This window comes from Mucilaginibacter pineti, assembly GCF_900101875.1.
Taxonomy (GTDB): domain Bacteria; phylum Bacteroidota; class Bacteroidia; order Sphingobacteriales; family Sphingobacteriaceae; genus Mucilaginibacter; species Mucilaginibacter pineti.
The window spans coordinates 57,672-158,201 of sequence record NZ_FNAI01000015.1 but is presented as its reverse complement, the minus strand read 5'-3'; the positions used below and the strand labels follow the sequence as shown (position 1 = coordinate 158,201).

Genomic DNA, 100,530 nt, shown 5'->3' with positions numbered 1-100,530 from the left:
CGAAAAACAGTGCAATATTGACTGGAAGTTCACACGACAGGACGCAGATAAAAAACTATCAAGACATTATGCTGCATAATTAAATAATCGTCACAGTAGTTTATCCCAATCCTCATATTGATGGTAACACAAGCGCCAGTTAAAATGGTGATATTCTATTTCCTCCCGGTTCATTGGCCGGGACAGAAAAGGCACGGCGTTATATAATCCCATTGGCCTGCGGTTGCGGTCGCACCATATTTCTGCATCCATAAAAACGTAGATTCGTGGCGGGTACTTGGTTTGGGGTTTGAAATAATAATCTACCCTGCCCGAAGTTTTTCGGGGTATTGCGTTCTGCCGTTCGTATTCTGCACGCTCGCTGGCGGATAGGACGTAGCCATCTTTAATTTTGACCATGACATTTATTTAAATGGTTCGTAAACGTTGATGCGGCAATCCAGTCCGCAGAGCCTTTGTTCGATAATCTCCTTAACCTGCGACCAATCCAGTCCGCCGTTTCCGCAGCCAAGCGCAGGCAGTGCAAGGGCGGTCAGTCGCTTGGCGATGATAAAGTTGCGCAGTGCGGTCAAGCCCGTTTCAATGTAGCTGTATTCAGATGGCAGACGCCAATGGGTCTTTGTGGGCAGGTTGATGATGAGGCGTTCGCCATACAACAGGTTGCAGTCCCTGACCGCCAGTAAGCCGCCAATGCGCAGTTTACCGTTCCGGCAAGCCCGCTTGTATTGATTATAATTTTCGGGGAACGCTTCCCGGAATTGCAGGGCAATGCCTTTGCCCATCACTCCAACGGTGTTGACGGTATTGACTACTGCGGGGGCGGTATCCGCTAATAAATCGCCTGTAGTGTAAGTTATCATAGTCAATTTTAATAATCATGTTCATTATACCTGCTGCGCATGAAATCCTCAAACAGGCGTTCACGCTCCCGCTTAGCTGCGGCCTTTTTCGCCCTGCTGTTACAGCCACGAAAAAATAATAGCCAAATCCCAAAAGCGGCTATGATGCCATAAGCGGGGGTTTTGCTGCTGATGGCAGCCATATAAAATCCTGTTGAAATAAAGCAGGTGCAGATGAAATAAAATGTAGTTTTCATAACTGTGCGGTTTTAATTTTTAAGAGTTGCTGATAAAGGTTTTCCCAATAGGCTTGCAGCCGTTCATCGGCTGCGGCCATTGCGGGGTCTGTATGGCGGTAGTGCCGATAGTCGTCGGCCTGCAACAAGGCCAAATCCAAATCGCTGACTTCGATTGGCTTGCCGTCCAAATCTGTAATTTTCATCTTTTCCATTTTAAGCTGCTTTGGTTTTAGTGCGTTTGGGTTTCATCGGTTTTACAATGGCAACGGGCTTGCTCACTTTAAGGGGCTGCATCCTGAACTCTTTCAGGTTGACGAAAAAGCCCCGGTTAAAGAGCATCCCCTCCCGGAATAGCTGCCAAAGGAGGGACGCCCCTGCATTGGCCAGTGCCGAGTTGATGAATAAGTCCTGCTTGGTCAGAGCTTCGGCTAAGGAACAGCTTGGCGTTTTGTCGCTGCCCTCCGAGGCCAGTAACAATTCCCGAAATTCATCGGTCACCATTGGCAGGGTATCAACGGTATCGTACTTTTTCATTTCGGGCTGCGCAATTTTACCAACGGTGGACAAGATGACCTGCCCTGTAAAACGGCTATTGCCGAAGTCCATATAATACAAAGGTTTGTTCCTGCCATAGCCGGAATGCTTGGACAGGTTTTTTAGGATTTCGGCAATTTCCATACGAGCCTGCACGGTGTCCACACAGGAAATGGTCAGTCCGGCCTGCGCCAGTTCGGGCTGTTCTTTCAAACCCGCTTTGTCATAGCGTGCGGTCACGGCTTTCCAGTTCGTCCCGAAGAACAGGTTTACCCTGTTGATCAGGGCAACAGCCTTATACTGTTTCAATTCGGCGGTGGCAAATAGCTGCCTGCCGAGGTTAGCACGTTCGACCTTATCATCATCGAACAGCCGGACAAACAGGCCGGGATGGTTCAATTCGTTCAGGGCGTGGTTCATCCTCGCCAAAGCGGTAAGTACCTGGCTTCCCGTTCCGCCTGCACCTATCAAGTTAACGACAATGGGATTGTAGGGGTTGAGCCATTCTTTTTCTACGATGTGAACGGCTGCGAGGGGCTGTCTTATTTTTATCTTTTTCATCGGATTAACTGGTTAAGGTTTAAACCACAGGCAAATAGCGTATCGTCAGGAAATTTATCCGTTGAGGTCGTTTGATTTTTCCACAGGTGAACGATGTTTTTGCGGGTGCGGGTTTCACCGCCGAGCATGTGGCTGAAATAGCTGCCAAAGAAATAAGCCTCCCATTGCGCCATAAAATCTTCTAAGCGGGTGTTGCGGTCTATGTTGATGTTTACGTTTCCCATGCAGACACTGCCGTCCTGATAAGTGTTGAAAAAGGGGGCATGGTATAACCCGGTTTTACCCGTTGGTTTTGATTTTCCTTTCAGGGCAAACACCCTCAATTTGTCCCTTGTCGCCTTCCATACCATTGCGGGAACGTAGCCCTTACCGCAGGGGATGCCCAAGCTTTCCACAAAGAACAAATCCCTTTGCTGTGGCGGGGTGTACCAAAGGGCAAAACCGTTACTATCGGCGTTGACATACAGCAGGTTATTGGGTAACAAACCTTTTGATTTCAAAAAGCCGTTCTGCATTTCGGCGCTGCTTTGCAACAGTTCCGCTAAGGCGATGCTTTCCGTGAGCGTCAAGGGATGGGCATTGACGGGGTTGCCACGCAAGCCGATGTCATAGCTTTCCACATAAACGGAGTTCGCTTCGTCCATATTGATATTCCGGTCATTCTCCCTCTTGCAGTTGTAAATCAGCAGGGCTTTATAGGGGACATAAATGTCATTGAAGTTGTCAGTAATGTTATTCATGGTCGTATTTATTTAATAGGGCGCATAATTTTTCTATCAGGTCGAAAAGTCTTTTTTCAAAATCTAAATCATTGTCGGGCTTTGCTTCCGGGATATCGAATAGCCGGACGGAGGTGGGTTCGTCGGTCACCCCGCATTCCTGAAATTCATTGTTAATCATCTCGAAAAGCATGTCCTGCATACAATCGTTGCTGCTCCAATAGAAACTGATATACTGTTCGGCTCTGATCCTTTCGGTTTCTTCGGGTTCTACCAGTTCATCGTGGATGTTGTCGAATACGCTGCGCTGCGGATATTCTTTATGCAGCGTCAAAAACTGTTTTGCCAAAGCTTCCGTTTCCAAGTCCCAATTTTCGCTCCCGTGGTAGGCTTTGATATTTTCCTCCCATTTCATCAGGTAGTCATTTTCACGGATGAGCGTTAGGATGCGGTTGCCTGAATATTCCATCGTATGCAGCAAGTCGAGTTGTTCGTCCCGGTATTGTTGCTCTTCCTCGCCCTCGTCGTCCGCTTCTTCTATCCAGTTGCGCAGGGTTTCATATTCGCCCGACAGATAGCTGTCATATTCAGTATAATAAGGCACTTGCACCACTTGAAAAAGGTAGGCGTAAACCGACAACAGCATTTCCGCTAAGGGTTGTTGCTGTGCGGTCTGTACCAAGTTCCATAAGGGGCGCACCGGGATATAATACAGGCACATGCCCGTATCATATCTTTTGAGTACGGCTAAGGTTGCACGGTGACTGCTGTCATTGATGATGATACAGTTGGCGGATTTGTCCTTTAGCTTTACAGCTTCCTCTACCTGCATATAAGCGGTGGTGACGTTCTGCGGGAACTCCAAAGCCGAAACATCCGGCTCGGCAATCCCGTACACCTCGCATAAGTTGGTGAGGGAGCGAAAAAATTCCGCTTCCACCTTTCGGTAATTCCGCCCCTGTATCGCCAAAAAAGGCAGAAAACAGTGGTTCAGAAAACCATCGGCACGATGCCTTGCGGTGCGCTGCGTTTGCGGTTGCGCAAAACGGCTGCGGTGTCGGGCAACCTGTCGAGTTTTTGGGTATAGTCGCTGAATAGCTGGTGCAGTTTCCATTGGTCATTGTCTTTGGTGATGGGTACTCTACGTTTGATGGTTTGTTGCTTCATGGTGTTATCCTTTCGTTCCCATCGTACTTTCAAAGCGGTACTGTATCTGGTCGTTCTTGAATTCCGGGCCGACGATTTTAGCGTTGGTCAGGATGGGATAGGTCGCTGAGTAAAAGGTCATGACCGCTTCGGGGGCAAATCCGGTTCCGGGGTCTGTTAAAATAATCTCTATGCCGTTTTCCTTATGCAGGAAAACCCGTTCTAATGTTGTTGTCGCTAACATGGCTCTGCTCTTTTAGTCTTGGTTAAATAATGATAATGCCTGCTCCATTTGATTTCTCTTGCGGGTCAGGTCGCCCAACTTGCCTCTTAGTTCCGCTGCCTTTTCGGGGTAGTCTTCCGGCGATGGCAGTATGGCAATAGCTTCGGCATATTTACAGGCTGCATTCAGTTCGCTGATTTTTTGCATGGCCTCGTTATAAGTCTTTTTAAGTTCCTCCTTGTTCGGCTGCGGCGCGCCTACCTCGATGTCCTCGTTTTCTTCGTCGTCCGCTTCATCACCATCGTTTTTAGGCTTGGGGGCAGTCTTGTTCTTCTTGTCCTGTACCATTTTCGAGGCCAAACGTGCCTTTTCCAGTTCCTTATGGTAGGCATTGAGGTTGTTATAAAGCCCTGCCGTTTGCTGTACGGGCTGTGTAATGGTTTCAAAAAATCCCGCGTCCATTTCGGTCGCTGTGCCTTTCAGGAGCATAGGCGGTATGGCCTTGGTGGCATTATCTGCATTGTGCAGGGCGGTGAATAAGGCCGATACTGTAAACCCGCCCTGTTCATCGGTATGGATGGTTAGTTTCCAGTTGCCGGCAGCGTTCATTGCTGCTATATTTTCAAAAAAGTTCGTTTTCATCATTTTAATTTTTGGGTGTGCGTTTGTTCAATTCAACTAAGTGGTTGGCCGACCTGCCGTCTGCGGTAAACAGGTATTCGTTGGTTAACAGGCTTTCCTTGATGGCGGTATCACTGGTCAGGAAATCATATTGCTTTTCGAGGGACTGGTATAGGTAGCGGTTCAGGATTTCCGCAACGGAGCGCAGCCATTCTTCCAGTTTGTCCAGTTCTTCAAAGATGTTGTCATGCGTTTTGCCGTCTTTGATTACTTCCGTAATACCCAAATTGGTTACCACCCCGTATTGCCTTGACCTGCCGATAATTTGCGGTTCGCTGGGCAACAGGCCACCTGCTACCAATGCCATCACCCTGCGGTCAACCTGCGGAGTTAGGAATACAAATTCCTGCATCGGGGCATAGTCTTTCCACGATTGATTGGTGATTGCGGTGATCAGTTTGGGTATATCTACCATTGCGGAGAAACCGCTGCCGTCCCCCTGTGAATAAAAGCCCCTGAATTTGATACTATCTTTTATGACGGCTATTCCCATGTAAGCGCACAGTTGCATAAAGTCCTCAAATTCATCGTGCCACCAATCAAAACCGATATTCAAATCCCGGTAGGTTGTTAATGCTTTTTCTTTTGCTGCCTTGTCCAATTGGTTAAAGCGGTATAGTTTGAGCGTTATCGTTTTCATGTTTGTTTAGTTTTAAGGAAAGGGGGATTGCTCCCCCTTCGGGTTGTTAATTAAGGGCTAATGCTTCTTCTCCGTTTTTGGCATAGCCGAGGCATAAATCAAATGCAGCCTGTGTGCGTAGCTGACCTGTACCGCCTATAATGGATTTTACTTTGGCTTCCTCGTCCTTGTATTCCTTTACATTTTGGAAGTACCCGGTAATGGCGTTATATGCGCCGAACAAAGTCCCTTTGGTGGTTTCGGTCTGTTGGGTCGGGCTTGCCATTGCGTACATAAAGGCGTTATCGCAGATGTTTTTAAAGACGGTCGAAAGTTCCTCGCCAGTTTTGAGGCTCTTTAAAACTTCTTTGCTCGGTGCCATTGCCTGTTGGATAAGCTTCATTACATCCTTATCGGTGATGCGCACCTTTGTCCATTGGTTAAAGATGCCGTCCAGTTCATCGGCCATTTTGTTGGATATGCCCATGACCTTGTGCGCTTCTTTCAGCCTGTCCTCTGCATTGGCGGTATGGCGTATCTTAATCGTATTAGAGCTGTTACGCAGGGCAGCGCCGAGGGGTTAGGGTGAGGTCACGGGTCGCCCCGCAACCTTCCCCACAGATCTGGACGTGCCCCTTTCAGGGCATCCAGCTCCCAGACTTAACTTATCCGCATAATGTTGTCTGCGGTGACAACGCTTGTGAACTAATTGCATGTTTGATAATTTGTTGTCCATTCGATTCTTGTTCTTATGGTGTCGTTCCCATGATTCGTACCAGTGTAACTTACTCGTACAAATAGGACAATAGCCTCCTTGTATTCTGTAAAGTTTTTCTGCCATCGATCCGGTTAGAATTGCATTTCTGCAACCCCAATACTCGGTATCGCCATCAAAAGGACTCCTCGCCGTTTGAACCTTCTTCCATGATACATCAGTACTAATATCAAATATGCCAAATGCAACATCTCCTAATATAAATCGGTCTACTAATCTGCCTCTCCGTTCCACCTTTCCAACGTACCGTTCCATAAAGTCATGTCTACTACTACGATGTTTATGTACGTCTTCATATGCCTTGTAAAGAATTGTCTCCAACTCCCTTCTTAGCTTCATAAATCCATGCGATGCATCCATAGCCCATTTGTAATAATTCAGCCACCCGTTGACCATCATTCTCAGATGGTCTGCTTTCTTAGTAAGTTCACTTTTGTTACTGTATTCAAATAGCCGAATCATTTTCGTCCATTCTCTGATTTTCTTTGCGAAAGCGTACACCTTGTCTGGGTCAGGGTAAAACGTGACTTTATATTGTTTGCCATGTTTCCCACTTTTCCATTTATCGAATACAAAACCAAGAAATTTGAAGCTGTCACCTTGATGAAATGCTACCTGCCTTGTTTTGGCTTCACTTAGCTTTAGGCCTCGTTTGTCCAGTATTGCTGGTAATACTTCCATCACCCGTTCTAAGTAGTCTTTATTTTCACATACAATAACAAAGTCATCTGCATATTGCATAAATCCTACCGATGGCGCATGCTCTCTGCACCTCTTTTTAATACTGCTGACAAATCCATAAAATGGTTTAAGGTTTTTATCAGCAGGTTTTCTTGTTATTATCAGGTGTTCATAGAGTTCAAAATCGATCCCCCATAATCCGATATTACATAATAGTGGGCTAATCACTCCGCCTTGCGGTGTGCCTGCTTCAGTTTCATGTAAGATGCCATCATCAATATAACCGCATTTGAACCATTGATTAATTGCTCGTAGAATGTTATTGCTAGTTCCTTTCAATTTATCCAGTATGTACTGGTGATTGAGGTTATCAAAACATCCTTCGATGTCGGCATCTATTACCATAACATCGCCTTTGCGACATTTCAGATTATGCCATACCGCCATACAAGCATCAATGGTGCATCTTCCAGGTCTGAACCCATAAGTGTTCTCACTGAATTTTGCTTCCCATTCGGGTTCTAATGCAATCTTGACTAATGCCTGATAGGCTCTGTCTTCAATTGTTGGAATTCCCAACGGTCTTAACTTACCGTTTGACTTTGGGATGTAGGTTCTTTTCAATGGTTTTGCCTTGTAATCTTTGTCAAGGTTCATCCGTTGTGCTAAAGACAATCTTTCCTCATTGCTTCGGATAACTACCTTATCTACACCCGCAGTGTTCTTTCCCGTGTTCTCAGAGGTAACTCTTTTTACACTTAGTAATCTGGCATACGGGTCTTTCAGTAAATCCCTCTGTAATTTTCTTACTTCGGTAATGTTACTGGCAAGCGCTGCCCGATACATTTGATTTTGCTTTCGGAATATACTTTGTTCAACTGTTTTCCAGTCGATGTCTTCCCATCTGTTTACTTTCAGCATTTTAGTTACTTTCATTTGTATCCTTTTGTTAAATCCACAACGAATTTGGCTTATCTGGTCAACCGTAGCCAACCAGCCTTTGCTTGGTCGTTGTTCCTACCCGATATATCACATTCGTTCAAGAGTACTTATTGCTTCCCAGCAAAGTGATATTCGGTTTCCTCGTTCCTTTAACCAATGTTTGCCTAAACTTAGACTCCTCTCTATACCGCCAGTCGTGTACAAGCTTATGGATAACCCTCGAACAGACTGGGCTCCTGTTGACTGGAAGACTGTACCATACGATGTGGGTACAGCGTCAGTGCTCACGATACCTTAACGAGGTTATCATATTTAGTTCGTCCCATCTTTCTCATGCGGCATCGCTCCGCTGGATTGACTTTGCTCCGAGCTTCCCACTCCCTGTTCTCTTGGCAGGTTAAGGGTCGGATGGACTTTATTAGATAAGCCGCTAACACCAGCATTCCACTGGATTGATTAAAAGTTAAATCCACCCTTACGGGTGAGACCCGTACAGCTTATTAGGCTGCACAACGAGTCGCACTATTCTGGCAAACAATTCTAACGGGGGTAAACGCTGCGGTGATACTGCCCGAACCATCGTGCGAGGTGGTTAGAAAAAGGTATTTTTCGATATAATCGTCGCTGCCTACCTTAATATAGCCGGGAAGTTTGGCGGTGATAAATATGCGCTCACCGTTCCCCAATGCCCCTGCGGTTTCGTATTGCATCCCGTCCCCGCCAACGATAGCGTCAAAAAAGCTGAACGCATCCCGGTTCTGTACGATGCTGTAATCCCTGCCGACTACGCCCAAAACGGTATTGTTATCGGTGCGCATAGTGGCATAGTAATTTGGTACGGTAATGTCCATACCCTCTACCAGTTCACCCGCATCGCCTATGGTCATTGCCCGGCTTTGGGTAAACAGAGGTGATTTGATGACTTCGTAGTCAAGCCCTGCAAACTGCAATGCTTCCTTACTGGTGGGGTATTCTTCTACGATCTGCCCTAATCCGTGCCATGCCTTTTGCTTTACGCTGAAAAAGCTGTGTTGTCCTGTCTGCTCGTTGAAATTGATATTGTGTGCCATTTTTTTGAATTTTTATGTATTGGATTTTTAACTGTCTGTGCTTCGGGCCCGTTAGAATGGCAGGTCGTCGTCGTCGGGTGCGCCTCCTGCGTTGGCTGTTTGCTTCTTGTTTGCCTTTGGGGCAGCTTTTTCCGCTTCCTTTTCGGCGGGTGCGCCTGCGGATTTGCCAAGCAGCTTAATGCTTTCGGTGTTAAAATTCAGCGTACCTACGGCCTCGCCGTCACGGTTGATATACGCCCCGGCCTGCATCCGTCCGGCCAGTTGCACCAAAGTGCCTTTAGTCAGGTATTCGGCTATGCCGGGATTGCGCCAGTAGGAACATTCCACGTAGGTGGTGATTTGTACCCTGTCTTTGTCTTTCGGCTTGTAGCTGTCGTTAATGGCGATGGTAAAGCCTGTAACTTTTTTGTCTGTTTTGGTAGTCCTTACGGCTGCGTTTGCTACCACTCTTCCTGTGATTTCCATTTTTTTTTGATTTTTAGTGAACTATTTTTTTTGTTGTTTCTTCCTTTCGTCCGTTTCGCTGTGTGTGTATTTTTTAAAAGAAAAAGGGAAAAAAGAAAGCAAAAAAGAGAGCCCGCTTAAAGGCAAAAGGAAACGGAATAAGTCCCGAAGGGTGGGCTGTGAGCGAAGCGAGCAGGCCATTATGCCGTAGTCTTTTGACCACCCCAAAGCATCCTTCGGAGCTCGACCTTAGCTGCGCTTTTTACCCGTTTCGCCTAAAAAATGGGTACATTAAAAATCCCAAACGCTTAACTCCCGTTAGCCGATAGCAGCGGCATCCTGCGCAGCAGATACAGCGGATAGCGCGGGCCGGAGGCAACGACCAAAAGAATTGGGGGTTGATGTTTTGGCTTGCGGACCCGCATACCTGCCACGTAAAAAAGTTAGCTTTGTGAAAAAATAAACACATGGGCATCCTATCCGAACCACAGATCACACAATACGATACCATTTTAAAAAAGATCATCACTGACCTTGAAACCCAGCGCCAGGCCCAGGGGAGCGTCCCGGACAGCTACCATGCATTTCTGAAAAGACTAACGGAATTGATCCAGGCCTTGAAAACGCCCCAATCCGAAAAGGACTGGTTCAGGTTATACTTAAGTGTTTATGAAAATTCTTTCTTTGACAATAGTTTAAATCCATTCAATACCCTCGTGAAAGCTGATTTCCTGAGCATCTGGCTTTCATTGGGCATACGCGAAAAGCAGGAAGTGGCGAAACTAAATGACCAGCTTTACCGGTTTATCAATACCCCCAACTTTACCGACCAGTCGCTGGAACAAAGGGTCATCAAGCCTTTTGAAAGCTTCAGTAAAACGTTATCCCTGAGCTCTGACATCACGCAGGAACAACTAAGCGGCTACGATGCCAGTTTAGGCGCAAAAGCCTTCCGTTTCCATTATGCCGGCAAAGATGAGCAGAAGGCTGTCATTTCTTGTTGGTGCAAGCCGGATTACGTTCATATTACGATCAAAAACGAGGGCCTTGAAGAAAACTTTGTGAATACGATAACAGACGCGCTCAGCAAGTGTATTTATGCATAAATACAGCTAAAGAAACGAACAGACCTGCAAATCAGCTATGCCTAAATTTCAATTACCCCCGCTAAAGGATGAGAAACTTTTTGAAGAGTTTACCTGCGACCTGTTCAATGCAATTGGCGACGAGGTGAAACAAAGGCCCGGCGACTACCAGATCTTCGGGGTTAAGGGACAGAACCAGCGCGGGATCGATATTTATTCAAGTAAACGAACGACGGCCATCCAATGCAAATTAAAAGACATCCGTAAAAAAGACGAGCAGATCCGGCAGCAGCTGAAAGTTGACATTTTAACTGATGTAGAAAAAGCGCGGAAGCTGAATTTGGAAATATCACGGTTTATTGTAGCGTCTACCTTCCGCGATGATACGTTATTACAGGAATTTGTCCACCAGTTAAAGGCCGGGCTACAGCTTCCATTCGAGGTATATTACTGGGGATGGGATATCTTAACACGCCATGCGGAACAATACAGCAATATCCTGACCAAGTACTTTCCTCATGTAGATGAGCAACAAAAACAAGCGAGTGCAAATGCTAATGAATTCGGTTTCGAGGTGATGCACCGGATCACTTCCGGAAAGCAATTGGTTGATATCGTTGGTGCGGTGCATGCCTATGGCTTTCAAAACGACGAAGTGGAGAATGAAAATGAGGCGGAGGTGATCGGTTATTTCTTTGATAACCTGAAAGAGTATGGAGAAATTATCGGGATGGATATTTATGAAAATAGCGAAAGGATCAAACTTGGCCTGACCTTTAACGGCTATCTGAAGCAAGTGGAAGAGTTGGGATTTCTGGTTTTTGGCGGACGGCAGAAACAGCCGATGCCGAGTGAGAGCGGGAAGGACCTCGGGAAATGGGACGTGGCCGTGATCTATGTGATCAGAAAGACCAACCCGATGGTGATCAATTGGGAGGAATTTGCCAAACAGCAAAATGGAAGTAAATAAAACGAACTGGCGGCGACACGATTTTCGTGCCAAAAGCTTGTATATGGTTGTCGAGGGACTTGCCAAATCAATTGCCGAACTGGAAAAAAATGTACAAGCAATTCATTGGTGTGACGGGGACTGGCTGATGGAAGAAACCGAACCGATTTACGGATTGGCCTTCGTCGCCTTCCAAAATTATATTAATGGCAGTATCAGTGATTTTTATGGCGATACCAAACAAAAGAACACTTTTTACAAAAAGGCCCCTTTGATAGAAAATAGTAACCGGACGAATATCGAACTGATCATAACGCTCGCCAATTATGCCAAGCACAAAGATGAGGGCGACCCGCACCCGGGAACCTCCGCGGTGCTTGACGCCTTTGATTTTAAGTATAAGAAACTGATTTACCTGGATGAGGGCCCGATCTTCCGTGGCCTGGCTATTTTAAACGCAGATTATGACTTTTTTAAATCATGGAAACGGTAATCAGCTGGCGCGAGCATCTATGGTTACCTGCGCATTAGTATGCTAAAGATGTGCAATGGGGTAACCAGTCTAGTATGTCAACAGCCCCGGCAAATGATCGTCCGGTACAAAAGCGCTGATCAACTGATTTCTATAATTCCCGTAAATATAACTCCAGGTCACGCTTGTACACCTGTCCTGTTTTAATAAAACCGAATTTTTTGAGGATATGCACCATCTCTGGCTTACGGGTGGTACTGAACATTGTCTTTTGCTGTACTAAGGGCATAAAACTCCGGAGCAAGGTTTGGCAATGCCCTTGTCCGCCATAGTTGGGATGTGTCGCAATATAGCCCAGTTCAAAAGGATAGGAACCGGGCAGTTCCGGTGCCATCGCGGATTTAAAAACCCCCTGTTTATAGCTATCCGTGGGATTTTTCAGGCAGCAAGTTGCGATTACCGTATTTTCACTAACGATCATACCTACGAGTCCTGCGCGGTGCAGGCCCACTTTCACGTATGCTTCCTGAATTTGCCCACCCTCCGTCACCAGTTTGATAAATTGTTGGCGCAGACCTCCATCCATATCGTGGGGCACTTTTACGATGCAATTAAAACCAGTATGGTCCGTCATAACAATTCATATTTTGCGAGCAAAGTATTAAATATAAAAAAAGAAATGATACCCTCCGATAGTTTTTTCTTATGACCTGATAAGATTAAATGATTTTGAATACCTACCGGGTCCCTCTACTTTTACCCTATCTAATAATTAAAAAAACACAATCAAATCATCAAATCTATTAATCAATTTATAAAATGGAAACAGAAGGTAATGATATCAGCAAATGCCCGTTTCATAACGGCAGTATGAAGTCCACCGTCGCCGATGGCGGCACAAGGAACCCGGACTGGTGGCCTAACCAGTTAAAATTAAATATCCTGCGACAGCCGTCAACGAACTCGAATCCTTATGGACCCGATTTTAACTATGCTGAAGCATTTAAAACTTTGGACCTGGAAGCGGTAAAAAGTGATCTTCACGCCCTGATGACCGATTCTCAGGACTGGTGGCCAGCGGATTTTGGCCATTACGGTGGATTATTTATCCGTATGGCCTGGCATAGCGCCGGTACTTATCGGGTTGGTGATGGACGTGGTGGTGCGGGAGCCGGCCTGCAGCGCTTTGCGCCATTGAACAGCTGGCCGGACAACGTTAGCCTCGACAAGGCGCGAAGGCTCTTATGGCCGGTTAAGCAAAAATACGGGCGCAACCTTTCCTGGGCCGACCTGCTTATTTTGGCGGGCAATGTTGCGCTTGAATCCATGGGGTTCAAAACTTTCGGTTTTGCCGGGGGACGAGTAGATGCCTGGGAACCGGATGAATCAGTTTACTGGGGCTCGGAAAATACCTGGCTGGGCGGTGACAAGCGTTACGCACACGGGTCTCCCGGTGTTGTCGAGGGCCACGGCGTACTGGTATCAGATGATGATGCCGACGGCGATGTTCACTCCCGAAACCTGGAAAACCCGCTTGCGGCGACCCAAATGGGCCTGATCTATATTAATCCGGAAGGTCCGGATGGCAATCCTGATCCGCTGCTGGCAGCCATAGATACGCGGGATGTCTTCGCTCGTATGGCGATGAATGATGAGGAAACCGTTGCACTAATTGCCGGCGGTCATAGCTTCGGCAAAACGCACGGTGCCGCATCAGCTGAACACGTAGGAAAAGAACCGGAATCAGCCGGCCTGGAGTCACAGGGACTGGGCTGGAACAATAGTTATGGAAGCGGCGTTGGTGCGCATACGATCACCAGCGGCCTGGAAGTGACCTGGACAAAAACGCCGACCCAATGGAGCAATAATTTCTTTGAAAACTTGTTCGCTTACGAATGGGAACTGGTTAAAAGTCCGGGCGGTGCGCACCAATGGCAGGCGAAAGATGCCGAGGCTATTATTCCGGACGCCTTCGATCAAACGAAAAAATGGCTGCCAACGATGCTGACCACCGATCTTGCTCTAAGGGTAGACCCGGTTTATGAGAAGATCTCACGAAACTTTTTGGAGAATCCGGATGCCTTTGCAGACGCTTTTGCCCGTGCCTGGTTTAAACTGACGCACCGTGATATGGGGCCACGCTCGAAATATGTCGGACCCGATGTTCCTCAAGAGATATTGCTTTGGCAGGATCCGATCCCTGCGGTTGATCACACGCTGGTAAACGAAATGGATATTACCGCGTTGAAAGAAAAAGTATTGGCGTCAGGGTTGACTGTTGGCGAGGTAGTTTTTATTGCCTGGGCATCTGCCTCAACTTTCCGTGGCTCGGATAAACGCGGCGGCGCAAACGGCGCGCGTATACGTTTAGCGCCTCAAAAATACTGGCAGGCAAATAATCCTGAATTGCTGCAGCGCGGTTTGAATATTTTAGAAGGCATACAGGCAGAGTTTAATAATTCGCAGGCCGATGGCAAGAAAATTTCGCTGGCCGATCTGATCGTCCTGGCGGGCAGTGCAGGTGTTGAGCAGGCAGCTAAAGCGGCCGGACAAACGATCACGGTGCCTTTCACTCCAGGAAGGATGGACGCGTCACAGGAAAATACCGATGTGGAGTCTTTCAGTCATTTGGAACCCGCTGCTGATGGTTTCCGAAACTACCGTAGTTCTAAAATCCCGGCGGCAACGGAAGCCATGCTCATTGACAAAGCTCAGCTGCTTACGCTGAGCGCACCGGAACTTACGGTGCTGATGGGCGGCTTACGTGTCCTGGATACGAATTTTGATGGCTCAAAACACGGCGTATTCACGCAAAGGCCGGGTCAGTTAACGAATGACTTCTTCATCAATCTTTTGGATATGCGAACTGCCTGGAAAGCATTGACAGCGGACAACGAACTCTATGAGGGCCGGGACCGTAGCTCAGGTGAGCTGAAGTGGACAGCAACCCGTGCCGATCTTGTGGTAGGCTCAAATGCAGAACTGCGTGCCGTGGCTGAGGCCTATGCCAGCGCGGACGGGCAGGAAAAATTCGTGCAGGATTTTGCAGCGGCGTGGGTTAAAGTAATGAATCTTGATCGATTTGATTTAGCCTGATGCTTGCCAAAATTGGCTGATAACTTAATTTGAAAAATTGGTCCGGTCCATGTTATTCGCCGCCTTTTATAAGCGGCGTTTGACAATGGTCCGGGCCTTTTTATTTTACCATATTAATGTAATTAACCCCACACCAGTTAAACATACCTACGATTCCTATATCTAATGACACCGTGAAGCAATAAAACCGCTTCGAAAAACTAAAAACACGATAAGGCTTGCAGTATTGATAAAATCAATCTAATTTGCAATCTCATAATTATTATTGATAAGTATGACCCTTATCCAGCTTAAATACATTATCTCTTTAGACACCTACCGGCACTTTTCCGTTGCTGCGGAACACTGTTTTGTCTCACAGCCAACGTTGAGCATGCAGTTACAAAAGGCTGAGGATGAACTCGGGCTGCGTATATTTGACCGTAGTAAACAGCCGTTAATTCCAACCGAGCATGGTGCAGAAGTCATAGAGCAGGCCAGGCGGATCCTTGCTGAATGCGAGGTGCTGGACCAATTGGCGAGCTTTAAAACAGGGGTTATCGCGGGTGAACTTCGGATTGGTATTATCCCGACCCTGGCGCCCTATTTACTTCCTCTATTATTACCTGTTTTTACCCGGCGGTATCCGAAAGTGAGGTTGGTGATCAGCGAGCTCATCACTCCGACGATTGTTTCCTATCTGAGGCAAGGGAAAATAGACGTCGGCATTTTGGCTACGCCGCTTAATGAGAGCGGCATCAACGAAATTCCCCTGTTTTACGAAGAGCTGCTTGCTTTTGTCGCGAAGGATTCGTCCACAGAAAAAAAGGTATACCTGCTTCCGTCTGACATTGATACCGACAGACTCTGGCTGCTGGAAGAAAGCCATTGCCTGCGCAGCCAGATCGAGAATTTATGTGAACTGAAAAAGGCGCATGATTTGAATAACCAGATCACCTATGAATCAGGGAGCATCGAAACGCTGAAGCGAATGGTTGATACCAATGATGGAATTACCATACTACCTGAGCTGGCGGTGTTGAACGGTGATCATCAGCAGAAAAAACAACTGCGATATTTCAAAGCACCGGCACCCATGCGACAAATCAGTCTGATCGTACACCGGGGATACATCAAGCGAAAGCTGATCAGCCTTTTAGAAAAGGAAATTAAAGAAGTCATTCCTGAGAAAGTCCTTAAAAACAAGCCGAAACATATTGTTCCAATCGTCATTTAAGGATCGCTGGCCCGGACTTCACACAAACTTTGCTAACTACAATTTCTACTTGGTAATGAGAAATAAATGGTGATATCCGTATCAATCGGTTTGACGCCGGGATATCCTAAATCAAATCATAGGATTCCCTGATGTACTTGAATAGCGCCGGCCGCAGGTCATCAAGTGTGTCTACCCGGATATGGTTCTCGAACTTTTTACCAGCAGGCGCACTTTTAATGACCGGTTTTTCCGGGTGCGCAGCTCTGGAATAAAATTTGATATCCAGCCATTTTTTCATCGGCCGGATGATCAGAAAACCCGCCCGCCTGTAAAACACAATACAATTGGGTGTCGTACTGATAACGACTTTGGGCCAGTCAGCTACTTCGGCTAAAATTTTATCAAAGACCAATACTAATTCCTCGGACCGTCCCTCGAATAAGCTATCTAAGCTGACGCGCTCGCAATTATGCCGGTAATCCGCCCAGGGTAATTCACGCTCACATTTAGGACATGTCCAGCCCATGATCTCATATTTTATTAAATTTACGCCTATGATTAACAAACCGATGCCCTTTGAGTTTTTGCTGGATTACCTGCCAGCTCATGTAGTCGTCCTGCCGGTTATCGGAATGTTTTTGATTTATGCGAATGGTAAAAACGTCCTGATCTTTCGCAAAACCAGGAAGAACCCGCAGCATAACGGCATTTGGATCTCTACCAAAAAAGAGTACCACGATAGCCTTAAATCCGAAATTCCAGCTATTACGGGTTTTGACTTTGAGGATCATGCCACCGAAAGTGACTGGTTGCTGTTGAGTGATGCCCACGAAGACTTTGAAACTGCCGCAAACCAGCTTTGTGAACTGGTAACCGCTAAGGATCACAGAATTGGGAAAATCACACCAAAAAGTACAGCTTTATTTAATTAGTTAAACGTTATGCAATTTGATCCCGGAAACCCGATAAATAAACTTTGCGCACAAGGGATGCTATTGGAAGGCGAAGCCAAACCGGCTGAAGCGGCGGCCTTATTTTTACAAGCCTGGGAACAAGCCATTAACCCGAGCGAAAAATTCGTCGCCGCCCACTATATGGCGCGACATCAGGCCAGCCCCGAAGATAAATTGCAGTGGGACGAAACCGCCCTGCAATTCGCTTTGCAATCAGATGAACCTGAAATCGAACACGTTTATCCGTCGCTGTACCTGAATATCGCTAAATGCCATGAAGATCTGCAGGATTACGTTCAGGCAAATGAAAACTACCGGTTAGCACTGCATTATGCGGCATTATTGCCGGATGACGGCTATAGTAATATGATCCGCTCGGGTATCAACAGTGGCCTTGACCGGGTAAACCATTAGGCGCCAGGCAGTGACCCAGTTCCAGGCACTGTTATTCTTTTTCTTGTTCCGGCTGGTGTTGTACGATAGCTTCTAATTCGTTCAATCCCGTTTTATGCTTTTTCTTTTTCTTTTCTTTCTTTTTCAGATAATCCTGCGCATGTTCCAGGCGATAAGCCTCGGCTTCGGCGGCGCGTTTACCGCGCAAATAAAACCAAATGCCAGCACCGGCAGCTAAAGTGCCGGCAACGATGGCACCGATGATCAAGCCGGCCTGACTATCTTTCTTAAATGGACTTTTCATAACTACTTTTTTATCGGAACAAACCTTAACGATTTTGGTTCGCTATTTTCTTCTTAAAAGATAATTGTTTGCTTACCTGTTAAAACCATCTGTTGTATCCCTTGTTAATCAATTACATCTAAAATGAACAATATATGGCAACAAAAGGCGCAAAAGTGGAAAGGAACTCCGTATCGGAGCAACCACATGAATTAAAATACGAGGCAAGAAAAGAAGGAAATACTGCGAAAAAAGTAGAAGCAGCTAAACAGTCAGCCGGCAGCAATAAGCGGGCTGCGGTCGAAAAGAAACTCGAAGGAAAGAAATAACGAAAGCCCCGCAAGGGGCTTTTTCATCAATATAACATGATCCGAAGAGCGAAAAAGACCGCGACCGATACCCGGTCAGTGGATATCGATGATGCTTATGCATTAGAATTCTGGGCCAGTGAATTCGGCGTATCCCAAGCGAGGCTGAAGGCAGCAGTGCTGGCGGCAGGTGCGGATGCACCGAGTGTAAAGCGTGAATTAAATAAACCAAAAACGGCATGAAAGAGATTAAACATAAAGCCGGTAAGAATCGAGACAAGGACCACTTGAGTCAGCAGGATCTGCAAGCCGATGTCAAAACGTTTGAACCAACGAACGTGCCGCACCCGGCCCTCGAAACCGCGGACGGCAAGAACAACGGCGCCGAGCCCGCTGTTTACAAAAATCAGCGTAAGGCGCATTCCTGATGTACTTATGGCAGAGCTGGAAAAATATAAGGCGAAGCGGGATTTTAAGAAAACCGCTGAACCGGCGGGCGGCAAGCCCGGCACGGACAGGTTGCTTTTTGTCGTCCAGAAACATGCCGCCTCGCACCTGCATTACGATTTCCGGTTGGAGGTCAAAGGCGTACTGAAAAGCTGGGCGGTGCCACGCGGGCCCTCGATGGATCCGCAGGAAAGACGACTGGCAATGCCAGTGGAAGATCATCCGTACGACTATAAAGATTTTGAAGGGATCATACCGAAGGGCCAATACGGCGGAGGCACTGTCATTCTTTGGGATGAAGGCTGGTATGAACCGGCTACTGATGAAAAACTGAAAGATAAAGCAGCCAAAGAACATTGGATGATGTCCAATTATTACAAAAACGCTTTAAAGATCACGTTGCACGGTCATAAACTCAAAGGCGATTTTATACTGATCAAATTCAAAGAAGATAAATACGAAGGTGGCTGGCGACTGATCAAAGCCGATGATCCATATGCTACCAAGGAAGATATCCTGCTGAAAGATAAGTCGGTCAAATCCAAACTGACCATTGAGCAGATGGCGACAAAAGATAAGGTCGAAGTTTGGCAAAGCAACCGCGAACCGGAAAAACCGAAAACTAAACCAGCAGATATCGAGGAATTGAAGAAGCAAGGTGTCAAAAAAGTGATGCCTGAATCGGTCAAACCTATGCTCTGCACGCTCACCAAGGAGATCGTGCCCGACGATGATTATTTATACGAAGTTAAGTGGGACGGCTACCGCATCATCTCTTACATTGAAAATAAGAAGGTAAGGATGGACTCACGCAGTGCGCTCGACTATACCAAGAAATACCCCCCTGTCGCCAAAGCATTAAAGGAACTCGGTCATGATGCCGTGCTCGATGGCGAAGTCGTCGTTTTTAATGAAGAAGGCAAGCCTGATTTTGATGCTTTGCAGACTTTCAATGGTCACGAGACGCCGATCAATTATTGTGTTTTTGATTTATTGTGGCTGGATGGTTATAACTTGATGAGCCTGCCGCTAACCGACCGCAAAGCGTTATTAAAAGAATTGGTGAAAGGCAATGATGTGCTGCGCTTCAGTGAGTCTTTTGAGGACGGCGAAGCGCTATACCAACAAGCCCTCCAACTGGACCTGGAGGGCATTGTTGCCAAAAGAAAGGACAGCAATTATGTGCCTGACGCCCGTGACAATCGCTGGCTGAAAACGCCGACGCGCAAGCGCCAGGAGTTCGTGATTGGCGGCTGGGCCGAATCAGACAAAGTGCGGTCTTTTAAATCGCTGTTATTTGGTGCCTATAACGCCGAGGGCGAATTTGAATGGATCGGCCGTTCGGGCGGCGGTTACAAACAAAGCGAAATGCCGGGCATACTCGCGCAGCTGCAGAAGTTGGAGATTGAAAACAAACCTTTTGTCAATAAAGTCCTGGACACGAAGGGCGCGAAAATGCATTGGGTGAAACCCGAACTGGTGGCCAATTTTGAGTTCGCGACCTGGACAAAGACAGGGCGCATCCGCAAACCCGCTACGTTTCTCGGCTGGCGGCTAGATAAAAAAGCGAGGCAGGTAGTTCGGGAAGTACCGCTGAGCGATGAGCAGGAACAGGAGATCGTTGAAGCACCCAAAGAAAAAGCTGCTGTAGCGGCTGTCAGCGACAGCAACTGGCCAAAGATTGAAAACAAAAAGATCGAGTCGGAACGCGATTTTGAGTTTGGCGGTCACACTGTCGCCATCAATAACATCGAGCAGGAGTTATGGCGCGGTATTACAAAAGCCAGGCTGATTACGTACTATCACCAGATCAGTCCTTATATCCTGCGGCACCTGAAAGACCGCCCTCTTTCGCTACACATTAAACAGGACGGCGCCAAAGCCCCCGGCTTTTATATCAAAGATATGGAAGGCCATGAGCCGGATTACCTGGATATCTTTCAGGATCAGCGCCGGCACCCCAAAAAAGGCAAAAGAAATGAGATCGATTATGCGGTGTGTAATAATGAGGCTGCTTTATTGTATTTGATCAATTTGGGTAATATCGACCTGAACCCCTGGAGCTCCCGGATTACGAACCCGCAGGAACCGGACTTTATCAGTATTGACCTGGATCCATCAGATGAAGATTTCGGGAAAGCGATCAAAACGGCACAGGCAGCCAAACAAGTCTTCGATCAATACAAATTACAAAGTCTCGTCAAGACCTCCGGCAAAACAGGTATTCACCTATTCATTCCCTGCACCGGCTTTGACTATCCGCAAGCCAGAAAATTGGCCGAAAAGACCTGTGACCTGGTTTGTAAGGAAGTCCCCGACATCGCCACCACCGAAGTCAGTGTCGAACACCGCGGCAATAAATTATTTGTCGACCCCAGCCAAAATGATTATGCAGACACGCTCGCCGCGCCTTACTCGATACGACCCTATAAACACCCGCAAGCATCTACTCCTGTTGCCTGGAAGGAAGTGAAAGATACACTCGATCCGGGAAAGTTCACCATGGACTCACTGCCGGAAAGACTCGAAAAAAAGGGCGATCTGTTTGATGATCTGCTGAATGAAAAATGGCGCGTCGAGAATACTAAAAAATTAAAGCAATTGTTATGACAGACTATAACTCAATCCTGCAAACAGTGAATGGCAAGGTCTATGAACTCAAAGGGCTGGACAGCGCCTTTCCCCTCCATCAGCCTAACTCCGGTGTCGTTGGCTTTTATGCGCCGGAACATTATAACAAAGAATTGTTCATTCACCTGAAAGGCGGTGACCAGTTCATTTTTGAACAAGTGCCCGAAGAACTGATGGCACTCCTTGAACCTGCCGATGCCGATATTGATCGCGTTTATCAAAACCTGGTGGCTACCAACCATCCTAAACGCGTGAGTGATGCGGAAGTGCTGCCGGTAGACCTCAAAGAACTGGTTGATATCTTCTGCCAGATGCAATACTATATTACCACCACCAATGGCCTATGGGCGACTGATGAGCCGGACGCGTTTAAAGATCATCCTGCTTATAAACTATTGTGGCAGGTGTGGTTCAAATTGAATGACGGTAAAGCCAGCAGTTATGAAGATCGGAGTTGAATTGTCGAAAGTCCTGTCAAAGACCTATGGGCCTGACCAAATGATCAGCCAGCGCTTTGGCCGCTATGACCTGGCCTTTAAAACTGATGAGCAAGGGAACCCGGTCTTACTGTATATGGGTAAGGCAGACGCCGACGGTAAGATCAAAGGCGAACGTTTCGCGCGCAGATTACAATCGGACCCGGATGGCAAGGTTATCAAAGATCATTGGGACAATAAAGGAAAAACAGGTTGAAGATGGTAAAAACGAAAGCCCGCCCTAAGGGTTATATATTAAAAAAAGAGATGAACGAGCAGGAAAAAGATAAGACCGGAAAAAGCGAAAACCTTCCCGGACAAACCGATGAGATCGGTCAGCAACTGGAAAACGAAAACGAGGTAAATTCCGCCATCGAGCAGCAGGGCGATGATGCCGCAGCCGGTATACCGCGCGACACAGATGCTGCTAAACATGAAAAGGAAACGGATGAACCGGAAGACGACAACCGCGAACTGACCGGAGCGCCATGATCAACAGGGGAAGTGCGCTTGATGAAAGGCGCGGACCGCATGATGACAGCCGGGAAATACTGGTTAAAACACCGGGAAACAACAGCAGCCTGCGCCTCAACGCGAAATCACAACAACTTGATGACCGCGTGGTATGGGAGGTAACTTTGCCCTTTGAAGACCCGCTTCAGCTGGTTAAAGAAAATAAACAATGGGTTGCTCTGGGCGAAAACCAGGCCGATAAGGACCTGATTCAAGCGATCGGCGATGCTATTGATAAACAACTCGCCGTTTAACACCTTACGATGAAGATCGCCACCTACAATATCAATGGCATCAATGGACGCCTGGACAACCTGCTCCGCTGGCTAAAAGAGCGGGAGCCGGATATCGTTTGCCTACAAGAACTCAAATGCGAAAATCATAAGTTCCCTGAACGGCAACTCAAAGGCGCCGGTTACAACGCCATCTGGCAAGGACAGAAAAGCTGGAACGGGGTGGCCATCCTTGCTAAAAGTGAGCTCAAAGAATTACGGCGGGACCTGCCGGGCGACGATGAAGAATTTACGCATAGCCGTTATCTGGAAGCATTTGTGGACGGTATCGTGATCGGCTGCATTTATTTACCCAACGGCAATCCCTGGCCGGGGCCAAAGCTCGATTACAAGCTACGCTGGTTCAAGCGATTAAATGATCACGCAAAAGATTTGGTGAACCGGGAGCTGCCGGTGATTTTGATCGGCGACTACAATGTCATGCCCACTGATCTGGATACGTATAAGCCCGAAAAATACATTAACAACGCACTGTTCCGGCCGGAAACTAAAACGGCTTACCAAAGTCTGGTCGACCAGGGCTGGACCGATGCGATCCGACAGTTATATCCGAATGAGCGCGTCTATACGTTTTGGGATTACTTGCACAAGGCATATGAACGGGATGCCGGGTTGCGGCTGGATCACTTTTTACTGAATCCGGCAGTAGCGGACCGGTTGAGCGCTGGTGGCGTTGACAAAGCAGTCAGGGGCTGGCAAGGCAGTAGTGACCATGCGCCAGTTTGGATCGAACTATCGGACAGTAACCAGAAACTTAAAAAAGCAATGAAAAAAGAAAAAACGTCACCCAGTTTTCTGGATCAGGCAAAAGACAGCCAAACCGTCAAGGTCGATGGATGTCCCCTGACTTTCAATCACTTATCAAAAGTTTATTGGCCGGAGGATGGCATCACTAAACGCGATATGTTTAATTATTACGACCAGGTCGCGGAATATATGGTGCCTTACCTGAAGGACCGGCCAATGTCGCTCAACCGGTTTCCAAACGGCATACATGGCCCCAGCTTTTATCAGAAAGACGTGAAGGACAAAGCGCCCGATTGTATGAAAACCATGCCCCATACCACCAGCGACGGTGTTGAGAAGGAATACCTGGTGGCCACTAACAAAGCAAGCCTTCTGTGGATGGCCTCACTGGGTTGTATTGAGATCAATCCGTGGTTCAGCCGGGTGACTTCGCCAGACAATCCTGATTTTTGCGTCATTGATCTGGATCCGGACAAGCAGCATTTCGACCAGGTGATCAGCGCGGCGCTGGAAGTCAAAAAAGTACTGGACGCCATTGGCGTGCCGGCCTATCCAAAAACCTCCGGGTCAACGGGCATGCACATCTACATCCCGCTCGGTGCTAAATACACTTATGACCAGAGCCAGATGTTTGCTAAAATCATTGTCACTTTGGTTCACAAACAGATACCCGAATACACCAGCCTGGAACGAATGGTCAAAAACCGCGGCGGCAAAATGTACCTTGACTTTTTACAGAACCGGCCGGATGCCACTATTGCGGGTGTTTATTCACTTCGGCCGAAACCCGGCGCCACGGTTTCCATGCCACTTACGTGGGACGAAGTTAGACCGGGGCTTACGATGCGCGATTTCACGATCCATAATTCCATTGCCCGCCTGAAAGAGACGGGCGACTTATTCAAAAATGTGCTGGGCGAAAGGATTGACCTGGCAACAACCATTAAAAAAGCACAAAGCACGTTTTGAATATGGACAATGAAAGCAAACCAAAAACAGGCGCGAGCGACCACCTGGCCAACGAGCGGACCTTTCTGGCGTGGATACGAACCAGCATTGCGCTGATGGGTTTCGGATTTGTGGTCGTTAAATTCTCGCTGTTCGTCCGCCAGTTATCGCTGGTTGTCACCGGGCACACCATTACGCCTGTTAAAGGCTTTTCCGGTGTAATCGGCATGTGCCTGGTCGCCATCGGTGCCCTTACGGCACTGATAGGTTACCTGCGTTACAAACGCATTGAAAAGCAACTGTTAAACAAGGTGTTTTATCCGCAGTCAACCTTATTGCTCATACTGACGGCGGGCGTAATCGGAGCCAGCCTCTTGCTCCTTTATTATTTACTGCCCAATCTATAATCTGGCAGAAATTTGTGGTAATTACATAAAAAGATGAGGGATTTATGCAGCCAATATATTTTGAAGTCGGCAACTATGTGCCACTGATGATAGTGTCGGAGCGCATAGCACCGGAAGGGACCTCAAAAAAAGATTGGAGACATTTATTGCTATCAGTGACCTGGCAGGGGCTCTGTCATAAATAAAAAATAACAAGGAAGATCTTTCCGCCAGGGAAACTAAATCAGGGTCCGGAGCCATTTAACAGGCGAAATGCTGTTATCCCTCGGGCCGCTCCACCCCCGCAGGTAAGTAACTTAATTTTTAATTAACTTAAAACCACGATCAAACGATCTTTCAGCAGTTCGTTGTGCGCTATTGGCTTGCTTTTTGACTGATAGTCAGAAGAAAGAGATATGAAGCAGAAAATACTCGTACTGGACGATGACACAGATATTTTAGAGGTCATTTCGTATGTTTTAACAGAAAGCGGGTATGAAATCACGACACTTACCGGCGGTGAGAAAATTTTTGACGTCATCGGCTCACTGCATCCTGACCTGGTACTGATGGATGTGATGCTCGGTTCGATGGACGGCAGATCGATCTGCAGCGAACTGAAATTTAACCCGGAAACCTCTTTTATTCCAGTAATTCTAATTTCGGCAACGCATGATCTGGCCGCCTCGCTGCGGCAGGAAGGCGCACCAGACGATTTCTTAGCAAAGCCTTTCGATATTGACCGCCTGATCCGCAAAGTGGAGCAGCAGCTGGCAGCCTGAACTTTAGCTATCGAACTCGCCCTTATTCACTTTTTCCCGGGTTGCGGTTTTTAAGTTCATTACTCAGGCTTTCATGAAATGCCTGGACAAAGGCATTTTTTAATACACCGACAAATGTCGCCCAGCCGCTGGTCTTCGGGTCCTTAATATTTCCGTGGATCGGAATGACCGTTGCGATCTTCTTCGTCTTAGGGTTGGTCACTGCCTTGGCAAAGAGACCTACCACGGCTTTTTTGATCACCCTTAAGACCCCGCCTTTTTTCTTAATATCCTTTTTAACGTCCAATACCTTCAAATTGCTGATGAAAGGTTTGACATAACCATTCATTTCCCCATTCATTAAGGTGAACTTGCTGAAAATGTCGATATTGCCGCGTTCCACATCCATCCTGGCATTACCCTCAAAAAAGCTGTTCAGGCTGAGCAGGTTCGTTCCCTTGAGGGACATGCCCAGGTCCAGGTCCGGAATGTCTTTTAAAACATTGACATCCATGTCTGCTTTAAGCCTACCGCCACCAATAGAGCTACCTGTGAGTGACACATGGGAAGGTAACCGTTTGGCTTCCTTTTGTACATTGGCCAGGTTAAGCGCAGTCAGCTGCATGTCGTCGATATGCAGGTTGGTGACCGGCTTTTTGTTCAGGTCCAGGTAGGCCAGCTTGCCATTATTGACCTGCAGCCGGTTAATGGTCATCGGCATCAGGGCCTTTACCGTTTTCGTCCAACTGTCTTTTGATGGTTCCTTATTGATATCCTCCGTGGCCAGGATATTGATGACCGGGCGGTCAAGTGTCACCTCACCAACCAGACGGCCTTTGAACAACGCCCGCCATTCGACGGAAAGATCGGCTGTTTCAATGAACAAAAAAGGATATGCAGGCGGGTCGGTCTTCTTTTTGAGGTGCAGCTCCCTGATTACATAAGCGCCCCGGTACAAATGGATGTCAATATCATCCACATGGCCGGTGTATCCGGGCAATTCATTCAGTTTTTTATTGACATAGTTTTTGACAATACCCGGCAGCGCCAGACGAACGATGATCAGGGCTAATACCAGGATCATCAGGACGAGGTAAATTGTCCTTATTTTTTGAAAGAACCGGATATAGGGTTGCAAGGGCTTTTTCACGTCAATCAGTTTGATGTTTATACAACAACTATTTCAGCGCCTGTTTGTTTACTGTTCATGGCAACGATCAATATCATCAACCGCGAAACAGTACCTGGGACCAAGTATCCCCTGCAAACGATCACGTTTCAAAAACCTGACCTGCACGGTCAAATGCATGATCAAAAAAACGAGATTTATTTCCGGCCGGACGCTGTTGCAGTATTGCTGGTTGACATCAAAGCCGAAAAATTTCTGTTGGCGCGCCAGTTCAGGCTACCGACATTCTTAAACGGCAGCGAAACCGGTTACCTGGTCGAAACTTGCGCTGGTCTCATCGATGAGGGGGAAACGCCCGAACAGGCGGTCCGGCGCGAAGTACAGGAGGAAATGGGATACACGATATCCAACCTCGAAAAAGTTGGCGGCGTCTATACATCGGCGGGAAGTATTACCGAGTTTGTTCATCTTTTTATGGCTGAATATAACAGCACAGGTACGCATGAGAAGGGCGGCGGTAAGGCTGGTGAAGGTGAAGACATTGAGCTACTCGAACTCAATTTTAGCGAAGCGCGTGAACAGGTCAGGATGGGATCAATTTTGGACGCCAAAACTATGCTGTTACTTCAGCATTATTTTATGAATATATAAAGTCCCCGCATCTACCTCTTTTTTTTGTGACTTAAGTTTGAAGGCCGCTTAATGTGATCGGAAGTTCCAACGATTTTTTATATCGTTTCCAGGGATAAAGCGTTAAGTTAGCAAATGATCACGGACGGCCTCGCTCAATGGCGATGGTCCGCCATCCTGTCAATCGACTTAACCTATGAAAAAACACACTGCAAAAAATAAAAGAATCGAACATTTGGTTGTTGCCGGCGCATCCGCCGGCGGCCTCAATGCCTTGGTCGGACTGATCAGTCAACTGCCGGCCAATTTTCCGGCGCCACTGCTCATCGTGCAGCATATTTCCGCCGATGCGTCGGGTGACGTGCTACTCGACTCTCTCAATAAAAACGGGAAGCTAACTTGCCTTCACGCGCAACATGGTCAGCAGCCATTACCCGGCTATGCCTATCTCGCGCCTTCAGACCATCACCTGATGGTCGATGAAAAGGGCAGATTAAGTGTGACTAAGGGGGCGCAGGAAAACAGAAGCAGACCCGCAATAGATCCGCTTTTTCGCTCGGCCGCCGTAGCGTTTGGTAATCGGGTTATAGGAATATTAATGACCGGTTACCTGGATGACGGGACGGCCGGAATGATCGCTATACAACGTTACGGCGGTAAATCCATTATACAAGATCCCAACGACGCTGATTATCCGGAAATGCCTAAGAATGCACTGAACCAACTAACCCCGGATTATTGCGTTCCTGTATCGGAAATGGGTGGTGCACTTTTTAAATTGATCGCTGACAAGCCGGGTAAACAGCAGCCAATGCCTCAAGACCTGATCCTGGAAAGTAAGATAGCCAAGCGCGTTTTAAGCGACCTGGCATCTGTCAATTCACTTGGTGAACAGGTTCCATTTAATTGCCCGGGCTGTGGTGGTGTGCTTTGGAAAATCAACGAGGGGCCGATTGCAAGGTACCGCTGCCATACCGGTCATGCTTATACGGCAGCCTCGCTACTGGCTGAACAAACCGGAAAGATCGAAGAAACAATGTGGGTCGCGCTGCGAATGTTCGAGGAAAGGAAAAACTTGCTGACGACTATTGCAAAAGAACAGAAAGGAGCCGCAGTACGCTCAGCAGAAGAACGGGCAGAATTGTCTCAAATCCATATCGACCGGATAAGGGCGATACTACTCGCTGATGATAAAGGTACGAAAAGTGATATGCCGATTTAGTCACCGGCAAATCAAAAAATGAGTAGACTTTGGATCTGTTTACAACAGCATTACGGCCTTTTTTTGTTATCCATCTCACCTGCTTGCCCGACATAATGATATTCAATGATACAGCCCCGGTAACTGACCTGCTTTGGATTTGCTTTCGATGGCCCGGAGCTAACAGCGCTGCTGTCCACGGCAAGGTAAATCTTTCGCCCGTCCGGTGATAAAGCAATGTCCCGGTAGCGTTCCCTGCCTTTGAAATAGCAGATCGTATCGCCTTCAATCTTGTCTCCCGCAGCGTTCAGTTTTAAGCGAATAAGTTTGCCGCCTTTCAGCGTCGGCAGCAACAATGAGTTTTTCCAGCCCGGAATAGCGGTTGACGTGTAAACAGCGATACTGCTGGGCGCTTCGGAAGGCCATTGCTGATCACCCTGACCGGCGCTTAATTTGGAAAACAGGTCATTCAGAAAGCCTTTACTGTTCGGGTATAATGTAATAAGGGGGTCACGGTAATCCGCTCCGATCGTTTTCGCATTGTCTTTTTCATTAACGATCAGCGGATAGGCGGTATGCCATTTGCCCGGCCCATCGGGGTGGTTAGATACGCCTGCAGCCAGTCCGTCATAGTTGCCGTCGGCATAGCCGATCACCAGCGGATGTCCATAGTTTTTTCCTTTTTCAATAATATTCACCTCGTCATCAGAGAACGGCCCGTGCTCGCTTTCATATAAATAGCCAGTACCATTGATGACAGCGTAGGCCAACCCCTGCGGGTTGCGGTGGCCATAGGTCCAGACCGCGTTCTGTGTAGTGGCATTGAATGGATTGTCGTTAGGGATCCATTTATTCGTACTGGCCGGCATCCTGGTCAGGCTCCGTATTAAAACGCAATATTTTACCCTCATATATATCTTTCTGCTGCGCATGATTGGTACGCGCAATATTGGTGAACTGACCGGCACCCATTTCACCAATGGTGTAAAACAGGTAATCCTTGCCGGCTACCGGTGCTATGGTCAGCCTGCCGCCGTTGTGATCGCTGCTTTGCGGGATCGTGTCGCACAAAATGACGGGGCCGGTCAATTTTTGCTTCGCCTGATCGTACCGATAACGGACGATCCGCCCGGTGAAGAAACAGCCGCCGTCATGCAGCCGGCAGCCGCTGCCGGCACTGTCCGCACCCTCAAAATCATAAACATACATCAAATACACGTAAGGCTTGCCGGTTAATAGCTGCGGGTGCAGCGCGAGTCCAACCAGCCCGCCCTGCGGCCAGGGTTTTCCGCCGGCGCGTTTGCCCAACTGATCATATCGCGGGAAATGCCGCTCATCCGTCAGGTCCAGCAAAATAGTTTGCTTACCGGTCTTCGGATCTATGCGGTCAACACGGTAGCCCTTGGATTCGGTGACCCATAAATGATCGTCCGGGCCATATACCACCGACCAGGGATCGCTCAGTTTAGATGCGACGATGCGGACGTCAAATCTTTCGCTACGCGGGCCGACCACCACCTGACTATGAGATTTGGTATATAACAGGAAGCTGGCTAACAGCAGGTAAATGTTTTTCATATGAAGATAACAGTAACAGGCGCCCACTGGTTCTCGCTTATTTCAATTTACAGGCTTTTATCAGTGCGCTTCCTGTTTTAAGCGCCAACCGTAGAAGAGTCCCCATACAATCAGCGCCGCCGACACAAAGAAAATGGCGGGCAGCGATAACAGCGCGGCGGCGCTGGCCAGCAGCGGGCCAATGGTTTGCCCAATGGAGGCGTAAGACTGGTTAACACCCATGACCAGCCCGCGTTGCTTGTCATCCATCCGGTCGGCAATGATGGCATTCAGCATCGGATTGCGCAGCCCGTTAAACAAACCGTAGATACCGATACCTAATGCGAAGCCGAAAAGCCCGGCGGTCAAACCGCACCAGGCCATCGCCGTTGCACAAAGAACTGTGCTAGCCAATAAGATCCACGGTTTGGAACTGATCAGCTTGCTGATCCAGGGAACCAGCAGCTGCATCAGGATGCCACTCACGCCAAAGCCGGCGTAAAACAGTCCGGTCTGCACTGGTGACAGCTTGAGCTTTTCAGCGCAAAAAGTCTGAAAGCCGATCAGCATGGCAAATTGCGCCGTAGTCAGCAGGAAGCCCATAAAGACCGAAGCGCCGATCGCCGGTATTTTCAGGACGCTGATCAGGGCGCCGAAATCAAACAACTTATTTTTCTTGTTTTCCTTTCTTGTTTTATCGGAACTGGTCTCCTTTAAGAATAGCAATGTCAGCACCATTCCGAGCAGCGCCATCGCCGCAGCAAAAAAGAAGGGCACGCGGTCACCCAGCTTGTTAAGTAACCCGCCGGCCGCGGGGCCGATCACATAGCCAAAGCCGAAGGCAGAGCCCAACAATCCAAAGTTCTTAGCGCGGTCCTTCTCGGACGACATATCAGAAACCATGGCCTGAGCCACGGAGATATTACCCCCTGTAATGCCGTCGAGAATTCGGGCGGCGAACAATAAGAACAGGCTGTTAGCAAGGCCAAACAAGATAAACGAAGCGCAGCTGCCTAGCAGGCTGAACGCCAAAATCCATTTGCGACCGATACGGTCGGATAACGTACCGAGTACGGGCGTTGCGAAAAATTGCGCTATCGAAAAGGATGCCGTCAAGATGCCAAGAATCTCTTTATTAACGCCGAACTTTTTACCATAGGACAGGATCAGCGGAATAATGATACCAAACCCCATCGAATTGATGACGGCGATAAACAGCAGTATCCAGAGCACCTTATTAACTTTCATATCCAACGGTGCCTTTCCACCCACATATTTAACCCACTACTTGAATTAAAGTTTAGCCAAAGGTTTCCTATCAAATGCACCAATTATCATCACGATAGATAATAAATACCGATTCCTGCCTCAAGGCTGCTTTTAATTCGCCGGCAAGTGATTCCAGGGTAGACCTAATTTCCTTATTCTTTCGCTTCAGTTCTGCCGTAGACGATAGTTCACCACAATAAACCGCCGTTGAAGAAACCGTCACCGTTTCTTTGCTGCTTTCAGGTGCCGGAAAGAATAGCTGCCCTTCCTGCAGCAATCCGCTTAATACGGGCTTGTTGTCTTTAAGACGCTTTTCCATCCAACACCGGATGACTTTGACGGCATCGTCCAGATCATAGACTTTGCCCTTCGGCGAGTAACCTTCTTTTAAAGCAAACGTGATCTTATAACTTTTTTTCTTCATGATTTAGTTTTTAAGTGCCGATTGTTCAGCCAATCTTCTATATCACTCAATGGCAAAGCGTTCCAGGTCATGTCTTTGGTCAAGCCACCCTTGCGGGCAGCCGAAACGCCCCACCGAATGTTATCGATCTCGTGGGTACTGTGCGCGTCCGGGTCGATAGAGATCATGACCCCTTTTTCCAGTGCGTAAGGAATATGCGACCAGTCCATATCCAGGCGGTAGGGATTGGCGTTTAGTTCAATCACGACACCATTGGCAGCGCAGGCATCGATCACTTTTTCGAAGTCCACCGGGTAGCCCGTCCGGACAAGCAATTGCCTGCCGGTCATGTGACCAAGGATCGTAGTATACGGATCTTCGATGGCTTTGATCAGCCGCGCCGTCGCTTTTTCCTCGGCCATCTTCAATTGCTGGTGAACGGAGATAATCACCAGGTCAAACCGGCTGAGCAGTTCCCGGTCATAATCAAGCGCGCCGGAGACCAGGATATCGCATTCGATGCTTTTGAATACTTTGAATGGCGAAAGCTTTTTATTCAGCTTATCGATCTCTTCCATCTGGCGAAGTACTTTATCCGGCTTTAAACCACCCGCATAATGCGCGTTCTGCGAATGATCTGAGATCACGACGTATTCATAACCCTTGCGCTGGCAAGCCTTAACAAAATTTTCGAGCCGGTCGACGCCATCACTCCAGTCCGTATGGTTATGCACCACGCCGCGGATATCGTCCATGTTGAGCAGCGGCTGCGGATTTCTAGCCCAATCCCATTCGGCCACATCCTCACGCAACGCGGGAATGATAAAGGGCAGGTTGGCACTGTTGTATATCGTCGCTTCACTACTAAGGTCAGCCGCATTTGCCAGGACTTTTTTTATGTGGGCTTCGTTGCCGGTACGCAAAAACAATTGATGATAAAAATTGGACCTGTCGGTATGATGGATCGTCACGGGTACTTCGTCATGTGTATGGCCGGTAGTTTCCGTTTCGTTTTGCTCAGTGACATTCATTAATTTTTTTAACCGGTCTTTTGCTAATGGTACGGCAGCCAAAACCTCGATGCGGTGGACAGTCGTTGTTTCCCTGCGGATATCGCCGCATAACGAGACCAGGGTGCTGTCAAAACGCTGCTGTAATTTTTCGACGAAAACATCCGCCAGATCGGCGACCGAGGCATAGTGAAATAGTTCAGCGCTGCTGTTCATCGCATCGATGGCTTCAATGATATTAGCCTCTGTCTTTGCGCCAAAACCAGGAATATTCCGGAGCTGCCCGGCTTTAGCTGCTGACAGCAGATCTTCGATCGTATCGATCTTTGCCGTTTGCCAGAGCACATGTAATTTTCGTCCGCCCAGCCCTTTGATACGCATCATATCAAACAGGCCTGCCGGCGTCAGTTGGATCAGTTCTTCGAGCGCCGCTATATTCTGCCGTTTCCGTCCTTCCTTAATGATGTCCACGATCTCCGGGCGAAATTGTTCGGCGAGTTCTGCTGCAGATAGATCCGTTACCGGCTTTTCCATCTGCCGGATGCGGTAGGCGGCACCGGCCAACCAGTCAGACAAGCGCTCGCCCTCGCCGTGCAGTTGGAGAAGCTCAGCATACAGAGAAAAAGCGCGGCTGATCAGGTGATTATCCATAGAAAGAAAACCATGTTAAGCCCGTTTGGTTTGCCTGACCGTTTCTCAGTCAGGATGCTATAAGGAACTTTTGGTTTCTTGCAATCTTTCACATTATTGCGCGGCATGATGTTATATACTTCTTAAGACAATATAACCAGCGCAAATGTAGCGGCTGCGCCTGCAAACATTCAGTTGATTGCTTGAGATCAATGGAACAAGAAGTAGACCAACAGCACTGCCGCAACGGTCATCAGGGCAAAGGTTAGCCAGCCAGCAATATTCGACCACCTCCCATTGACGTTTTTACCCATCACCGCTTTATTATTGCTGATGTGCAGCACCATGACGATGAGCACGGGTGAACTTAATCCGTAAAGAATGGCCGTATACAGTAAGGCCTTGATCGGGCTGATACCTGCAAAATCCAATGAAAGCCCGATAATCAGGGATATGATGATGGTCGCGTAAAAAGCTTTCGCACTGCCAAACTTCTTTTCGAGCCCGACCTTCCAGCCGAAGGTTTCGCCGACCATATAGGAGATCGAGCCGGTCAACACGGGAATAGCCAAACAGCCGGTGCCGATGATACCCAAAGCGAATATCACATAGGCGAATTTACCGGCCAGCGGCTCCAGCGCTTTCGCCGCCTGGTCAACCGTATCAATCTTATGGATACCACCGTTGAAAAGTACCACGCCCGATGTCAGGATGATGAAAAACATCACCAGGTTAGATGCACCCATGCCAAAATAGACGTCTTCCTTTACCTCCGTAAGGAAGCGTTTATTGACAATAACCGTTGCCTTTTTTTGCGCTATATCTTCCGAAGACATTGTCGCCTGCCAAAAAAACAAATAAGGCGAAATGGTAGTGCCTAAAATTGCGACCAGGATGCTGATAAAATCTTTATTGAACTTGAGCTGAGGGACGAAAGTAGCGTGCAATACCGCGCTCCATTGTACTTTTACCATGAAAGGAATGACGATATAAAGGCATAATACCAGGCAAAGCCATTTCAGGATCATAGCGATCTTTTGATAAGGAAAGCGGATGATGGCGAACAGCAATAAACCGGCAAAGATCAGGCACCAGCCGAAGATTGGCATTGCAGGGATGATCAGGTGCGCGACTGCACCCATGCCTTCGATATCCGCGCCGATATTGAGTACCACCGCCGGCACGCTAAATAAAAGCATTAAGTAAAGGATTGTTTTCGGGTAGTGTTCTTTCAGGGTCCCAGTGAGTCCGCTGCCGGTGACCACGCCTATGCGGGCGCACATTTCCTGCATGGCGGCCATGAGCGGAAAAGTGAGCAGTGCTGTCCACAAAGTACCCAGGCCGAACTGCGCACCGGCCTGTGAGTAGGTGGCCACACCGGACGGGTCGTCATCACTGGCGCCGGTTACCAGGCCCGGCCCTAATATTTTAAGGAAGCTTTTGAGTTTAGATTCTTTCCGTATCTTCTGTTGTTTGCTTTTCACCAAGGGAGCATTTATTTCAACGCTTAAGTTAACAAGAAATCGTCATAAATGCATTTTCAAACCTTTTGCGATTCATTTGTCAGGTACTCCCAATGTATGAGTGGGATTTTTTCCAAGTTATTATTTTCGAAGTTGCGAATGGGAAAGTTGCTGCCGCAACGTTATGGGCAGACGTGTTAGTTTCGGCTCCTTGCGGAAATGCCCGACCACATCCATTTTAACCGGCCATTCTATAGGTTTACTTTTGCTTTAAGGTATCGAAAACGAAGGCCCCGAACGCACCATCGGGACCTTCGAATTAACTGTAACTGATATTAAAATTTAATTCTTAAGTAAATGTATATAATAAGTAATTAATAGCTCCCACTTTGATCCTTATCAGCAGGCTTAAATACAAACCGTATTAGCTGTTAGCTTTATTCCTGAGTTTTTCGATATGTTTTATTACTTCCTCGCGAATTGTGTAACAATTATTTCCAATGTAAACCGTATGCTGAAAATAAGCAGTCCGCATATGTCTGATAGGCACATGCACTTCACCTGCATACTTGATCACCTCTTTGAGCTGTTTTAAAGTCATACAACTACCGTTATTTGAATTATAACGTCTATCATTCCTAAAAGTTGTAGAAATAGTTGCAGTTTACAAAGATGCTGCGATCCTGCTATGGTTACCTGCCAAAAACTGGATTTGAATCAGGGTAAATCATTAAGCTCCCTTTTTAGCATTAAGGCTGCTCATGAGCTGGTCGTATAAGTCGTCGCTTTTAGCTGCCTTCGGTTTCAGTTTCTTGATAGTCGGACGTTTGCCTTTAGCTTTTTGTTCGATGATATTCATGAGTTCCGTATGATATTCATCTTTGTATTTGGACAGATCGAGGGGTTCAGCATACTGATTGATCAATGCCAGTCCCATATCCAGTTCTTTCTTGCTAACGGTAATGTCATCATCCAATTTGAGTTCGCCCTGGTCCCGGATCTGCTGTTGAAAACGAATTCGGGTGACCACAATGTCCTTTTCTACCGGATGCACAATACATAAGCTTTCGGTACTGCGCAATACAAAACGCGCCAATCCCGCTTTGCCGGATTTCTTCAATGCTTCGAGTAATAAAGCATACGCTTTGTTTTTCTTGGTCGCAGGTTCGGTATAATACGAAGTTTCATAATACATCGGGTTTACCGAGGTCGCATCTACAAAACTTTCGATCTCAATCACTTTGCTTTTCTCCGGCGCCGCCGCTTCAAAATCCGCATCTTCTATGATCACATAATCGTCGTCGTATTTATAGCCTTTTACGATCTTGTCATAAGGGACTTCTTTCTTGGTATTCTCGTTGACGCGCTGGAACTTGATATGCGCGTGGTCACGACTGTCCAGCATATCCAGGTCCAGCCTGGTTTCCTGGACCGCCGAGAATAATTTGATGGGAATGCTCACCAAGCCAAAACCGATCGAACCTGTCCATATACTTCTCATAGCTTTAATCTTCTAATGTTATCATTGATTCCATGTGGATGATGCGTTTCGATCTTATCGGCCAGCAAATGCAGGATCTCTTCATCCACCTGGCCGGGGTTCTGGCAGATTTGGAGGAAGTCGTGGTCATCAGGTGTAAAGCTGGCGACATAAGCGCCGTTCTCATATACCCGATATTTGCATTTGTCTTCCACATGATGCATATATTCACCTATCTCAAAATGGCGGACTTCCTCGTCCTTACTGATCGTAATCGCGTAATTTTCCATACACATACAACTATTTGAAACGGCTTTTGTTTAAGGTGTTATGGAACCCGAACAAGAACTAAACAGCTTTCCTTATGATGCAATGGTCGCTGGAAAAGAACATCATTACCGCCTTACGGAAAACGAAGGATCATTCGGCGTTGAACAGGACGGCGTTGTCATCGCCACTGTTCAAAATGTAGGGCGCGGCTGGAAACAAACCTCCGGCGTACCGCTTAGCGAAGAATTGCTGAAGAGTATTTGTGCACATATACAATCACATCATTAAAAAAGGAGGAATCATGCCCTGGTATAATGGAGACTATCCGCCGTCTTATAAAAATCAGCCACCGAAGTTGCGGGAAAAGGCCGTAGAAATCGCAAACGAAATCATAAAGGAAAGCGGCGACGAGGGAATTGCGATTGCCACCGGCCTGAAAAGAGCCCGTGAATATTTTAGGGAGCACCCGGAAGAAGCGGATCAGGAAAATTAAAGGTCAGGGTTTATGCTATCGTCAGGAGGTTCCTAACCGGTAGAAAGAGTGCAAAAACGTAAGTGCGAAATTAAAACAATGGCTGGCTTGCTGGTGAATAAATTTATCATTCAATTCGAAATATCCGGGCAGCGACTCAAATTGTTCGTCTGTCACTGAATGAAAGCCCATCGTCCAGTTCGCGAAGTTACGCTCGATTATATTTACTTCGTTTAATAACCGGACCCGCTCATTCCTGGAGTCGTTTTTTATGCTTTCAAATAATAAGCGCACTTCAGCCTCGTTACCTTCCAGTACCTGCATAAATCTACCGGTGTCCTGACTCGCTGACCCTTTTTGTACATACAACAGCATGCCGGTTATGCCTCGTGCCTTATTGCGGGACCTGGAAAATTCCAGAAGTGCCGACAGGTCTTGCGTGGCCATTGGACGGGTAGCTTTACTGAAATAAACCAGCGAAAACAGTTCCATTATTCTGCCTTAAAATAGACACTGAATATACAACCTTTTTTGGGTTCGCAATCTACCTCAATTTTTCCGCCAAGCGCTTCCACCTGTGTTTTAACGATAAACAGCCCGACACCGCGCGCATCCCTGTTTCCATGGAAAGTACTGAACATTTTAAATAGTTTGGCGCCGTTTCGTTCGAGGTCTATACCCAAGCCATTATCGCTAACCCTTAATATCCTAAAGTCTTTTTCATTTTCGATGCTCACGGTGATGACCGCCTGCCTTTCCGGATGGCGATATTTGAGCGCATTGCTTATTAAGTTGAGCAATATGCTTTCGAGGTAGGCCGGATTCGTGGTTAAACGCTCTTCTGCATCAACCTCAACTTTCAGTTCTGCGCTTGCGTCACTGATCTGCTGCTGTAGCAGCCGGGCCGTTTTTAAGATCTCGCTTTTCAGTTTCAAGGACTTTAGCGGCACCTTAATATCTTGCTGAATGGTAATAATATCGTTCAGGTGCTGGATCGTACTATCAAGGGCGCCTACGCTTACCTTTAATAATTCCAGCGAGTAATCTACATCGGCAGGGTCATCCCGGTCTATTCCATTGATGATGCCGCTCAGGTTGGCAACATGGGACCGAATGTTATGGGAAATGATGTACGTAAACTCTTTTAGCCGTTCATTTTGGCGGGAAGTGATCTTGACCAGGTTTTCCAGGTTCTCCTGCTTTTTGACTAGCTGCGTTACATCATGGCCCAGGCAAAGTACCTCCCTGGTAGAATCTTCTTCTTTATCCAGGCAAATAAATTCCCATTGCGTGCTGCCTATTCCCTTGGGTCCCCGCTTACGAAGTAAAACACGCTGCGGTTCACCGGGTGCCTCCAGACAAGCTTTAAAAGTGTCGTTACAGCGGTCGCGGTCCTCCGGCAAGACCAGATCAATATAAGGCTTTCCTAAGTAGTCCTGATCACTGATGCCGGTCGATTCACAAAAAAGCCGGTTTAAATGCGTCAAACGACCGGCCTGATCAGTTCTGACGACATACAAGCTTTGATTTTTAATCGTCGTGTCAGCCGGTTGATTACTATCCAGTAAGATATTATTACGGCTGATCGTCAACATATCAAAATTGTTTTAGCGTCCGCCGGCCTCCATTAACCGGCCTAACTTAGATTAATGGCATAGCAGGCTGAAAATTTTCCTTTCATAACAGCCTGTCTGCCCATTTGTTTTAAAACGTGTAAGCGACGCAGTATCGATCACCTATTGTCCACTTGGCGCCGTTCGCCGATCTGCTGGCGCCAAAGCGCATAATAAAGACCTTTATGGTCCAGAAGGTCAGCATGAGAACCGTATTCGGCGATCTCACCTTTTTCCAACACATAAATCGTATCGGCGTGCATAATGGTGGATAAACGGTGGGCGATCAGGATGGTCATTTGTTCCCGGCGTTCGGACACCTCCCGGATGGTTTTGGTAATATCTTCTTCTGTCAACGAATCAAGCGCGGATGTCGCCTCATCAAAGATGAGCAGCCTTGGTTGACGCAGTAAGGCACGTGCAATCGAGATCCGTTGTTTTTCGCCGCCGGATAACTTCATGCCGTTCTCGCCTAACATCGTGTTCAGCCCGTTGCCCGCTTTTTCGATGAGCTTGATGGCTGAGGCTTTTGACAGGGCTTCCAGCATTTCGGTATCGGTAGCTGCGGGTTTAACAAACAGCAGGTTATCCCGGATCGTCCCCGCATAGAGCTGTGTGTCCTGGGTCACAAAACCGATCTGCCGTCGCAACGGGTTATAGCGAATGGCATTCGAGGGAACTTCATTAAAGTAGATATTGCCGCTCACCGGCGTATACAGACCGACCAGTAGTTTGACCAGCGTTGATTTTCCGGAACCGGAAGGGCCGACAAAGGCGATGGTTTGTCCCTGCTTTATTTCAAAGGAAATCCCATCGATAGCATTATAGTTGGCAGTGCGGTGCCTGAATACAACATCATCGAACCGCAGGATATCCAGTTCACCGATTTCAACCGGTTCGTCGGGCCGCCGCTCAACAGGCTTATGCATTAGTACGTCAAACGTTTTGAAGGAGGCATCAGCTTCACGGAACAGTAAGATGAGATTACCTAAGTCTTGTAAAGGTGTAAAAATTGCGGTCGAAATAAACTGCATGGCGATCAGTTCACCGGTGCTTAACACCTTGCGGAAGATCAGCCAGAGCAGGATGAACAGGATTGACTGCTTCAGCAGGTTCAGCATATTGCCCTGCAAAAAAGACAGAAACGCAACTTTGCGCGCTTTATACATTTCCAGATCGAAGATAGTCTTTGTTTGTGCGTTCAGCCGACGGATCTCGGCGAAGGTCAGCCCCAAGCTTTTTACCAGTTCGATATTACGCAGGCTTTCCGTAATAATGCCGGCCTGGGCGTCGGTCTGGCGATTGATCGAGCGCTGTACGGTCTTGATGCGTTTAGAAAGCAGGCCTGTTAAGGAACCCAGAACAATGATTCCTACGAAGAAAACCGGTACCAGCAACCAATTTTTGCTCAGGCTATAATAAAGCAGAAAGGCGACACCCACCAGCGAGCTAAACAGCACCGTGATAAACGCATTGATAAAACGCTCGGCATCCGTCTTCACTTTTTGCAATACCGACAGCGTGGTACCGCTGCGGCTTTCCTCATATTCCTGGAAAGACAGGCGCAGCGTTTGTTTCAAGCCGTCATTAAAGACCTGCATACCAAACAAAGCGACGGCCTTACGGGCGAAGTAATCCTGCCCCGATTTGAATAACTTGGAAAATACCGCTAGGCCGAGGGCGATTAATAACCAATACAAAATTGCCTGAAGCAATTCATGCTCCGGTAAGTGGTCTTTGTTAGTAGCGTACTGGTCAATGATATGCCCAAAGATCACAGGATCTATCAGCAGCAGCAGTTGCGCGGCCGCGGCCAAGAGTAAAGCAAAAATGATCAGGTTGCGGTGTGGCCGCAGGTATTGCCAAAGTAAAGCCATAATAAAAAAAGAGCAATGACACCATATTGTTTGCTTAAAATAATGGCGCGTCAGCTGGTGGCTGTTAACCGTTATTTAAAATGATTCCAAAAGCGCTATCTTTACCGTATTTATCTACGGTTATGATCAACAAATTTCAACGCAGCCTCCGGCTGGGCTACGGCTTTTCTTTGTTTATGTTGCTGGTTGTCTGCCTTATTTCTTACCTGACGGTGCAAAGTCTCATGAACAGTAACCGTGCTGTTGCGCATAGTGACAAAGTCATAGCGACATTGGAAAAGCTGCTGTCGGTGATGAAGGATGCCGAGACAGGCCAGCGGGGCTATCTGCTTTCCGGACAGATCGCATTTCTCGAACCATATAATGGCGCTTATCGGGAAGCAGGAGCGCTAACCGACCAGTTGAAAACCCTAACCGCTGATAATCAAAATCAGCAGGCCAATATCGCCGTCATCAGGCAAGTCCTGACGCAGCGGCTGAATACCCTTCAACAATTAATTTCAAAGAAACAGAACGGGGGCACTTTGGGCAGCGCTGATCTGGAATCTAGTAAAGACGCAATGGACAGCTTCCGGGCAGCCATAGCAAAAGCGGAAGGTGATGAGAACCGTTTGTTAAATGAGCGTACGGCAACTTTAAACTATTATAGCACGCTAACACCTATATTCCTGGTATTGGCAGCGGTCCTGGCTATCGGCACTAGCGGCTATTTTTATTTCTCGGTCATTCGCGATCTGCGTGAAAAGGAGCGGCTCCGGCTGGAACTGGAGCAAAGCGAAGAAGAAACGCAGGCATTAAATGAAGAGCTGACCGCTGCAAACGAAGAGATCACCGCGGCTAATGAAGAACTGACCGCTATCAATGAAGAACTGGTGAAGGCACGCGAAGAACTGTCCCAGGCGAATGAAACACTGGAATCACGCGTCACCGAGCGAACACAAGCGCTACAGGAAAGTGAAGAAGAAACACAGGCATTGAACGAAGAGTTGACCGCCATCAATGAAGAAATGGCAGCGACCAATGAGGAACTGATGGCAACCAATGAAGAACTCGCCGAAAGCGAGCGTCGTTTACAGGAGCTGGTGGATGAATTACGGCAGGCCGATGAACGCAGCGCTAAGCTCGCGGCTATCGTGGAGTCATCGGATGATGCGATCATCGGGAAGGACTTGAATGGCGTTGTCACCGCCTGGAACCGGGGCGCCGAACATATTTTTGGTTATAGCGAAGCGGAGATCGTTGGCCAGCCCATACTGAAATTGATCCCTGAAGATCTGCACCACGAAGAACCGTTCATTTTGGGCCGCCTGCGTAACGGGGAAAAGATCGATCACCATGAAACCATCCGCCGCAGGGCAGACGGCGGATTGATCAATGTTTCCCTGACCATCTCGCCGATCCACGATAAGGAGGGCCGGGTGATCGGCGTTTCCAAAATAGCCCGCGATATCTCCGAACAAAAGCGTGATGAGCAGCGCAAGAATGATTTTATCGGTATGGCCAGTCACGAGCTCAAAACGCCGCTGACATCCCTCACCGCATTGGTGCAGGTGCTGCAGCAAAAACTAAGGGTTAATGATGATCCATTCGTACCGCAGGCGCTCAATAAAGCCCATCTCCAAACCAAAAAGATGAGCAGCCTGATCAACGGGTTCCTGAATGTATCACGACTGGAATCGGGTAAGCTGGAAATCGTCAAGCAAGATTTCGATCTGACGGAACTGGCAAAAGAGCAATTGGAAGAGATCCGGCTGACGGTGAGCAGCCACACGTTTGTGTTTGAGCCGGATCATGCGGTGACGGTTTTGGCTGACCGCGAAAAAATTGGTTCGGTCATTTCCAATTTGCTGACGAATGCGGTAAAATATTCGCCAAAAGGCAAAGTGATCAAAATCAGTTGCACAATGCGTGACGGACAGGTGCTGTTCAGCGTTCAGGACGAAGGCATGGGCATCAGGGCACAAGACCTGCCGCGTATCTTTGACCGTTATTACCGGGTGGGGAGTGAACATACCCGCCACATTTCAGGCTTCGGTGTCGGCTTGTACCTGAGTGCGGAGATCATCCAGCGTCACGCCGGCCGGATCTGGGCAGAAAGCGAAAAAAGCGTCGGGTCCACCTTCATCTTTATTTTGCCTGTTGCCTAAAGGCCAATTGTTAGAACAAACACTAACTCAAAGAAAAGGCTCATGAAAATGTTCGCTTGTCCGTATCAAATAAGAATTTAGTATTTTTGCATTGGATTTGCGTTACTAGGCGCATTATTGACTTCATTATGGACGATACCAGGAATCTGGAAGAAAAGCTTGCGTATTATCAGAAAGAAAATGAAGAACTAAAACTAAGGGTTGAGGAGCTTAGTGATTTTTTTGAAAATGCTTCTATGCCCCTTCATTGGGTCGATGCGCAAGGCATCATCATATGGGCCAATCAAGCGGAACTGGATGCGTTAGGCTATAGCAAACAGGAATATATTGGATTTCCTATCGGTAATTTCCATGCGGACCAGCATGTCATAGAAGACATTTTGAACCGTCTTGTCAACAATGAAACCCTTTATGATTACACCGCCCGTCTGAAATGTAAGGATGGCTCCATCAAGCATGTACTGATCAATTCCAACGTCATGCGAAAGGACGGGAAATTTATGCACACCCGTTGCTTTACAAGAGACATAACAGGAAAAGTACAGGAAGAACAACGAAAGAACGATTTTGTCACGATGGTCAGTCATGAGCTCAAGACACCATTAACTGTAATCAATTCGTATGTGCAGATACTGATAAATAAAGCGAAAAAGGATGCCGATAACTCAAGCGGACAGTTACTTACACGGATAGAAGCGCAGACAAAAAAAATGATTGCAATGGTCCAGGACTTTTTAACTCCGGCCAGAATTGAGGGTGGTAAGATCGAGCTGCGAAAGGAAGCGTTCGTACTGGATACATTGATCAATGAAACCGCACAGTACGCCAAATTGCTGACTTCTAAGCATTCGATCAACCTCATAGCAGATGAGTCAATTAGTGTTGAAGCCGACCGGGACAAGATCGGTCAGATTCTCATCAATTTGCTTACTAACGCTATCAAATATTCTCCCAAGGGCGGAGCGATAACGATTGGTTATGAAAAGCATGATGAAAAAGTAAGGGTTTTTGTAAGTGATCAAGGGATCGGTATCGATAAGTCACACCATAAAAGACTATTTGAACGTTTTTTCCGGGTGAATAATGAGTTAAAGGAGGTTTCCGGATTTGGCATTGGTTTATACCTCGTTTCAGAAATCCTTCGGCTACACGGCAGCCGGATCAACCTTCAAAGTGAAGCCAATGTCGGCTCAACGTTTTATTTTGATTTAGAAACGCTGAACTGACCGTACCCTTCGCTTGAGTAATGAACTTGCCATGATTTGTTGTAACTAGTTTAGATCCGCGGGCGTCGCGGGCGCTTGATTCGGTCCACAGCCGCATGCCTTTCTGATTTACGATATAACGGTGCTGCCCTTACCGGGTTTTCCTGAACAATATTCAAACTTAGCTCGCGGTCGCCTACAATGCTTCGATTTAATTGATACACTGCATTTTGCGCCGCTACCTCATCAACGACTTCAATAAATCCATAGCCCTTGCAGATCTTTGTATCACGATGCCGCACTAACTTGATGGTCACGACATCGGCAAATGGTGCGATCAGTTCCACCAAGGCCAGTTCATCCATATCCAATGGAAAACCTCCGATAAATATTTTAGTCATTAATGCAAAAATAAAACTTCCCGTCAATCTCAAAACGGGATCGTGTTATCAAATGAACGTGTTACCTGAGGGTTGTATTTGGTTTCCTGAATTAGAAAGTTGCCGACCGTTCAAAACCTAATGCTATTTTTGCAATATGACAGATCAGGAGCTGATTATTTATTTTGAAAACGCGACACTGCCCGCAAAACTTAGATTGGATAGAGCTTCTACCCAATACGAAGTCAAAGACGCCGTACAAAGAAATATAGAAATGTTAAAACAAGGTGATAAAGGGGACCATGCAAAACACCGGCTGATACAGATCATGAACGCAATCGAACATCCCTATGACGGGCCTGAAATACCTAGACGTTAGCGGATGATTCACTGCATTCACGAGGTTTAGCTGTCTGCTCTTTGGCGATAGCTGGCCTCGCTACTACTTTAAGAGTTTCCGGATCTGCTGTGAGCTTATGCATAGGACAAACTAAAAAGCCATTTGCTTCCAGCATGGTCGTACCAAAATGCGGACATTTGTTACCGGAACATGATTTGCCTATAAATCCCTCATACCAGTTTTCGTAGAGGTCAATTTTTGACTGTTGTTTTTCGGTTGGATTTTGGGGTATAGCTAAGCCGGTTTTGAGTCTTTCACATTTGATTTTTTGAATGGCAATTGATAAAAAACTATAAGCGGATGTAACGTCGGGTACGATCACTGCGGCAGTATGGCCGTCGTTTAAATTAAACTGATGCTTCATCCGCGGGTCCATTTCGAACCGCCCATCAATATGGTAATGCTGATCAGGAAAACCAAATTGGGGGTCTGCATGCAAATGATCAAAAACAGGAATATAATAAATCCGTCCGTCGGGCGCCGGCATCATAATCTCGGCGCAAGGGACCCAGTAATATGCTCCGACGGCTAAATTTTCCCACTGCTTACGCATAATTCCTTTTTGATATTAAACAGTGGAATAAATATAATGATTTAAGTTTCAAAATTAACTTGTAAATACTAAAATATTTAGTATAAATTTATCGTTTTTATTTCAGAAAGCTTTGATGGCTTGATGATTACCGAATTACACTATTATTCGTTAATTTTAAATTGCAAAACCATGATTGAAGAAGAGGTGTGTTTTCAGATTGAGTACAAGGAATGTCCGGCAAGTGTTACAGAACATTCCATTAAGGACAGCCGGGTATTCCATATTGAATTTAGCGATAGTCGTAAGCCCTTGACTATCACGGTCGGGCAAGATCGGAAGGAGGTTAAATTTTGGACATCCATTCCCGAGGGACGCCAACAGGAAGCGGAAGAAGTTGGCAAGCTAATTGCCATACATATAAGAAGTAAAAAAAATTAGCGTATGTGTTATTATAACGGACAGAAGGTGACCAGGGCTGAATTTATCAAGCTGAAGTCGCTTGAAAAAGCGGTGAGTAAGTATAACTTCCTGGACAAAGGGGTGATCAGCGGTTTCACCGACCTGGAGGTGGCCGTGATCGTAGCGACGCCGGATAAGACGAATTTCGATATTGTACAAATGGAATGGGGCTATATCCCGAACTACCTACGTAACCGGGAGGAAGTAAAACGGATGCGCCAAGGTTATAAAGATGAAAAGACGGGAAAATGGGTTGACGGCCAGCCGCAGCTAAATGCCAAAGCAGAAAACCTTTTTGTCAGCGAACGCAGCGGCGGCAGGTCCATGTTCTACGATGCGGCTAAACACCGGCGTTGCCTGATCTTATCGACCGGTTATTTTGAATGGCGGCATATCTACCGCAAGGATAAAAGGACGGGTAAGCGCTTGAAAACGCGAGATAAATATCCCTATTATGTGAGCCTGCCGGAACATGAATATTTTTTTACCGCGGCGATCTGGAATCCTTGGACGGATCGGGATTCGGGTGAAATGGTCAACACCGCGGCTATGGTGACGGCAATTGGCAATCGCCTGGCCATGTGGGTGCATAATTCCAAAAGGCGGATGCCCACAATTTTGAACGATGAACTGGCCTGGCGCTGGATTTCCGAAGACCTGAGTAAAGAAGAAATATTAGAAATTGCGGCGACCCAGTATCCTTACGAGCAAATGGACGCCTGCGCGGTAGCCAGCGATTTCTTAGCCAAGCTCGACCCTTCGGAGCCATTTACCCATGCCAAACTTCCGGCGATCGATCTGTCTATCGAACCCACAGACGAACACCAGGAAGAAGTGGCGGAGTTACCGCAGCAGCAGTCTTTGTTTTAGCTTTCGAATCACCTGAAATTCCGGCTTTTCGGGAAAGGCTTTTTAAGGTCTTCGGCGCTTAGCGTATTTTCAAAATACGCATCGGCGTAAGGATCAACCTTTTTAGCGGCGGTCGAGTTCTTCAGTTGACGGGCTTCCACGGCTTTATCCTGGGTCAGTTGGCCGATCAGTCGTGAGTAATCGTAACATCTCGTGACGATCAGGTGGGTGCTGCCGCCTTCCTGCTGCACCCGGCCTTCAACGCAAAGCACGTCGGAGTATAAAATTTCCTTGGCAAACTTTTTAAAATTCTGCTTAAAGACCACCAGGTTACAGGTATCTTCCTCGTCTTCAAGGGTGATAAAGCATACCCCCTTGGCGGTTCCCGGCCGCTGACAGAACAACATTATACCAGCTAGGCGTACATAAGTACCGTTTTCTACACCTTTGACCTGCCTGGTAGTTAAGGCTTTAAGGTTTTGCAATTGCGGCCGCAGGAAACTTAACGGGTGCGCCTTGATAGACAAACCAGTTGTGGCATAATCCTGTAAGACATGTTCCGATAATTGCATGAATGGTAATTGTAATTGCGGTTCGTAAGCGCTATTCGATGCCTGCCCGGCAAACAGGCCGATTGGCCGGTCTTTTAATGCTTCAGCTTCCCAAAGTGCCTGCCTGCGGTCGAGGCCGATAGAGCGAAAAGCGTCCGCTTTGGCTAACATCACAATTCCACTCTGCGACACACCGGCTTCAGCCAGTTGCTCCATCCGGGTAAAAGGCTGCGTCCTTGCAGCAGTAAGGAAATGGATGTCTTCCTCCCGCAATCCTTTAACCTGGCGGAAGCCAAGCCGCAGTGCACAGAATTTCCCTTTGGTTTCTTCCAGCGTATAGTCCCACGCGGAATGGTTAATGTCAATATCACGCAGCGATACGCCGTGCTTATAAGCGTCGCTGACCAGTTGGGCCGGCTGATAAAAGCCCATCGGCTGGCTGTTAAGGATTGCGGCGGCGAACACATCCGGGTAATAACATTTGATCCAGCAGGAAACATACACTAGATGGGCAAAGCTGATGGCGTGGCTTTCCGGGAAGCCGTAACTGCCGAAACCTTCCAGCTGTTTAAATATACGCTGCGCAAATTCAAGGCTGTATCCCCTGGAGGTCATGCCATTGATCAGCTTGTGCTCGAACTTAGTGACCAGCCCGTTGAACTTAAAAGTGGCCATGCTCCTTCGCAGCAGGTCGGCCTCCGTCGGCGTAAATCCGGCAGCTACGATGGCCAGCTCCATCGCCTGCTCCTGGAAAAGGGGAATGCCCAAAGTGCGCTCCAATATGGCTTTGATCTCGTCGGATTCGTAGGTGACTGGCTCAAGGCCCTGCCTGCGCCTGATATACGGATGCACCATATCACCTTGTATCGGGCCGGGCCGCACCAGTGCTACCTGAATCGCCAGGTCATAAAAGTTCTTTGGCCGCAATTGCGGCGCCATTACCATCTGCGCGCGGCTTTCAACCTGAAAGGTGCCCGCCGTATCGGCGGCCGTGACCATTTCAAAAACCTTCGGGTCATCTTGCGGGATATTGGCCAGCGTCAGGTCAAGCCCATGATGTTTTTTGGCCAGGTCGAAGGCTTTGCGGATGGCAGTCAGCATGCCAAGCGAGAGCAGGTCGACCTTCATAAATCCGAGCGCATCAATATCGTCTTTGTTCCATTCGATATTAGTGCGGTTGATCATCCGTGCATGGAAGACCGGGCACAGGTCGCTCAGCTTTCCCTGGGTGATGACAAACCCGCCGGTATGTTGTCCAAGCTGGCGCGGAAAGCCAATGAGCTGACTCGTCAGCTGGATCACTTTCCGTAAGTGCCGTTCTTTCGGATTTAGTCCGAGTTTGATGATCGTTTCTTCATCAATATGATCGTCCGCCAGTTCCTCAAAGGCTTTGGACAATTTCTTAACCGTATCCACCTGTAAACCCATGGCGCGACCGACATCCTGTATCGCGCCCTTGCTTTGCAATACGGTAACTGTCGGCAAGATCGCCGCCCTGTCACGGCCGAAACGTCTGAATACATACTGCATGACCTCCTCTCTGCGCTCATGCTCAAAGTCCACGTCGATATCCGGTGGTTCCGGGCGGTCATCCGACATAAAGCGGGAAAAGAGCAATCGGTATTTCATCGGATTCACCGGTGTAATACCCAAGCAATAGCACATCGCCGAGTTTGCCGCCGAGCCGCGGCCCTGGCAAAGAATGCCTTCAGAACGTGCCCAGGCTACGTAATCGTGCACAGTGAGGAAATATTTGGCGTGCCCGCGCCTTTTGACAAAGTCCAATTCGAAGTGAAGCTGTTTTTCTAGCTTGGGTGCCAGTATTTCGCCGAAAAATTCATGCGCGCCCTTAAAGGTGACCTCGGCTAAGTACTCATCGGCGGTCATGCCCTCGGGCACGAGTTCGTCGGGGTACTCGTATTGAAGGCATTTAAGGTCAAAGTTACAAGCTCCGGCAATCTTCTGCGTGTTGGCGATTGCTTCCGGGTAGGCATGGAAGAGCCGCTCCATTTCCTTTGCCTCTTTCAGGTAGCGCTCGGCATTTTGATGCAGCAGGAAACCCGCTTTAAAGATCGTGCGCTTATACCGGACGCAAGTCAAAACATCCTGTAGCTCCCGCCTTCCAGGGTCATGATAATACACGTCGTTGGTGGAGACCATGGGAATGCCCAATTCCGAGAGAAGGAACAGGCGCTTGGCATCGCCATCTGTAAAGGTCCGGCTGGCCGCGAGGTAAAGATCTTTGATGTTTTGCCGGTATTCAGCTGCCTCGTTTTTAAACTTTTTGGGCAGTTCGAAATCAGCAGTAATGGTTTGAGGCGGGATGATGACGAAGATGCTGCCTTCGCTACATTCGTAAACGTCTTTTTTATAGAGAAAGCATTTCTCTTTTTCCGCCCGCAGGTTGCCTAAAGTAAGCAGGCCCGATAGTCTCGAGTAAGAGGCCTGGTCGGTCGGATAAGCCAACAGACTCGGGCCGTCCAAAAGGTCGAGCCGAACGGCCGGGATAAATTTAATGCCGCGGTCTTTGGCCACCACATAAGCGCGTACTACCCCCGCAAAAGTATTGCGGTCGGTGATGGCAATAGCCGTATAGCCGAGATCGGCCGCCTGATCGACGAGTTCCTCCGGGTAGCTGCCGCCAAGCCGGAAGCTGAAATTGCTCGTGACCTGCAGCTCCGCGTAACTCATGGGAAATAACCGTGAATAAACCAGCGCCGGGTCTGCCCCGGCAAATCGTTGGGCGTACCGAACAGCCAGTAGCGCATGCCTTCTTCATCTTCCGCCACATAATAATCCCGGTAGCCACCGTCCTCGATCCACCATTCATGGCTGATGCGCTCGGGCCCGTCTGCCTGAACGATGATGTGCCGCTCATGGCGGTACACAAACTGCCTGGGCGCATAATCGGGCGTCAGCGCCATAGCCTCAATAGGCTCCGGTGGTTCCAGCAATTGTACCGGGCGAATTTTGTCCTCGGGCCAGTCGTTTTCCGGACTTTCCGTCAAGTCGGCTGTATTGCCTGCCGCACGTTCGGGCCAGTGGTGTTCCAGCGGGAGGTAACGGTGAATATGGTCTTTACCCACCCGCGCGCCCACGTTGTCCAGCAACTCGGCCACCTCTTCACTGTCCGCCGCCGGCTTACCGTTCCAAAGCAGGTTCTGCTTATCTGTGGCCGGTTCGGTCTTCGGCGCGTCGAGGATAAACAGCTCGATGCCCAGGCCCGGCGCGACCTGGTCAAATTGCAGCGCGAACAATTTAAAAATATGATCGGTCCGCTGGCTGGGATGATTGGTGCCAATGCTTATTTGACCCGATTTACCATCGATCCGGCAATAGGTCAGTACGGCGCTGCGCAGGCCGAGACCTTCTCCATAGAGCCGTTTGCACAAGGTATCGATCAGCGCGTGCACCGTTGTTTCGATGACCTCGCGGGTACGGATTGGCTCCAGCAGCGCCACCCGTTCACTGTAAGGAACAGGCTCTTTAAGGGGTAGTAAAAATTCAGCTTCCTGCCCCAGCGCCTGGTAAAGGCGCAGCACCATATTGCCGCCGAAGCGGCGTTTCAATACGGATTTAGGCAGATGAATAAAGCTGCCGACCTGGTAAAATCCAAGCTCACGCAGTTTTATGAGCAGGTCTAGACCGAGCCGCAGCGAAGCCGGCGGCAGCGGCATCAGCGCGTTGCGCTGACCTCCCACCGGTACAATGAGGCCACTTTCCGCGCAACGGGCCACGGCCCAGGCGCAGCCGATAGTATCGGCCATGCCGGGTCGGATCGTATAACCTAAACCGCGCAGTCGGCTGACCATATCTTTAAGAAACTCGGTTTCGCCGCCCTTCAAATGCGTACAGCCGGTCACATCCAGCAGCAAACCATCAGGCGCGTCGACCATAACCAGCGGTGTATAGCGCAGGCACCATTCGGCCAGGCCTTTCAGTAACTTGATATTCCGGCCGGGTTTGGTTTCAAAAAGCTGGATGCCCGGCGCGAGCACGCGGGCATCGGCGGCAGCCATGCCTGCCTTCACGCCGCAATGTTCGGCATGCACGTTCGTGGCCATGACCAGCATACGCCCGTGATCCGGCTCGGTAAAAGCCACAGGCAATTCCCGGAGCGATTTTAGGCGGATGGCCTCCCGGTCGGTCAGTAAATATTTGAACCATATGGATACAAAGCGCTTAGGCATAACGGCGATCGATATCGGGATTTTGAATTTGTTCTTGTGGTAATGGCTGGTGAACGAATGCATTGTTCTTCCATTCCAGCGTCCAGGAGCCAGGCTGCCCGTTCTTCACTTTGAGCAGGTCCACCTGCCAGCGCGGATGACCGACACCGGGCATGCCCGGCCGCAGTTTGCTGCGTAAAGGTTTCACCGTCCAGCGCGCCGTACAGGCCGTCGTATTAAACACTTTTACATCCTTGCGCAAAATAAAGCCGGTGACCTGGCTTTGCTCAATCGCTAATTGCAGGCGACGGGATTCCATAAAACTGAGTAGGCGCGTTTCGCAGATCACGGCGGCAATGCCCTGACACTTTAATGCTTCCTCGGTCACCCAAAGCACATCCTTTTCGCGGGTCACATCGATAAAGATGATCCGGTCTGGATCAACCCCAAAGCGCTTGAGCGCTGGTGGATAAATCCTGCGGGTATAGCTAACCCAAACGCAGACACCGCCGTTTTCCAGCAGGGTTTGCATGATACCCGCGATAAAGCCCCCGATAGCCGCCGTAAATTCCGGCCGCGTGCTGATAAATTCATGCAACGCCCCGGTCGGGAATACCCGGTTGGGAAAAGCGTTTTCGATCGGCCCAAGGCCGAAAGACTGACGTTCTTCCGGCGCTACGGGACGGAACCCTTCCCAGCCTAACAGATCCTTGCGCAGCTTATCGATCATCTCCTGTTTCGTGGCATTCATCAGTTTTGGGATTTTAAGGACGTGACATAAATCGGTTAAAATAAACTTTCAGCTCGTGATTATAATTCCGTATGGCTTGACCAATGACAATGACTTCATCGCGCGTAAATATATCTTCTTCGCTGAAGGCGCTCACCTGTTCGGGATAATTCACCGCCTCAAAATAAGCCTCGGCATCCTGCGGAGTCGCCGGCGGCAGGTCATTCTCGACATTGACATATACCACCGAACGACGCTCGCCTGCCGTTACGTCAAAGCGGATAAAGCCGTCAACATCCGCCAGGCGGTCCAGCTGTTCAATGCTCGCCGGCACCATCGTATTTTCCAGTTCTATCTCTAAATTAAAAGGCACCATAACATTTCCAATTTGGGACTATAAAGTTATGCTAATATTTTTAGCATTTTCTTAATGTTTTTTACATTTATTTATCCACTTTTGTTTTAATGGAAAATAAACTGTTTGATGACCTGCCCAAATCGGTAAGGCTGAGCACGGGTAAATGGGTGCATATATTCCCGGATGAAGGAGCCGGTTATTTGCTGTTTGATCCTATTGCTGAAATAGAATTGGGGCATATCCTGTTTGACGCGGCGGATCACTGGATCTATGACGGTGAGTTATTATTGGTGGATGAGCAGGAAGAACTGGCTGGCGCGATTACGGGACACCAGCAGGAAATGGACGCTTTACTCAGGTCGCTGCATAACGATGAATGAAGCTGTCATGCGCCAGTATGCACCTGGCCGGCAAATTGAAATTGGTTTCTCGCGGCAATGAGCTCTGCGCACTTATATCGCGCAGACTGGTGAACGCAGGTGCGTCAAAGCGCCGGGAAGCAGGCGCTGCGAGACCGAGAAGTTATCGGTGATGGGTGAGTAAAAGAGATAGAAAAACTTGTATTACATAAAAGAGTTAGCTAATTTCCAAAATCATTATGGGGCAGCTATTAAGGATAACTTACGAGACTAAGGATTATAATTATCAGGTAGTTAATGAAAAACCTATCGGAAAAGAAACGGAAGAGATCCGAATCTTATTGGAAGGGCAGTCGGTTATATTGAAAAAAAACGATGGAAGATGGGTTCCTGATCAAATGGCCGGTGAGGTTGACGAAGGTTTATTAAAAGCGATTGGTAAAGCAATTAGCCTGAGATATCGAATATGAATATTGTTGAACATCCATTCGAAGCGGTTGCTTTTGATGCTGAAAATTGGTCAATTCAGCCGTTTCGCGCTGGTGACCTTAATAGGTTTGAAGAATTGGCTTACGAAGTGCTACGTATACTTTCCGACGAAAAGACATTATACTTTATTCCAGAGAAAGGGCTTCGGTCAATGGCTGAGGCGACGGCCTGGCTGCAAAGGGCGGTACTCAATTTTCACACCGGAAGAAGCTTTATCCATTTTATTCGGCAAAAAAAAGATGGAAGATTAATGGGTATGGTCGATATCTTGGCGCCCGAGCTGGTAAAAGAATATTACCTACTCGCAGATTACCCGTACTTTATTGAATTTTACCTTGCAGGAAGCGCCCAAGGCCGGCTACTGATGAGCGAGGTGCTGCCGCAAATAATCCACGAACTCCAACAAAAGGGGATCAAAAAAATTGCTGCTGTAGTTAATCGAAAGAACAAAGCTTCTAAACGCGTCCTGGAAAAAGCTGGTTTTTCTTACGGCTTGCGGTTCGACCCTGTGCAGGATTTATATGAAATGGTGGAAGGAATGCTTGTTGAAGGAAATAGATTTTCATATCAGAGAAGTATAATCTAAATGCGTTATCGGCCGATTTTACGCGCTTGCTCTTTTTTTAAGTTTTCTTCAATCAATTCCGGTATACCCGTTGCGGATAAAGGTTTAACATTTGCCTTTAAGTCCTTTTGAATCGGATTTTGCATTACGAATTCACGGACGTCAATAGCATATTCCCGGGCGACGGCTACAGGATCGAGCTTAATTTCGTAGGGTATTTCCAGCAAAATAATATTTTCCGGAAGCGAGGTGATAGCGTCATCAAATTGATAATGCGTATGATCGGCAGTATTATACAGGCAAAAATATTCGTCCCCACTTTCGGACATATCCATCGTATTAAAATCAAGTTTATTCCAGGGACTTTCCGTTTCTCGTAATTCCCTCAGCCGCCAGTCAATGGTAAAGTCGGTGCCGTTAAGGTCAATATGTGGCAACTTGCCTGCCAAACGCTCCTGGAGTAGTTCGGTATCTTGGGGTGTATGATCTGCTGTCAGATCGCGGGCGGGGGTCAGATCGAGGATGCGTTCAGCATCATAATTGTTGATTAATTGATCCAGGAAACGCAAGGCTATGTATTGATCGTGGCTGTAATTCAGTTTTTCTATATGGTGGAAGGTCTGGATCAGGTAATTTTCCATTAGTACAATGGCGTATTCGTCCATACTGTTAAATATGTCTCTGGCCTGCTCAAAGTTTTTCAATTCCGCGAACTTCAACAAAAGTTCGCCCTCGGGAAGATCGCCGAATAAGGCATTAATTTCTTCTTTTGTAACATTGCCTGTGGTCTTGAATGAATCTTTGTCTTCGTATCTGAGTTCCCTGGAAGCGTGCCATTGACGTTCTTCTCTTGCCTCCGTCACATCCTTTTTGATATCTAATGGGATGCCGCCGACAACATACGCCTGCCGCTTCGGATCGAGTTCATAAGATGCTTCAGGATGTTTCTCGTTTTGCATTTCATTTAATATTCCGTCATGATATAGGGCTATTCCGCTGATACGCATACCTGTCTCCTCAAATCGACTGGTAAATTCAACCATAAAATGATCGGCGATTTCGCGAAGTGCGTCCAGGTTGGGCATCCACATGGTATGGTAGCTTATCTGTTGGTTATCGATTTGTATGTCGAGCATAAAGCTGTTCGGCGCAGTGACAAATTCCGGGAGGTGCCATTGCTTGGTATTGTTTTGTTGCTTTTCTATTTCTTTAAAAAGTTCCAGAACGGCTTCCACGCGGGAACTTTCACCGCTAAAAAGCACGGTATTTTTGCACCAGTTTGCCATAATAAAATTGATTAGTGAATTGATTTATAGATAAGAACGCTTGCTTTTTAGTAAGGCACGATAACCAGCTCAATATTTCAATGACAAACCTTCTTTATCAAATACTTCCGCAAGCTTCGATATCGATTTATGACCTACATTCCGCCATCTCAGCATCGTCCGGACATTATAACATTTTAGAAAATCTGCGGTGCTTATCTGATGATAATCGTCAACATTGGCTTTAATAAACTGGATGATTTGCCACTCGGTATGATGTTTCTCTAATAATGTTTCAAGTTTTTCCATGGTGAAATTTATAAGTCTGTTCAAATTTATTGCTATCTGGATTACCTTGACAAGCGCAGGCTGCCGGACTATTAGAGTCCCGGTGGTGAATTATTTGTATTGCTGGTCCCTGCGGATCTTAGAACGCATATATTCCTGAAAAAGTTCTTCCTGGGCGACTCTCTCATTCTTCCTTTTAAGCCGTTTATAAACTGTCCAAAAGAAGCAGGTCCATGCTGCAAAGGTGAGGGCGTACAAAATCCAACCGTAGCTGTTGCCCAGTGCGGACATCAGGCAGATGGTGGAAATGAAGAAAGTAAAAATAAGATGGATGATCATTTTCATAATTCAACTTTTAAATAATGTTTTAATCAGGAGTTTTTAACCCAAATGGTAGCTTTCCATTCACGTAGTCAATTAGTTAACTTCGAATATGCGGTTATGTTGCCGCGCTTCCTGAACGTGCCCCCGGATCGTATCGATGATGTCAGAAACAGGTATTCCGGTCATTGTCATGGATTTATTTTCAGGGTCGGTCGTCTTTAGCGTCAGATTCATCAGCCGAAAAACCTGTAAGATGAAAGGTTGGGTAACGGTATAGTCCTTGATCCGGAACATTTCTAAGTTATCCAGCCGCTTAGAAAAGATTCCTGTCCTGACGCGGATAACTTCCGGCGTGATCAGGTAGAGAATGCTTCGAATAAACATAAAGCGGTATCCGGCTACAGTAATGGTGATCAGGCTCGGCCAGATGAATAACGGAAAAAGCCACCAGGCCACCACTAAGAATAGCATGGCGAGGAGCAGCAATGGCAATACCCGTAAGAAAGCATACAAGGCCGCTGGCCGTAAGACCAGTTCAGGCCTTTCTTTCATTTCTTCTATTTCCATAAATTTAATTGTTAATTATTGGGAAGTTTACCTGCCTTTAACTGCTGAAAATAAGAGTCAAAGCCAGGTGGTTTTTGAGTCGCGATACGAAACCGGCATCCGGTTTTTTTCTCGAAAGCATTCAGGCTGAAAGCTTGCGCAGGAAAAATATAATTGGCAGACCGGTAGTTAACGATGATAAAATCACCTTCGAGAAATATGGCCACAGGAATATTTGATAAACCTGCGGCCACTTTCAATTCACACACCCGTCCCAGAATATCCTTGCCGAAAACGAGCGCGAACTGCCTGCCGGTGAAGTTCCTGTTTAGCCAATTGATCTGCTCTATGGATGGTTTAGCGCCAACCGAAGCAAAAAGCAACCCTTCTAAGTCATTAATGGCTGTGTATTTGACCGACAGGTAAGCAATAGCTTCCATGGCCGATGCGCAAATAAATACACGCCGGATCATGTTGCTATTGGGGTTACCCGCTAGCCAAAGCATTTCTGTGTCGGGCACCCGATGAAAGGCAAAGCCAAAATGCTCCGTATCGTTCCCGTAGGGAAAGATCAAATTGCCGCAGGCATCGCTAAGGTAATGTGGTGCAAAAAAATCCTGCACTTTGGGACAGATACCCAGGCGGGTTAAAAAGGCGTGCATTACCGTTTCATGCCGGAACGTGAATAACCCCGGCTATATTCGTTCTTCTGTTGAAACTCCATCTTCTGACCTTTCTCTTTTCCTTCGGCCTGCATATCCTTCAAGGCCTGGTGGTAGCCTTTGCCATAATGCTTTCGGTTCTCATCTTCCTTTTTCTCACCGTACAAAGCATTTAATCCTTTAAACAGCAGATAAGAAACGCCACCATCAATCAGGATGGAAGCGACGAGCGCCAGTTTATTGGCGCTGATTCCCTGCCGGTTGGTTCCGGAATACTGGAATTTGGTACCGTCTTTGAGTTCTACTTCCTTGCCTTTACGGTAACTTTCCTTTTGTTCCAGCGTCAGCTTCTCGTTATTCACGAAATCCGGGACCAGAATTTTTTCGGTGTCGGTAATGATAAATTCATTAGTGTCCTTATCAAATTCGATCAGGATATCCGTTTCCTTGCCATCAGTGTCTGACAGTACTTTTTTGATATTAACAAGTTCACCTTTTTCCAAAGCCTCCGCTTCCGAATCAGTCAGGTATTTGGGGTATTCCGCCTCACGGTAGATCGGGTGGATCAAGAGGTCAAGGTGTCCGGCTTCATTTTGTTTCAACGATAGCTTGGCGTCCATCGCCAGGATATGAATACCCTCAGAGATCAGATTTTCCAGGCGGAGCATATCGGTACGCCTGCCGGACAACAGCGCTTTAAGGTCTTCTTCGCTTAATATGAGCCGGCCATTTTTGGCGAGCCCGATCTTTTCCAGGTCCTCCATGGGGAGGACCTGTTCGTCAAATAATTGATCAGTCATTGGATTATGTTATCTTTTCATTTTATAGGAAGTAGTGTTTTCTTCTGCGAGAGCTTCTTCGGGCACTTCCATTTCCACGTTAAAACCTTTTTGTGTGCTATTGCTTCTATCAACCGCTTTCTCCTGCTTGTTTTCGATACCCTGTTCTTCTGCAAGTTCTTTGGCGATTTCCTTGCCCGGGTTATTGCGCGCCTCCACCAGGCTAGCGTACAACTTGTCTTTCGGCCCAACCTTAAACTTGTTGCCTGAATTTTGTTCGAGCATCTGGGCAGTTTTTCCTTTCAGGACAGCCAACACCTCATACTTTGCATTTTTATAGGGAATAATATCCCCTTTATTCAAGGTAGTCAGGTTAGCCTTTTCTGAAGCCGTTTCCTTAATTTCCCTTTTTTGCTCCGTATTGATCATGAGGTCAGCGATTTTCTGGGCATCACGGGAAGCTCTGAATATTTCATAAGGTTCATCTTTCAAAATCTTGACCCAGTTATTGGCGTAAGCGGTGTGCTGGCCAAAATTGTGACCGGTCTTTAATTCGGCACCCACCATCATCGCGGCGATGCTTGCACGCAATTCTTCACGGGCATATTCGATGGAGCCGAATTTGCCCTCCATCGGGCGGTTTAGCCTGCTTTCATGGCCTGTCCAGTGTGCCAACTGATGCAACGCCGCGGTATAGTATTTCGTCTCATTTTCAAACTGATCTTTTTCCGGCAGGTGTATCTCGTCTTTCGCCCGGTCATAAAAGGCTTCGTTTCCGCCATGGACGATCACTGCTTTGCTGTCGGCTAGTAGCTTTTCGGCCTGTTCGTTCGGTGTCAGCGTTTGACCAGCTTCTTTTTCCTTGACGAATTCGGCTAAGGGCGGGATATCATTGATCTGTTCTCCGTTAAACAGGAAGGCTTTGGCCTTGACCGCCTTGTCAAACTCGACGGTTTTGGTCTGGGTTTTACCTTCGTCATCTTTTATCTTTTGACCGTCAACCGTCCTGATGGCCTGAATGTCGGTCTTTTTGGAGAAATCGATCAGGGTTCCCTTGGAGCCTTCCTTTACCAGGTAACCGGCAAAGCGCGCATGGTTGGCGGTCATCCAGCGGGGATCATCGAAGCCCTTGGTGCCGAGGATCAATGCGTTCATGCCGCGGTAATTTTTACCGGTCGTCGGATTAAGGGGTAACACAAATGCGGGCTGGCCGTTATCTTTAACGGGCTTTTGAAGCGGCGAGGTGCCGGCTTTCAGTTCTGCGATCAGTTTCTCTGCGAACTGTTCGTGTACGGGTTTGAATTGTTTGCTCATAATTTTAATGATTTGTTATTATTTGAATGATACGTTAGTTTGTTGAGCCTGGCGTCAGGGGCTGCGGGATTGCTGTAGCATAGTCGCCAGGAATAGCAGCGGGTCTATATAATTGCGGCCAAACCGTACTGAAAAATGAAGGTGTTCGCCCGTCACTCTTCCTGTGGCCCCGGTAATGGCTACCGCCGTTCCCGGAAAGACCTTTTGATCCGGCGGCACTAATAGTTGCGAAAGGTGTCCGTAAATGACTTCCAGGTTGCTGCTGGTAATTTTAACATAGATGCCTAAGAAAGCATTGTATCCCACTATTAGAGTGCCGGGTAGAACCGAAAACACTGTGTCGTGATGTGCCCGCAGATCAACGCCAGCATGAAAAGCGTATTTTCCGGTAAGCGGGTGAATCCGGAAACCGAAAGCTGAGGTAAGCGAAAGCTGATGAAGCGGCAGGCATACCTGTGCAGGGATGGTGTCCTGCGCCCGGATGGCCGCGTGCAGGAAACAGCAAAAAACAAAGGCCAGCGCGGCTTTCATTTTAACGTCCCCTGGTTACGGCCTGTTCCTGGTATTCGGCAAAATCCCTGACCACGCCCAGCTTATCTTCCAGCGAGCTCATGCTGTAAGCCCGGATTTTTTCATTGCTTTGCGCAATTTCCATGGCGGATCGCAGGTCTTTTGCGGAACCTGACTGCTGCAGCAGGTTGAGTTGAAAGAGCGCCTTGAAATCCGGGCTGTCCATTTTCGTTGCGTTGGACATCAGATCCCGGTAGACATCCTTATGATTGCGGAGTACCAGCAAGGCATCCGTGCTGTATTTCGCCTGGTGCCCTTTTTCAAAGCTTACAAAAACATCATCCTGATCCAGGTCAATGTCGGTTATCATGCCGATCTGACCCTGCCGCTTGGCAGGGTCATCGGTCAGTTCATGGTGCACCAACGCGAGGGTGCCCCTCAATTCTTCTGATGGGTTCATTTTCTTCAGTGTTTAATGGATTATTTGGGTTTGCCGGCTTTCAGGGTGGCTTTCATGGAACCTTTAGGAATGACCGCAGCCGCGGGCGCCGGTTTGAATTTTTTGATGACCGCTTCTATTTCTTTGTTAATGCGATAGAAGTTTTGTAAAAGGATGTCCTCCCGCTTACCCTTAAAGTCATAATAAACGGGAAGATCACGGTATCCAGCTTCTTCGGTCTGAATCGCCTTATTGTCCAGATTGACCTTGCAGTTAACGGCGGAAGTTTCAAATTTGCCGGTATAATTGTCCTGCGCGTCTGCCGCGATAAGCCCGACCATTTCTCCCGTATTAAGCGATGCCATTTTACCTGCCGGTATGAGCGCCTCTAATTTTTCGTTCAGCGAAGAAGATGTTTTATTGCGGTCAATGGAAAGACTCTCGCCGATCTGCTTGGATTTGCCGAACAACCGCTCCAGCCAGTCCAGCGTCTCCTTGTTCCTGACCGATCCTGCCAGTACGTTTCCGGTGATCGAAGTGATAGTTCCTGCCGTATCTTTGCCATATTGTTGTTGAAACTGTGGCAATTCCTGGAGGCCCAAAAGCACCGCTACCTTATGCCCGCGGGCAACTCCTAAAATATTGTCCACACGGTGAACGTATAAAGTTGGCACCTCATCAATGATCAGAGCGGAGGGCAAATTGCCCCTGTTGTTGATCAGCTTGGTCAGGCGGTTAAGGATGACCGAGTAACAGGCGGAGTTGATATTCTGTGTATTCGGATCATTGGCCAGTACCAGTACGCCCGGGTCGTTCTTATCAGATATCTTTAGATTAAAGTCGTCTCCTGAAAAGACCCAGAAAGTCTCTTTCGTGGCGAGCCTGCTGATAAATATCTTCAGTGTTCCTACCTGTCCCTCCAGCTGGTCAAACGCTTTGGCTGCGAAGGCACTTTTAAACGGTGACAGCAAGGAAACCAGCTCCGGTTCGGTGAACAGGGTATTAAAGATATCTTCGTAAGAATGGTTCAGAAAGGCCAGCACATGTGGGAAACTGGAAAGCTTGCCGCCATCATACTTGCTAAAAAAATAGATACAGCAGGCCAGGAAATTGATCGCTGATTGGGTGAAGAACTGGTCGCTGCCGCCTGACTTGTCGCCTTTTTTCATAGCTTCTACCAAACCTTCGGCACTTTCCGAGGCATCCGCCAGCGTACGAAGGTAATCGCTGCGCCAGGGGTTGATACGCCTGCTCAGCTCTACATCGCTTAAATTAATGACGTGAAAGCGGTGCGTTTTACATTTGCCATGCTGTTTAGCCAGCAAAAAATGATAGTAGGCTATCTTTCCCAGATCAGGGAATTTGTAATCATAAATACAGGCACAAAATTCTTTGGCGATCATCTGCCGGATAAAGGGGTTGATGATCCCGAACGATTTACCGGAGCCAGGCGTCCCAATCAGCAGCGTGCCCCTGAATGGGTTCACGACGTTTATCCAGCCGTCCCGGACCTTATTCTGGTAATAAAACTGCATAGGAATATTGACCGAATATGGCGTATCGATCCGTTTCAAAGGCTGCATAAAGCTTTCGCCTTCGACATTCCACTTATCCTTGCCAAGTCCCGACCGGATAATTTTAGAAATGTTATCCATCGCGACCGTCGTCAGCAGGGCACCCAGCAACGAACAGACCATGTAGGCTAAATTGAAGGATGTCGTATAAGGCAATATGATTTCTGAAGGACGGTTATAGAGGCACAGGCTGCCAAAAAAAAGTAACAGGCCAAAGATTAGCGGGTAAACGATATGGTTTTTAGGATCAAGGTCTATCTTCTTTTTTGCGAGTGTACCGATGCTGACCAGGCAGATGAGTAAGAAGGTGGCCAGCTTGCTGTAAATGAGCTGCTGGTAAATTTCCAGGTGCTGCAACTTATCCAAAACCCGTCCAAATACGCCCCAAAAAGGGGCATCCCGGTAAATAAACAATGCGGCTTCCAGTACCAGTGAAAAGTAAATGGCACATTGCAGGAACCCGTGCAACTTTTGTTGCTCGCGCGTTTCTTCCATAAGTAATCTGATTTTAAGGCTGGACAAGCCGTACAGGCTGCACGGCAGAGGATAAATGAATCAATGAGGCCCCTAACGGCCCTTGCGTTGCGGCGAAAGTGAATAGAGGTCTGGCTCGGGAATTTGGGTGGCCCTGGCTTCATTCAGCATCACGGCCAGCTCCGGTCCGGACGGTACGACGGCAAAGACTGTGTGTTCCGGCAACTGCTCGGGAGGCGCATAAATATCCAACTCATGCGGAAAAGGAACATTGAGCACGCGTGTGTCCAGGTAAACGACACTCTGGCCATTTACCTGCATGACCTCATGAAAATGGATCTGGTTCCAGGGGTTGTCCTTTTGCCGGAAGGAACTGAGTTGGTCATCTGCGTAAAAATCGGTTCCGGCCAGGCTAACCACCGGCCAGTCGTTGCTATAGGTGCTGCGCCAGCCCGGTTTAACATGGTCCATTAGCTCATTCATTCCTGCCGGATCCATTGCACCGAAAGGACGCAGCCAAAATAATTGGGTGTTGTCCTTCTCATGGTATTGGTCCCACCGGCCCTGGTAAATACTTTTAGTAGATGTATCGTATACCAGTTCGAGGTGGTCCTGCAGGTCGATCATATCAAAATAATCTATTTTATTTGAGGGGTCGGCGGCTTCAATCAGTTGCATGGTACATGCGTTCACCAAAAAATCCGTACCCACAAGGGTGATGACCGGAAAAGGTCCTGTGTAATCCGTTAAAGTTTTCATGATTGCTAATTTTATCTGTTAAATCCCTGGGCCTTCCGCGGATATTCCGCCCCGGCCGTTTGGTTGATCGGTATCACATTTTCCGGTGTGCCCGTTTCCAGTGCGTTTTCTTCCCCGATTATTTCGCCTTCTTCAGGCTCCATCAGTACGCCTTGCGGTGCCTGGCTTTCCCTGATCTTATCGCTGATTTCTTTTTCCAGCCGTGCCAGTTCCTTTTTTAGTTCGGCCAGTTCGGGTTCCTTTTCAAAAACCCTTTGGGTAATCTGCTGCAATAAGGGTAGTTCCTTTTCAATTTCGATGAATTGCTTTTCATACTTTTCCCGCAGCGGTACGATACGGTCGATGGCATTGAGGTAATACCTTGCCGCCAGCTTTGGATTATCAATATTGGGATGTCCGTTGTTATACAAGTATTTGATGCCGGTCTCCGGGCTTTCTGCAAACAGGTTATTCTGGTATCGGTATTGTACCATGCCATCCTGTTCAAAAGGCTCCCGTTCCCTGCGTACATAAAGCTCAAAGCCATAAAGGCTGCCGATCTTTTTTTCATCCGGTTGGTTCTTTTCCGGCGCCCAGTGTTGATAGCGGTCAAGGATCATCCGGCCGATTGCTTCCGGTTCAGCAGATGCGGCACCATCCAGTTGGATCAGGTTCACTTTGGCACCTTCGGGATCATGCTGCAACTTTCCCTTGTAGGCAGTTTCATCAACGATTAGCTTTGAAAGGGTGGCGCTGACTTTTAGTTTTTCCTTCTCCAGGTCGTCAAGCCGGTAGCGGTTACGTGCTACTTCCTTATAGTGCGCCGATTTGAAGCCTTCCAGTACCGCTACTTTCTTTTCAATCTTCGTTTTTTCCAGTAAAGAGGTATCGCCGGAAAGAATGGCAATGTATTCTGAGAAGTTCATGCCGCTTTTTTCATCGATAGCGCCTTCATCCAGTGTGCGGACATTCAGCTCACAGTTCTTCATTTGGGAGATGAACGTCTGCTTGTTTTTTAGTAGGTTAAATTTGTAATTGTCAAGCGATAATTCGGTCGCGTAGATGTAGCCCTGCACCAGGTTGCCGTAGAAATTTTTGGCCAGCCAGTTACCCGGACGAGCATACCTGCCGTCGCGCTGGTCGAGGTCAGAAGGGCGCCACGGGATGTCAAAATGATGGAGCGCTACGCCGCGCTTCTGCACATTGGTGCCGGTTCCCAATTTTTCGGTGCTACCGATCTGGATGCGAATATCCCCGTTGTTCATCCTGCGGAACATTTCTGGTCGTTGTTTATCTGACCAGTCGTGAATGAAGGAAATCTCATGGGCAGGTATGCCGAAATCCCGGACCAGCTTTTCTTTCAACGCATCGTAAATATTGAACTCGCCGGACTTTGGTGTGCCGATGTCCGAGAAGATCACTTGCGTTCCCCGTTGTGGGGTGCTTTCCCGGTAGATTTCAGCCACCTTTCTGGCGCAGACATTCACCTTATTGTTAGGGTGGTCGCCGTAACCCGGATCGATGAGCCGCATATCCGCGGCCATTTTTTTAGCGTAGTTGGTCGCGATCAGCATGCGGGCATTGTCTTCTTCTTGCGTAAGTGGCGCCCTGCCAAGCAAAGTGGCATCACCGTTTTTGGCAAAGGCCATCAGGCGCTTAATAAAATCCTGTTGGTCCGGCGTAGGAGCGATATTGACCAGGTGCTCCTGTATTTCGGGCCGGTCGAGGCTGATATGCCTGGCTGTTTTATAGTCCGTGATCTCATTATAAAAAAGGGCAAGCTCCGGGACTTTGATGAAATGGCGGAAGCGTTCCTTAGAGATGATCTCGTTGGTAACAGAAAACTCGAAATCGACCGTTTTCCGCGCATAGACCGCAGCCCAGGCATCAAAATTTTCAATGCGCTGTCTTTCCAATTCCTTTGGCCGCAGGTATTTAAATATCAGGTACATCTCTGTCAGGCTGTTAGAAATCGGGGTGCCTGACAGAAAGGTCACGCACAGGTCGGCGTCAAATTTTTGTTGCAGCGTCCTCACGGCGAACAACATATTGAGTGCTTTTTGGCTGCCTGCAACATTTCCCAAGCCGGCTACGCGGCTATGCCGGGTGGTGAAAGTGAGGTTTTTGAACTTATGCGATTCATCCACAAATAGGTGATCGACGTTCATTTGTCCGAAATTGACCTCGGCATCCTTGCGGTTCTCGATCCGGTAAAGCACCGCGTTCAACTGGTTCTCCAGGTTATTTTTTCTTATTTCCAACCCCTTGAGCATTTTACGGGAAATTTCACCGCCCATGTCTTCCAATGTTTGCAGGTCCAAATCCACGTTATCCAGTTCGATCTGCAATATTTCCTTTTGTATTTCCGGCGACTGCGGGATCAGGCCAAACTGGTCATGGGTCAGGATCACACAATCCCAGTTATTATTTTTGATCTGATGGGAAAGCACCTGTCGCCTGGCCGGCGTAAAGTCATTTTCGCCGGGTGCAAGCACCCGGGCTTTAGGATACGCTTTTCGAAAAGTATCCGCAATCTGGCTGACATTGGCCTTCATCGCAAGGATCATCGGTTTGTGAACAATGCCAAGGCGCTTCATTTCCATTGCTGCCAGCACCATGATCAGGGTTTTGCCGAGCCCGACTTCGTGGTCGATCAGCGCGCCGCGATTCTGTATGATCCGCCAGGTGGCGTCCTTTTGGGACGGGCGGAGTTCGTCATCTCCTAACACGGCCTTCCTGTCGAGGCCGGGAAAAGTCAGGTGGCTGCCGTCATATTCACGCAGTACATAACAGTTATAAGTTTCATTGTACAGTTGCTCCAGCTGCATTTTTTCAACGTCCGGCAGTTCCTTCAGCCATTCCACGAAACGCTCGCGGATGATCTCGATCTTCTGGTGTGCAAGCTGTATAGCGTCATTATCAGGAACACGGACGATCTCCCCGTTTCGTTTAACCTTGTAGGAAAAAGTCGGTGACGTGTTTTCCAGCGCATGTTCCATCAGGGTATGCGCATTCATCTTATTGCCGGATTTCGGCGAAATGGTGAACTGGCCGTCAGTAACTGCGTTGCCTTTTTTGTACGATACTTTAAACGTATCCTGTGAAGTAAAATATTCTACACGGGCTTCCAGTTCAAACAGCGACTGCGTAAAGCGCCGGTAGTAGTCTACCGGGATCCAGCGCTCGCCGAGGTTAAAATCGAGCAGTTCAAATGGAATTTTGTCAGGCTGAACACGGCGAATAGCAGCGAGGCTGCGCGCAAGCTGCAGGTCATCCGGTTCTGCCTGACTGGCCGGGACCGCTTCAGCCAATTTGGCGACGACATTTCCGGACAAATAAGCGTCCGTTGTTTCCCAGGTCTTTGAAGCTGGGTTTAGGATGATCTGCCGTTCCAACTGCCGGATGATCTCGCTCTCACTTAGCGCAGTTACCTTGCTGATATAGGCAAGGTCGACGTAACCTCTGTCATTTAGGCATCTTGCCAGCGCCTCTGCCGGGTCATTGGTCTGCAGATCTTCCTGTTGCGGGAAAACAGGTCCGCTAAAAATATCTGCCTTGATCCAGGTGTCGTTCTCCCGGCGTTCCAACGATGAAAGAATCAGGAAGCCGAAGGCTGCATCGTCCAGCAGCCGTGAGCGGTTAACCGTTTTGTTCAGTTCGCCGTATCCGTCAACCAGTAGATCATAAGCCCGGTTCAGTTCCGACCTTAGTGAGGGCTGCGCCTGTAAGGTGGCGGACTCCACTTCAGATAATTCGAGATAATGGTCCCTGAGTGTTATGTAAAGGCGGAAAAATTCTTTGTTTTGCTGTTCCTCAAAAGCCTTGAAATCCGCTTTGCCGTTATCAGGAGTATCGATCAGCCCGGTCTTACCCTCGTGGATAACCAGTGTATCCTTGATATAGAATGGTTTGACATCCCTAAAGGGGTTCGGCCGGTCAGGGCCCAGGCCGAATGCCGCTTCCAGGCTTTTGTCACCTTCATAGCGGTAATCGTGACCATAATATTTCAATTTGGCGGCAAGTGCCTTTAGCTCGAAACTCAGCGAGTTGCCATTGAGCCACTTATTGGAAAATTTGATTTCAGCAACATTGCTGTATAATTTATACAGATACCGGCCGCTGGGTTTTGCCTTAGCCGTAAGCATGATCAAACTTTCATGATCCGGCCGTGCTGTGGTACGGATGGTACTGATGAGCCGGGCCGTAGCCGTTTCTATTGTCGCTGCATCCAGGTCGGACAGGTAAGCTTGCGCGCGGTTATTGTTTTCCGCTGGTGCCTGGTCAAACAGGCCCAACTGAACCGTCATTTTCGCGGCCTTATTTTCCGGCACAGGTAAAAAGGTAAATTGCTTTGCGCCGCGTTCTGCCACCGTTTCGGGCGTTTGTTGCGAAGTCGCTTGTTTCTCCCATTGTGTTTTGATCGCGTTCCATCGGGTCAGGTTAAAATTGGCGTCAAGTCCTTCGGCAATCTGCTCCTGCAGCGGATTGCGCAGGTCCTCCATTTCACCATTATGCCAGATCATTTGCGAGGGCTGACCATACTGGTTGGTGCCGGGTCCGACCTCATCGGCCAAAATAAGTTCCTGGTGCCGTACCACATAGGTGTTTTGATGAAACTTTCCGGCTTCGTTCTCCAGTTCTGTGGTTTCCAGCAGTTGTTGCTCCGCTTCGGTAAAGGTTTCCTTCTGGTCGTTTTTCTGCACGATCAGGAGGTGGCTTGGCGCTTCTACATTGGCGCTATCCTTCATCAGGTTATCCGGTAAAATGGAAAGACTGATAAAGTCCGCAGACGTGAACAAGTGCTTCCTTGCTGTTTCATTGGATGGACTGTTCAGAAATGCATCGGTCGTCAAGAAAGCCAAGAGGCCCCCGTTCGCCAATTTATCAAGTCCTTTGGCAAAAAAGTAATTATGGATCTTAGCGGTTACCGGGCTTCCCTGATAGGCCGGGTCAAATACAGAAAAATTACCGAATGGTATATTACTGGCCACCAGGTCAGCTTGCCCCTTTTCTGACGCGGGTGTTTCTTCGAGCCCCTTAATTTGTACGCTTACGGGAAACGGCAGACTGGCGGATAATGCGCTAAGCACTTTTCCTGTCAATAAATCTTTCTCTACGGCATTGACATTTTCCAGCACGGGAAGCGAACCGGCTGCTTCTGTAATAAAAATTCCCGCACCTGCACTGGTTTCATAAAGCCGGTGCGGTGTAATCTTCTGCTCGCTCAATGCGTCATAAATGGCGGCGGGTATCATTGCAGGGGTGTAATAAGCGGTTAGTACGCTGTTCTTCATGGCATCAACCGCTTCTTTATAATCGGCATCTGCCAGGTGTTCCCTTAAGAGATCATGCAGCTGCATGATTTTCGGGTACAGGCGGATATCGGTATCTGATACTTTACGTTTAATCCAAACTTCACGGTCGCCTATTGGATGCAGCACCGCTTTAATGCCGCCAAAACCGGCGTAGCTTTTTAGGGCGGCCAGCTCCGCTGCAGTTAATGAACGTTTGCCATCCCAGGTCAGCGCAATACGAATGGCCTCGATATTACCGTCCAATTTTTGAGCAACATTAAAACTCATTTTCCAATTCTCCTTCCAGGTATTCTGCTATTGTTCCGATCACGGCGTAGCGAAGCATCCGACTGTCCTCCTTATCGGGGAAGCCGAAATGTTGGAATACATCCGTACAGGCAGCAGCAAGATTGATCAGTTCATAAATCAGTATGCCGGAGCCGCTGAACCGCAGGAAGGTTTCTTCAAACTCTTCCCGCATTACGCTAGCGACATAGTCGTACCGCGTCGGGGTGATTGCATCACAGAGCGTTTCTTCCGGGTCGCCGGGCACCAATAAAAAGCTATTGAGATAGTCCGTGACCCGGTGTTCTTCCTGGAGCTGCAGGTATAATTCCGGGTTCAGCTGCATCAGGCGGAGATGCAGCCGGTCTATTAATATATTCATCAAGGAAATTTTAAAAGGTCAAAGTCCCGGTACTATTGGGGCAGAGGGATCATATCCGCTTCTAACACATTTTTATAGGATATTTCGAGATTGATCACCCGTCCGGAGAGCTGCTTTTCGTTTAGTTCGATATGTAGTTGCTTATTACCGGGAAATGTGAATTTTTTAAATACGAAAACGTTGCGGTAATGCTTCTTAAAAAAGGGGATGTTAAATAGGACCAGATCGGGTTTGATTTCGAAGGATTGTATGGTCGTCGCTTTCGTGACTTTTTTATCTTCGATCTTAAACCGCAGTTCATCGATCTCGTATTTAAGATTGGTGCCGTTTTCATAACCGAGATCAACAAAAATGTAATCGCCGAGCGTGTAGATATGGTTAAGGTTTGCCTTGATGCCGAATGCGGACGATTTTTGCAGATGCTTTTCCGGCTTTTTGTTGACCAGTAAAGCCGCGTAGCTTTTGAGTTCCTCCTGTGATAGCGAAACGCCTGGAAAGTCAATTGGCCGTGTTTCATCCGGCAGTATCTCGATATCCGTTTCTACCGCACCGCCGTTCGCCGGCGAAAGAATGACGCGGTATTGGGCGATATATTTTTCACCTACAATAGTTACCACTGCGTCTGAATCTGGTCCTTTCGGATGACCCGCTGAGTCTGCGAGGCATTTAATGCGAAGAATATTTTTTACGGGCAGGTCGCCAGATATGCTTTTGGTAGAAATATCCACGTACTGGATCGGGCCTGGCGAAATGAAATGGAGGGAAATATTTGCAGGCAGGTAAACTACCGGCAGTTCCGATTTCTTTATTCCGGTAGCGATATTGAGTTTCTGGGCATAAGTTTGTAGAGCCGTCAAGACGATGACAGCGAACAGCAATAATCTTTTCATAACAATAATGTGTTTCGTGTTTTATAATCCGCTTACTGGTTTTGCTCATTCTGAAGCGCCTGCGAATCGATTAAATAGATATAGGAATTGTATTTGACCTTGGCTTTGTTCTTCCGGATCGCCCCGGCAATGGCCGAGGAAGTGGATTCGAAAATCTTGTCCACCGAACTCATCAGCAGTTGGCTGCTGGCTGATGTGGAGCCGCTGCCACCGTCAATGGTGATCCCCTGGATCGTATTGGTGCCGAGGTCCTTGGTGAAGTCTCTGAAAGCCGATTCCGGAACATAAAGCCCAGGGAGCCCGTCCATATCATAAATATCCAGTTTAACCGGGAGCACGCGATTATGGTAAAATATTGACCTGACAGAAAGGGTCACGCGCTGGCCTGAAAAGCCGCTGATGAGCGCATATAAATAAGTGCCCTTATCAATCAGGATGTTTCCGGCTCTAATATTGTCGAGCAAGCGTAAGCGAATGCGGGAACTGACATAACCGGTGACGTCTTCGTCGATAACCGCCATGATCATATTCTCTTTGTTATCCGGCATGATGGTATTGAATTCCGGCGGGATATTTTCGCCTTTGCTGACGGAGAGTATTTTTTCTTTCCCTTGTTCCTGCTGCGCTTTTGCCAGTGCCGCCTGTTTTAGCTTTTCGGCCTTATAGGCCGGATCGTTCATTTTGTTCAGGCTGTCCATATAGGCCATCTGCTGTTTGAAAAGCTCCATGGGGTCTTTTTCTTTGCCTGTCGATCTGGGATTCGGGCCGTAATTAGCTATGCTTTGCTGCCTCCCGGACAGGCCCGAAAGCGCACTGGCAAGCGCCTTGTCCTGTGCTGATGCCCCGGTTTTATGGCTGCCGTATACCGCTTTATAATTGGAGCCGGCACCGTGACTGGCCTGTTGAACCGGGTTCATGCCATACCGCTGCTTCATCGCCTGGTCAATGGAATCCAGCATTTTTTTCTGCTGGTCGGTGTAATTGTTGTCGAATCCCGCAACGCTGGATTTCTCCCGCGGGATGTTATTCACGGCAGTATATCCATCGGCTTCCTTATAGGTGTTGCGATAGGCATCGAGCTTGCCAGTCAGCTTTTCCTTTTTCACATCATTGGAAACTTCGCCGACATTCGTATTGATCCCGTCCTGTTGTTTGGTTGCCGTTTTTTGCTTTCCCGCGCCGCTGTGGTAAACAGCAAAAAATAAAAGCAGGAATGGCAATATGAGTGCCGGCAACACGTATTTCGGTTGTTTTAAATTGAGGTTCTTCATTGCATTCGTTGATTAGTGATCGTTTTATTGAAAGTCCATAGCTTATTTGGGCAGGTTTAAATTCTTGTTGATGTTCTGCAGCCGGTCGAGTGCCTCCTCCAGCCGGACACTGTCTGCCTCCGATAGGAAGGGCTTTGCCATAGTGCTGTCGATAAACTTTTTGAGGCTGATTGTTTCCTTCAGTGCCGCTCCTGCCTGAATAATGCGCGAAAAGCCGTCACTTACGGGCCTGGGTTGTTCAGCCTCTGCGACGCTTTTTATTTTTACAGGCACGTCGCGCAAACGGAACACCGTAAAGGAAAGCACGAGCGAGATCAGCATCAGGCCGATCATGCTGCCAAAAAGGAACTTAGGATAGCGGCTGATAAAATTGCGCCAGCCGTGACCTGTCCGGTCAAAATAAACCCGGAACTCCTTTTTCAATTCGCTGAACACTGTGTCCTGCGGATCGCGGTTAGAATGTATTTTTTTGAACATCTTCGAGATCTTTGTTTTCTAAGGTTTTCCAATTGGTAATGAGCACCCCGTGCGGGTTGTTATCGCTGCGTGGAATATCTTTCAGGTAACCTTCCGTGATCAGCGACCGGGTGACGGTAGAGCTGCGCCGGTCTATATTCAGCTTTCCATAATAGCGGAAATAATGCCGGGGCATATCCAAAATGATCGAATCTGTCTGAAGGCTGAGTACAGAACTGGATGAGAGGATCGAATTGAAATAGCCATTTTCCTTGAGGTTGTTGTATTGTTCAACGCCCGACTCATCAATGAGGTACATCGCCTTTTTTAACTGGTATTCGATATACTTGTCATCCGGCGTCAGCGAGAAAAAAAGCGAATGGAACAGGTCTACATCAGCCCTATATTCCGCCGGACGATTCATCTCGATATCCGTCTGTTTGGCCATGATGGGGACGTTATTATCAAGGATGTAGATGCTTTTCTGTGCCGATGATACTTCACGGTAAGCAAAGGAACAGGCCACGATGGCAACAATAACAGAGGTTAAAAAACTGCCCAGGACGACGATGGTCGCCAGCCGGATCTTAGCTTCAATATTTTGTATGATCATAAGTTTAAATGAAAAAAGGCCGCCTGAATCGTCAGGTAGCCTTTTGGTTTAATTTATTTGAGTTTAAAAGAAACTTCCGCTGGCCTTACGGGCGACACCGACAACCGTTGCAGCGCCGCGGCCAAAGCTGGAGGTGGCGGAAGTTATACCGGAGGTAGATACGATCCAGGTGGAAATGCTCGGAACGGTAAACATGCAGATGGCGCCGATCAGAAAAGTAACGATCACTGTGCCGAACGATAAAATGCCATTGCCTGCAAAGACCGCCATCTTGGCCATGTCTGCTGCTGTGCCGTTCTGGCCGACCAGTTCCTGGTATTTGCTGATCTCGGAGGTCAGCGCATACTGTTCCATCAGGCCGCAGAGGTACATGATCAGGTAGCCGATCCCGGAGTATAAATTAACGGAGATAAAACGCGCGATCCAGGTCGTAAAGCTGTCGCGGAATGCGGGTAAAATACTGACCGCCACCGAGAATGGCCCAAGAATAATAAGGATGGATGCATAAATGATCTGGATCATAAATATCACGTACACCGCGATTCGTAGAATCCAGATACCTAAAAGCTCCAATAGTTGCGTGACCAGCAGCTGCATACCGATCGTTAATCGGTTTTTCAGTTCCAGTAAAGGCGAAACAACAGTAGAAATACCTTCCTTAACCGTGCTCGTTACCGAGTCCCATGCCTGGCCGTACCAGGTATCCGATTCTTTTTCCGCGACATCGGCCTGAGCCTGGTAGGTATACAGGGAATTGGCGACGGCCAGCATCAGGTTTGCGCGCTTAAAACGCAGGTCATCAACCGTGCTTTGTACGTCATCGAACCGCTGTTCGGTTTGGGCCGCGATCAGTTCAGTTGGATAGGCAACAGCGTGCGTAAAGGGACTCCACCAGATAATGATCATTGCTAAGCCAAAGGGCCGGAGCAACGGCATAATCTCCATTTTTTTGTCACCTACCATCATTTCATAACTCTTGATGGAAAAAAAGATGATCATGAATATGGCCGCAAGCGCCTGGGCGTCGACGATGAACATACTGAAGCTATTCCAGATAGAGGCCTGGAGGCCTTTCAGTAATACCCACATGCCTGAATCGTAAACACCGTCACCCTGCATAAACTGCAGGGAATGTTTATAGTTCGCGGTATCTATGGGCACCTGGCCATAGCTCGTCGCCGCGAAAAGCAGGAATAGCAGGCTTAATAAAAACATTCGTTTTTTCATTGGATTAATAGTTTGCGTTTTGAATGATACCGTTGGCGATCCGGATGTCGCTTTGGGGTGTCCAGTCCGGCACAGGCACTGTGCCTTTTTGTAATTGCTGTTGTTTGGCCGCTATGTCCAAAGTCGATTGGGCGGCACTTGTGCGGATGGCCCAGACACCCGCCAGCGTGCGGTATTCTTTCAGATACCGGTAATAAGCCATGATCCTGGAACCGCGGTCCATGTCGGTAGACCTTGCACCCTGTATCCGCTCCTTCAGCATATCCAACTCGTTTTTATACCAGTTGTAGAGGCCTTCGGAGACCAGTTTGGCGCTTACCTGCGGCGATAGCCCGGCCAATATGGTTACCATCGAATTATTGATGACGGGCGATAGCTGCTGGCTATAATATAGTAGCCACAATGGATCGGCGTCAGACAGCAGACCTGATTGACTGGCGATCTGTGAAAGCGCTGTGTTACGGAGGGTGTCGGAATGGAGTTTGTAATTATTATCAATGGTATTCATCGAACCCACTAATGCGAGGCGCTGCGTTTGTGGGCCTGTCGCGCTCAATGGACGCAGGTCCGTCTTGTGATAATTCGGGTCGAAAAAGCCCCATACCAGCCAGTAATAAGGATTCGTGTCTAAAAAGCCTTTGCCGGGTTTGAATTTGTTTTGGTCCCATTGCTGGAAAACCATTCGCTGGCTTTGATATTCGATCGCCTGGTCCTTAATTACTGATTGAGCGAACAAAAAGCGGGAGGCGGAAAATAAGAGGAGGGTCAATAAGTATTTCATTGTTGTAGGTATTTAGCGTTCTGTATGATCTGTTGTACAAAAAATTTATCGTGGTTGATATACCCCTGGAAAGGGTTGAGCGAAGCGACTATACCGCGTTGTTTCGCCCAATACATCGCGCGCCAGGTGCCATAAGCAAGGCCGTCGAGGATCTGCAGGCGCTGAGTGACCTTTTGGAGCAATTGGTCCCGGCTGTTGTAATCCGCCAGTACATTATCACCTGACTTGAGTATATAGCCGGAGACATCGCTGACCAGGCCGGCAGCTTTGACCCGCATCTCGTTTTGAATATTGCTCGCAAATAATAGCAGATAGGGTTCATCTTTCGCCAGCTCCAGCGCCTGGTTAAGGTAACTGACCATATCTCCGGTAATTACCGCCAGGTTTTTTACTGCAAGGCCGTCCTTTAAAGCCGAATTGACGTTAGATAAACCGTTATAGATGATGGCTTGCGCGGTAACCACCGAGCCGACATTAATATTAATATCGTCGATATTATTGTGGATTTTTCCCAGATACTGGTTGTGGGTTTGTTCCGCGCTGCTTCTGACCGCCTGGTTCGCCATGACGGACGAAAAATATTGCGGGTCAATTACGTATTGCTGCGCCTTCGCCCCCAAAAACCAACAGGATAGCGCGAAAAATAAGAATAGCTTTTTCATTGTTTCAGGTATTTAGCATTGCTAAGGATGTTGTCGATCATCGCCTTATCCTGGCTGATGAAGTTCTGGAAGGGGTCGAGGGCCCTGATGACCGCCGCCAGGTTATTGTATTGCAAAAGGTTCAGCATGTTCGCGGACAGCTCCTGTATGCTGCTTAATTCAGAGATGACATAGTCAAAAAGCAGCTTCCGGTCGGAGGCCTTCAATTGGTTAACATCGCCTAAAGAAAGTGTTAAACCGGTCACATAGCCCAGCAAGCTTTGCGCCTTGTCGACGAATTCAATTTGGGACCTCAGACCCAAAACAACGATGGCCGGATTTTTTGCTGTCAGCTGTACGATTTGTGCCTGGTTCCTGATGATCTGATCGACCATGGGTGTGGCGTAAATGCCAATATTTGCGATATTTATCGCTGTGCCCAGCGTATTGTATCGCTGTTGCAATGTCCGGTATGTATTTTTCAGTTTGGCAAGCAGCGTCAGGTTAGCTTGCTCATTCGCTGTTGCGGCAGCCTGCTGGTTACGGGCCTGTACCTGTAACTTATTTTCGGCCTTGGATTGATCGATCAACTGGTGCATGCCTACTACATCGATTGTACTTTGCTGACCGAAGGAAGGAGAAAGGTATAGGGCCAAAGGAAAAATGAGCACTAATAGCTTTCTCATTGTTTCAGGTATTTTGCGTTATTAATCACATCGTTGGCTATCCGGACATCCATGCTCTGCCAGGTTTCCCAGGGATTCAAGGAATGGAAAATGCCGCGCATTTTTGCCCAGTACATCGCGCGCTGCATACCGTAAGCTATGCCGCGAAGAATTCTCATTTCTGTCGCGATATGGTTGAGCAACTTGCCCCGCTCGCCGGAATCCATGAGGTTATTTCCTCCCGCTTTCAACACAAAGGCGCTCACATCGGCGGAAAGGGTGATCGCGCGGGTTTCAAAGTCACGTGCACCCTGTTCAGCAAACAGTAGTAAAACCGGATCTGACTGTGCAATAGTGATGGACTGCTGGACATCCTTTACAATGTCGGTGCCGCATTCGGCGATATCCTTGATCGTGGTCAGGTTATTAATTACGGAAGCTACTTCGCTCAGCCCTTTGTAGATTTTATTTTGCAGATCGTTTACGATCGTTAGCTGACCGGTAACCGCCAGTTGTCCCTTTTGGATCAAATTGAGGTTATTATTGGTGGTATTTAGCTGTCCGTTGATCACCGAACTGTTGACAAGGATGGCGGCGGAAGTGGTCGGGTCGACCACCAGTTCCTGGGCATTGGCGCTATGGATAAAAAAACATAGGCATCCTAAAAGAAAAAACGTTGCTTTCATAAATTATACGGATAAAAGGTGATAATTGATTGGTTTGCCGGTTTGATTAACCCGCTTAATAAAGTCGCCCAGCGGCAGTTTGGCTTCCTTCAGGTCATTCACGAAAGCATCCAATCCCGCCGGGTACGACCCATAGGCATTGGTGTAAATCTCAACCGCAGACTTTTCAGGCTTTTCCGTCGTGTAGGTCAAATACTGCTCGATCGACACTTCTATGCCATAAACCTCACCGGTTGCGCCGCGCCGGATATACACTTCCTTGAATCGCCCGCGGCCTTCCTTATTATCCAGCTTATTGATCGTGAATATCTTTTTCTGTTCAGTTTCGGTAATGGACAGGAGTTTGGCGATCTCCTTATAATTTTCTTTAAACTTGCTTTGGTCAAGGAGGATGATGGTATCAGAATTACTCAGAATGCTGTCTTTTACTACTGCGTTTCCTAAAATGTCCGCCAGTTCCTGGGTAACGACAATCGCTTCACCCCAAAACTTCCTGACGGTTTTATACAAATACAAAATGTATCCGGCCATGAGTGGTGAAGCGATCGCCTTCCACGCCTCTTCAATTATCAGGGCTTTACGCTGTGAACTGCGGTGCCGCATTTTCTGGATGAAAACGTCCATGATTATGAGGGTGACTACCGGAAACAAAATTTTGTTTTCCTTCACATTGTCAATTTCGAAGACAATAAAGGGTTCGGTAAACAGGGATTCATCGACGGCTTCGTTTAATATGGCATCATATTCGCCGCCCCTATAAAACTTTTTCAGCACATACCTAAACTCATCGAGGTCAAATGAAATGCGTTCCTCTCTTTTAATTTCCGGTATTTTAGCGATGGCGAATTCATAAAAGCTGTTAAAGCTCAGGCTGATCACGCGTGTCTGCTCAAATTTTTGTTGGGCCAGGCTGGTTTCATGGGCGATTGCCTTTTCGTATTCCTCCTGGAATACGGCCTGGTAAAACCGCTTTCTGTTAGTAGTGGTGTCCGCAAAAATGCCCGTCATATCCTGTGGGTCACCTGTTTGCGCGATAACCGTTTCCGGTTCATCTTCAGCGTCATCAGCATCGAAATAGCCTATTTCCAATCCTTCCAGGTCGCTCGCGGCGATGAAGTTGTTTTTGAACTCGCTGAATACGTGCCCGCGTATGAGGTTCACTTCCGGCTCGGTCAAACCAGGAAAGGGACTGCGGGCGAAATAACTACTGTAGTATGCCCCGATTACGTTAGCAATGACATCATGTTCAACCGGCGTGAGCACACCCTCGGCTCCTTTCCAGAGCAAGCCGATCAATGTGCCAAGGAAATCTTTCTTTTCGATATTATATTCCGCTTCCGTGATCTGGAAGGGGTTCATCGTAATCGGCTTCTGTTCCGTGTACGTGATATACTTGCCTCTATAATAGGAGCATAAGCCGGAATAAGAATGGCCGGTGTCGACGATGACCACGTCCATATTGTAAAGCATGTATTGCTCCACAATGGAATTTATAGCATAAGATTTTCCGGACCCGCTTGGCCCTAAACAAAATCGGTTTCTTGAGTTGATGCGTCCGGTCCGCATCGGCAGGTCCGATAGATCTATCCCGACTGGAATTCCTTGCCGGTCCGTAAACCGGATGAGAAAATCCGATGGTTCGTCTTTTTGCAATGTTTCTTTAAAAAAAAAGCAAATAGCCGCATCACAGGTAGTCAGGAACCAGTCGTAGTTTTTCAGTTCTACTGTATTCCCGGGCAGTTGTGTGCGGAACAATTCCAGTTGATTATAGGCGTTCTTACTCGGAATGATCCCTAATTGAAACAGCGAGCTCTCTATGAAATTGACCGCTTTTTGAATTTGTTCATTACCGGCGGCTATGGTTATATTAAAGTGACAGTTGACCAGCAATTGGTTATCCCTGGCCACATCGGTAAGCAGTTGGTCTATGTCCTCTACGCACAATGAATTTGCAGGATCGGGAATGCCTGAATGCCGTTTTTTCTTTAGCTCCAGTTTACGCAGTGTCATCACCTGGTTGGGAATTTCAATGACCTGGTTGTAAATGATGGTTTCAAATCCGGGGACCTTAAAAAGAAAAGACAGAAAATCGACCGGAAAGCCACGCATGGATTCCTGTTCATTCAGCTCGATATGGGTACCAACCTGCGTCGGCAAATCGATATTGTCGATATTGATCAGGCTAATATTCCTGATGGCGCGGTCACCCATTTTCAGTTCGACATCCGATGCCGCGAGGTTATCTAAAATAATATTGCCGCTGCTGAAATCCATAGAAAGGGTTCGCATGACCAGCGAATTGATTGCTCCTTCTTTGAGCACCTCGGGTCCGGCTTTCCCCAGTTCCAGGATATTTAATACTTTATCGATCGCCTGTCGGAAATCGGTCAGCAGTCTTTTATCATAAACATAGAATGTTCCCTTTTTTACCTGCCTGGTGATGGTTAAATAAGAACGTATTTCCACATAATCCCGCCCTGTAAAATGTTCAAAATAGCGGGATTGTAAATACTCGTCGGCTTTTTTGGCAGGGTAACTTTCACGGCTGAGCACATCCTGTTTTTGCAACAGGTAGCCGTCACCTAACACTTTAACAACATTGAGCAGCAGGCCGTGAAACTCATCATATCCCGAAGGCGCGGCGGAATAACGGATAACAGGGTTCGCTATTTTGATGACAACAGAATACTCGCCGTTTAGTCCTACGAGCAAATCAAAAGCGCCGCTTTTGTCTATGCCGATATACGGCATCTTAAAAACTGTTTTACTTGCCATAACGGTTTAATTTTTTGAAGTTGAGTTGATGGAGATAGATGCCGGAATAGCGGGTTTTTCCGTGCAGGCCGTGTTTTTGTTTCCCTGCAGTAAACAGAAGACCGCCGACAACGCTGCCGATGAGGACGATGGCTCCCAGCCACATGTTGATCAGGGACATTGTCAATGCGCCAAGTACCAGTCCGGCGAGCAAACAACCAAGGCCCCAATAGATGAATTTTCCTTTGAACCCGCGAAATACAAGGGGCTTTTGGAGCCCCTTGTAAACTGCAAATTGCTTCTCCATTAGGTTAGTCCGAAGAAGGCCTTAATGATCAATGCGGATACCACGAGAAACACGCAGCTGCCTCCCCATCCCATTAATTCCTTGTTGATATCCTGGTCCCCACTATTCCATTTCGAATAGACACGGATAGCCCCGACGATACCGACAATGCCGCCAATGACCAGTGCGATATTGGTGACCGGGCCGACATAAGTTTTAAGAGTGGAAGTTGCGGTGTTTAGACCGTTTACACCGTTTTGGGCAAAGGCAGACGCCTTGCACAGGATCAACAGCACTGCTGTTGCCCATAATTGTTTTGTTTTGTTCATTGTGTTATTGGGATTAAAAATTTGTGGCAAAAAAAAAGCGGCTTCCCGCCCGGGAACCGCCTCGATAAAAAGTATAGCAGGATGTTTAGATGCCAAATATGGCTCTCAGGAACATACCCGCCAGTACCATGAAAAATGCCGCGTAGAACCATGCGGCGATATCGGAATCAATACGGGGCTTGCCCATCTGCCAGTTATGGTAGATCTTCACCGCGCCGGTAATACCAAAGAGCGCGGCCATAACGAGCGCGCAGTCCAGCGCTGAAAAAAATGACGAAGACAATTGCTGCCTGGCCTGGTTCATTTCATCTATACCAGGCTGCGCAAATGAACCGTATGCCGTAAGGCATAATGCAACAAGTGCGGACGCCGCAGACAGGATCTTTTTCATACTTTAGAAGCTTACTGCCTTGGTGTAGATAAAGGATTCTTCCCTGGCATGATTGAATAGATTTTTGAGCGTAACCCCTCGGGTGGCAATAATCTCATTCTCTTCGCGCACCTTAGATCTTACGGCGGGATTTTTGACTTCGGCCGGTTTACCCTCGGTGCTCTTCGCGTCGGATTCAGGCACCAGTTGCATTGGCTGATGATTGTCGATAAAAGATAATTCATTGCCGGCCGCCGCTTCAGGGGGATGTCGGCCGGCTATCGAAACGTCGTAAAAAATATTGGCCAGGTAATACAAGAGGTATATACCGGCGATCCATAATATAAAATGTAACCAGCTCATTATTCTATGTTTTGAAAAAATTGTTTGATGATTGTTTTTAATTCGGGATGCTCGTTGAGCAGTTTGCGAACCGCGAAGGCAACGAACTTGGTCACGTCCACGCCGGTCGCCATTTTCAACTGGTTCATCGTCTGGGCGGTGCGTTCGTCAAACCTGGCATGTACCATGCTTTTATGATCTGAGTTGTCGTAAGCTCTGATGGCCTCCAGTATAGCGGGAATTTCCGGCGGCGCATTGTTTTTAGGGCTGATATCTCTGATGCCGGGCTGCTTCGTTTTTTTGGCCTGGCCGGAATTTGCGGGGCCGCCGATCTTACTGCGCAGCTGATCAGCCAGCGTTTTGATTTCGCTCATGATGTGTTGGATTTATATGTTCTTTGAATATTTTATCGAACACCGGTGAGATTACCGGATATACTGATAAAGGCGTCTGAAAAGTATTGGTACGCTGGAAGTCGATGCGGTCGGGAAGTGATTCGGTCACTACACCAAATTTTGACAATTGTTCATCTACCTCTATCTTGGTTTCGTACCTCACATTTGCTTTAATGCGGTTGGGTATATAAGTGATCTTTACTTTGGGATGGATACTCCGGAGCACAACGGAGAACAACACTGTAGATTCAAAGCTGAACTCATCGTAAGCAAAAGGGCAGATCACCAGGTCAGCCGATTGAAATACCGGGATCAAGCCATCATCGTCGAGTTTACCAGGCAGGTCGATGAGTACAATCTGTTCGCCGTTCGCATTTAACACTTCCCTAATATCCGGGTAGACGTCGAGATTGGCAGCCAGTACCTGGTAGGGTTCAGCGTTCTCGAGTATTTTAGCCTTCTCGAATTTTTGAGCGATGCTTTGCTGATAATCCATATCAAGTATCGTTACAGCGCATTTTTTGGCCAGCGTTAAGTAGTTCGCCAGCAATAAAGTAAGCGTACTTTTTCCCGCTCCACCTTTTTGGTTTCCAATGATTATGACCATGATTTTTGATTTTGACCCTTAGCGGGTATTGGTTCTTGCTTTTTTCTTGCGCCTGCGGTTACGCCCGTTGATTTGCTCGTCGTCAATGTCCTCCGCGATCGATACCGGCGGGATATAATCCAGTTGCCGGTACAGTTCTTCTGATACCTCTGCATACTGGCCGTAAGCCTCCGCGAAATAGGTGCGGTCCTCTGCTGATAATAATTCATCTATAGGAATAGCAGTTCCTGTTTCATCTGTCAGGTGATAAAAAGACCCTGCCTTATCCACCCGTAAACCCTGGTGACGCAGTCCCTGTGCCAGGTCGGGATAATTGTGAAGCGCGGCTTTCAACAAGGCGCTGTAATAATCTTTTTGTTCCGGCGTGGCCGGGTTCAGGCTTGCTTTTTTGCGCTCAGGCTTATCTCCCTGCACTCGCTTTTCATTCGGACCTTTCCGGAGATCCGATGGATTGCGGGAGAGCAGCGCCTTTAGTGCCAGTATTTCGCTGCCTTTAAAGACGGCCTTATTTTTATGATCTATTACGGTGTAACCATAAGGCGGTTTACCCTGGTCCGCATGAAATATAAATAAGATGCCAAGCCGTTTGCTCAGGTATTCGGCCAATTCGGAGGTATATGTTTTCCCCGGTTTTGATAATCCGCCGGGCAGTGGAATAGTTTTAATTTGTGGGGTTACGTCCTTCTGCTTGCTGTATTTGGTGATAATGGCCCGCAGTTGTTGGATCTGTTTCTTGTTTGGCGCATAGTCCGCTATCCTTTCGGTTACTTTATCCAGTGGAACTTCAGCCAGTTTATGGCCGAATTTGATAACTTCAAACCGTCCAGCTGTTTCCTTTAAAACATACCCCTGACTTTCCAGGATCATTATAAACTGTGCCTTCGTTGAAAAGCGGTAAGCTAAAGCTTTGGCAATATCCTGTTTCACGGTTTCACCTTCGTCAAGACCGATGATTTTGTTCAGGCGGCGGACCGCATTGATATGCTCAAAATTGCTGTCTATCTTTTTTCCGGCCCTGTCAACCCGGGTAGTGACCATATGCACATGGTGATTACTGGTGTCTTTGTGAAAGACAATGAGATAAGGCTGCCGGCCATAACCCATGCTGTCTAGCCAGGCAGTTGCTATTTCGGTCAGCGTGTACGCGTCATGTTCCTTTCCTTTAGCGGAAATGACGGCATGAAATTGAGGAAGCTTAACGTTTTTATTACCGGCCGACAATAGCTCCAGATAGTTCCGGTAATCCTCGGGCCGCACTTCATTGAATATCTGAAGAGGCCCGAACCCTGATACTTTCATGAGTTCACCCTTACCGTTGTCTACTTTATCCGTGTTATACCGTACTGCGGTGAACTTCGCGCCGGGATCGAAAATATGGACAATCATTAAAATGAATTCTTTAATACCGCATTTACTCGTTAGCTGTGCCAGTAGTGTCGGCCGGGATTTTCAAAAGCTCCGCTTCCGGCAGATCAATAATCTGAAGGGCGCCCTGCTTGTTTTTGTATAGCACCCGGTAACTGTCCGGCGGATTTCTCAGCGGGTCGCTGTCAGACAATACCAGAACGGTATCCCCGGTGAAGGAGAATACAGCATGATCATTTTCTTCCAGTTCGGTTGAATCGGTGTCCTCATAGAGGGCGACTCTTTCTTTCGGTGTAAACGGTTTGCTGTAACCAGCTTCCATGTCAGGTAAATTGTATTTATTCTGGTGAGAATCACTGAACCATAAGGTGAGGCCAATCGTTAACGCGATCACCGGTAGCATGAAAATGGGCAGCATGCCAATTTCGAAGTAATGTTTTGTTCTTGGTGCCATAAATTGAGTTTTATTGTAAATGGAAAGCCATCCTATCGGGCTACCCGATAAGTTTATAGCTGTATAATCAGGTACCATGCAATCAGCCAAACGGTATAACTGATGTGCCGTGTAACAAAGGTTTGCTGTATCTTGGGGACAATAGCGCTGTGTAAACCTATAACCCGGTAGCGTCATATCAAGTTACTTTATAACCCGATAACTTAATAGGTAAGTACCATTGTAATTGTAGAACCCGGTGTCATACGAACAAGTGAACGCGATAACAAAGTAGCAAGATCGCTTATAACTGAATAACCGGCTTACGGCACAGCAATGTAATTGCAGGACTGCAGATCAAATGACCAAGTGATCTTTATAGCTGTGTAACCGGACAGCTATAACATCGTTATGACCTAACGGATTAACTTAATAACGGAAGTGCGTGATAACGTTATAACTTATGTTCGTTATAACAAGATCTAAAGTTCTTTACCAACTTTACAGCCGGGTAACTAAGTGACGTTAATACTTTGTAACGATATACCGGCCTGTCACCTGCCCATTAACCTGATGATTTTCCTTAAAGCGATTTCCAGTTCCTTTTGTTGCCCGATGTAGTTTTCAAACAGTAAGTTGAATCTTTCCGCGACTTGTTCCCGCAGGATACCTTTAATTTTATGGATGTTGGCATAATGCGCCAACTGATTGATATTATTGCCCGCACGCCCCATCTCCGCCGCGATACTGTCAATGCTGGAAATAAGATCTTTGGCGTTGATCACCAGGCTGGAAGCGTTATTTAACAAACGCATCCGGACCAGGTCCGTCCTGCGGACACCTAATTGCTTTTCCAGTTCCAGTACCAGCTTAAATTCCGCTTCGGTAAACCGGGCATCAATCTTTTTGGTGCGCTTACCCTCGGTAAGCAGCGGTCTGCCCTTAGCATTTCTGGAAGCTGTCATAAGAGGAAATGAGTTGCGAATTTCCGATACTCCCTTTAAGTTCGCCAGGGGCAACTTAAAGGCAAGAGAATTTTTGGCGGTAAGAAAATGACCGTAGGGAATTTTTGTCCGACAAAAATACATCTTGCCGTTTGAAAAACGGAAATGTAGCTATGTATCATAGCTTCATTTTCCCCATCGAAACTGTCCATTTAATATCAATATGAATTAAATGAAATGTGTCAGCAAGCGTGCTTACTTATAAGCGTTTTCGTTTTACTTAAGCTGACGGGCCAGGGTTTCTAGTGAGAGCCTTTAAATAATCATTAAAATCATTGAAGCCTTTATAAGTCGCTGACAGGTCTTCGGCTTGCTTTAATGCTCGGATAAATTCAATGGATGCTTCGTGTCCCGCCTGATCACGGTCGAAGTATAGTTCAACATTAGCAAAATCTTTTGCCTTTTGCAGCGCTGCCTGAAACAACGAAAGTGTATTTAAGATCAATACGCTGGTGCTTGCTTGTTTATTCAGAACCCGCCAGCTGAGGTAATTAAAGTAGCCTTCGAAAATAACCAGCTTTCCTTCATCACCCGGCAGGTAAGTCATTGCTTTATGGCCCAGGCAACCTTTAAAGTATTTATTGCGGACTTCCCAGGCGCCAAATTCGTTTTGCCAGCCGGCGGCAAAGAAATACTTGCGTACTTTCTTCTCGTCTTCGACGTAGTAATAGATTTCCTTTAACAGTCCGCGTGCCACGTTCCAAACACAGCGTTCCTGTAAATACTCCGTAATAGCATAGTTATGCCCGAGGTCTTTGATATCCTCGACCTGGTAATTTGGTATTCTCACCGCATGGCGTCTCCGGGGCTTTTCAAAATCATTTGGCAGAATGACCCGTGTAACCCCACAGGTATCTTTGATCTTCTGCAAGGTATCCCGGAACGAAAGTCCCCAATATAGTTGAGCAAAATCAATCAGCGTTCCACCCTTACCCATGCCGTGGTCATACCAGACATTAAGCTGTTCGTTTACGGTAAACGAGGGTTTTGTATCGTTGTCCCGCAGCATGCTCAGGTAAAATAGCTCTTTACCTGAACGCCGGAAAGGGTTAAATCCCAGACGTTGTAAAAGATCGACCAGGGAAATCTGTTCCTTAATCGCAGATGCGTTCAATAAATCATCCATGTTATGTTGGTTTAAATGATGTAGCCTGAGAGATGACCAGTGCTTGAGAAGCGAATCCTAAAGGCATTGCAATATTTCCTTTGACCTGATAATGGCCTCGACTTGCATGCAGTCCAACCGCCACGATGCCGATAAATCGCCATCCTTTCGCGCGGTGATCAACCCTTCATTAATCCAGTGCTCAATATTATTCCGGCCGTAAAGGCGGAAAGCTTCGGCCTTGGTGAGGTATGGCTTTATTTTCCCGGTTTGGATGAGTGCGGCTTTGGCGCCAAGGGCAGCTGCCTGCTGGAGCATTAGTTTTAATTGGTGTTGAGTGATCTGGATTTCCATAATTTCTTAAATAAAAAAGCCTCTATAAACATTGCTGTCTATAGAGGCTTTTAAGATTCGGGACTACCTGCGTAAGTATCTACATACCTCGTCCAAACGGACTGCCTGTGGTTCATTGCCGAGCGGCGGGTCTGTACACGTACAGATCTGCGGCTTGCAACTGCTCATCAATTTCCGGCTCAGCGCCGGATAATGCTTCATCCCCCAATGTCAAAGAGCAGTAAGCGTTGAGCTTACTTCCTGTCAGCCACCGGCTGATAGGTTATTCTGTTGCTGGAAGCGGCAATTCGTTCCAGCTTAGTTCTGTCAAGCATTTTTTTTGGAGTGCTGCCGGAAAGGGCAGTAGGAGTAATCAGTCCCTCCGAAATCCACCGATCCACATCACAGCGGCCATACAGCCGGTAAGCCTCAGCCTTGCAGATGGCGGCGGGTAAACCGCCACATGCCGCAATTGCTTTGCCGGCCCCGGTCAGGGCAGAAGTGAGCAGGATGTGAGTGAATTCTTTCAGCTTCATGGGGACAAAGCAAGGGTTTAGGAGAAGGCAAAAACAGGGAAAGGGGGTGAAAAAAAGCTTTCACCCCCTTAGAGAACTCATTTATAAAAATCTGATAATTAATATTTTATAAAACAAATAAGCAAATTGTGGACATGCGAAATTTGTCTTAAAATATTTTTTGAGCTTGTTTCGTATAGCAGATATTCACGAAATAACGGCGCGGAGTAATTATCAACCTTGGCGTAAGCCATAGGTCAAAAAAGAGAATTGGTTAATTAAATGAAGGTCAAATGGGATCGGTTGATTAACTTTGAGGGAGGTAATCATTCATTGCCCTGACACTAAAATCGAGTATATGACTTTGTTGAATCAACCTTTATCGGAGCTCACCCCTGACAGCATTTTTTTACAAAAAGCGAAAGTTCTCGGACTGGAAACGCTGGGTGATATTATGGACGCCGACTTCAGCAAGCTTAAAAAGCGCAGCGAGTTCAGTTATATTTGGTATTCAGATCTTTTAAACTTGTTGAAAGAACACGATCTGCTTAGCGAATTTCAACTTAAAATGATCAATCGGTAGCGCTATAGTGCTCGTTTATCCAGTTAACCATCCAGATCAAGTGGCCCTTCATTTTCTGTGCAGTCACATGCTCTACATCCGTTGATTTTTTCTGCAGGCTCTCTGCCGAAATAAACAGTGCCTGCTTAGCAGAATAGTGGGTAGCAAAAAAGGTGAAAACCTGGCCCACATTTTCCTTGGGAAGCATCCCGCTTTCAATTTGCAAACGAATAAACAAACCAAATTGGGTCACCGGCAAATTTATTCGCAGGCGTGCGGCTGATTTGGCCAATTCATTATCTTTTAAAACGATCCTGCGTAATTTCATCAATTGGCTGACCAGTTGTCCCTTTTCTCCAAGGAAATGCTGAAGGTCTTCTTTCAGGGACACTTCGCCAGGCAACATGTGGACGTGCGCTTTTGGTTGCAAGCTGTTAATCTTATCCTGTTCTATTGTAATCGTTTCCAACTGTTCGTGTAAGCCATCAACAGCGACCAACTGCCGCTGCCAGCCGTTCACCCAATACATAAAGAATTCAGGAGAATTGAAATCCCAAGAAAATAACAGCTCCCGCAAACGGCGCGTGTCCAGACCTGCAGTTTGCAGGATTGCTGAGCAGAGGCCGTTGATATAATCAGTATCCCGGTAGGTAAGATGTCTTTTCCTGAGAAGAACATAGATATTATTCATCAGCAAACGGATTAGCTCTGGATCGGCGCTGCAAATTTCCAAATATTGATGCAACTCGCGGCATTTGACCTTTAGGTCGATGGTGACATTTGCCAAACTAAAGTCGGAGATGGGCAGGTCCAGGGTTTGGTGCGCACCATTCTTTAATAAAGCTTCGATGAGGGATTCCAGGATGTTCCTCGATGCTACATAAAATGCACGGATGGATTCTGCTGCCGGGCTCACGGTCCATGCGGCTCTGTAGCGAAACAAATAACTTTGCAGCGTATTGCTAAGGCTGGTGACTTGGTCCAAAAAATAAAGTTTTTCTGCCGCGTTTTCCGGACGCTCCAGTAGGTATCCCTGCTTCAGGGTCCTGGTGTTATTGACCAGCAATGCTTGCCATTCCTGTAGCAGCTCCGCCGTCAGACTTTTTTTGATCAACTGGTGGGGATTAATATCTTCTTCGACAAGATTGAATAAAGTGGACAGCGCATCCATCATGATTTCCCTGTTTGCCATAGCCGATGTTTTTTAACTTTTGAGCAAACAAAATTCAAGCTTGAAACGCAAAAAATAAATACGTAAAACGGAGATTTGCGCTACGTAAATTTACGTATCTGCGTGTTTTGGCTATGAAAAACCCTTTTCAAATATTAATTTTAAGGTAACTTAACGGCTGCGGAATTGCGGCCTGGTTATTTTAAGCTAATTAAAAACTATGGGCATATTCAAGAGATTTTTCAGCAGGAAACCGCGCTGGAATGGTACGCCGGAGACGTACCTGGCCATGATCATGGAATTACAAACCATGAACAATGATGTGTACTCTGTAGGAGAAGTCCTGCAATTGGGAGAAATTATGCAAAAGGTCATCAATGTTGAATTGTCGCCCTACCAGGATTTCAGCGACTTGCTGGCCCGGGCAGTGCCCGATTTTACCCAGGTTAAATCGATGCGTGAGCAATTGGAAAAGCATCGTGGCCGGTTGATCTGAAAAAAGCGATCTATGGAAAGCGGGCCGATCTGGGTGACGATGATATCATGAAGAGTGCATCGGCGGATGCAAAATTAGCCAGGAAGCTGGTCGATGATCTGGGCAGTTATATAGATTTTAAAAGCGAAGAGGGAGAAAACCTTGCTTAGGAGAGATGCAACTGGTTAGGTGAATCAAAAATGCCTTGTTCTAATTTCCGGATGAGTTCCAGGCGGCTGCGGGTTTGCGTCTTGGCCATCATATTTTGCACATGCGTCGTCACGGTTCTTTCCGCGATAAAAAGGCGGTCCCCGATTTCTTTTGGCTTTAATCCACTTCTGAGCAATTTGATGATCTCAACTTCACGGTTAGTCAGGTGATATCGCAAACAGTTGGCATCGAAGAGTTCCGGGCGAACTCCGTTGATCATCATTTCCATAAACTGCTGGTATTCCAGCCGCGCCCGTTTAACGGATCGCCATATAAATAAAGCGCTTAAGATGACGATGCCGGTATTGGTGCACAAAACCTCTACCAACTGGCTGCTTTCCACAATGCCGAAGACCGCCAGGGAAGCCCATGGACTGACCGCACAATACATAGCGATTTCCTCCAGGTATTGATTTTGATTCCTGTCTTTCTGATATTTTCGCCTAATGGCATGAAACATCACATATAATAGAACCAGGGCATACATGAATGGCACAATCATGCCATACTTCAAATCCGCATCAAGGTTACCGTTGATCGCATAGTCGATCACGAAAAAAATCACATAAGGCATAAATAAAAATAAAGGGACGCCATATAGCGCGTGCCAGCCCAAGGGCTTCAGGTCAAATGCTTTATAAAAATAAAATGGAAAATATGAGGCCATCAAAAAGCCGCTGCCATAAGCGGTCATTTCCTGAATGGACAGATCGATATTCAGTTTAGGATCCGGAAAAAGGCCGCCGGTAATATTATAGAAAAGCATCAGGAAAAGCAGGATCAGGTACCATAGCCTTATTTTATCCTGGGGACGGAACAAATAGTAGAAAAACTGGAAAATAAACATTCCTGTTTCCAGCAGTATGAAGATGAAGGTAACGACATGAATTTGTGTACCGAATACCAACATTTTATTTTTAATTACCGGTTATCACGTTTTAAGAAATAAAGTTCATACCCTAAATCCAGTTTCCCGTAAATCTCAAATCCGAAGTTTTCATACCAGGGTAGATTTTTGAGGGTCGAAGTTTCCAGGCAAACGGGCCGCCCTTCCTGATCAGATTTGGCTAAGATTTCATTCAGCAAAATTGTACCAAGGCCCTTGTGCTGATGTGCCGGGTCAACGCCGATAAACCATAGGTACTGTATGTCGCCCTTATATTGTAGTTCTTTTATAGCGCTTTCCCGTTTAAGAGCGATGCCGATCCGCCCAATACCGATGGCATGAAAGATTAATTTAATATCTAGCCATACCGAGCATAAATTCGTCCGCTTTGACTTCGGTGGTAGTAGTAGTGCACAAGCAGCCCTGTTATCCGATAAATACACCTCGCCAAAATTGAAGCACATGTCGAAGGAATATTCCATTAATGCGTACAATCGAATCGTTGTGTATTTATTGTGGCCGATGACATAATTGACGCTTCGGTTGTCCTTAAACGCCTGAGTCAATAAAAAAACGACATGCTGCTTGTCGCTATAAACTGCTTTGAACATGGTGGATTACGATTTTAAATGGTTACCGGAAATGTCCAATTGTTCATCCACCTGTTTAAATGCAGCCAGCACCCGATCGAGTTGCGCTACCGTATGACCGGCCATAACATTCAGCCTGATGCGCGAGTTCTTTTTGGATACAGCCGGATACATAATCGGGTTGGTATAAACTCCAAGCTTCAGCAGCAATCTCCCGGCCTCCAGCGTCTTCGGGATGTCGCCGACCTTTACGGGAATAACCGCGGACGCTGTTGTGCCCACGTCGAAACCCAAACTGATCAGGCCTTGTTTTATATAATCTATATTTTCCCAAAGCTTCGCGCGCCATTGCGGTTCCTCGTCGATCAGATCAATAGCTTTAAGAATACCCATCACTGCCGGAGTAGCTGTGGTGGAAAACAGATGCTGCTTCGACTGGAATTTCAGGTAGGTAATGATCTCATTACCGGCGATCACGTAGCCGCCGATATTACCCAGCGCCTTACTAAAAGTGCCGGTGATAATATCCACCTGGTCAAAGGCATTAAACATTTCGATCACGCCCCGGCCAGTATCGCCGACAACCCCAATGCCATGCGCATCATCCACGACCAGGTAAGCTCCATATTTGTGGGTCAATTCAGCGATCTTTTCCAAACAGGCAATATCGCCGTCCTGGCTATAAACCCCATCGATCACCACCATTTTAGTCCGGTATTTATCCTGCGCGTTTTTAAGCACCTGCTCCAGCATCTCCATGTTATTATGCAGGAATGTTTTCACATTGGTCTTCAGGCAGCCCTCATAGACACTCGCATGCACAGACATATCCAAAATAGCCAGGTCTTCTTTATGCAATAAGCATTGCAGCGTTGCGCTGTTGGCTGTATAGCCGGTCGTATACAAGATCGCGTCCTTCTTTTTATAAAAACCGGCGATCTTTTCCTCTAACTGCTGGTGATAGACAAAATGGCCGCCGATAGCGGGCGAGGCGCCCGAGCCGGTCCCAAAACGCTGCACTCCGTCGATCACAGCCGCCTTTATTTTCGGGTGTTGGCTGAACCCCAGGTAATCATTCGATACCAGGCAAACGCAACGTGTCGGTGCATCATCACCCGGCAGCAACAGTTCCATTTCAGGGCCGCAAGGTGATAGTGACTCGATCCTGTAGTTCAGGTGCCCGTTAACTTTTAAGAAATCCAGATAATCTTTAAACTGTGACGCGGTGGTGTAAATATTTTGCCCTTCAATGTTTTCAAAATCCTTGAAACTGGCATTTTCATATGGTATATTCATAAGGCATCAGGTATTATACGCCTAAAATAGAACTACAATTTCTGAAAAGTTGGGACATGGTAATAATTAATTAACTTTTTTTTAATTATTACGCAATTTTTCGAGCATGTCCCATTTTTATTCTTTTTGGTCGCTTAATTTTGGCCTCTGCTGCTGGCCAATAGGCCAGTGAACAACTAAACCGGAATTGTTATTATTAATATTCTGTAATATGAATACAGAACCATTCATCATATTTTTAGCGAGAATAGTCGATCTGTCCACACAAATGCTCGGAGAACTAAAAATATTATTAGAGGAAGAACAATACAAACCCCACCAAATCATTCATTCAGCAGGACAGGTTGAGAACCGCCTGTGGTTCCTGCAAACAGGGTTTGCTCGGACTTACTACTTCGACCAGACGGGAAAGGAACATACACTCAGCTTTTACCTCGAAAATGAAATCATCTTTTCCCACAAAGCATACTGGAAAGAACCCACAGACTACTATCTTGAAATATTAATGCCTACTACCCTTATTTCACTTTCTTACGAATCGCTTCGCAATCTTGAAAAATACCAGGAAACTCAGACGCTGATCCATATCTTCAATCGCCAGCGATTTTATCAGGACCTTTTCAAAAGCCGCCTCATGACATGGACGGCCGAAGAACGTTATTACCAGTTTCGTAAAAGCTGTCCGGATATCTTCAAATTTGCATCAGTCCGCCTCATTGCATCCCATCTTAACATGACACGAGAAAACCTTAGCAGGCTCATGGGCCGGGAAAAGTGATCAAACACACCCATTTGATTACAAAAACTGGTGATCGACTTTTACAAAACTGGTGATCGAGATCACAGCGCATTAATTGTTCCCCATATACCTTTACAAGGTTATCTATGAAAACTTTACGGCTATGGAAAAGGCATTTAACGTGCACCTTATTAATTATGCGCCCATTCTCAAAAGCGCGGGAATTCGATTCAAAGAAGATGAAAAAACGCTAATGGTTGGTAAAGCGTCAGCTGATGTGGGCTATGTCATCTTAATTAGCTCAAGGACGCTCGATGCGCCGAAGTTACTTCAAACTATCTTGCCTATTTTAAAGAAAAGCCGAGCCGCATACAGGATTATCAAAAGTCAACAAGACCAGTATCGGCTAAATGCAGGAGCATTCGGAGATGAAGAAGCTGGTAAAGTGGTTAGCATTTTCCCTAATGATATTGCAGAAGCAAAATCATTACTGATCCAATTAAAATTAGTAACTGAAAAATACAAAGGGCCGAGTATTCTAAAATCTCAGCGAGTAAGCGAAGTGATATATATTCAAAGGATTCTAAATAAAGGCCATAACGATTTTAAATTGATTGCGCCCGACATAAAAAACTTCCCGTTTGAATTTCCCAAGCAATATAAAAAGCGAAAAAGCACACTCAACCTTATCGGCAAAGCATATTTGCCAATTCAGCTTTTGAGAACTTCTACAAAAGGAAATATTTACAAGGCCATCAATTTAAAGCGATTAAAGTTTGATTGGTGCCTCATTAAACAAGGCAATCCTGTTGCCCTGGATGATCATTTCGACAGGGATATGAAGGATCGTTTACAATGGCAAAAGGAAGTCCATGAATTCTTGCGAGGAAAAGTTTATACGCCTGACGTTATCGATCATTTTAGCTCCGGTGATTACCATTACCTAGTGTTCAATTATGCAGAAGGCGACTCACTTGGCAATGTGATAAGCGATGCTTTGGTCGGAAAAAAATGGATAGACCTAGATAGACCGCTCCAACAAAAATTACTTGGGTATTTTATTCAAGCAGTTGAATTGGTTAAAAGTATTCATGAGGCAGGCATTGTGCACCGGGATGTTACTGATAGTAATTTAATTGTACTTGACGATGGAAAACTGTGCATAATTGATTTTGAGCTTAGCTATTCCTTTATAAAATGTGAACCAAATCCACCATTCCTGCTTGGTACATTTGGTTATGTGGCACCAGAGCAGATACAACATGCTGTTCCTGATCCCGCAGAAGATATATACTCACTTGGGGCATTGCTTTGTTTTGTGATGACAGGATGTAAAACTTCGGAATTTATTGGCAATAATCATCAGCAATTAAAAGTTAAGCTGTTTCGGTTGACTGGTGAAAAAGGACTCTGTGAGCTCGTTATGAAATGTCTGAGTTACAGCCGTTCAGAGAGACCAGATATAGAAATGATAATTGCGACGGTGCAAAACCAATTATTAAAAACCTTAACCTTAAATCATGAAAAAGCATCAATGGCTGTATGAGCTGATTATTTATTTATTGGCCTTATTATTCTTGTATACGGCTTTCAGTAAGCTGATTGATATGCGCCATTTTTTTAGGGCTATCCATAACCAACCTTTTCCGCGAAGTGTAGACCCTGTATTGACTGTTGGTGTCCCGCTGATAGAAATAATAGCAGGCATCTCGTTATTAAGAATAAAATTAAGAAAATTTGGATTATATCTTTCTATGATACTGATGCTTGCTTTCACTATTTACGTCGGCCTGGCTGTATTTCATGTTTTTAAGCGGGTTCCATGTGGTTGTGCCGGCGTATTCCAGGCAATGAGCTGGCCGACACACCTCATTTTTAACCTTTTATTCCTGGGGATGGCAATAGCTGGCCTTATAATCGAAAGTAAAGAAGCAAACTCAAAAAGTAGCGCTTTGAAAAAGGCTGCTATTTAAAATATTCAATGCGCGACGAATCAGGGGAAAGCTGAAAACCTGCGAAAAGAGTAAGCAAAAAAAATAAAACTAAATTTTAAAGTTATGTTAAACTCTAAAAAAAGCTTTTTACAAAAAGCAAGAATTGCAATGGTAGCCATTGTAACCATTATGAGCTTGGGCGGTGCTTATGCAATGAACGCACCAAAACACCAGGACAGCACAACGTGGGGCGTGGTATCTACCAGCTTAAACTCTTACCACGTTACTGCCTTGAGTCCGACCTTCGGTTGTTCTCAAAGTACAAGAATTTGTACTGTAACGTCTGCTGTAGCACCTGACGCAAACGGCAATATCGCCAAATCAAATGCTAACGTACAGGACATGGGAACCTACCATGCCAAATAAGTAGCGAAAATGACGGAATTAGTTAATTTGTTAACTCCGTCATTTTTGAAACGATGTCTTAAAGACTTGAGGCTTCATTAATTGCATTTATGAGTGCGTACTCTTCCCGAAGGCTACCATCAATTTTAAAAATAATTTGATCCCTATCGATAATCAATGGTCGTGGAAAAGTTTGAACGTCATAAAATCTTATCGCGTCATCATCCATCCCTTTACCATTAGTTCGAAGATTGATTGCTGTTTTTGATGTATAATGGCCGCCTTGAAGGCTTTTAACCCAAAAGTCTTTATTCTTATCTATTGAAATAGTTATAAACACGATATCTGGTCTTGACTTATATTTCTCTTCGACTTTTGAAAGTACGGAATCATAATAACTTCGGCAGTTTTCACAACCGGTATACCAAAAATCGACAAACACCACTTTTCCCTTAAAATCTGACAATTTTATATTGCTACCGTTAACATCCGTAAGATTAAAGTTAAAGGCTTTTTGACCCACTGTTGTCCGAACCAGTTCGCGCAATAATGCTTTGCCTTTAGCAGTTGTGATATATGGCGAAGCATTTTGCAGATAGGCTGTGTAATTATGAAAACTCCCTGAAAATTCAGTTGCAAGCAACAAATAAAGTCGTTCTTTGATTTCTGAATCTGTGATTTTGCTTATAGGCGAGGTTAAGCTGTCAGCAAACCATTTGTGATTTTGAATATCTGATACAGCGTAGTATTTTTCCACTTCCGATTTCCAAAAATCATAACTATCATACAAAGATTGTCGGTTGAATCCGGACCAACGCAAGGTATCTGAGATATCCAGATCGTGTGCAAATTTTGCTTTGAACTCTTTAGATGATTGCTTACAGCGTTCATGCACGAACATCCGCGTTCCCAAAGCTTCTGCCGCAGCTGAAGAAAAAAAAGCATGTATCTTTAATTCTTCAAATGCCTGGTAATTCATGAGCTTGCTATAAGGGTTTAAATATGATAAAAGCTTATGCGCAAGGATAACACTGTGATTTTTTTTAACGAAGGATGAATCCGTGGTACAGTAGTCGTATATAAAATCTTGTGCATATCGCATGGAGTCTACGTCGCTTCTAAGCTGACATTTATCATGGCCATTGCCTTGGAATTTAAGTACAAAATTATTCATAGCCGCAATTCCCGGTTGATAGCCAGGTTTCCTTTTGACATCAACAACTACATTGTCTCCATATTGAAAAAAATAATTATCCAAGATTTCAGCACTTAGATTAAAATTACTTTTTGAATTGCTATCTACCATTGGTTTAGTGCCATTATTTATATCGAAGGCAGTAACATAGATTCCTTTATTTATCTGATCTGGCGATAATGGTAAATCAATTTCATAGTCACCCTCTGCACTTTGAGAAATAACAAATTGTTTAAATTCCGAACTGCCTGCCAATCTCGATACCGGTGTATGCGTAGACACATTGAATCCAAACTGATCTCCTTTCTCTGCTTCTGGATAATGTATATGTATTTTAAAATGCGGTATTGCTGATTGGTTTTTCGTTGGTTTAAGAGACGACTTCTGGCCATAAACGCAGCATGACCATGCCAAAGTGATAATAAAAAGTAAACTGAATTTCAAAGATTTCATGATTAGCGGGGGTTTTGTTGAAGGTCTTCAAGAGTAATTTCGTCGGATGGAATTGGTAGTACATACCTATTATCTCCCGAAGTCAAGGTGTAGGTAGTATTATGATATGTCCGATGCAAAGTAACACCGGAGCCACTTTCCAGATTCAACCGCCTTAGGTCTTCCCACCTTAGATTGCCAGTTAACGGAAGTTCTTTACGTCGTTCTAATAAAATGGTAGTCAATAAAGCCTGTGGATCGGTTATGGTGACAGTTGTGAATGTTGCAGTTGTAAAACGTTTTTTAAGCAACGCATTCAGATCGGCCAATGCTACCTGAACATTACCAGTCCTAACTGCGCTTTCTGCCCTAATCAAATAAATTTCATTGTTCGCAATTCCGCAAAAATTATTAGCCTTTGCAGCATAGCCAGCTTTCGGCCGAAAATAACCGTTACCATCTGCCACGAAAAACAGGGTTTTCCTTAAGTCTCCATTGGCATAAGTATTATACAAATCTGGTGTGATACGGCCGGTAACTGACCCATTATACCAGGCTATGGTACAACCATAGGTATAGGCATAATAGATAATTTCAGAATTGCCCTTTGCGAACGTGGGAAATGGTGCAGAACTGGTCGGGCTTAAGGTGTTATAGTCCAACAGCGAGTTATTGGACTTCAATGCGAGGTCTGCATATTGGTAAGCATTAGTATAATCGGCCATCGCAAGATAGATTTTTGCTAAAAGAGCCATTGCAGCGCCTGATGATGGCCTTGTTTTATACAATGCACTGGCGGGTAAAAATGCCACCGAAGATTTTAGATCACTGATCATTTGATCATAGCATTGCTGAACGGCGGCGCGGCCAACTTTTTGATTAATATCAGTAATCAGCCTGATTGGAACGCCTAAATCTGTCGCAGCTGTTGCTTTGCTATAAGGTTTACAGTAAAGCTGGCATAGCTGATAATATGCATAGGCACGACAAAACAGTGCTTCGCCTTTAATGTTTTGACCAGAGATTGAAGAAATATCCGTATTACTGAGTTTGTTAAGACCTTCTATAACGATGTTAGCATATTCGACTGCCTGGTATTCATAACTCCAATCAGGGGCAGGCTGTCCCTCATAAATATCTTTAGCCCACAAATATGCGTTTCTGTCTATTGTTGTTTCACCGTCCAAATTGGCATCAGGAACATAAATATTGTCTGTACCAACCAACCCGAGCACAGACCCATAAGAGTTAAATACGGTAATATTATCAAGTACAGCTTGAAAGTCCTGTAATGTTTGAGGGCTTACGTCTGACTTTTTGTTTTTTACGTTTAGCCAATCATCCTGTTTTTTACAGCCGCTGAATAACATGATTGCCAGCGTAACAGCGAACAGCCAATTACATATATTTTTATAATTCGTTTCCATTTTAATAAATTTTGAGTTCTAAAAATTTGCATTAAATCCTAAAGCCAGTGTGAACGGCGTAGGGATAGGGTGATAGCTGGATGTAGTTAAATCGGGATCTATGCCGTATTTATTTGCTCTCCAAATTATTCCTAAATTAGTAGCGTAGGCGAATACCTCGATTTTTTTGAAAGGAAGCGAATGATGCATTGCCCTATCCAAAGAGTAACCTAAACGCAAATCTAACAACCTGATGTTATTCGCATTTTCTACGAGCGTGCTGCTATACTTATAAAATGCACTCCTGTTATCGTCCGATGGATATATAACTGAAGGAACGGTTGTTGTTTTTTCATCACCAGTTTTTTGCCAGCGTTGTTCATAATCAATATTTTGAGAACCTGGGACCGAAATTATATCCGAGGCGCTGATGCTCGTTGAGTTTCTGCGAAAAACATATCCAAATTCGAACCCGATATTGGCGGAAAAGGTGAATGGCCCATATGCAAAATCATTTCTAATAGAACCATAGATGGTAGGCCGCAATGAACCATTATACTTCAGGCTGTCTGGATTAAAATTATTGATGATGTTGGTATAGTCCTTACTAACCTTACCATCCAGATATCCCATAGGATCTCCATTCGCGGGATCAAGACCAGCCCATTTATAACTATATAAACCATAAAGTGCGTGCCCCACCACCGGCATTCCAGATACTGATTGAATGGAATAGTTTGTTAATGATTGATCGTATCGGGTAACCTTATCCTTTAGCGTACTCAATAACAAACTGGTATTCCACTGAAATTTGCCTACAATATTTTTTGTATTGATGGTTATATCAAATCCCTTAGTTGAAGTCGAGGCTGCATTGCCGAAAAAGGAAGAGAAACCCGACGAGGTAAAAAGCGGAACGTTTTCAATTAAATCTTCTCCATTTTTTATATAGTATTCGACCGTTCCATTGATGCGATTATTTTTAGTTGCGAAATCAACTCCCAGGTTAATATTTTTTACTTTTTCCCAGCTCAGTTGAGGATTTGGCGCTGTTAAATTATAAATCGCGGGCGCTCCTGTAAGAGAAACTGTTGTATAGTTTCCGGTTACGTAAGCTGATCCATTGTAAACGTTCCCATTAAAACCGTAGGAAGCCCTGACCCTTAGCAACGGTAGCCAATCGGATTTATAAAAAGTCTCTCTAGCTATATCCCATACCGCACCCGCAGACCACAATGGTGTAATCCGATCATTTGTTTTAACGCCAAATATGTTTGAGCCATCTTTTCTGCCGCTAAGGGTAAAGGTATATTTACTATCATATGTATATCCTAAGTTGGAGTAGTAAGATATAAAGCGATTAGTCGAACCATTTATATTTCCGCCTGGCGATGGTATAATGTTGTAACCGGTTGGATTGACTAATAGATAATCGTGGAAATCTAAACTTTCAGTAGCCGTACCAAATTCATTGTTATAGCCCAGCGAATTCCTGGTGTAACCAGTGTTTGAAAGTTGCCTTACTTCGGCACCAATCAAACCACTCAGATCATGTTTTCCGCCAAATAGCTGATTATAATTTAGTTGACCTCTCAGATTGTTAGAGATTAATTCATTGTGCGATAGGTCGAGAATATCACCTATTGGCACCTGATAAGTTGGTGCGGCTCCGGGATTAATTATCGTAAATTCGTTAATGAGGTTTCGGGCTGCATAACTATTTTTACTTTGGTCGTTAGTATTATCTACTGCCTGATTTTCATTTTGATATTGCACATTAACATTCCAATGCTTAAGAAACCTATACGTAGCGCTGATTTTGAATAACAGGTCATTGACGGTTGTGTTGTCGTTCCCGAGCGCCAATTCATCAAGAGGTTTGTAGGTCCAGTCAAAAAGACCGCTTGCCGGTGCGCCTGCTACATAGCTTGATCGATAGTCTTTTACGATTGCTAAATGGTTACCATTTGCATCAGCAAATTGGGCATAAGGATAAAGCCCGGCGATTGGCCCGCCAACGGATATTCCTGAGCCATAATAAAGGTTATTATTAAGCGCAGTCGTATTTCTGCTATAATTTACGTTTGCTGTTATTGATAGATTTGGTAGTGGCGTATAGGTGTTTCCAGCGTTTATGGTAAGCCTATCAAAACCATTCCGCACCATTGGGTCTTGGTTTTTAACATAACCAACAGACATATTATAAGCATTCAATTCACTACCGCCTCTTAGCCCTATGGAATATTGTTGATCAACCGTGTTCCGATATATATATTTTTCATAGTCGTTTCTAACATCCTGGGTTCGTAATGCGTTGATCTGATTATTAGCCTGCTGCTGAGTTATAGTGCCAGCTTGTGCAGCAGCAAGAAGGTCTACAACGGGGGAAACCGGAGACCAGTAATAATTATCCTGTACGTAAGGATCGAAATAGCCTTGTTTAAAAAGACTTTTTTCTAAATCTACGTAATCTGAGGAGGGTAAATAATTCCGATCGTAAAATAAATTGGGTTTGTTTTGAAAAGTAAGTGTACTATTAACATCAATGATCACTTTTTCATTTTTGTATCCTTTTTTTGTAGTGATCACAATTACGCCATTCCCGGAACGCGCGCCCCAAATACTTGCTGCTGCTGCATCTTTCAGTATTGTTACGTTTTCAATGTCATTGGGGTTAATGTTGCTAAGGTTACCTTCATAAGGAAAGTTATCAAGCACAATGAGCGGATCAGTACTTACGTTGCCAGATAATGTGCTTACACCTCTAATGTTGATACCGAGGTATCGATCAGCGGAACCTACAGCGACAGCTGGGTTGACATCACCGTTAAATCTTAATCCGCTTGAGATTCCAGCAAGCCTATCCAAAATGTTAGGGCTTGCGTTCCTGTTTAAAAGCTTACTATCGATTTGATCGAATGATCCTGAAGCCCTTTCCTTAGGTACTGTTTGATAACCGGTAGAAACTACCACCTCAATAAGTGCGGTCTGGTCTGGCGAGATCATTATTTTAAACGGTGCCGGTGTTTCTTGTGAAAAATTTAACTGAACCGTTTTATATCCTATATAAGAGATAATTAACGTGCCGCTTTTTTGATTGCTGCTGATTTTAAAATTTCCGTTTTCGTCGGTGGCGGTTGAAATTTGTGATTTACTAATTCTAACCGTCGCACCATATAGGGGCCTGTTTCCAGTAGAATCTGTTATTCTACCCGTTAGGTATGTAATTGACTGTGCCTTCCCCCGAAAATTTAAGCAAAGCGCGGCCAGTACTATTATAAGTATAGTTTTTTTCATGTAATTAGAGTGCGTTTAATTAGAGATTAATGTTTTAAGAAGAGCTTAAAAACGGCAGCCCAAAATTTAATTAACTATTACTGATCTTAGACTGCCGTTCATCCATTCATTCCGGAGGAGATATTAAAAGTAACCAAGTATGTAATGGATAATTATTCATGTTTATCCCTTTCCTCGTTACTTTGTGAAACTACGTTGGCTTGATATAATATATAAGCTGCAGATAGTAAATCTGATAACTGATCGAAAAATAAAGCGACCTCCTCATCGGAAAGCTCGGCTTTGATTTTGCAATCTTTTATAGCCCAGCATTGAAACATTTTCCAAAAAAAATTTTTTGCCGTGTCCGGTGAATGGCCCTTAAAAAAGGTCTTCATT

At 46.6% G+C, this 100,530-nt stretch carries 113 protein-coding genes and 1 pseudogene; 36 read left to right on the top strand and 78 right to left on the bottom strand.

Annotated elements, in window-relative coordinates; genetic code table 11:
* Positions 1-90: 90 nt before the first annotated feature.
* The 15 genes and pseudogenes from BLS59_RS25490 to BLS59_RS25425 all read right to left on the bottom strand — a co-directional run bounded on the left by BLS59_RS25490 (position 91) and on the right by BLS59_RS25425 (position 9,494).
* The gene (locus BLS59_RS25490; RefSeq protein WP_091154483.1) at positions 91-399 is read right to left on the bottom strand and encodes a hypothetical protein; all 309 of its coding nucleotides are present in this window, start codon (positions 397-399) and stop codon (positions 91-93) included.
* Positions 400-404: 5 nt separating this feature from the next.
* A complete protein-coding gene (locus BLS59_RS25485) occupies positions 405-860 on the bottom strand; it encodes a macro domain-containing protein (protein WP_091154480.1) in 456 nt (151 codons plus the stop codon).
* A gap of 8 nt (positions 861-868) precedes the next feature.
* The gene (locus tag BLS59_RS25480) at positions 869-1,096 is read right to left on the bottom strand and encodes a hypothetical protein (RefSeq protein WP_091154476.1); all 228 of its coding nucleotides are present in this window, start codon (positions 1,094-1,096) and stop codon (positions 869-871) included.
* The gene (locus tag BLS59_RS25475; RefSeq protein WP_205411350.1) at positions 1,093-1,290 is read right to left on the bottom strand and encodes a hypothetical protein; all 198 of its coding nucleotides are present in this window, start codon (positions 1,288-1,290) and stop codon (positions 1,093-1,095) included. Before BLS59_RS25475 ends, BLS59_RS25480 begins: the two co-directional genes overlap by 4 nt.
* A gap of 1 nt (position 1,291) precedes the next feature.
* Positions 1,292-2,173 carry a PRTRC system ThiF family protein gene (locus BLS59_RS25470; RefSeq protein WP_091154472.1) on the bottom strand — a complete coding sequence of 294 codons (882 nt, stop codon included), beginning with the start codon at positions 2,171-2,173 and terminating at the stop codon, positions 1,292-1,294.
* Positions 2,170-2,913: a hypothetical protein gene (locus BLS59_RS25465; RefSeq protein ID WP_091154469.1), complete on the bottom strand. Its 744-nt coding sequence runs from the start codon at positions 2,911-2,913 to the stop codon at positions 2,170-2,172. The genes BLS59_RS25470 and BLS59_RS25465 overlap by 4 nt, the downstream gene beginning before the upstream one ends.
* Positions 2,906-3,832 (bottom strand): hypothetical protein, encoded by a 927-nt coding sequence (locus BLS59_RS25460; protein ID WP_091154465.1) that lies wholly within the window; start codon positions 3,830-3,832, stop codon positions 2,906-2,908. Before BLS59_RS25460 ends, BLS59_RS25465 begins: the two co-directional genes overlap by 8 nt.
* A 50-nt stretch (positions 3,833-3,882) precedes the next feature.
* Positions 3,883-4,092: a hypothetical protein gene (locus tag BLS59_RS31360; RefSeq protein ID WP_143014244.1), complete on the bottom strand. Its 210-nt coding sequence runs from the start codon at positions 4,090-4,092 to the stop codon at positions 3,883-3,885.
* A complete protein-coding gene (locus BLS59_RS25455; RefSeq protein WP_091154461.1) occupies positions 4,064-4,282 on the bottom strand; it encodes a PRTRC system protein C in 219 nt (72 codons plus the stop codon). Before BLS59_RS25455 ends, BLS59_RS31360 begins: the two co-directional genes overlap by 29 nt.
* 12 nt (positions 4,283-4,294) lie before the next feature.
* Positions 4,295-4,903, bottom strand: a complete 609-nt coding sequence (locus BLS59_RS25450; protein ID WP_162842774.1) for a PRTRC system protein E — start codon at positions 4,901-4,903, stop codon at positions 4,295-4,297.
* A 4-nt stretch (positions 4,904-4,907) separates the two neighbouring features.
* The gene (locus BLS59_RS25445) at positions 4,908-5,582 is read right to left on the bottom strand and encodes a hypothetical protein (protein ID WP_091154453.1); all 675 of its coding nucleotides are present in this window, start codon (positions 5,580-5,582) and stop codon (positions 4,908-4,910) included.
* A gap of 46 nt (positions 5,583-5,628) precedes the next feature.
* Positions 5,629-6,126, bottom strand: a complete 498-nt coding sequence (locus tag BLS59_RS25440; RefSeq protein WP_091154451.1) for a DUF932 domain-containing protein — start codon at positions 6,124-6,126, stop codon at positions 5,629-5,631.
* Positions 6,127-6,141: 15 nt separating this feature from the next.
* Entirely contained in the window at positions 6,142-7,953 is a 1,812-nt protein-coding gene (gene ltrA, locus BLS59_RS25435; protein ID WP_091154447.1) for a group II intron reverse transcriptase/maturase, read from the bottom strand.
* A gap of 527 nt (positions 7,954-8,480) precedes the next feature.
* Positions 8,481-9,029: pseudogene (locus BLS59_RS25430) on the bottom strand (DUF932 domain-containing protein); the annotation flags it as partial.
* 51 nt (positions 9,030-9,080) lie between these two features.
* Positions 9,081-9,494: a single-stranded DNA-binding protein gene (locus BLS59_RS25425; RefSeq protein WP_091154444.1), complete on the bottom strand. Its 414-nt coding sequence runs from the start codon at positions 9,492-9,494 to the stop codon at positions 9,081-9,083.
* A 446-nt stretch (positions 9,495-9,940) separates the two neighbouring features.
* On the opposite strand from BLS59_RS25425, the gene BLS59_RS25420 reads away from it, so the two are divergent.
* From BLS59_RS25420 to BLS59_RS25410, 3 genes are read left to right on the top strand one after another with little or no spacing between them, the layout of a single operon-like run.
* Positions 9,941-10,579, top strand: a complete 639-nt coding sequence (locus tag BLS59_RS25420; protein WP_091154440.1) for a hypothetical protein — start codon at positions 9,941-9,943, stop codon at positions 10,577-10,579.
* A gap of 37 nt (positions 10,580-10,616) precedes the next feature.
* Entirely contained in the window at positions 10,617-11,528 is a 912-nt protein-coding gene (locus BLS59_RS25415; protein ID WP_091154437.1) for a hypothetical protein, read from the top strand.
* Positions 11,515-12,000 carry a hypothetical protein gene (locus BLS59_RS25410; RefSeq protein WP_091154434.1) on the top strand — a complete coding sequence of 162 codons (486 nt, stop codon included), beginning with the start codon at positions 11,515-11,517 and terminating at the stop codon, positions 11,998-12,000. The genes BLS59_RS25415 and BLS59_RS25410 overlap by 14 nt, the downstream gene beginning before the upstream one ends.
* Positions 12,001-12,130: 130 nt before the next feature.
* Here the strand turns inward: BLS59_RS25410 and BLS59_RS25405 are convergent, their stop codons facing one another.
* Positions 12,131-12,613, bottom strand: coding sequence for a hypothetical protein (locus tag BLS59_RS25405; RefSeq protein WP_091154432.1), 483 nt, complete (start codon positions 12,611-12,613; stop codon positions 12,131-12,133).
* Positions 12,614-12,798: 185 nt separating this feature from the next.
* Between BLS59_RS25405 and katG the strand changes: the two genes are divergently transcribed.
* The gene (gene katG, locus BLS59_RS25400) at positions 12,799-15,075 is read left to right on the top strand and encodes a catalase/peroxidase HPI (protein ID WP_091154428.1); all 2,277 of its coding nucleotides are present in this window, start codon (positions 12,799-12,801) and stop codon (positions 15,073-15,075) included.
* 274 nt (positions 15,076-15,349) lie between these two features.
* A complete protein-coding gene (locus BLS59_RS25395; protein ID WP_091154424.1) occupies positions 15,350-16,291 on the top strand; it encodes a LysR substrate-binding domain-containing protein in 942 nt (313 codons plus the stop codon).
* A gap of 106 nt (positions 16,292-16,397) precedes the next feature.
* On the opposite strand, the gene BLS59_RS25390 is transcribed toward BLS59_RS25395, so the two are convergent.
* Positions 16,398-16,799: a DUF5655 domain-containing protein gene (locus BLS59_RS25390; RefSeq protein ID WP_091154421.1), complete on the bottom strand. Its 402-nt coding sequence runs from the start codon at positions 16,797-16,799 to the stop codon at positions 16,398-16,400.
* Positions 16,800-16,827: 28 nt separating this feature from the next.
* On the opposite strand from BLS59_RS25390, the gene BLS59_RS25385 reads away from it, so the two are divergent.
* Together BLS59_RS25385 and BLS59_RS25380 are read left to right on the top strand one after the other, a co-directional pair.
* Positions 16,828-17,205: a hypothetical protein gene (locus tag BLS59_RS25385; protein ID WP_143014243.1), complete on the top strand. Its 378-nt coding sequence runs from the start codon at positions 16,828-16,830 to the stop codon at positions 17,203-17,205.
* Positions 17,206-17,214: 9 nt separating this feature from the next.
* Entirely contained in the window at positions 17,215-17,640 is a 426-nt protein-coding gene (locus BLS59_RS25380; RefSeq protein ID WP_091154415.1) for an rRNA adenine methyltransferase, read from the top strand.
* A 31-nt stretch (positions 17,641-17,671) separates the two neighbouring features.
* On the opposite strand, the gene BLS59_RS25375 is transcribed toward BLS59_RS25380, so the two are convergent.
* A complete protein-coding gene (locus BLS59_RS25375) occupies positions 17,672-17,923 on the bottom strand; it encodes a hypothetical protein (protein WP_091154413.1) in 252 nt (83 codons plus the stop codon).
* Positions 17,924-18,057: 134 nt separating this feature from the next.
* Between BLS59_RS25375 and BLS59_RS31355 the strand changes: the two genes are divergently transcribed.
* The 11 genes from BLS59_RS31355 to BLS59_RS25330 all read left to right on the top strand — a co-directional run bounded on the left by BLS59_RS31355 (position 18,058) and on the right by BLS59_RS25330 (position 25,433).
* Positions 18,058-18,231: a DUF3606 domain-containing protein gene (locus BLS59_RS31355; RefSeq protein ID WP_143014242.1), complete on the top strand. Its 174-nt coding sequence runs from the start codon at positions 18,058-18,060 to the stop codon at positions 18,229-18,231.
* Positions 18,232-18,267: 36 nt separating this feature from the next.
* Positions 18,268-18,453, top strand: a complete 186-nt coding sequence (locus BLS59_RS25370) for a DUF3606 domain-containing protein (RefSeq protein ID WP_091154409.1) — start codon at positions 18,268-18,270, stop codon at positions 18,451-18,453.
* Positions 18,450-18,638, top strand: coding sequence for a hypothetical protein (locus BLS59_RS31840; protein ID WP_162842773.1), 189 nt, complete (start codon positions 18,450-18,452; stop codon positions 18,636-18,638). Before BLS59_RS25370 ends, BLS59_RS31840 begins: the two co-directional genes overlap by 4 nt.
* A 7-nt stretch (positions 18,639-18,645) precedes the next feature.
* Positions 18,646-21,267, top strand: a complete 2,622-nt coding sequence (ligD, locus tag BLS59_RS25365; protein WP_162842772.1) for a DNA ligase D — start codon at positions 18,646-18,648, stop codon at positions 21,265-21,267.
* Positions 21,264-21,746 carry a hypothetical protein gene (locus tag BLS59_RS25360; RefSeq protein ID WP_091154401.1) on the top strand — a complete coding sequence of 161 codons (483 nt, stop codon included), beginning with the start codon at positions 21,264-21,266 and terminating at the stop codon, positions 21,744-21,746. The genes ligD (BLS59_RS25365) and BLS59_RS25360 overlap by 4 nt, the downstream gene beginning before the upstream one ends.
* A complete protein-coding gene (locus BLS59_RS25355) occupies positions 21,730-21,981 on the top strand; it encodes a hypothetical protein (protein ID WP_091154399.1) in 252 nt (83 codons plus the stop codon). The genes BLS59_RS25360 and BLS59_RS25355 overlap by 17 nt, the downstream gene beginning before the upstream one ends.
* Positions 21,982-21,983: 2 nt before the next feature.
* Positions 21,984-22,256, top strand: a complete 273-nt coding sequence (locus BLS59_RS25350; RefSeq protein WP_091154398.1) for a hypothetical protein — start codon at positions 21,984-21,986, stop codon at positions 22,254-22,256.
* Positions 22,253-22,531, top strand: a complete 279-nt coding sequence (locus BLS59_RS25345; protein ID WP_091154396.1) for a hypothetical protein — start codon at positions 22,253-22,255, stop codon at positions 22,529-22,531. Before BLS59_RS25350 ends, BLS59_RS25345 begins: the two co-directional genes overlap by 4 nt.
* Positions 22,532-22,540: 9 nt before the next feature.
* Positions 22,541-24,286, top strand: coding sequence for a non-homologous end-joining DNA ligase (gene ligD / locus BLS59_RS25340; RefSeq protein ID WP_091154395.1), 1,746 nt, complete (start codon positions 22,541-22,543; stop codon positions 24,284-24,286).
* Between the two features lie 2 nt (positions 24,287-24,288).
* Positions 24,289-24,672 (top strand): YidH family protein, encoded by a 384-nt coding sequence (locus tag BLS59_RS25335; protein WP_091154391.1) that lies wholly within the window; start codon positions 24,289-24,291, stop codon positions 24,670-24,672.
* A gap of 395 nt (positions 24,673-25,067) precedes the next feature.
* Positions 25,068-25,433, top strand: a complete 366-nt coding sequence (locus tag BLS59_RS25330) for a response regulator (RefSeq protein WP_091154389.1) — start codon at positions 25,068-25,070, stop codon at positions 25,431-25,433.
* A 22-nt stretch (positions 25,434-25,455) separates the two neighbouring features.
* On the opposite strand, the gene BLS59_RS25325 is transcribed toward BLS59_RS25330, so the two are convergent.
* Positions 25,456-26,496, bottom strand: a complete 1,041-nt coding sequence (locus BLS59_RS25325; RefSeq protein ID WP_091154386.1) for an AsmA family protein — start codon at positions 26,494-26,496, stop codon at positions 25,456-25,458.
* Positions 26,497-26,523: 27 nt separating this feature from the next.
* Between BLS59_RS25325 and BLS59_RS25320 the strand changes: the two genes are divergently transcribed.
* Both BLS59_RS25320 and BLS59_RS25315 read left to right on the top strand, forming a co-directional pair.
* The gene (locus BLS59_RS25320) at positions 26,524-27,192 is read left to right on the top strand and encodes an NUDIX domain-containing protein (protein ID WP_143014241.1); all 669 of its coding nucleotides are present in this window, start codon (positions 26,524-26,526) and stop codon (positions 27,190-27,192) included.
* Between the two features lie 175 nt (positions 27,193-27,367).
* Complete coding sequence (locus tag BLS59_RS25315) at positions 27,368-28,393, top strand: chemotaxis protein CheB (protein WP_091154381.1); 1,026 nt, start codon at positions 27,368-27,370, stop codon at positions 28,391-28,393.
* A gap of 50 nt (positions 28,394-28,443) precedes the next feature.
* On the opposite strand, the gene BLS59_RS25310 is transcribed toward BLS59_RS25315, so the two are convergent.
* From BLS59_RS25310 to BLS59_RS25275, 8 genes are all read right to left on the bottom strand, one after another.
* Positions 28,444-29,241, bottom strand: coding sequence for a PQQ-dependent sugar dehydrogenase (locus tag BLS59_RS25310; RefSeq protein WP_162842771.1), 798 nt, complete (start codon positions 29,239-29,241; stop codon positions 28,444-28,446).
* Positions 29,222-29,950, bottom strand: coding sequence for a PQQ-dependent sugar dehydrogenase (locus tag BLS59_RS25305; protein WP_091154374.1), 729 nt, complete (start codon positions 29,948-29,950; stop codon positions 29,222-29,224). Before BLS59_RS25305 ends, BLS59_RS25310 begins: the two co-directional genes overlap by 20 nt.
* A 60-nt stretch (positions 29,951-30,010) precedes the next feature.
* On the bottom strand, positions 30,011-31,177 hold the full coding sequence (locus BLS59_RS25300; protein ID WP_143014240.1) for an MFS transporter: 1,167 nt from the start codon (positions 31,175-31,177) through the stop codon (positions 30,011-30,013).
* Positions 31,178-31,247: 70 nt separating this feature from the next.
* Positions 31,248-31,622, bottom strand: coding sequence for a hypothetical protein (locus tag BLS59_RS25295; RefSeq protein ID WP_091154367.1), 375 nt, complete (start codon positions 31,620-31,622; stop codon positions 31,248-31,250).
* Positions 31,619-33,262, bottom strand: coding sequence for a DNA polymerase/3'-5' exonuclease PolX (locus BLS59_RS25290; RefSeq protein WP_091154364.1), 1,644 nt, complete (start codon positions 33,260-33,262; stop codon positions 31,619-31,621). Before BLS59_RS25290 ends, BLS59_RS25295 begins: the two co-directional genes overlap by 4 nt.
* A 188-nt stretch (positions 33,263-33,450) precedes the next feature.
* Positions 33,451-34,725, bottom strand: coding sequence for an NRAMP family divalent metal transporter (locus BLS59_RS25285; RefSeq protein ID WP_240315338.1), 1,275 nt, complete (start codon positions 34,723-34,725; stop codon positions 33,451-33,453).
* A gap of 709 nt (positions 34,726-35,434) precedes the next feature.
* The gene (gene ku, locus BLS59_RS25280) at positions 35,435-36,205 is read right to left on the bottom strand and encodes a non-homologous end joining protein Ku (protein WP_091154360.1); all 771 of its coding nucleotides are present in this window, start codon (positions 36,203-36,205) and stop codon (positions 35,435-35,437) included.
* Positions 36,202-36,474 carry a hypothetical protein gene (locus BLS59_RS25275; protein WP_091154357.1) on the bottom strand — a complete coding sequence of 91 codons (273 nt, stop codon included), beginning with the start codon at positions 36,472-36,474 and terminating at the stop codon, positions 36,202-36,204. The genes ku and BLS59_RS25275 overlap by 4 nt, the downstream gene beginning before the upstream one ends.
* Positions 36,475-36,514: 40 nt before the next feature.
* Here BLS59_RS25275 and BLS59_RS25270 point away from each other — a divergent pair, with 40 nt between their 5' ends.
* The gene (locus tag BLS59_RS25270; protein WP_091154353.1) at positions 36,515-36,742 is read left to right on the top strand and encodes a hypothetical protein; all 228 of its coding nucleotides are present in this window, start codon (positions 36,515-36,517) and stop codon (positions 36,740-36,742) included.
* Positions 36,743-36,755: 13 nt separating this feature from the next.
* On the top strand, positions 36,756-36,947 hold the full coding sequence (locus BLS59_RS25265) for a DUF2188 domain-containing protein (protein WP_091154348.1): 192 nt from the start codon (positions 36,756-36,758) through the stop codon (positions 36,945-36,947).
* Between the two features lie 21 nt (positions 36,948-36,968).
* On the opposite strand, the gene BLS59_RS25260 is transcribed toward BLS59_RS25265, so the two are convergent.
* The 3 genes from BLS59_RS25260 to BLS59_RS25250 form a co-directional block, all read right to left on the bottom strand.
* Entirely contained in the window at positions 36,969-37,418 is a 450-nt protein-coding gene (locus tag BLS59_RS25260) for a BLUF domain-containing protein (RefSeq protein ID WP_091154344.1), read from the bottom strand.
* The gene (locus BLS59_RS25255) at positions 37,418-38,521 is read right to left on the bottom strand and encodes a PAS domain-containing sensor histidine kinase (RefSeq protein ID WP_091154341.1); all 1,104 of its coding nucleotides are present in this window, start codon (positions 38,519-38,521) and stop codon (positions 37,418-37,420) included. Before BLS59_RS25255 ends, BLS59_RS25260 begins: the two co-directional genes overlap by 1 nt.
* A gap of 137 nt (positions 38,522-38,658) precedes the next feature.
* Positions 38,659-40,416: an ABC transporter ATP-binding protein gene (locus BLS59_RS25250; RefSeq protein WP_091154336.1), complete on the bottom strand. Its 1,758-nt coding sequence runs from the start codon at positions 40,414-40,416 to the stop codon at positions 38,659-38,661.
* 122 nt (positions 40,417-40,538) lie between these two features.
* On the opposite strand from BLS59_RS25250, the gene BLS59_RS25245 reads away from it, so the two are divergent.
* Both BLS59_RS25245 and BLS59_RS25240 read left to right on the top strand, forming a co-directional pair.
* Positions 40,539-42,563, top strand: a complete 2,025-nt coding sequence (locus BLS59_RS25245) for a sensor histidine kinase (protein WP_205411349.1) — start codon at positions 40,539-40,541, stop codon at positions 42,561-42,563.
* A 128-nt stretch (positions 42,564-42,691) separates the two neighbouring features.
* On the top strand, positions 42,692-43,789 hold the full coding sequence (locus BLS59_RS25240) for a PAS domain-containing sensor histidine kinase (RefSeq protein WP_091154327.1): 1,098 nt from the start codon (positions 42,692-42,694) through the stop codon (positions 43,787-43,789).
* Between the two features lie 50 nt (positions 43,790-43,839).
* Here BLS59_RS25240 and BLS59_RS25235 read toward each other — a convergent pair whose 3' ends face one another.
* Positions 43,840-44,169 carry an RNA recognition motif domain-containing protein gene (locus BLS59_RS25235; protein WP_091154324.1) on the bottom strand — a complete coding sequence of 110 codons (330 nt, stop codon included), beginning with the start codon at positions 44,167-44,169 and terminating at the stop codon, positions 43,840-43,842.
* A 136-nt stretch (positions 44,170-44,305) separates the two neighbouring features.
* Here BLS59_RS25235 and BLS59_RS25230 point away from each other — a divergent pair, with 136 nt between their 5' ends.
* Positions 44,306-44,527, top strand: coding sequence for a DUF6965 family protein (locus tag BLS59_RS25230; protein ID WP_091154320.1), 222 nt, complete (start codon positions 44,306-44,308; stop codon positions 44,525-44,527).
* Here the strand turns inward: BLS59_RS25230 and BLS59_RS25225 are convergent.
* Positions 44,517-45,101: a hypothetical protein gene (locus BLS59_RS25225; protein ID WP_091154316.1), complete on the bottom strand. Its 585-nt coding sequence runs from the start codon at positions 45,099-45,101 to the stop codon at positions 44,517-44,519. The two genes, BLS59_RS25230 and BLS59_RS25225, sit on opposite strands and share 11 nt — an antisense overlap.
* 171 nt (positions 45,102-45,272) lie before the next feature.
* On the opposite strand from BLS59_RS25225, the gene BLS59_RS25220 reads away from it, so the two are divergent.
* Positions 45,273-45,521: a hypothetical protein gene (locus BLS59_RS25220; RefSeq protein WP_091154312.1), complete on the top strand. Its 249-nt coding sequence runs from the start codon at positions 45,273-45,275 to the stop codon at positions 45,519-45,521.
* 3 nt (positions 45,522-45,524) lie between these two features.
* A complete protein-coding gene (locus BLS59_RS25215) occupies positions 45,525-46,412 on the top strand; it encodes an SOS response-associated peptidase (RefSeq protein WP_091154308.1) in 888 nt (295 codons plus the stop codon).
* A gap of 8 nt (positions 46,413-46,420) precedes the next feature.
* Here the strand turns inward: BLS59_RS25215 and BLS59_RS25210 are convergent, their stop codons facing one another.
* The 4 genes from BLS59_RS25210 to BLS59_RS25195 are packed head-to-tail and all read right to left on the bottom strand — an operon-like array spanning position 46,421 to position 52,217.
* Complete coding sequence (locus BLS59_RS25210; RefSeq protein ID WP_091154305.1) at positions 46,421-49,633, bottom strand: error-prone DNA polymerase; 3,213 nt, start codon at positions 49,631-49,633, stop codon at positions 46,421-46,423.
* Positions 49,630-51,195: a Y-family DNA polymerase gene (locus tag BLS59_RS25205; RefSeq protein WP_240315337.1), complete on the bottom strand. Its 1,566-nt coding sequence runs from the start codon at positions 51,193-51,195 to the stop codon at positions 49,630-49,632. The genes BLS59_RS25210 and BLS59_RS25205 overlap by 4 nt, the downstream gene beginning before the upstream one ends.
* On the bottom strand, positions 51,125-51,862 hold the full coding sequence (locus BLS59_RS25200; RefSeq protein WP_240315336.1) for an ImuA family protein: 738 nt from the start codon (positions 51,860-51,862) through the stop codon (positions 51,125-51,127). Before BLS59_RS25200 ends, BLS59_RS25205 begins: the two co-directional genes overlap by 71 nt.
* Before the next feature lie 13 nt (positions 51,863-51,875).
* Positions 51,876-52,217, bottom strand: coding sequence for an SAM domain-containing protein (locus BLS59_RS25195; RefSeq protein WP_091154293.1), 342 nt, complete (start codon positions 52,215-52,217; stop codon positions 51,876-51,878).
* 89 nt (positions 52,218-52,306) lie between these two features.
* On the opposite strand from BLS59_RS25195, the gene BLS59_RS25190 reads away from it, so the two are divergent.
* The 3 genes from BLS59_RS25190 to BLS59_RS25180 all read left to right on the top strand — a co-directional run bounded on the left by BLS59_RS25190 (position 52,307) and on the right by BLS59_RS25180 (position 53,633).
* The gene (locus BLS59_RS25190; RefSeq protein WP_091154289.1) at positions 52,307-52,579 is read left to right on the top strand and encodes a hypothetical protein; all 273 of its coding nucleotides are present in this window, start codon (positions 52,307-52,309) and stop codon (positions 52,577-52,579) included.
* A gap of 218 nt (positions 52,580-52,797) precedes the next feature.
* A complete protein-coding gene (locus BLS59_RS25185) occupies positions 52,798-53,028 on the top strand; it encodes a hypothetical protein (protein ID WP_091154286.1) in 231 nt (76 codons plus the stop codon).
* Entirely contained in the window at positions 53,025-53,633 is a 609-nt protein-coding gene (locus tag BLS59_RS25180; protein WP_091154282.1) for a GNAT family N-acetyltransferase, read from the top strand. The genes BLS59_RS25185 and BLS59_RS25180 overlap by 4 nt, the downstream gene beginning before the upstream one ends.
* Before the next feature lie 5 nt (positions 53,634-53,638).
* Here the strand turns inward: BLS59_RS25180 and BLS59_RS25175 are convergent, their stop codons facing one another.
* The 35 genes from BLS59_RS25175 to BLS59_RS25000 form a co-directional block, all read right to left on the bottom strand.
* Positions 53,639-54,898, bottom strand: coding sequence for a DUF1281 family ferredoxin-like fold protein (locus BLS59_RS25175; RefSeq protein WP_091154279.1), 1,260 nt, complete (start codon positions 54,896-54,898; stop codon positions 53,639-53,641).
* A gap of 69 nt (positions 54,899-54,967) precedes the next feature.
* On the bottom strand, positions 54,968-55,186 hold the full coding sequence (locus BLS59_RS25170) for a hypothetical protein (protein ID WP_091154275.1): 219 nt from the start codon (positions 55,184-55,186) through the stop codon (positions 54,968-54,970).
* Positions 55,187-55,276: 90 nt separating this feature from the next.
* On the bottom strand, positions 55,277-55,510 hold the full coding sequence (locus BLS59_RS25165; protein ID WP_091154272.1) for a hypothetical protein: 234 nt from the start codon (positions 55,508-55,510) through the stop codon (positions 55,277-55,279).
* A gap of 72 nt (positions 55,511-55,582) precedes the next feature.
* On the bottom strand, positions 55,583-56,056 hold the full coding sequence (locus BLS59_RS25160) for a PH domain-containing protein (RefSeq protein ID WP_091154268.1): 474 nt from the start codon (positions 56,054-56,056) through the stop codon (positions 55,583-55,585).
* 11 nt (positions 56,057-56,067) lie between these two features.
* Positions 56,068-56,697 (bottom strand): hypothetical protein, encoded by a 630-nt coding sequence (locus BLS59_RS25155; RefSeq protein WP_091154263.1) that lies wholly within the window; start codon positions 56,695-56,697, stop codon positions 56,068-56,070.
* Positions 56,697-57,497, bottom strand: a complete 801-nt coding sequence (locus tag BLS59_RS25150) for a DUF4099 domain-containing protein (RefSeq protein WP_091154260.1) — start codon at positions 57,495-57,497, stop codon at positions 56,697-56,699. Before BLS59_RS25150 ends, BLS59_RS25155 begins: the two co-directional genes overlap by 1 nt.
* A 9-nt stretch (positions 57,498-57,506) precedes the next feature.
* Positions 57,507-58,790, bottom strand: a complete 1,284-nt coding sequence (locus BLS59_RS25145) for an ArdC family protein (RefSeq protein ID WP_091154256.1) — start codon at positions 58,788-58,790, stop codon at positions 57,507-57,509.
* A 54-nt stretch (positions 58,791-58,844) separates the two neighbouring features.
* Entirely contained in the window at positions 58,845-59,321 is a 477-nt protein-coding gene (locus BLS59_RS25140; RefSeq protein WP_091154252.1) for a M23 family metallopeptidase, read from the bottom strand.
* 1 nt (position 59,322) lies between these two features.
* Positions 59,323-59,742 (bottom strand): hypothetical protein, encoded by a 420-nt coding sequence (locus tag BLS59_RS25135; protein WP_143014239.1) that lies wholly within the window; start codon positions 59,740-59,742, stop codon positions 59,323-59,325.
* Positions 59,743-59,780: 38 nt separating this feature from the next.
* Entirely contained in the window at positions 59,781-61,808 is a 2,028-nt protein-coding gene (locus tag BLS59_RS25130) for a type IV secretion system DNA-binding domain-containing protein (RefSeq protein ID WP_091154244.1), read from the bottom strand.
* Between the two features lie 72 nt (positions 61,809-61,880).
* On the bottom strand, positions 61,881-62,546 hold the full coding sequence (locus BLS59_RS25125; RefSeq protein WP_091154241.1) for a hypothetical protein: 666 nt from the start codon (positions 62,544-62,546) through the stop codon (positions 61,881-61,883).
* Between the two features lie 11 nt (positions 62,547-62,557).
* Positions 62,558-68,107, bottom strand: coding sequence for a helicase-related protein (locus BLS59_RS25120; RefSeq protein ID WP_143014238.1), 5,550 nt, complete (start codon positions 68,105-68,107; stop codon positions 62,558-62,560).
* On the bottom strand, positions 68,097-68,486 hold the full coding sequence (locus BLS59_RS25115) for a hypothetical protein (protein WP_091154238.1): 390 nt from the start codon (positions 68,484-68,486) through the stop codon (positions 68,097-68,099). Before BLS59_RS25115 ends, BLS59_RS25120 begins: the two co-directional genes overlap by 11 nt.
* Before the next feature lie 32 nt (positions 68,487-68,518).
* The gene (traN, locus tag BLS59_RS25110) at positions 68,519-69,376 is read right to left on the bottom strand and encodes a conjugative transposon protein TraN (protein ID WP_091154235.1); all 858 of its coding nucleotides are present in this window, start codon (positions 69,374-69,376) and stop codon (positions 68,519-68,521) included.
* 32 nt (positions 69,377-69,408) lie between these two features.
* Positions 69,409-70,647: a conjugative transposon protein TraM gene (traM, locus tag BLS59_RS25105; RefSeq protein ID WP_091154232.1), complete on the bottom strand. Its 1,239-nt coding sequence runs from the start codon at positions 70,645-70,647 to the stop codon at positions 69,409-69,411.
* Positions 70,648-70,689: 42 nt separating this feature from the next.
* The gene (locus BLS59_RS25100) at positions 70,690-71,124 is read right to left on the bottom strand and encodes a hypothetical protein (protein ID WP_091154229.1); all 435 of its coding nucleotides are present in this window, start codon (positions 71,122-71,124) and stop codon (positions 70,690-70,692) included.
* Positions 71,102-71,716 carry a conjugative transposon protein TraK gene (gene traK / locus BLS59_RS25095; RefSeq protein ID WP_091154225.1) on the bottom strand — a complete coding sequence of 205 codons (615 nt, stop codon included), beginning with the start codon at positions 71,714-71,716 and terminating at the stop codon, positions 71,102-71,104. Before traK ends, BLS59_RS25100 begins: the two co-directional genes overlap by 23 nt.
* Positions 71,717-71,779: 63 nt before the next feature.
* Positions 71,780-72,943 (bottom strand): TraJ family protein, encoded by a 1,164-nt coding sequence (locus BLS59_RS25090; protein WP_091154221.1) that lies wholly within the window; start codon positions 72,941-72,943, stop codon positions 71,780-71,782.
* A 4-nt stretch (positions 72,944-72,947) separates the two neighbouring features.
* Entirely contained in the window at positions 72,948-73,724 is a 777-nt protein-coding gene (locus BLS59_RS25085) for a hypothetical protein (RefSeq protein WP_091154218.1), read from the bottom strand.
* Positions 73,721-74,386, bottom strand: a complete 666-nt coding sequence (locus tag BLS59_RS25080) for a hypothetical protein (protein WP_091154214.1) — start codon at positions 74,384-74,386, stop codon at positions 73,721-73,723. Before BLS59_RS25080 ends, BLS59_RS25085 begins: the two co-directional genes overlap by 4 nt.
* Entirely contained in the window at positions 74,383-75,051 is a 669-nt protein-coding gene (locus BLS59_RS25075; RefSeq protein ID WP_205411348.1) for a hypothetical protein, read from the bottom strand. Before BLS59_RS25075 ends, BLS59_RS25080 begins: the two co-directional genes overlap by 4 nt.
* On the bottom strand, positions 75,048-75,716 hold the full coding sequence (locus tag BLS59_RS25070) for a hypothetical protein (protein WP_091154211.1): 669 nt from the start codon (positions 75,714-75,716) through the stop codon (positions 75,048-75,050). The genes BLS59_RS25075 and BLS59_RS25070 overlap by 4 nt, the downstream gene beginning before the upstream one ends.
* A 3-nt stretch (positions 75,717-75,719) precedes the next feature.
* A complete protein-coding gene (locus tag BLS59_RS32330; RefSeq protein WP_240315335.1) occupies positions 75,720-78,491 on the bottom strand; it encodes a TraG family conjugative transposon ATPase in 2,772 nt (923 codons plus the stop codon).
* Positions 78,481-78,777 (bottom strand): DUF4133 domain-containing protein, encoded by a 297-nt coding sequence (locus BLS59_RS25055; RefSeq protein ID WP_091154207.1) that lies wholly within the window; start codon positions 78,775-78,777, stop codon positions 78,481-78,483. The genes BLS59_RS32330 and BLS59_RS25055 overlap by 11 nt, the downstream gene beginning before the upstream one ends.
* The gene (locus BLS59_RS25050; protein WP_091154494.1) at positions 78,777-79,085 is read right to left on the bottom strand and encodes a DUF4134 domain-containing protein; all 309 of its coding nucleotides are present in this window, start codon (positions 79,083-79,085) and stop codon (positions 78,777-78,779) included. The genes BLS59_RS25055 and BLS59_RS25050 overlap by 1 nt, the downstream gene beginning before the upstream one ends.
* A gap of 85 nt (positions 79,086-79,170) precedes the next feature.
* A complete protein-coding gene (locus BLS59_RS25045) occupies positions 79,171-79,476 on the bottom strand; it encodes a DUF4134 family protein (protein ID WP_091154203.1) in 306 nt (101 codons plus the stop codon).
* Between the two features lie 3 nt (positions 79,477-79,479).
* Positions 79,480-79,818 (bottom strand): hypothetical protein, encoded by a 339-nt coding sequence (locus tag BLS59_RS25040; RefSeq protein ID WP_091154200.1) that lies wholly within the window; start codon positions 79,816-79,818, stop codon positions 79,480-79,482.
* The gene (locus tag BLS59_RS25035; protein WP_091154197.1) at positions 79,818-80,171 is read right to left on the bottom strand and encodes a hypothetical protein; all 354 of its coding nucleotides are present in this window, start codon (positions 80,169-80,171) and stop codon (positions 79,818-79,820) included. The genes BLS59_RS25040 and BLS59_RS25035 overlap by 1 nt, the downstream gene beginning before the upstream one ends.
* Positions 80,146-80,799 carry a ParA family protein gene (locus BLS59_RS25030; RefSeq protein WP_091154193.1) on the bottom strand — a complete coding sequence of 218 codons (654 nt, stop codon included), beginning with the start codon at positions 80,797-80,799 and terminating at the stop codon, positions 80,146-80,148. Before BLS59_RS25030 ends, BLS59_RS25035 begins: the two co-directional genes overlap by 26 nt.
* Before the next feature lie 18 nt (positions 80,800-80,817).
* Positions 80,818-82,185, bottom strand: a complete 1,368-nt coding sequence (locus tag BLS59_RS25025; protein ID WP_091154189.1) for a relaxase/mobilization nuclease domain-containing protein — start codon at positions 82,183-82,185, stop codon at positions 80,818-80,820.
* Between the two features lie 25 nt (positions 82,186-82,210).
* Entirely contained in the window at positions 82,211-82,618 is a 408-nt protein-coding gene (locus BLS59_RS25020; protein WP_143014237.1) for a hypothetical protein, read from the bottom strand.
* Positions 82,619-83,151: 533 nt separating this feature from the next.
* Complete coding sequence (locus BLS59_RS25015; RefSeq protein ID WP_091154183.1) at positions 83,152-83,562, bottom strand: plasmid mobilization protein; 411 nt, start codon at positions 83,560-83,562, stop codon at positions 83,152-83,154.
* Positions 83,563-83,821: 259 nt separating this feature from the next.
* Positions 83,822-84,727, bottom strand: coding sequence for a toprim domain-containing protein (locus BLS59_RS25010; protein WP_091154180.1), 906 nt, complete (start codon positions 84,725-84,727; stop codon positions 83,822-83,824).
* Positions 84,728-84,784: 57 nt separating this feature from the next.
* A complete protein-coding gene (locus BLS59_RS25005) occupies positions 84,785-85,060 on the bottom strand; it encodes a hypothetical protein (RefSeq protein WP_091154176.1) in 276 nt (91 codons plus the stop codon).
* Positions 85,061-85,293: 233 nt separating this feature from the next.
* Positions 85,294-85,575, bottom strand: a complete 282-nt coding sequence (locus tag BLS59_RS25000; protein WP_091154173.1) for a hypothetical protein — start codon at positions 85,573-85,575, stop codon at positions 85,294-85,296.
* A gap of 337 nt (positions 85,576-85,912) precedes the next feature.
* Here BLS59_RS25000 and BLS59_RS24995 point away from each other — a divergent pair, with 337 nt between their 5' ends.
* Positions 85,913-86,137: a hypothetical protein gene (locus BLS59_RS24995; RefSeq protein WP_091154169.1), complete on the top strand. Its 225-nt coding sequence runs from the start codon at positions 85,913-85,915 to the stop codon at positions 86,135-86,137.
* Here BLS59_RS24995 and BLS59_RS24990 read toward each other — a convergent pair.
* The gene (locus BLS59_RS24990) at positions 86,127-87,308 is read right to left on the bottom strand and encodes a hypothetical protein (RefSeq protein ID WP_091154165.1); all 1,182 of its coding nucleotides are present in this window, start codon (positions 87,306-87,308) and stop codon (positions 86,127-86,129) included. The genes BLS59_RS24995 and BLS59_RS24990 overlap by 11 nt on opposite strands.
* 199 nt (positions 87,309-87,507) lie before the next feature.
* Here BLS59_RS24990 and BLS59_RS24985 point away from each other — a divergent pair, with 199 nt between their 5' ends.
* Entirely contained in the window at positions 87,508-87,783 is a 276-nt protein-coding gene (locus tag BLS59_RS24985; RefSeq protein WP_091154162.1) for a hypothetical protein, read from the top strand.
* 145 nt (positions 87,784-87,928) lie between these two features.
* On the opposite strand, the gene BLS59_RS24980 is transcribed toward BLS59_RS24985, so the two are convergent.
* From BLS59_RS24980 to BLS59_RS24970, 3 genes are read right to left on the bottom strand one after another with little or no spacing between them, the layout of a single operon-like run.
* The gene (locus BLS59_RS24980) at positions 87,929-88,882 is read right to left on the bottom strand and encodes a response regulator transcription factor (RefSeq protein WP_091154158.1); all 954 of its coding nucleotides are present in this window, start codon (positions 88,880-88,882) and stop codon (positions 87,929-87,931) included.
* Positions 88,883-88,893: 11 nt separating this feature from the next.
* Positions 88,894-89,469, bottom strand: coding sequence for a GNAT family N-acetyltransferase (locus BLS59_RS24975; protein WP_091154155.1), 576 nt, complete (start codon positions 89,467-89,469; stop codon positions 88,894-88,896).
* Positions 89,470-89,475: 6 nt separating this feature from the next.
* A complete protein-coding gene (locus BLS59_RS24970; protein ID WP_091154151.1) occupies positions 89,476-90,744 on the bottom strand; it encodes an aminotransferase class I/II-fold pyridoxal phosphate-dependent enzyme in 1,269 nt (422 codons plus the stop codon).
* A 268-nt stretch (positions 90,745-91,012) separates the two neighbouring features.
* Here BLS59_RS24970 and BLS59_RS24965 point away from each other — a divergent pair, with 268 nt between their 5' ends.
* From BLS59_RS24965 to BLS59_RS24950, 4 genes are all read left to right on the top strand, one after another.
* Positions 91,013-91,522 (top strand): Crp/Fnr family transcriptional regulator, encoded by a 510-nt coding sequence (locus BLS59_RS24965; protein ID WP_162842769.1) that lies wholly within the window; start codon positions 91,013-91,015, stop codon positions 91,520-91,522.
* A 124-nt stretch (positions 91,523-91,646) separates the two neighbouring features.
* A complete protein-coding gene (locus tag BLS59_RS24960) occupies positions 91,647-93,029 on the top strand; it encodes a serine/threonine protein kinase (protein ID WP_091154144.1) in 1,383 nt (460 codons plus the stop codon).
* A complete protein-coding gene (locus BLS59_RS24955) occupies positions 93,004-93,456 on the top strand; it encodes a MauE/DoxX family redox-associated membrane protein (RefSeq protein ID WP_091154140.1) in 453 nt (150 codons plus the stop codon). Before BLS59_RS24960 ends, BLS59_RS24955 begins: the two co-directional genes overlap by 26 nt.
* A gap of 84 nt (positions 93,457-93,540) precedes the next feature.
* A complete protein-coding gene (locus BLS59_RS24950; protein ID WP_091154137.1) occupies positions 93,541-93,843 on the top strand; it encodes a hypothetical protein in 303 nt (100 codons plus the stop codon).
* A gap of 58 nt (positions 93,844-93,901) precedes the next feature.
* On the opposite strand, the gene BLS59_RS24945 is transcribed toward BLS59_RS24950, so the two are convergent.
* The 3 genes from BLS59_RS24945 to BLS59_RS24935 are packed head-to-tail and all read right to left on the bottom strand — an operon-like array spanning position 93,902 to position 100,152.
* A complete protein-coding gene (locus BLS59_RS24945; protein WP_091154134.1) occupies positions 93,902-95,470 on the bottom strand; it encodes a TlpA family protein disulfide reductase in 1,569 nt (522 codons plus the stop codon).
* 2 nt (positions 95,471-95,472) lie between these two features.
* Positions 95,473-96,876: a RagB/SusD family nutrient uptake outer membrane protein gene (locus tag BLS59_RS24940; protein WP_091154130.1), complete on the bottom strand. Its 1,404-nt coding sequence runs from the start codon at positions 96,874-96,876 to the stop codon at positions 95,473-95,475.
* Positions 96,877-96,894: 18 nt separating this feature from the next.
* Positions 96,895-100,152, bottom strand: coding sequence for a SusC/RagA family TonB-linked outer membrane protein (locus BLS59_RS24935; protein WP_091154127.1), 3,258 nt, complete (start codon positions 100,150-100,152; stop codon positions 96,895-96,897).
* Positions 100,153-100,530: the final 378 nt, after the last annotated feature.

Coding starts and splice junctions, on each gene's coding strand:
- BLS59_RS25490 (WP_091154483.1), bottom strand. CDS start 399: ATGGTCAAAATTAAAGATGGCTACGTCCTATCCGCCAGCGAGCGTGCA.
- BLS59_RS25485 (WP_091154480.1), bottom strand. CDS start 860: ATGATAACTTACACTACAGGCGATTTATTAGCGGATACCGCCCCCGCA.
- BLS59_RS25480 (WP_091154476.1), bottom strand. CDS start 1,096: ATGAAAACTACATTTTATTTCATCTGCACCTGCTTTATTTCAACAGGA.
- BLS59_RS25475 (WP_205411350.1), bottom strand. CDS start 1,290: ATGGAAAAGATGAAAATTACAGATTTGGACGGCAAGCCAATCGAAGTC.
- BLS59_RS25470 (WP_091154472.1), bottom strand. CDS start 2,173: ATGAAAAAGATAAAAATAAGACAGCCCCTCGCAGCCGTTCACATCGTA.
- BLS59_RS25465 (WP_091154469.1), bottom strand. CDS start 2,913: ATGAATAACATTACTGACAACTTCAATGACATTTATGTCCCCTATAAA.
- BLS59_RS25455 (WP_091154461.1), bottom strand. CDS start 4,282: ATGTTAGCGACAACAACATTAGAACGGGTTTTCCTGCATAAGGAAAAC.
- BLS59_RS25450 (WP_162842774.1), bottom strand. CDS start 4,903: ATGAAAACGAACTTTTTTGAAAATATAGCAGCAATGAACGCTGCCGGC.
- BLS59_RS25445 (WP_091154453.1), bottom strand. CDS start 5,582: ATGAAAACGATAACGCTCAAACTATACCGCTTTAACCAATTGGACAAG.
- ltrA (WP_091154447.1), bottom strand. CDS start 7,953: ATGAAAGTAACTAAAATGCTGAAAGTAAACAGATGGGAAGACATCGAC.
- BLS59_RS25425 (WP_091154444.1), bottom strand. CDS start 9,494: ATGGAAATCACAGGAAGAGTGGTAGCAAACGCAGCCGTAAGGACTACC.
- BLS59_RS25420 (WP_091154440.1), top strand. CDS start 9,941: ATGGGCATCCTATCCGAACCACAGATCACACAATACGATACCATTTTA.
- BLS59_RS25415 (WP_091154437.1), top strand. CDS start 10,617: ATGCCTAAATTTCAATTACCCCCGCTAAAGGATGAGAAACTTTTTGAA.
- BLS59_RS25410 (WP_091154434.1), top strand. CDS start 11,515: ATGGAAGTAAATAAAACGAACTGGCGGCGACACGATTTTCGTGCCAAA.
- BLS59_RS25405 (WP_091154432.1), bottom strand. CDS start 12,613: ATGACGGACCATACTGGTTTTAATTGCATCGTAAAAGTGCCCCACGAT.
- katG (WP_091154428.1), top strand. CDS start 12,799: ATGGAAACAGAAGGTAATGATATCAGCAAATGCCCGTTTCATAACGGC.
- BLS59_RS25395 (WP_091154424.1), top strand. CDS start 15,350: ATGACCCTTATCCAGCTTAAATACATTATCTCTTTAGACACCTACCGG.
- BLS59_RS25390 (WP_091154421.1), bottom strand. CDS start 16,799: ATGGGCTGGACATGTCCTAAATGTGAGCGTGAATTACCCTGGGCGGAT.
- BLS59_RS25385 (WP_143014243.1), top strand. CDS start 16,828: ATGATTAACAAACCGATGCCCTTTGAGTTTTTGCTGGATTACCTGCCA.
- BLS59_RS25380 (WP_091154415.1), top strand. CDS start 17,215: ATGCAATTTGATCCCGGAAACCCGATAAATAAACTTTGCGCACAAGGG.
- BLS59_RS25375 (WP_091154413.1), bottom strand. CDS start 17,923: ATGAAAAGTCCATTTAAGAAAGATAGTCAGGCCGGCTTGATCATCGGT.
- BLS59_RS31355 (WP_143014242.1), top strand. CDS start 18,058: ATGGCAACAAAAGGCGCAAAAGTGGAAAGGAACTCCGTATCGGAGCAA.
- BLS59_RS25370 (WP_091154409.1), top strand. CDS start 18,268: ATGATCCGAAGAGCGAAAAAGACCGCGACCGATACCCGGTCAGTGGAT.
- BLS59_RS31840 (WP_162842773.1), top strand. CDS start 18,450: ATGAAAGAGATTAAACATAAAGCCGGTAAGAATCGAGACAAGGACCAC.
- ligD (WP_162842772.1), top strand. CDS start 18,646: ATGGCAGAGCTGGAAAAATATAAGGCGAAGCGGGATTTTAAGAAAACC.
- BLS59_RS25360 (WP_091154401.1), top strand. CDS start 21,264: ATGACAGACTATAACTCAATCCTGCAAACAGTGAATGGCAAGGTCTAT.
- BLS59_RS25355 (WP_091154399.1), top strand. CDS start 21,730: ATGAAGATCGGAGTTGAATTGTCGAAAGTCCTGTCAAAGACCTATGGG.
- BLS59_RS25350 (WP_091154398.1), top strand. CDS start 21,984: ATGGTAAAAACGAAAGCCCGCCCTAAGGGTTATATATTAAAAAAAGAG.
- BLS59_RS25345 (WP_091154396.1), top strand. CDS start 22,253: ATGATCAACAGGGGAAGTGCGCTTGATGAAAGGCGCGGACCGCATGAT.
- ligD (WP_091154395.1), top strand. CDS start 22,541: ATGAAGATCGCCACCTACAATATCAATGGCATCAATGGACGCCTGGAC.
- BLS59_RS25335 (WP_091154391.1), top strand. CDS start 24,289: ATGGACAATGAAAGCAAACCAAAAACAGGCGCGAGCGACCACCTGGCC.
- BLS59_RS25330 (WP_091154389.1), top strand. CDS start 25,068: ATGAAGCAGAAAATACTCGTACTGGACGATGACACAGATATTTTAGAG.
- BLS59_RS25325 (WP_091154386.1), bottom strand. CDS start 26,496: ATGATCCTGGTATTAGCCCTGATCATCGTTCGTCTGGCGCTGCCGGGT.
- BLS59_RS25315 (WP_091154381.1), top strand. CDS start 27,368: ATGAAAAAACACACTGCAAAAAATAAAAGAATCGAACATTTGGTTGTT.
- BLS59_RS25310 (WP_162842771.1), bottom strand. CDS start 29,241: ATGCCGGCCAGTACGAATAAATGGATCCCTAACGACAATCCATTCAAT.
- BLS59_RS25305 (WP_091154374.1), bottom strand. CDS start 29,950: ATGAAAAACATTTACCTGCTGTTAGCCAGCTTCCTGTTATATACCAAA.
- BLS59_RS25300 (WP_143014240.1), bottom strand. CDS start 31,177: ATGAAAGTTAATAAGGTGCTCTGGATACTGCTGTTTATCGCCGTCATC.
- BLS59_RS25295 (WP_091154367.1), bottom strand. CDS start 31,622: ATGAAGAAAAAAAGTTATAAGATCACGTTTGCTTTAAAAGAAGGTTAC.
- BLS59_RS25290 (WP_091154364.1), bottom strand. CDS start 33,262: ATGGATAATCACCTGATCAGCCGCGCTTTTTCTCTGTATGCTGAGCTT.
- ku (WP_091154360.1), bottom strand. CDS start 36,205: ATGAGAAGTATATGGACAGGTTCGATCGGTTTTGGCTTGGTGAGCATT.
- BLS59_RS25275 (WP_091154357.1), bottom strand. CDS start 36,474: ATGGAAAATTACGCGATTACGATCAGTAAGGACGAGGAAGTCCGCCAT.
- BLS59_RS25270 (WP_091154353.1), top strand. CDS start 36,515: ATGGAACCCGAACAAGAACTAAACAGCTTTCCTTATGATGCAATGGTC.
- BLS59_RS25265 (WP_091154348.1), top strand. CDS start 36,756: ATGCCCTGGTATAATGGAGACTATCCGCCGTCTTATAAAAATCAGCCA.
- BLS59_RS25260 (WP_091154344.1), bottom strand. CDS start 37,418: ATGGAACTGTTTTCGCTGGTTTATTTCAGTAAAGCTACCCGTCCAATG.
- BLS59_RS25255 (WP_091154341.1), bottom strand. CDS start 38,521: ATGTTGACGATCAGCCGTAATAATATCTTACTGGATAGTAATCAACCG.
- BLS59_RS25250 (WP_091154336.1), bottom strand. CDS start 40,416: ATGGCTTTACTTTGGCAATACCTGCGGCCACACCGCAACCTGATCATT.
- BLS59_RS25245 (WP_205411349.1), top strand. CDS start 40,539: ATGATCAACAAATTTCAACGCAGCCTCCGGCTGGGCTACGGCTTTTCT.
- BLS59_RS25240 (WP_091154327.1), top strand. CDS start 42,692: ATGGACGATACCAGGAATCTGGAAGAAAAGCTTGCGTATTATCAGAAA.
- BLS59_RS25235 (WP_091154324.1), bottom strand. CDS start 44,169: ATGACTAAAATATTTATCGGAGGTTTTCCATTGGATATGGATGAACTG.
- BLS59_RS25230 (WP_091154320.1), top strand. CDS start 44,306: ATGACAGATCAGGAGCTGATTATTTATTTTGAAAACGCGACACTGCCC.
- BLS59_RS25225 (WP_091154316.1), bottom strand. CDS start 45,101: ATGCGTAAGCAGTGGGAAAATTTAGCCGTCGGAGCATATTACTGGGTC.
- BLS59_RS25220 (WP_091154312.1), top strand. CDS start 45,273: ATGATTGAAGAAGAGGTGTGTTTTCAGATTGAGTACAAGGAATGTCCG.
- BLS59_RS25215 (WP_091154308.1), top strand. CDS start 45,525: ATGTGTTATTATAACGGACAGAAGGTGACCAGGGCTGAATTTATCAAG.
- BLS59_RS25210 (WP_091154305.1), bottom strand. CDS start 49,633: ATGAGTTACGCGGAGCTGCAGGTCACGAGCAATTTCAGCTTCCGGCTT.
- BLS59_RS25205 (WP_240315337.1), bottom strand. CDS start 51,195: ATGCATTCGTTCACCAGCCATTACCACAAGAACAAATTCAAAATCCCG.
- BLS59_RS25200 (WP_240315336.1), bottom strand. CDS start 51,862: ATGAATGCCACGAAACAGGAGATGATCGATAAGCTGCGCAAGGATCTG.
- BLS59_RS25195 (WP_091154293.1), bottom strand. CDS start 52,217: ATGGTGCCTTTTAATTTAGAGATAGAACTGGAAAATACGATGGTGCCG.
- BLS59_RS25190 (WP_091154289.1), top strand. CDS start 52,307: ATGGAAAATAAACTGTTTGATGACCTGCCCAAATCGGTAAGGCTGAGC.
- BLS59_RS25185 (WP_091154286.1), top strand. CDS start 52,798: ATGGGGCAGCTATTAAGGATAACTTACGAGACTAAGGATTATAATTAT.
- BLS59_RS25180 (WP_091154282.1), top strand. CDS start 53,025: ATGAATATTGTTGAACATCCATTCGAAGCGGTTGCTTTTGATGCTGAA.
- BLS59_RS25175 (WP_091154279.1), bottom strand. CDS start 54,898: ATGGCAAACTGGTGCAAAAATACCGTGCTTTTTAGCGGTGAAAGTTCC.
- BLS59_RS25170 (WP_091154275.1), bottom strand. CDS start 55,186: ATGGAAAAACTTGAAACATTATTAGAGAAACATCATACCGAGTGGCAA.
- BLS59_RS25165 (WP_091154272.1), bottom strand. CDS start 55,510: ATGAAAATGATCATCCATCTTATTTTTACTTTCTTCATTTCCACCATC.
- BLS59_RS25160 (WP_091154268.1), bottom strand. CDS start 56,056: ATGGAAATAGAAGAAATGAAAGAAAGGCCTGAACTGGTCTTACGGCCA.
- BLS59_RS25155 (WP_091154263.1), bottom strand. CDS start 56,697: ATGCACGCCTTTTTAACCCGCCTGGGTATCTGTCCCAAAGTGCAGGAT.
- BLS59_RS25150 (WP_091154260.1), bottom strand. CDS start 57,497: ATGACTGATCAATTATTTGACGAACAGGTCCTCCCCATGGAGGACCTG.
- BLS59_RS25145 (WP_091154256.1), bottom strand. CDS start 58,790: ATGAGCAAACAATTCAAACCCGTACACGAACAGTTCGCAGAGAAACTG.
- BLS59_RS25140 (WP_091154252.1), bottom strand. CDS start 59,321: ATGAAAGCCGCGCTGGCCTTTGTTTTTTGCTGTTTCCTGCACGCGGCC.
- BLS59_RS25130 (WP_091154244.1), bottom strand. CDS start 61,808: ATGGAAGAAACGCGCGAGCAACAAAAGTTGCACGGGTTCCTGCAATGT.
- BLS59_RS25125 (WP_091154241.1), bottom strand. CDS start 62,546: ATGAAAACTTTAACGGATTACACAGGACCTTTTCCGGTCATCACCCTT.
- BLS59_RS25120 (WP_143014238.1), bottom strand. CDS start 68,107: ATGAGTTTTAATGTTGCTCAAAAATTGGACGGTAATATCGAGGCCATT.
- BLS59_RS25115 (WP_091154238.1), bottom strand. CDS start 68,486: ATGAATATATTAATAGACCGGCTGCATCTCCGCCTGATGCAGCTGAAC.
- traN (WP_091154235.1), bottom strand. CDS start 69,376: ATGAAAAGATTATTGCTGTTCGCTGTCATCGTCTTGACGGCTCTACAA.
- traM (WP_091154232.1), bottom strand. CDS start 70,647: ATGAAGAACCTCAATTTAAAACAACCGAAATACGTGTTGCCGGCACTC.
- BLS59_RS25100 (WP_091154229.1), bottom strand. CDS start 71,124: ATGTTCAAAAAAATACATTCTAACCGCGATCCGCAGGACACAGTGTTC.
- traK (WP_091154225.1), bottom strand. CDS start 71,716: ATGATCATACAAAATATTGAAGCTAAGATCCGGCTGGCGACCATCGTC.
- BLS59_RS25090 (WP_091154221.1), bottom strand. CDS start 72,943: ATGAAAAAACGAATGTTTTTATTAAGCCTGCTATTCCTGCTTTTCGCG.
- BLS59_RS25085 (WP_091154218.1), bottom strand. CDS start 73,724: ATGAAATACTTATTGACCCTCCTCTTATTTTCCGCCTCCCGCTTTTTG.
- BLS59_RS25080 (WP_091154214.1), bottom strand. CDS start 74,386: ATGAAAAAGCTATTCTTATTTTTCGCGCTATCCTGTTGGTTTTTGGGG.
- BLS59_RS25075 (WP_205411348.1), bottom strand. CDS start 75,051: ATGAGAAAGCTATTAGTGCTCATTTTTCCTTTGGCCCTATACCTTTCT.
- BLS59_RS25070 (WP_091154211.1), bottom strand. CDS start 75,716: ATGAAAGCAACGTTTTTTCTTTTAGGATGCCTATGTTTTTTTATCCAT.
- BLS59_RS32330 (WP_240315335.1), bottom strand. CDS start 78,491: ATGGCAAGTAAAACAGTTTTTAAGATGCCGTATATCGGCATAGACAAA.
- BLS59_RS25055 (WP_091154207.1), bottom strand. CDS start 78,777: ATGGAGAAGCAATTTGCAGTTTACAAGGGGCTCCAAAAGCCCCTTGTA.
- BLS59_RS25050 (WP_091154494.1), bottom strand. CDS start 79,085: ATGAACAAAACAAAACAATTATGGGCAACAGCAGTGCTGTTGATCCTG.
- BLS59_RS25045 (WP_091154203.1), bottom strand. CDS start 79,476: ATGAAAAAGATCCTGTCTGCGGCGTCCGCACTTGTTGCATTATGCCTT.
- BLS59_RS25040 (WP_091154200.1), bottom strand. CDS start 79,818: ATGAGCTGGTTACATTTTATATTATGGATCGCCGGTATATACCTCTTG.
- BLS59_RS25035 (WP_091154197.1), bottom strand. CDS start 80,171: ATGAGCGAAATCAAAACGCTGGCTGATCAGCTGCGCAGTAAGATCGGC.
- BLS59_RS25030 (WP_091154193.1), bottom strand. CDS start 80,799: ATGGTCATAATCATTGGAAACCAAAAAGGTGGAGCGGGAAAAAGTACG.
- BLS59_RS25025 (WP_091154189.1), bottom strand. CDS start 82,185: ATGATTGTCCATATTTTCGATCCCGGCGCGAAGTTCACCGCAGTACGG.
- BLS59_RS25020 (WP_143014237.1), bottom strand. CDS start 82,618: ATGGCACCAAGAACAAAACATTACTTCGAAATTGGCATGCTGCCCATT.
- BLS59_RS25015 (WP_091154183.1), bottom strand. CDS start 83,562: ATGACAGCTTCCAGAAATGCTAAGGGCAGACCGCTGCTTACCGAGGGT.
- BLS59_RS25010 (WP_091154180.1), bottom strand. CDS start 84,727: ATGGATGATTTATTGAACGCATCTGCGATTAAGGAACAGATTTCCCTG.
- BLS59_RS25005 (WP_091154176.1), bottom strand. CDS start 85,060: ATGGAAATCCAGATCACTCAACACCAATTAAAACTAATGCTCCAGCAG.
- BLS59_RS25000 (WP_091154173.1), bottom strand. CDS start 85,575: ATGAAGCTGAAAGAATTCACTCACATCCTGCTCACTTCTGCCCTGACC.
- BLS59_RS24995 (WP_091154169.1), top strand. CDS start 85,913: ATGACTTTGTTGAATCAACCTTTATCGGAGCTCACCCCTGACAGCATT.
- BLS59_RS24990 (WP_091154165.1), bottom strand. CDS start 87,308: ATGGCAAACAGGGAAATCATGATGGATGCGCTGTCCACTTTATTCAAT.
- BLS59_RS24985 (WP_091154162.1), top strand. CDS start 87,508: ATGGGCATATTCAAGAGATTTTTCAGCAGGAAACCGCGCTGGAATGGT.
- BLS59_RS24980 (WP_091154158.1), bottom strand. CDS start 88,882: ATGTTGGTATTCGGTACACAAATTCATGTCGTTACCTTCATCTTCATA.
- BLS59_RS24975 (WP_091154155.1), bottom strand. CDS start 89,469: ATGTTCAAAGCAGTTTATAGCGACAAGCAGCATGTCGTTTTTTTATTG.
- BLS59_RS24970 (WP_091154151.1), bottom strand. CDS start 90,744: ATGAATATACCATATGAAAATGCCAGTTTCAAGGATTTTGAAAACATT.
- BLS59_RS24965 (WP_162842769.1), top strand. CDS start 91,013: ATGCTCGGAGAACTAAAAATATTATTAGAGGAAGAACAATACAAACCC.
- BLS59_RS24960 (WP_091154144.1), top strand. CDS start 91,647: ATGGAAAAGGCATTTAACGTGCACCTTATTAATTATGCGCCCATTCTC.
- BLS59_RS24955 (WP_091154140.1), top strand. CDS start 93,004: ATGAAAAAGCATCAATGGCTGTATGAGCTGATTATTTATTTATTGGCC.
- BLS59_RS24950 (WP_091154137.1), top strand. CDS start 93,541: ATGTTAAACTCTAAAAAAAGCTTTTTACAAAAAGCAAGAATTGCAATG.
- BLS59_RS24945 (WP_091154134.1), bottom strand. CDS start 95,470: ATGAAATCTTTGAAATTCAGTTTACTTTTTATTATCACTTTGGCATGG.
- BLS59_RS24940 (WP_091154130.1), bottom strand. CDS start 96,876: ATGGAAACGAATTATAAAAATATATGTAATTGGCTGTTCGCTGTTACG.
- BLS59_RS24935 (WP_091154127.1), bottom strand. CDS start 100,152: ATGAAAAAAACTATACTTATAATAGTACTGGCCGCGCTTTGCTTAAAT.